Origin of the sequence: Allobosea sp. LC85 (assembly GCF_000735605.1) — a bacterium.
GTDB lineage: Bacteria > Pseudomonadota > Alphaproteobacteria > Rhizobiales > Beijerinckiaceae > Allobosea.
The window spans coordinates 279,312-375,687 of sequence record NZ_JPKG01000059.1; the positions used below are offsets into that span (position 1 = coordinate 279,312).

Annotated in this window: 82 protein-coding genes and 2 pseudogenes (1 of these 84 running past the window's edge); 51 read left to right on the forward strand and 33 right to left on the reverse strand. The window is 65.3% G+C overall.

The annotated features are described in order from the left end of the window. From FG93_RS27760 to FG93_RS27795, 8 genes are all read left to right on the forward strand, one after another. On the forward strand, positions 1-243 hold the 3' end of the coding sequence (locus FG93_RS27760) for an ABC transporter ATP-binding protein (RefSeq protein WP_043241225.1). 777 nt of this gene lie to the left of the window's left edge; 243 of the gene's 1,020 nt are visible here — the last part of the coding sequence; its start codon lies off the left edge, out of view; it ends in the stop codon at positions 241-243. Between the two features lie 118 nt (positions 244-361). Next, entirely contained in the window at positions 362-2,659 is a 2,298-nt protein-coding gene (locus FG93_RS27765; RefSeq protein ID WP_043241227.1) for an NADP-dependent malic enzyme, read from the forward strand. A gap of 78 nt (positions 2,660-2,737) precedes the next feature. After that, positions 2,738-3,856 (forward strand): dienelactone hydrolase family protein, encoded by a 1,119-nt coding sequence (locus tag FG93_RS27770; RefSeq protein ID WP_043241228.1) that lies wholly within the window; start codon positions 2,738-2,740, stop codon positions 3,854-3,856. Between the two features lie 131 nt (positions 3,857-3,987). Continuing rightward, entirely contained in the window at positions 3,988-5,589 is a 1,602-nt protein-coding gene (locus FG93_RS27775) for a peptide ABC transporter substrate-binding protein (protein WP_043241231.1), read from the forward strand. 67 nt (positions 5,590-5,656) lie between these two features. Continuing rightward, positions 5,657-6,577, forward strand: a complete 921-nt coding sequence (locus FG93_RS27780; protein ID WP_043241234.1) for an ABC transporter permease subunit — start codon at positions 5,657-5,659, stop codon at positions 6,575-6,577. 4 nt (positions 6,578-6,581) lie between these two features. Further along, a complete protein-coding gene (locus FG93_RS27785; protein WP_043241237.1) occupies positions 6,582-7,703 on the forward strand; it encodes an ABC transporter permease subunit in 1,122 nt (373 codons plus the stop codon). A gap of 1 nt (position 7,704) precedes the next feature. Further along, positions 7,705-9,300, forward strand: coding sequence for an ABC transporter ATP-binding protein (locus tag FG93_RS27790; protein ID WP_043241609.1), 1,596 nt, complete (start codon positions 7,705-7,707; stop codon positions 9,298-9,300). 145 nt (positions 9,301-9,445) lie between these two features. Then, complete coding sequence (locus tag FG93_RS27795) at positions 9,446-10,303, forward strand: D-amino-acid transaminase (RefSeq protein ID WP_043241240.1); 858 nt, start codon at positions 9,446-9,448, stop codon at positions 10,301-10,303. Here the strand turns inward: FG93_RS27795 and guaD are convergent. Next, positions 10,264-11,604, reverse strand: coding sequence for a guanine deaminase (gene guaD / locus FG93_RS27800; protein ID WP_152579668.1), 1,341 nt, complete (start codon positions 11,602-11,604; stop codon positions 10,264-10,266). The genes FG93_RS27795 and guaD overlap by 40 nt on opposite strands. Positions 11,605-11,721: 117 nt before the next feature. Here guaD and xdhA point away from each other — a divergent pair, with 117 nt between their 5' ends. From xdhA to FG93_RS27875, 15 genes are all read left to right on the forward strand, one after another. Continuing rightward, a complete protein-coding gene (xdhA, locus tag FG93_RS27805) occupies positions 11,722-13,200 on the forward strand; it encodes a xanthine dehydrogenase small subunit (RefSeq protein WP_043241244.1) in 1,479 nt (492 codons plus the stop codon). Beyond that, entirely contained in the window at positions 13,193-15,544 is a 2,352-nt protein-coding gene (gene xdhB, locus FG93_RS27810; protein ID WP_043241247.1) for a xanthine dehydrogenase molybdopterin binding subunit, read from the forward strand. The genes xdhA and xdhB overlap by 8 nt, the downstream gene beginning before the upstream one ends. Beyond that, positions 15,541-16,419 (forward strand): xanthine dehydrogenase accessory protein XdhC, encoded by an 879-nt coding sequence (gene xdhC, locus FG93_RS27815; protein ID WP_081881950.1) that lies wholly within the window; start codon positions 15,541-15,543, stop codon positions 16,417-16,419. The genes xdhB and xdhC overlap by 4 nt, the downstream gene beginning before the upstream one ends. Next, on the forward strand, positions 16,400-17,965 hold the full coding sequence (locus tag FG93_RS27820) for an ABC transporter ATP-binding protein (protein WP_052514291.1): 1,566 nt from the start codon (positions 16,400-16,402) through the stop codon (positions 17,963-17,965). The genes xdhC and FG93_RS27820 overlap by 20 nt, the downstream gene beginning before the upstream one ends. Then, positions 17,958-19,034, forward strand: a complete 1,077-nt coding sequence (locus FG93_RS27825) for an ABC transporter permease (RefSeq protein ID WP_043241617.1) — start codon at positions 17,958-17,960, stop codon at positions 19,032-19,034. The genes FG93_RS27820 and FG93_RS27825 overlap by 8 nt, the downstream gene beginning before the upstream one ends. Then, positions 19,034-19,957, forward strand: a complete 924-nt coding sequence (locus FG93_RS27830) for an ABC transporter permease (RefSeq protein ID WP_043241255.1) — start codon at positions 19,034-19,036, stop codon at positions 19,955-19,957. The genes FG93_RS27825 and FG93_RS27830 overlap by 1 nt, the downstream gene beginning before the upstream one ends. A 30-nt stretch (positions 19,958-19,987) precedes the next feature. Beyond that, complete coding sequence (locus FG93_RS27835) at positions 19,988-21,067, forward strand: BMP family ABC transporter substrate-binding protein (protein WP_043241258.1); 1,080 nt, start codon at positions 19,988-19,990, stop codon at positions 21,065-21,067. A 218-nt stretch (positions 21,068-21,285) separates the two neighbouring features. Then, positions 21,286-22,455: an ABC transporter substrate-binding protein gene (locus FG93_RS27840; RefSeq protein WP_043241260.1), complete on the forward strand. Its 1,170-nt coding sequence runs from the start codon at positions 21,286-21,288 to the stop codon at positions 22,453-22,455. 349 nt (positions 22,456-22,804) lie between these two features. After that, positions 22,805-23,731, forward strand: a complete 927-nt coding sequence (locus FG93_RS27845) for a branched-chain amino acid ABC transporter permease (protein WP_043241620.1) — start codon at positions 22,805-22,807, stop codon at positions 23,729-23,731. Next, the gene (locus tag FG93_RS27850; RefSeq protein ID WP_043241263.1) at positions 23,728-24,723 is read left to right on the forward strand and encodes a branched-chain amino acid ABC transporter permease; all 996 of its coding nucleotides are present in this window, start codon (positions 23,728-23,730) and stop codon (positions 24,721-24,723) included. The genes FG93_RS27845 and FG93_RS27850 overlap by 4 nt, the downstream gene beginning before the upstream one ends. Beyond that, positions 24,716-25,465: an ABC transporter ATP-binding protein gene (locus tag FG93_RS27855; protein ID WP_043241266.1), complete on the forward strand. Its 750-nt coding sequence runs from the start codon at positions 24,716-24,718 to the stop codon at positions 25,463-25,465. The genes FG93_RS27850 and FG93_RS27855 overlap by 8 nt, the downstream gene beginning before the upstream one ends. A gap of 3 nt (positions 25,466-25,468) precedes the next feature. Then, the gene (locus tag FG93_RS27860) at positions 25,469-26,167 is read left to right on the forward strand and encodes an ABC transporter ATP-binding protein (protein ID WP_043241270.1); all 699 of its coding nucleotides are present in this window, start codon (positions 25,469-25,471) and stop codon (positions 26,165-26,167) included. Between the two features lie 14 nt (positions 26,168-26,181). Next, on the forward strand, positions 26,182-26,640 hold the full coding sequence (locus tag FG93_RS27865; protein WP_043241273.1) for a cupin domain-containing protein: 459 nt from the start codon (positions 26,182-26,184) through the stop codon (positions 26,638-26,640). A 103-nt stretch (positions 26,641-26,743) separates the two neighbouring features. Next, entirely contained in the window at positions 26,744-27,088 is a 345-nt protein-coding gene (locus tag FG93_RS27870) for a hypothetical protein (protein ID WP_152579669.1), read from the forward strand. A 223-nt stretch (positions 27,089-27,311) separates the two neighbouring features. Further along, positions 27,312-27,677 carry a PilZ domain-containing protein gene (locus FG93_RS27875; RefSeq protein WP_043241623.1) on the forward strand — a complete coding sequence of 122 codons (366 nt, stop codon included), beginning with the start codon at positions 27,312-27,314 and terminating at the stop codon, positions 27,675-27,677. A gap of 10 nt (positions 27,678-27,687) precedes the next feature. Here FG93_RS27875 and FG93_RS27880 read toward each other — a convergent pair whose 3' ends face one another. Beyond that, the gene (locus FG93_RS27880; protein WP_043241281.1) at positions 27,688-28,929 is read right to left on the reverse strand and encodes a flavin-dependent oxidoreductase; all 1,242 of its coding nucleotides are present in this window, start codon (positions 28,927-28,929) and stop codon (positions 27,688-27,690) included. Between the two features lie 277 nt (positions 28,930-29,206). On the opposite strand from FG93_RS27880, the pseudogene FG93_RS27885 reads away from it, so the two are divergent. The 3 genes and pseudogenes from FG93_RS27885 to FG93_RS27895 form a co-directional block, all read left to right on the forward strand. Then, positions 29,207-29,491: pseudogene (locus FG93_RS27885) on the forward strand (HU family DNA-binding protein); the annotation flags it as partial. An 80-nt stretch (positions 29,492-29,571) separates the two neighbouring features. Continuing rightward, on the forward strand, positions 29,572-30,747 hold the full coding sequence (locus FG93_RS27890; protein ID WP_043241288.1) for a VWA domain-containing protein: 1,176 nt from the start codon (positions 29,572-29,574) through the stop codon (positions 30,745-30,747). A 32-nt stretch (positions 30,748-30,779) separates the two neighbouring features. Then, positions 30,780-31,376, forward strand: a complete 597-nt coding sequence (locus tag FG93_RS27895; protein WP_152579670.1) for a hypothetical protein — start codon at positions 30,780-30,782, stop codon at positions 31,374-31,376. A gap of 21 nt (positions 31,377-31,397) precedes the next feature. Here the strand turns inward: FG93_RS27895 and FG93_RS27900 are convergent, their stop codons facing one another. After that, entirely contained in the window at positions 31,398-31,919 is a 522-nt protein-coding gene (locus FG93_RS27900; RefSeq protein ID WP_348270496.1) for a universal stress protein, read from the reverse strand. A 112-nt stretch (positions 31,920-32,031) separates the two neighbouring features. Here FG93_RS27900 and FG93_RS27905 point away from each other — a divergent pair, with 112 nt between their 5' ends. After that, entirely contained in the window at positions 32,032-33,270 is a 1,239-nt protein-coding gene (locus tag FG93_RS27905) for an MFS transporter (RefSeq protein WP_043241297.1), read from the forward strand. Between the two features lie 20 nt (positions 33,271-33,290). Here FG93_RS27905 and FG93_RS27910 read toward each other — a convergent pair whose 3' ends face one another. Then, positions 33,291-33,611 carry a 2Fe-2S iron-sulfur cluster-binding protein gene (locus FG93_RS27910; protein WP_043241627.1) on the reverse strand — a complete coding sequence of 107 codons (321 nt, stop codon included), beginning with the start codon at positions 33,609-33,611 and terminating at the stop codon, positions 33,291-33,293. Positions 33,612-33,694: 83 nt separating this feature from the next. After that, positions 33,695-34,033 carry an Hpt domain-containing protein gene (locus FG93_RS27915; protein ID WP_052514292.1) on the reverse strand — a complete coding sequence of 113 codons (339 nt, stop codon included), beginning with the start codon at positions 34,031-34,033 and terminating at the stop codon, positions 33,695-33,697. A 267-nt stretch (positions 34,034-34,300) separates the two neighbouring features. Between FG93_RS27915 and FG93_RS27930 the strand changes: the two genes are divergently transcribed. Next, complete coding sequence (locus FG93_RS27930) at positions 34,301-40,600, forward strand: hypothetical protein (protein WP_052514293.1); 6,300 nt, start codon at positions 34,301-34,303, stop codon at positions 40,598-40,600. 192 nt (positions 40,601-40,792) lie between these two features. Here the strand turns inward: FG93_RS27930 and FG93_RS27935 are convergent, their stop codons facing one another. The 4 genes from FG93_RS27935 to FG93_RS27950 form a co-directional block, all read right to left on the reverse strand. Continuing rightward, the gene (locus FG93_RS27935; RefSeq protein ID WP_043241310.1) at positions 40,793-41,395 is read right to left on the reverse strand and encodes an ABC-type transport auxiliary lipoprotein family protein; all 603 of its coding nucleotides are present in this window, start codon (positions 41,393-41,395) and stop codon (positions 40,793-40,795) included. 4 nt (positions 41,396-41,399) lie between these two features. Next, positions 41,400-42,533 carry an MlaD family protein gene (locus FG93_RS27940; protein WP_043241315.1) on the reverse strand — a complete coding sequence of 378 codons (1,134 nt, stop codon included), beginning with the start codon at positions 42,531-42,533 and terminating at the stop codon, positions 41,400-41,402. 117 nt (positions 42,534-42,650) lie between these two features. Continuing rightward, positions 42,651-43,505 (reverse strand): ABC transporter ATP-binding protein, encoded by an 855-nt coding sequence (locus FG93_RS27945; RefSeq protein WP_081881952.1) that lies wholly within the window; start codon positions 43,503-43,505, stop codon positions 42,651-42,653. Positions 43,506-43,521: 16 nt separating this feature from the next. Next, on the reverse strand, positions 43,522-44,667 hold the full coding sequence (locus FG93_RS27950) for an MlaE family lipid ABC transporter permease subunit (RefSeq protein WP_043241318.1): 1,146 nt from the start codon (positions 44,665-44,667) through the stop codon (positions 43,522-43,524). A 312-nt stretch (positions 44,668-44,979) separates the two neighbouring features. Between FG93_RS27950 and FG93_RS31515 the strand changes: the two genes are divergently transcribed. Further along, positions 44,980-45,867 carry a hypothetical protein gene (locus FG93_RS31515; protein ID WP_052514294.1) on the forward strand — a complete coding sequence of 296 codons (888 nt, stop codon included), beginning with the start codon at positions 44,980-44,982 and terminating at the stop codon, positions 45,865-45,867. Here FG93_RS31515 and FG93_RS27960 read toward each other — a convergent pair whose 3' ends face one another. From FG93_RS27960 to FG93_RS27975, 4 genes are all read right to left on the reverse strand, one after another. Further along, on the reverse strand, positions 45,868-47,253 hold the full coding sequence (locus FG93_RS27960; protein ID WP_081881953.1) for an FAD-binding oxidoreductase: 1,386 nt from the start codon (positions 47,251-47,253) through the stop codon (positions 45,868-45,870). Positions 47,254-47,255: 2 nt separating this feature from the next. Then, positions 47,256-48,146, reverse strand: coding sequence for an ABC transporter permease (locus FG93_RS27965; RefSeq protein WP_081881954.1), 891 nt, complete (start codon positions 48,144-48,146; stop codon positions 47,256-47,258). Then, a complete protein-coding gene (locus FG93_RS27970) occupies positions 48,143-48,955 on the reverse strand; it encodes an ABC transporter ATP-binding protein (RefSeq protein ID WP_244448755.1) in 813 nt (270 codons plus the stop codon). The genes FG93_RS27965 and FG93_RS27970 overlap by 4 nt, the downstream gene beginning before the upstream one ends. 99 nt (positions 48,956-49,054) lie before the next feature. After that, entirely contained in the window at positions 49,055-50,083 is a 1,029-nt protein-coding gene (locus tag FG93_RS27975; protein WP_043241648.1) for an ABC transporter substrate-binding protein, read from the reverse strand. A gap of 264 nt (positions 50,084-50,347) precedes the next feature. Between FG93_RS27975 and FG93_RS27980 the strand changes: the two genes are divergently transcribed. After that, complete coding sequence (locus FG93_RS27980) at positions 50,348-51,739, forward strand: FAD-binding oxidoreductase (protein WP_043241321.1); 1,392 nt, start codon at positions 50,348-50,350, stop codon at positions 51,737-51,739. 25 nt (positions 51,740-51,764) lie between these two features. After that, on the forward strand, positions 51,765-52,562 hold the full coding sequence (locus FG93_RS27985; protein ID WP_043241325.1) for a creatininase family protein: 798 nt from the start codon (positions 51,765-51,767) through the stop codon (positions 52,560-52,562). A 9-nt stretch (positions 52,563-52,571) separates the two neighbouring features. Here FG93_RS27985 and soxR read toward each other — a convergent pair whose 3' ends face one another. After that, on the reverse strand, positions 52,572-53,033 hold the full coding sequence (gene soxR, locus FG93_RS27990) for a redox-sensitive transcriptional activator SoxR (RefSeq protein WP_043241328.1): 462 nt from the start codon (positions 53,031-53,033) through the stop codon (positions 52,572-52,574). A gap of 75 nt (positions 53,034-53,108) precedes the next feature. Here soxR and FG93_RS27995 point away from each other — a divergent pair, with 75 nt between their 5' ends. From FG93_RS27995 to FG93_RS28005, 3 genes are all read left to right on the forward strand, one after another. After that, positions 53,109-53,699 carry an NADPH-dependent FMN reductase gene (locus tag FG93_RS27995; protein WP_043241331.1) on the forward strand — a complete coding sequence of 197 codons (591 nt, stop codon included), beginning with the start codon at positions 53,109-53,111 and terminating at the stop codon, positions 53,697-53,699. Between the two features lie 156 nt (positions 53,700-53,855). Further along, positions 53,856-55,577: a Na/Pi cotransporter family protein gene (locus FG93_RS28000; protein ID WP_052514296.1), complete on the forward strand. Its 1,722-nt coding sequence runs from the start codon at positions 53,856-53,858 to the stop codon at positions 55,575-55,577. A 194-nt stretch (positions 55,578-55,771) separates the two neighbouring features. Then, positions 55,772-56,536, forward strand: coding sequence for an MBL fold metallo-hydrolase (locus FG93_RS28005; protein WP_043241333.1), 765 nt, complete (start codon positions 55,772-55,774; stop codon positions 56,534-56,536). 15 nt (positions 56,537-56,551) lie between these two features. Here the strand turns inward: FG93_RS28005 and FG93_RS28010 are convergent, their stop codons facing one another. The 3 genes from FG93_RS28010 to otnK all read right to left on the reverse strand — a co-directional run bounded on the left by FG93_RS28010 (position 56,552) and on the right by otnK (position 60,875). Next, positions 56,552-58,081, reverse strand: a complete 1,530-nt coding sequence (locus FG93_RS28010) for a malonyl-CoA synthase (protein ID WP_043241336.1) — start codon at positions 58,079-58,081, stop codon at positions 56,552-56,554. Between the two features lie 20 nt (positions 58,082-58,101). Further along, entirely contained in the window at positions 58,102-59,436 is a 1,335-nt protein-coding gene (locus FG93_RS28015; RefSeq protein ID WP_043241339.1) for a malonyl-CoA decarboxylase, read from the reverse strand. A gap of 173 nt (positions 59,437-59,609) precedes the next feature. Then, positions 59,610-60,875: a 3-oxo-tetronate kinase gene (gene otnK / locus FG93_RS28020; RefSeq protein WP_043241342.1), complete on the reverse strand. Its 1,266-nt coding sequence runs from the start codon at positions 60,873-60,875 to the stop codon at positions 59,610-59,612. Positions 60,876-61,265: 390 nt separating this feature from the next. Between otnK and FG93_RS28025 the strand changes: the two genes are divergently transcribed. From FG93_RS28025 to FG93_RS28045, 5 genes are all read left to right on the forward strand, one after another. Then, positions 61,266-62,771 (forward strand): ABC transporter substrate-binding protein, encoded by a 1,506-nt coding sequence (locus tag FG93_RS28025; protein ID WP_043241345.1) that lies wholly within the window; start codon positions 61,266-61,268, stop codon positions 62,769-62,771. An 88-nt stretch (positions 62,772-62,859) separates the two neighbouring features. Further along, positions 62,860-63,804, forward strand: a complete 945-nt coding sequence (locus FG93_RS28030) for an ABC transporter permease (protein ID WP_043241348.1) — start codon at positions 62,860-62,862, stop codon at positions 63,802-63,804. Beyond that, the gene (locus FG93_RS28035) at positions 63,804-64,694 is read left to right on the forward strand and encodes an ABC transporter permease (RefSeq protein ID WP_043241351.1); all 891 of its coding nucleotides are present in this window, start codon (positions 63,804-63,806) and stop codon (positions 64,692-64,694) included. The genes FG93_RS28030 and FG93_RS28035 overlap by 1 nt, the downstream gene beginning before the upstream one ends. A gap of 14 nt (positions 64,695-64,708) precedes the next feature. After that, positions 64,709-66,514, forward strand: coding sequence for a gamma-glutamyltransferase family protein (locus FG93_RS28040; protein ID WP_200878175.1), 1,806 nt, complete (start codon positions 64,709-64,711; stop codon positions 66,512-66,514). 13 nt (positions 66,515-66,527) lie between these two features. Then, positions 66,528-67,256: a DUF1028 domain-containing protein gene (locus FG93_RS28045; RefSeq protein WP_043241356.1), complete on the forward strand. Its 729-nt coding sequence runs from the start codon at positions 66,528-66,530 to the stop codon at positions 67,254-67,256. 96 nt (positions 67,257-67,352) lie between these two features. Here FG93_RS28045 and FG93_RS28050 read toward each other — a convergent pair whose 3' ends face one another. The 10 genes from FG93_RS28050 to FG93_RS28095 all read right to left on the reverse strand — a co-directional run bounded on the left by FG93_RS28050 (position 67,353) and on the right by FG93_RS28095 (position 79,743). Next, a complete protein-coding gene (locus FG93_RS28050) occupies positions 67,353-68,429 on the reverse strand; it encodes a D-TA family PLP-dependent enzyme (RefSeq protein ID WP_043241359.1) in 1,077 nt (358 codons plus the stop codon). Continuing rightward, entirely contained in the window at positions 68,426-68,884 is a 459-nt protein-coding gene (locus FG93_RS28055; protein WP_043241362.1) for a RidA family protein, read from the reverse strand. Before FG93_RS28055 ends, FG93_RS28050 begins: the two co-directional genes overlap by 4 nt. A 242-nt stretch (positions 68,885-69,126) precedes the next feature. Then, a complete protein-coding gene (locus FG93_RS28060) occupies positions 69,127-70,296 on the reverse strand; it encodes an amidohydrolase/deacetylase family metallohydrolase (protein ID WP_043241364.1) in 1,170 nt (389 codons plus the stop codon). 22 nt (positions 70,297-70,318) lie between these two features. Further along, positions 70,319-71,254, reverse strand: a complete 936-nt coding sequence (locus tag FG93_RS28065; protein WP_043241367.1) for an N-carbamoyl-D-amino-acid hydrolase — start codon at positions 71,252-71,254, stop codon at positions 70,319-70,321. A gap of 170 nt (positions 71,255-71,424) precedes the next feature. Continuing rightward, the gene (locus FG93_RS28070; protein WP_052514311.1) at positions 71,425-72,288 is read right to left on the reverse strand and encodes an ABC transporter permease; all 864 of its coding nucleotides are present in this window, start codon (positions 72,286-72,288) and stop codon (positions 71,425-71,427) included. 41 nt (positions 72,289-72,329) lie between these two features. Beyond that, positions 72,330-73,271 (reverse strand): ABC transporter permease, encoded by a 942-nt coding sequence (locus FG93_RS28075; RefSeq protein WP_043241372.1) that lies wholly within the window; start codon positions 73,269-73,271, stop codon positions 72,330-72,332. A gap of 28 nt (positions 73,272-73,299) precedes the next feature. Beyond that, positions 73,300-74,898 (reverse strand): ABC transporter substrate-binding protein, encoded by a 1,599-nt coding sequence (locus tag FG93_RS28080; RefSeq protein WP_043241374.1) that lies wholly within the window; start codon positions 74,896-74,898, stop codon positions 73,300-73,302. A gap of 496 nt (positions 74,899-75,394) precedes the next feature. Further along, on the reverse strand, positions 75,395-76,807 hold the full coding sequence (locus tag FG93_RS28085) for an amidase (RefSeq protein WP_043241655.1): 1,413 nt from the start codon (positions 76,805-76,807) through the stop codon (positions 75,395-75,397). A gap of 69 nt (positions 76,808-76,876) precedes the next feature. Next, positions 76,877-78,106 (reverse strand): allantoate amidohydrolase, encoded by a 1,230-nt coding sequence (locus FG93_RS28090; RefSeq protein ID WP_043241376.1) that lies wholly within the window; start codon positions 78,104-78,106, stop codon positions 76,877-76,879. 173 nt (positions 78,107-78,279) lie between these two features. Then, positions 78,280-79,743, reverse strand: coding sequence for an amidase (locus FG93_RS28095; RefSeq protein ID WP_043241657.1), 1,464 nt, complete (start codon positions 79,741-79,743; stop codon positions 78,280-78,282). Positions 79,744-79,940: 197 nt separating this feature from the next. On the opposite strand from FG93_RS28095, the gene FG93_RS28100 reads away from it, so the two are divergent. The 5 genes from FG93_RS28100 (at position 79,941) to mbfA (ending at position 85,902) form a co-directional block, all read left to right on the forward strand. Continuing rightward, the gene (locus FG93_RS28100; protein WP_043241379.1) at positions 79,941-81,347 is read left to right on the forward strand and encodes an MATE family efflux transporter; all 1,407 of its coding nucleotides are present in this window, start codon (positions 79,941-79,943) and stop codon (positions 81,345-81,347) included. Positions 81,348-81,662: 315 nt separating this feature from the next. Continuing rightward, positions 81,663-82,436, forward strand: coding sequence for a L,D-transpeptidase (locus tag FG93_RS28105; RefSeq protein WP_081881956.1), 774 nt, complete (start codon positions 81,663-81,665; stop codon positions 82,434-82,436). A gap of 191 nt (positions 82,437-82,627) precedes the next feature. Then, entirely contained in the window at positions 82,628-83,932 is a 1,305-nt protein-coding gene (locus FG93_RS28110) for a UDP-glucose/GDP-mannose dehydrogenase family protein (protein ID WP_043241382.1), read from the forward strand. A gap of 88 nt (positions 83,933-84,020) precedes the next feature. Continuing rightward, positions 84,021-84,824: a DUF2076 domain-containing protein gene (locus FG93_RS28115; RefSeq protein WP_052514297.1), complete on the forward strand. Its 804-nt coding sequence runs from the start codon at positions 84,021-84,023 to the stop codon at positions 84,822-84,824. 121 nt (positions 84,825-84,945) lie between these two features. Beyond that, positions 84,946-85,902 (forward strand): iron exporter MbfA, encoded by a 957-nt coding sequence (gene mbfA / locus FG93_RS28120; RefSeq protein ID WP_043241384.1) that lies wholly within the window; start codon positions 84,946-84,948, stop codon positions 85,900-85,902. Positions 85,903-85,926: 24 nt separating this feature from the next. Here mbfA and FG93_RS28125 read toward each other — a convergent pair whose 3' ends face one another. Continuing rightward, positions 85,927-86,736, reverse strand: coding sequence for a L,D-transpeptidase (locus FG93_RS28125; RefSeq protein ID WP_043241387.1), 810 nt, complete (start codon positions 86,734-86,736; stop codon positions 85,927-85,929). A gap of 215 nt (positions 86,737-86,951) precedes the next feature. Continuing rightward, the gene (locus FG93_RS28130; RefSeq protein ID WP_052514298.1) at positions 86,952-88,385 is read right to left on the reverse strand and encodes a lipopolysaccharide biosynthesis protein; all 1,434 of its coding nucleotides are present in this window, start codon (positions 88,383-88,385) and stop codon (positions 86,952-86,954) included. Between the two features lie 149 nt (positions 88,386-88,534). Between FG93_RS28130 and FG93_RS28135 the strand changes: the two genes are divergently transcribed. From FG93_RS28135 to FG93_RS34095, 4 genes and pseudogenes are all read left to right on the forward strand, one after another. Beyond that, positions 88,535-89,299 carry a sulfite exporter TauE/SafE family protein gene (locus tag FG93_RS28135; protein WP_052514299.1) on the forward strand — a complete coding sequence of 255 codons (765 nt, stop codon included), beginning with the start codon at positions 88,535-88,537 and terminating at the stop codon, positions 89,297-89,299. A 65-nt stretch (positions 89,300-89,364) separates the two neighbouring features. Continuing rightward, on the forward strand, positions 89,365-89,868 hold the full coding sequence (locus FG93_RS28140; protein ID WP_043241390.1) for a GNAT family N-acetyltransferase: 504 nt from the start codon (positions 89,365-89,367) through the stop codon (positions 89,866-89,868). Continuing rightward, a complete protein-coding gene (locus tag FG93_RS28145; RefSeq protein WP_043241393.1) occupies positions 89,865-90,707 on the forward strand; it encodes a DMT family transporter in 843 nt (280 codons plus the stop codon). The genes FG93_RS28140 and FG93_RS28145 overlap by 4 nt, the downstream gene beginning before the upstream one ends. A 30-nt stretch (positions 90,708-90,737) precedes the next feature. Next, a pseudogene (locus FG93_RS34095) lies at positions 90,738-90,995 on the forward strand (DUF930 domain-containing protein). 36 nt (positions 90,996-91,031) lie between these two features. Here the strand turns inward: FG93_RS34095 and FG93_RS28155 are convergent. Then, positions 91,032-91,412 carry a VOC family protein gene (locus tag FG93_RS28155; protein WP_043241396.1) on the reverse strand — a complete coding sequence of 127 codons (381 nt, stop codon included), beginning with the start codon at positions 91,410-91,412 and terminating at the stop codon, positions 91,032-91,034. A gap of 23 nt (positions 91,413-91,435) precedes the next feature. Next, positions 91,436-91,954, reverse strand: a complete 519-nt coding sequence (locus FG93_RS28160; RefSeq protein ID WP_043241399.1) for a hypothetical protein — start codon at positions 91,952-91,954, stop codon at positions 91,436-91,438. An 82-nt stretch (positions 91,955-92,036) separates the two neighbouring features. On the opposite strand from FG93_RS28160, the gene FG93_RS28165 reads away from it, so the two are divergent. Continuing rightward, entirely contained in the window at positions 92,037-92,849 is an 813-nt protein-coding gene (locus FG93_RS28165; protein WP_043241402.1) for an AraC family transcriptional regulator, read from the forward strand. 119 nt (positions 92,850-92,968) lie between these two features. On the opposite strand, the gene FG93_RS28170 is transcribed toward FG93_RS28165, so the two are convergent. Then, positions 92,969-93,454, reverse strand: coding sequence for a PaaI family thioesterase (locus tag FG93_RS28170; protein WP_043241404.1), 486 nt, complete (start codon positions 93,452-93,454; stop codon positions 92,969-92,971). 80 nt (positions 93,455-93,534) lie between these two features. Beyond that, positions 93,535-93,921 (reverse strand): MarR family winged helix-turn-helix transcriptional regulator, encoded by a 387-nt coding sequence (locus tag FG93_RS28175; protein WP_052514300.1) that lies wholly within the window; start codon positions 93,919-93,921, stop codon positions 93,535-93,537. Between the two features lie 329 nt (positions 93,922-94,250). Here FG93_RS28175 and groES point away from each other — a divergent pair, with 329 nt between their 5' ends. Continuing rightward, complete coding sequence (gene groES, locus FG93_RS28180) at positions 94,251-94,538, forward strand: co-chaperone GroES (RefSeq protein WP_043241407.1); 288 nt, start codon at positions 94,251-94,253, stop codon at positions 94,536-94,538. Positions 94,539-94,584: 46 nt separating this feature from the next. Further along, positions 94,585-96,222, forward strand: coding sequence for a chaperonin GroEL (gene groL, locus FG93_RS28185; protein WP_043241410.1), 1,638 nt, complete (start codon positions 94,585-94,587; stop codon positions 96,220-96,222). Positions 96,223-96,376: the final 154 nt, after the last annotated feature.

A 96,376-nucleotide genomic window follows, 5' to 3' on the forward strand; every position in this document is an offset into this window, starting at 1 on the left:
CCCTATGCCCAGGCGCTGCTCGCCAATGTGCCGACGATCACGGCCCGCAAGAAGCGTTTTTCGCCGCTCAGCGGCGAGATCCCCTCGCCGCTTCACCCGCCATCAGGCTGCCATTTCCACCCGCGCTGCCCGCATGCCGGCCCGCGCTGCAAGGTGGAACGGCCGGCTCTGAAGACGATCGCGTCCGGCCATGTCGCGGCGTGTCACCTGCATGACGGCGGCGTCGGAGCGATGGCGGCCTGAAGCGATCTTGTCGTTTCGGTCGAATGATTGTTGCCCCCGGCACGCTTGACGGCACATCGTTTCCGGGCGACCTCCAAGCTGATTTGGCCTTGGGCCGCGGAGCTAGGAACGCAGGACGATGAAAAGCACCTTGTCGACGGATCTTCGCTCGGGCGCGCTCGTCTACCACCGCCAGCCCCGGCCCGGTAAGCTCGAGATCCAGGCGACGAAGCCTCTCGGCAACCAGCGCGACCTGGCGCTCGCCTATTCTCCCGGCGTGGCGGCCGCCTGCGAGGCGATCGTCGACGATCCGGCGGAAGCCGCCGAACTGACCTCGCGCCAGAACCTCGTCGCGGTCATCACCAACGGCACGGCCGTTCTCGGCCTCGGCGATATCGGCCCGCTCGCCTCCAAGCCCGTGATGGAGGGCAAGGCGGTCCTGTTCAAGAAATTCGCCGGGATCGACTGCTTCGACATCGAAGTCGACCAGAAGAACATCGAGAAATTCGTCGATGTCGTCGCGGCGCTGGAACCGACCTTCGGCGGCATCAACCTTGAGGACATCAAGGGTCCCGAATGCTTCGAGATCGAGGAGCAGCTCAAGGCCCGGATGAACATCCCGGTCTTCCATGACGACCAGCACGGCACGGCGATCATCGTCAGCGCCGCGATCCTGAACGGGCTCGATCTCGCGGGAAAGCAGATCGGCGACGTCAAGATCGTGGTCTCCGGCGCCGGCGCAGCCGCGCTTGCCTGCCTCAATCTTCTGGTCGAGCTCGGCGCCAAGCGTCGGAACATCTGGGTCACCGACCTTGAAGGCGTGGTCCACAAGGGCCGCAACACGCTGATGGACCGCTGGAAGGAGGTCTATGCGCAGGAGACCGATGCGCGGACCCTCAGCGACGTGATCGGCGACGCGGATGTCTTCCTCGGCCTCTCCGCCGCCGGCGTCCTGAAGCCCGAGATGGCCAAGCGCATGGCGGCGAGCCCGCTGATCCTGGCGCTGGCCAACCCCAACCCGGAGATCACGCCGGAGGATGCGCTCGCCGCACGTCCTGACGCGATGATCTGCACCGGCCGCTCGGACTATCCGAACCAGGTCAACAACGTCCTGTGCTTCCCCTATATTTTCCGCGGCGCGCTCGATGTCCACGCCACGACGATCAACGAGGCGATGAAGCTCGCTGCCGTGCACGCCATTGCATCGCTGGCGCGGGAGGCCACGTCCGACATCGCGGCGCGCGCCTATGGCGGCGAGTCGCAGACTTTCGGTGCGACCTCGCTGATTCCGAATCCATTCGATCCGCGCCTGATCCTGCGGATTGCACCGGCCGTCGCGCAGGCCGCGATGGATACCGGCGTCGCCCGCAAGCCGCTGGCCGATATCGAGGCCTATCGCGAGGATCTCTCGCGCTTCGTCTTCCGCTCCGGCTTCATCATGAAGCCGCTCTTTGCGCAGGCGAAGGCCGATCCCAAGCGCGTCATCTACGCCGAGGGCGAGGATGAGCGCGTGCTGCGCGCCGCCCAGGTGGCGCTGGAGGAAGGCATGGCCGTGCCGATCCTGATCGGCCGCCCGAGCGTCATCGAAACCCGGGTGAAGCGCTTCGGGCTGACGATCCGGCCAGGCGTCGATTGCGAGGTGATCAACCCCGAGGATGATCCGCGCTATCGCGACTACGTGCAGACCTATCTCGAAATCGCCGGCCGGCGCGGCATCACGCCGGAGGCCGCGCGTGTGCTGGTGCGGACCAACAACACCGTAATCGCCGCACTTGCAGTCATGCGCGGCGAGGCCGACGCCATGATCACCGGCCTGGAAGGGCGCTTCCTGTCGCGCCTGCGGCACATCAAGGACATCATCGGGCTTGCGCCCGGCGCGCGCGACATCTCGGCGATGACGCTGATCATCACCAACAAGGGCGCCTTCTTCCTCGCCGATACCCATGTGAAGCATGATCCGACCGCCGAGGAGATCGCCGACATGGCCGTGATCGCGGCGAGCCATGTCGCGCGCTTCGGCATCACGCCCAAGATCGCCCTGCTCTCGCATTCCGATTTCGGCGCCGCCGACACCTCCTCCTCGCTGAAGATGCGCAAGGCGGTCTGCCTGATCCGCGAGCGCGCGCCGGACCTCGAATGCGACGGCGAGATGGAAGCCGACACCGCCCTCCTGCCGATGGTGCGCGACAGGGTCCTGCCCTCCTCGCATCTCAAGGGCGTCGCCAATGTGCTGATCTTCCCGAATCTCGACGCCGCCAACATCGCCTACCAGTTCGCCAAGGTGCTGGCGGACGCGCTCCCCGTCGGCCCGATCCTGATCGGAGCGGACAAGCCGGTGCATATCCTGACCGGCTCGGTGACGGCGCGCGGCGTCGTCAACATGACGGCTGTGGCCGTGGTCGAGGCGCAGGAACGCGCAGCGGCATTGCCAGCTTAGTCAGGAGGACGTTGCAGCGACGCCGTTTCCTGCCATTCTGCGGTTAAGCCGACCGGGCGGACTTGCGGGGAACAGGCTATGCGCATCATCGGGATGCTGCTGCGGCTCACGGCTTTCATGCTTCCGATCCTGGCCGCTACAGCGGTCAGCGCGCAGGAGCCCCTGCGCGAGGAGAGCACCTTTCTCCGGATCAAGCTCGACGGACGTGACGTCAGACTCGAAGCGCTGATCGTCAGGCCGGAGCGTGCGGAGGGCCGCCTCCCGCTGGCGCTGATCACCCACGGCAAATCCTCGAGCAGCGTCAGCATGGGGGATTTGCGGGCGGCCTCCTACACCACCGTCGCCCGGGATTTCGCCCGGCGTGGCTGGCTCGCTGCCGTTGTCATGCGTCGTGGCTTCGGTCAGTCGGATGGGCCCTTTCCCGCCTCGACCTCCTGCGCCGATCTCGAATTCACCAGCCGCTTCGAGGCTGATGCCAGCGAGCTCGAAGCCGCCCTGCGGGTGCTGCAGCAGCGCGAGGATGTCGACCCGGGGCGCGCCATAGCGGTCGGAGAATCGGCCGGCGGCGCGGCGGTCCTGGCACTCGCCCAACGCAAGCCTGCGGGCTTGCGCGGCATCGTCAATGTCGCCGGCGGCCTGAATATCGACACCTGTGTCGACAAGGCGCGCGATGCACTGGTCGGCGTCGTCAAGGGCAGGCAGTCGCCGGGCGCGCCGCCACAGCTCTGGATCTATGCGAAGAACGACGAGCTGTTTCCGCCCGAACTCGTCGACCGCATGCGCGGTGCCGCACGCGATGCCGGTGGCGATATCCGCTTCGTCGAACTGCCTGAAATCAGGCCCAACGGCCACCTGATCTTCCGTCACGGACAGGCCCGCTTCTTCTGGCTGCGCGAGGTCGACGCGTCGCTGCGTGCCTGGAAGCTGCCGACCTGGTCGCCCGCACAGGCAAAGGACCTCTTCGCCAAGCTGGGGCTGACGGCGCGCGCCGCGGCCTTCGAGCAGTATTTTGCAGCGCCCGGCGAGAAAGCGATGGCGCTCAGCCGGTCACGCAAGCATTTCCGCTACACTTTCGGCTCCCAGACGCTTGATCGCGCCAAGGAAGCGACGCTCGGCGATTGTGCCAAGGCCGCAGGCGACTGCGTGATCGCCTTCGAAAACAACACGTTCATCCTTCCCGCCGACAGCGCCCCGTAAACGAAACTGGGATCAAGATTTTTTCCTGCTTGGAAGGTTCTTTCCTGCTTGGCAGCGCGCGAGCAGCGCGCTCTACTCTCCCGGTCATGTCAGGAACAGGCAGGAATACCTGCCCTCAGGGGAGTTTCGTCATGTTCAGGATCACGCGCCGCGCGGCGCCGCTCGCATTTGCCGCGGTTCTGGCGCTCGCCACCACCACCGTCGCGCTGGCCCAGGTCACGTTCCATCGCGGCAACGACTCCGATCCCGAGACGCTCGACGCGCACAAGACCTCGACCGTCTCGGAAGCGCATCTGCTGCGCGATCTCTCCGAGGGACTCGTGATCCACCACATCAACGGCACCGTCGTGCCGGGAGTGGCCGAGAGCTGGACGATCAGCCCGGACGGCAAGACCTATACGTTCAAGCTCCGCCCCAATGCGAAATGGTCGAACGGAGACGCGGTAAAGGCCTCGGATTTCGTCTTCTCGCTACGGCGCATGGTCAACCCCGAGACGGGCGCGAAATACGCCAGCATCCTGTACCCGATCCTGAATGCCGAGAAGATCAACAAGAGCGACGGGGGCGCGAAGCCGGCCGATCTCGGCGTGGCGGCCATCAATGACACGACGCTCGAGATCAAGCTGGAGCGATCGACCCCCTATTTTCTCGAATTGCTGACGCACCAGACCGGACTTCCGGTCCATCCGGCCTCCGTCGCGAAGTTCGGCAGCGATTTCGTCAAGCCCGAGAACTGGGTTTCGAACGGCGCCTATGTGCTCAAGGAGTTCGTGCCGAACTCCCATATCAAGCTTGAAAAGAACAAGGCCTTCCACGACGCCGCCAACGCCAAGATCGATACGGTGATCTATTATCCGTCGCCGGATCTCGCCGCCGCCGCCCGGCGCTTCCAGGCCGGCGAACTGCATATGACGACCGACATACCCGCCGACCAGATCAAGCAGCTGCGCGAGAAGCTGGGCGATCAGGTCAAGGTCGCGCCCTATCTCGGCACCTATTTCCTCATCATCAATAGCTCAAAGAAGCCCTTCGACGATGTCCGCGTTCGCCAGGCCCTGTCCATGGTGCTCGACCGCGAGTTCATCGCCGACGAGATCTGGGGCGGCACGATGCTGCCGGCCTATGGCGTCATCCCACCGAATATCGGCAATTACGGCACCGCCGCCGAAGCCGACTTCAAGAACACCTCGCCGCTCGATCGTGAGGACAAGGCCAAGCAGCTGCTCAAGGATGCGGGCTTCGGGCCGGGCGTGCCGTTGAAGATACAGCTCCGCTACAACACCACCGACAACAACCGCCGCACCGTCATCGCCATTGCCGAGCAGTGGAAGGCGCTCGGCGTCGAGACCAGCTTCATCAACACCGACGGCAAGACCCATTTCGCCCTTCTGCGCGACGGCGGCGATTTCGACATCGCCCGCTATGGCTGGATCGGCGATTTTTCGGACCCTCAGAACTTCCTGTTCCTGTTCCTCAGCGACAACAAGGGGTTCAATTCCGGCAAGTACAACAACCCGACCTTCGATGGCTTGCTGGCCAAGGCCGCCGACGAGATCGACCTGACCAAGCGCGCCGCGATCCTGCGCGAGGCGGACGCGATCCTCGCCGCCGAGGTGCCGTGGATTCCAGTGATGTACTATTCGTCGAAGAACCTGGTCTCGCCCAAGCTCGTCGGCTTCCAGCAGAACCTGCGCGGCGCGCTGCCGACACGCTTCATGAGCCTGAAGCCGTAAGCAACCTGCGCGTCATGGCCGGGTCCGCCCCCGGTCATGACGCCGCCATCGGCCCGGTTCATTCGGAATGCTCTCCTTCATCCTGCGTCGCCTCGCCATCGCGATCCCGACCCTGTTCGTGATCGTGACGATTTCCTTCTTCCTGATGCGCGTCGCACCGGGCGGGCCGTTCGACCTCGAACAGCCGCTGGAAGCGAAGGTGATGGAGAACCTGCGTCGGATCTATCAGCTGGACCGTCCACTCCATCAGCAATATCTGACCTATCTCGCAGCATTGATCAGAGGTGATTTCGGCCCCTCCTTCTACTTCCGCGACTTCTCCATCGCAGAACTCTTCGCGCAGGGACTGCCGGTCTCGATGCGGTTGGGTGCATCGGCGCTCGTGCTGGCCCTGCTGGTCGGCGCCCCGCTCGGCGTGCTCGCAGCCTTCCGCCAGAACCAGCATGCCGACCATGCCGTGATGGGCTTTGCAACGGCCGGTATCACCATTCCGAATTTCGTGGTCGCGCCCGTGCTGCAGATCGTCTTCGGGCTGATGCTGGCCTGGCTGCCGGTCGGCGGCTGGAACGGCGGCGCTGCGCGCAACACCATCCTGCCGATCGTGACGCTGGCGCTGCCGCAGATCGCGGTGATCGCGCGGATGACCCGCGCAGCGATGATCGAGACCCTGCGTGCCAACCACATCCGCACTTTGCGGGCGCAAGGGCTTTCCAGCGTGACGGTCGCGCTGCATGCCCTGCGCGGCGCGGCCTTGCCCGTCGTCTCCTATCTCGGGCCGGCGGCCGCGGCCTTGCTGACAGGCTCGGTCGTGGTCGAGAGCATCTTCGCCATTCCCGGCATCGGCCGCTATTTCGTCGAGGGCGCGCTCAACCGCGACTACACCCTGGTGATGGGCACGGTCGTCGTCGTCGCGATCTTCGTGCTGGTCTTCAACCTCGTCGTCGACATTCTCTATGCGCTGCTCGATCCGCGCGTCAGGCTGGAGTGAGCGCATGAGCGAGATCACGCTTGCTCCCCCGCCGGTTGCCGGACGCTCGCTCTGGCAGGATGCGCGCATCCGGCTGATGCGCAACCGCGCGGCGGTCGCGAGCCTGATCGTGCTGGCGCTGATGACGCTGGCCTGCCTGATCGGCCCGTTGATGACCGGGCACGCGCATGATCGGGTCTACCAGGACTATGTCCGTGTTCCCGCCAGCCTCGACAGCTATCCCAAGGCCGAGACGATACCGGCCGCCGTGCAGCGCATCGCCTCCCGCGTCCGGGCGACGGCGAGCGATGTCGCAATAGGCCAGGACGGCGTGCGCCTGACGCTGATGTCACAGCGCCCGATCGATCAGCGCCTTCTCGTCTATTTCGATCGCTCCGACCAGTTCGGCACGCCGAAGATCATGGCCAATGAGGAAGATGGCCGCAGGCTCTCGCTGGAAGTCCCGCTCAAGCGGCAGCGCTTCTGGTTCGGCACCGACGCCAATGGCCGCGACCTGCTGACCCGCACGCTGATCGCCGGGCGGGTTTCGCTGGCGATCGGGCTGCTCGCGACGGGCGTCGCGCTCGTGATCGGCGTGAGCTACGGCGCCACGTCGGGCTATCTCGGCGGGCGCATCGACATGCTGATGATGCGCATCGTCGACGTGCTCTATTCGCTGCCCTTCATCTTCTTTGTCATCCTGCTGGTCGTCTTCTTCGGCCGGAATTTCATCCTGATGTTCCTCGCGGTCGGCGCGATCGAATGGCTCGACATGGCCCGGATCGTTCGCGGGCAGACGCTCTCGATCAAGCGGCAGGAATACGTGCTGGCGGCCGAGGCGCTCGGCGTCACGACCGGCGGCATCCTCAGGCGCCATGTCATTCCCAACACGCTTGGCCCGGTCATCATCTATGTCACGCTGCTGGTGCCGAAGATCATCCTGCTGGAGAGCTTCCTCTCCTTCCTCGGCCTTGGCGTACAGGAGCCCATGACGAGCTGGGGCGTGCTGATCTCGGACGGCGCCCGCTCGATCCAGGGCGCCCCCTGGATGCTGATCTTCCCGGCGGCCTTCCTCGTGACCACGCTGTTTGCTCTGAACTTCCTCGGCGATGGCCTGCGCGATGCGCTCGATCCGAAAGATCGCTGAGATGGCGGACGCACCGATCCTCGATATTCGCGGCCTGCGCGTCCGCTTCCGGACCAATGACGGGCTGCTCGACGCGGTGAACGGCGTCGATATCGCCGTCGGAGCCGGCGAATTCGTCGCCATCGTCGGCGAATCCGGTTCCGGCAAAAGCCAGACGGTGATGGCTGCGATGGGCCTGCTCGCCGCAAATGGCGAGGCGGAAGGCTCGATCCGCTATCGCGGCACGGAACTGCTCGGGCTGAAGCCCAAGGAACTCAACGCCTATCGCGGCCGGAAGCTCGCGATGATTTTCCAGGAGCCCATGACATCGCTCGATCCGCTGTTCCGGATCGGCAGCCAGATGGCTGCGCCGCTGCGCAAGCACCAGGGATTGTCACGCAGCGCAGCGCAGGCGCGGGCGCTCGAACTCCTGAAACTCGTCCAGATTCCCCGGCCGCAGGAACGGCTCGATGCCTATCCGCACGAACTCTCAGGCGGGCAGCGCCAGCGCGTCATGATCGCGATGGCGCTTGCCAATGACCCCGACATCCTGATTGCCGACGAACCGACGACGGCGCTCGACGTCACCATCGAGGCCGAGATTCTGGCGCTGATCGCCGATCTCCGGAGGCGCCTCGGCATGGCCGTTGTCCTGATCAGCCACGATCTCGGGCTGGTGCGGAAATATGCAGAGCGCGTCTACGTGATGAAGTCCGGCGAAGTGGTGGAGAGCGGCACCACCAAGGCCCTTTTCGCAGCACCGAGCCATCCCTACACCAAGCTGCTGCTCTCGGCCGAGCCCGCAGGCCATAAGGAGCCTGCGCCGAGCGGCGCCCCGATCCTGCTCGAGGCCCATGACCTGCGCGTCAGCTATGATCTCGGTCGTGGCTTTCTCTGGCGCAGGCAAGCGCTGCTCCACGCCGTCGACGGTGTCGATCTGACGCTGAAGCAAGGCCAGACCATCGGCATCGTCGGAGAATCCGGCTCGGGAAAGTCCACGCTCGGAAAGGCCCTCCTCAAGCTCGTGCCGGCAAGCGGGCAGATCCGGTTCGAGGACCGGGCGCTGGCGCCTCTCGGTCGTTCGCAGATGCGGCCGCTGCGCAAGAGCCTGCAGGTCGTCTTCCAGGACCCGTTCGGCTCGCTCTCGCCGCGACTCACCGTGGGCGAAATCGTCAGCGAGGGGCTGCTCGTCCATGCGCCCCATCTGACGCGCGCCGAACGCGACATGCGCGCGGCGCAGGCCTTGGAGGAGGTCTCGCTCGATCCGCGCCTGCGCAACCGCTATCCGCATGAATTCTCGGGCGGGCAGCGCCAGCGCATCGCGATCGCGCGCGCCATGATCCTGCACCCGGCGCTCGTCGTGCTCGACGAGCCGACCTCGGCGCTCGATCGCACCGTGCAGAAGAGCATCGTGGCGCTGCTCAAGGACCTCCAGGCCCGCCACGCCCTCTCCTATCTCTTCATCAGCCACGACCTCGCCGTGGTCCGCGCCATGGCCGACACGATCATGGTGATGAAGGATGGCAGCGTCGTCGAAAGCGGGCCGACCGAGGCGATCTTTGCGGCGCCGCGCGAAAGCTACACGCAGAGGCTGATCGCGGCCGCGCTGAAGGCGTGAGTGCATCCGGTCGGGCCTGGCGCTCGACATTCCGGCGCCCCAGTGTTGCGCCAAACGCCGATCTGCAAGCCGGCTTTGGCACTCGCCTCCCGCACGCGCCTCCGCTACCAATGCCGGCGTTCCTGCAACCACGAGACCGAAGCCGATGAGCCGCATTGTCTATGTGAATGGTGAGTACCTGCCCGAGGAAGAGGCCAGGATCTCGATTTTCGACCGCGGCTTCATCTTCGGCGACGGCATCTACGAGGTCTCGGCCGTGCTCGGCGGCAAGCTGGTCGACTGCGACGCGCATCTCGCCCGGCTGGAGCGCTCCTGCGGTGAAATCCGGCTCGCCCTGCCCTGGTCGCGCGCCGAACTGATCGCCATCCATGAAGAGCTGATCAAGCGCAACGATATCGACGAAGGCGGCATCTATCTGCAGGTCTCGCGCGGCGCTGCCGACCGCGACTTCGCCTTCCCGGCAGATGCGGCGCCGACCCTGGTGATGTTCTCGCAGGCTCGCAACCTGAGCCAGGCGCCGGCCGCCAAGACCGGCATCAAGGTCGTCTCCTGCCCGGACCTGCGCTGGGCCCGCCGGGACATCAAGAGCGTCAACCTGCTCGGGCCGGTGCTGGCCAAGCAGTTCGCCGCCGAGAGCGGCGCGCAGGAAGCCTGGCTGGTGGAAGATGGCGTCGTCACCGAAGGCGCGTCCTCGACCGCCTGGATCGTCAAGGGCAAGACGCTGATCTCGCGTCCGCTCACAAACAAGGTCCTGCCCGGCATCACCCGCAAGGCCGTTCTGGCTTTCCTGGCCGAAACCGGCTTCACCTTCGAGGAGCGCACGTTCACGCTGGATGAGGCGCTCGATGCCGAGGAGGCCTTCATCACCTCGGCCAACAGCTTCGTGATGCCGGTGGTCTCGATCGACGGCCACACGGTCCATAATGGCGCGCCGGGACCGACGGCGATCCGCCTGCGCGAGATCTATATCGACTTCGCCAGAAAGGGTGGCGTGCTGGGCTGAATGCCCACCCGCTCCCCCGCGACATAGGTCGCGGCGACATTGCGCTCGTCACCCAGCGTGACGAGCACGAACAGCTCCTCGGCGAGATCCCGCACCGTTTCCAGCCGGTGCGCCATGGCCCGCGTCGCAGCGGGGTCGAGCACCACGACATCCGCCTCACGGCCGGGCTCGAGCGAGCCGATGAGATGATCGAGCCCGAGCGCCACCGCATTGCCGCGCGTGATCGCATGCAGCGCTGCGAACGCGGAAAGCGACTGGCCCTGCAGCTGCAGCACCTTGTAGGCCTCGGCCATGGTCCGCAGCATCGAGTAACTGGTGCCGCCGCCGATATCGGTCGCGACCGCAACCCGCACGCCTTCCCGCTTCGCCCGGGCCCAGTCGAACAGACCTGAACCGAGAAAGAGGTTCGACGTCGGACAGAACACGGCGACGGCTCCAGCCTCGGCAAAGGCCCGCCATTCATGCTTGGTCATGTGGATGCAGTGGCCCATCAGGCTCTTGGCGCCGAGCAGGCCGTAATCCCGGTAGATGCCGGCGTAATCATCGGCATCCGGGTAAAGCTGGCAGGCGAACGAGATCTCGGCCTGGTTCTCGTTGATATGGGTCTGGACGAAGCAGTCCGGATGTTCCGAGGCGAGCCGCCCCGCGGCCGCGAGCTGCTCGGGCGTCGAGGTCACCGCAAAGCGTGGCGTGATCGCATAGAGCTGGCGTCCCCTGCCGTGCCAACGCTCGATCAGGGCCTTGCTGTCGGCATAGCCGCTCTCGGCCGTGTCGGTCAGTGCTGGCGGGGCGTTGCGGTCCATCATCACCTTGCCGGCGATCATCCGCGTGTTGCGGCGCTCGGATTCGGCAAAGAAGGCGTCTGCCGACTGGCGGTGGACAGAGCAGTAGACCGCCGCCGTGGTGGTGCCGCTTGCCAGCAACTCGTCCAGCAGGAAACGCGTCAGCTTCTCCGGATGTCCCTGCTGCGCCAGCTTCTGCTCCTCGACGAACGTGTATTTGTTCAGCCATTCCATCAGCTGCGCACCATAGGAGGCGATCACCTGCGTCTGCGGCATATGCAGATGCGCATCGATGAAGCCCGGCATGATCAGGTTCGGCCGGTGATCGACGATCTCCGTCCCCTCCGGCAGCGTTGGCAGCAGCTCCGAACTGTTGCCGACGGCCTCGATCAAACCATCGGCGATGAGGATCAGGCCGTCCTCGATATGGCGATGCGCCGCTTCGCCCGTGAGCTCGGGATCGTCGACGAACCAGAGCAGGCGGCCACGCAGGGCGCGAAGGCGACGGTCTTCGTTCACAGGCTCGTGCTCCGGCTCAAAATCAGGTCATATCTGCACCAAATCAAAGCTTTCGGCCAAGCGCCGAACATGCCTAATCTGGAGGCATGATTTGGATCTGTGAGCGGCTGGGCCGCCATGCGTGAGATAGTGCGCTTCCTCTGTGGCGATGAGCTGGTCGAGATCGCGTCCTGCGATCCGACGCTGACGCTGCTCGACTGGCTGCGCCTCGAGCGCCGCGCGACCGGCACGAAGGAAGGCTGCGCCGAGGGCGATTGCGGAGCCTGCACGGTTGTCATCGGGCGGCTCGATGGCGGCCGGTTGCGCTATGAGGCGATCAACGCCTGCATCCGCTTCCTGCCGACGCTCGACGGCTGCCATCTGCTCACCGTCGAGCACCTGAAGAGCGCCGACGGACGCCTGCACCCGGTGCAGCAGGCGTTGGTCGATTGCCATGGCTCGCAATGCGGCTTCTGCACGCCGGGCTTCGTGATGTCGCTCCTCGCGCTCTGGCTGAACGAGACCGCGCCGGACCTCGCGCGAATCGAGGACGCGCTCGCGGGCAATCTCTGCCGCTGCACCGGCTACGAGCCGATCATCGCCGCGGCACAGCGCCTCTACGAAGGCGCCGACCGGGCGCAGGATCGCTTCGCCCTGGCGGCGCCCGGCATTGCCTCCCGGCTACACGCTTTTGCGGATCAGGAGACGCTGACACTCGCCCATGGCGCACGGCGCTTCCTGTCCCCGGCAACGACTGACGCCCTGGCTGATCTCGTCATTTCCCATCCCGAGGCGATCCTCGTCGCTGGCGCGACCGATGTCGGTCTCTGGATCACCAAGGGGATGCAGCAGCCGCAAACCACCATCCATCTCGGTCGCATCGAGGCCCTGCGTGCGGTCAGCGACGAGGGCGAGCATCTGCGCATCGGTGCCATGGCGAACCTTATCGACGTCCGCAAGGCACTGATGGCGCTCTCACCGCAGCTCGACGAGCTGATGCGCCGCTTCGGCGGCGAACAGGTGCGCAATGCCGGGACGATCGGCGGCAATATCGCCAATGGCTCGCCGATCGGCGATCTGCCGCCTGCGCTGATCGCGCTCGGTGCAACCCTGGTGCTGCGGCGCGGCACTGAGCGGCGCGAGCTGCCACTCGAGGATTTCTTCCTCGACTATCGCCGGCAGGACCGGAAGCCGGGCGAATTCGTCGAGGCCGTGCTGGTACCAAAGCTGCGTACCGACGCCCTGTTCCACATCTCGAAGATCTCAAAACGCTTCGATGAAGACATCTCGGCGGTTTGCGGCGCCTTCCTGCTACGTCTCGACGAAGCCGATCGGGTGAGCGAGGCAAGGCTCGCCTATGGTGGCATGGCCGGTATCCCCAAACGGGCCGCCGCCGCGGAAGCCGTGCTGCTCGGGCGGGATTGGGACGAGGCTGCTATTGCGGCCGCTATCGCCGCTCTGCCCCAGGATTTCACACCGATGACCGACATGCGCGCCTCGGCGGCGTACCGCCTCAAGGTGGCTGGCAATCTCCTGCGCCGGTTCCTGATCGAAACGACGGCACCTGACGTCAACACGCGGGTCGCCGGCCTGCTCGCGGAGGCCGCCCATGGCTGATGCGCGCAAGCGGCTTGAGACAGAGGCCGTGGCCGGGCCGCTCGGCCGGGCCAGCAATCATGATTCCGCCGCCAAGCATGTCGCGGGTGAAGCTCTCTATATCGACGACATCGCCGAGCCGGCCGGCCTCGCGCATGCGTATCTCGGTCTTTCCGAGGTCGCGCATGGGCGCCTGATATCGCTCGACCTCGCGGCCGTGCGCACGGCCCCCGGCGTTCTCACCGTGCTGACGGCAGAGGATATTCCGGGTGCGAACGACATCAGCTCGACGCATCGGCATGACGAGCCTGTCTTCACGACACGGAACATCCTGCATCACGGCCAGCCGCTCTTCGCGGTCATCGCGGAAACGCGGGATCTGGCGCGCCGCGCCGCCGGGCTGGCCAAGGCGACCTATGAGGAAGCCACTCCCCTCCTCGACGTTGCAGCGGCCCGCGCGGCCGGCGGCGAGCTTGTCACCGACCCGCTGAAACTGGAGCGCGGCGATGTCGCCGGCGCACTGGCAGCGAGCCCGCGCCGGCTCAAGGGGGCGATGGAGATCGGCGGGCAGGATCATTTCTATCTGGAAAGCCAGATCGCGCTCGCCATCCCGGGCGAGGACGAAGACATGCTGGTGCTGTCCTCGACGCAGCATCCGAGCGAAGTCCAGCACATGGTCGCGCAGGTGCTCGGCGTCGGTTCCCACGCCGTTACCGTCGAGGTCCGGCGCATGGGCGGCGGCTTTGGCGGCAAGGAGACGCAGGCCAATCTCTTCGCCTGCGTCGCCGCGCTCGCTGCCCGCAAGCTGAAGCGACCGGTGAAGCTCCGGCCCGACCGCGACGACGACATGGTCATCACCGGCAAGCGCCATGACTTCGTGGTCGATTACGAGATCGGCTTCGATGACGAGGGGCATATTCACGCGGTCGACGCCGTCTATGCGGCGCGCTGCGGCTGGAACGCCGATCTCTCGGGCCCGGTCACCGACCGCGCGCTGTTCCACATGGACAACTGCTATTTCTATCCGGCGGTGCGCGGACGTTCGCAACCGCTGCGGACCCACACGGTTTCGAACACGGCCTTCCGCGGCTTCGGCGGGCCCCAGGGCATGGTCGGAGCAGAACGGTTCATCGAGGAGGTTGCGTTTGCGACCGGGCTCGACCCGCTCGAAATCCGCAGGCGCAATCTCTATGGCGCGATCGGTCGCGACATCACGCCCTATCACCAGCAGGTCGAGGACAATATCGCCGGAGAGGTGATCGCCGAGCTTGAACGGCGTTGCGATTACCGTGCGCGCCAGACTGCCATCCGTGAGGCCAACCGCAAGAGCCCGGTCATCAGGCGCGGCATCGCGCTGACCCCGGTCAAGTTCGGCATCTCCTTCACCGCGACCTGGTACAATCAGGCGGGCGCCCTGGTGCATGTCTATACCGACGGGACGGTGGCGCTGAACCATGGCGGCACCGAGATGGGCCAGGGCCTCCATGTGAAGGTGGCGCAGGTCGTGGCGCAGGCCTTCGGGATCGGCCTCGACCGGATCAAGATCACCGCGACGACCACCGGCAAGGTGCCGAACACCTCGGCGACGGCCGCTTCCTCCGGCTCCGATCTCAACGGCATGGCCGCGCTCGATGCCTGCGAGACGATCAAGGCACGGCTCATCGCCTTCGCGTCGAAGCGCTGGGAGGTTTCAGCCGAGGAGATCGCCTTTCTGCCGGGCCGGATCAGGATCGGCACGCAGGAGATGAGTTTCGCCGAATTGGTCGCGGCGGCCTACATGGCCCGCGTCCAGCTCTCGGCAACCGGCTTCTACGCGACGCCGAAGATCCATTGGGATCGCAAGGCCGGGCGCGGCCACCCGTTCTATTATTTCGCCTATGGTGCGGCGGCGGCCGAAGTCGCGATCGATACGCTCACCGGCGAATACAAGGTCGAGCGGGTCGACATCCTGCATGATTGCGGCACCTCGCTGAACCCGGCGATCGACAAGGGCCAGATCGAGGGCGGCTTCGTGCAGGGCATGGGCTGGCTCACCACCGAGGAACTCTGGTGGGACGACAGGGGCCAGCTCAAGACCCATGCGCCCTCGACCTACAAGATTCCCGTCGCCTCCGACCGGCCGCGCATCTTCAATGTCGATCTGCTGGAGAAAGCGCCCAATCGTGAGCCGACGATCCATCGCTCGAAGGCGGTCGGGGAGCCGCCGCTGATGCTGGCGATCAGCGTGCTCCACGCCTTGTCGGACGCGGTCGCGAGCGTCGGCGACCACCGCTTCTGTCCCCGTCTCGACGCGCCGGCGACGCCGGAACGCATCCTCGATGCGGTCGACCGCATGCGGGAGCAGGCACGAGGCGCGGCACCATGACCGGGCTGGCGACTTTCCTCGAAGCCCATCTCGAGCAAGGCGCCATCCTTGTCAGCATCGAGCGTGCTGAAGGATCGACCCCGCGCGAAGCCGGCGCGACAATGATCGTCACCAGCGAAGACAGCTTCGGGACGATCGGCGGCGGCCAGCTCGAATTCCACTGCACCGACATCGCCCTTGAGATGCTGGCGAGCGGCGAGACCTCGCGACGCCTCGATATTCCGCTGGGGCCGCAGATGGGCCAGTGTTGCGGCGGCCGGGTCGGTGTCGTGCTGGAACGGGCCAGGCCACCCCATCTCGCTACCCTCCAGGCTGCCGAAGCGGCAAGACGCGCGGCGCAGCCTGCCGTCCTCATCCTCGGCGCCGGCCATACCGGGCGCGCCCTTGCCGAGGCCCTCATACGCCTGCCGCTGACGGTCATTTTGATCGACGACCGCGAAGGCCGCATGCGCGATCTTCCCGATGGGGTTGCATGGCTGCGACTGGACGACCCGGTCGAGGCCATCGCCTCGGCCCAGCCCGGTACCGCCTTCGTCATCCTCTCCCATAGCCATGCGCTCGATTATCGACTGACCGAGGCTGCGCTCCTGCGCGGGGATGCCGCCTATGTCGGCATGATCGGCTCTAGAACAAAGCGCGCGCGCTTCGCGGCCAGCTTTCGCCGGCTCCACCCTGCAAGCGATGCCTTGACACGCCTGACCTGCCCGATCGGCGGGGACGATGTGGACGACAAGCGCCCCGAGGTCATTGCTGCCTTGACGGCAGCCGAACTGGTGCGGAGCTTGCTTGCCAAGCAACAGGCTTCCGGGCAAAGCGTGGCGCAGGCCCGACAGGGTCCGGGGAGAAGGGCAGGAGATGACGGCGTCGCCGCATGACAGGACGGATACGCCGCCCCGACTCGTGCTGTCGGGCGTCTCCAAGAGCTTTCCCGGCGTGAAAGCCAATGATGACATCAGCTTCAGCGTAAAGCCCGGCGAGATCCACGCCCTGCTCGGCGAGAACGGGGCTGGCAAGTCGACGCTGGTCAAGGTCATCTACGGCGTTCAACAAGCTGATTCAGGCAGCATTTCCTGGGATGGCCAGCCTGTTTCGATCCCCTCGCCCAAGGCGGCGCGGCGGCTCGGCATCGGCATGGTCTTCCAGCATTTCTCGCTGTTCGATGCGATGACGGTGATCGAGAATATAGCGCTCGGCCTCGACGAGGCCGTGGATCGCGAGGAGCTGAAGACCCGCGTCGCCAAGGTTCTGCAGAGCTATTCGCTGCCGCTCGATCCCGAGCGCGAGGTCCATACGCTCTCGGTGGGCGAGCGCCAGCGCATCGAGATCGTCCGCTGCCTGCTGCAGAAACCAAGGCTCCTGATCATGGACGAGCCGACTTCGGTCCTGACTCCGCAGGAGGTCGAGCGACTGTTCGAGACCCTGCGGCAGATCGCGTCCGAAGGCTGCTCGATCCTCTACATCAGCCACAAACTGCACGAGATCAAAGCCTTGTGCGACACCGCCACGATCCTGCGCGCCGGCCGGGTCGTCGCGACCTGCGATCCCCAGCAGGAGACGACACGGCGCATGGCCGAGTTGATGATTGGCGCCGAACTGCGGCAGATCGAGAACACCCATTCCGGCAGGATCGGCAAGCGACGGCTGATCGTTTCAGGTCTCACCCTGCCCGGCGAACCGCCCTTCGGCACCAGCTTGCGCGACATCAGTTTCGAGGCACGGGCCGGCGAGATCCTCGGCATCGCCGGTGTTGCGGGCAACGGCCAGGCCGAACTGCTCGGCGCCCTGTCGGGCGAGCGCCTCAGCGCGGTGCCGAACGCCATCATGCTCGACGGCAAACCCGTCGGCAGCGAGGGGGCGGGCGCGAGGCGCAGCGCCGGCCTCGCCTGCGTTCCGGAGGAGCGCAACGGACACGCCGCAGTGCCCGACTTCTCGCTGGCCGAGAATGCCATCCTGACGGCGCGCTACCGGCTGCCTCTGGCACCACGCGGCTTCATCCGCCTTGCAGCGGTCCGGCGCTTCGCCCAAGCCGTCATCGGCCGGTTCGATGTGCGCACCACCGGCCCCGGCTCTCCCGCCCGCGCCTTGTCCGGGGGCAATCTGCAGAAATTCATCATGGGCCGCGAGATCGGCCAGGAGCCAGGGGTCCTCGTGGTCTCGCAGCCGACCTGGGGGGTCGACGCGGGCGCGGCAGCGGCGATCCGGCAGGCGCTGGTCGATCTGGCGGCGAAGGGCTCTGCGGTCGTGGTGATCTCGCAGGACCTCGATGAACTGCTCGAGCTGGCCGACCGGCTCAGCGTCATCAATGAGGGCCGGCTCTCGCCCCCGCGTCCGGTCGCGGAGCTCGCGATCGACGAGATCGGCCTGATGATGGGCGGCGTCCATGGCGCAGCGCAGGCCGAGGGAGCGCCACTTCATGCTTGAATGGCGCCGCCGCCGCGAACCAAGCCGGGCGATGCTCTATCTGAGCCCGCTGATCGCGATCGCGCTCACCATGGTGACCGGCGCCATGGTCTTCACGGCGATGGGGTATGACGGACTGACCGCGGTCTTCGACTTCTTCCTCGTGCCCTTCCTCGAGCCGCATCGCTGGCCGGATCTCGGCGTCAAGGCTGCGCCGCTGGTGATGATCGCGCTCGGCCTCGCCATCGGCTTTCGCGCCAATGTCTGGAATATCGGCGCCGAGGGCCAGTACATCATGGGCGCCATCGCCGGCACCGGCGTTGCCCTCGCAACCTATGAGATGAGCGGCTGGTGGATCCTGCCGGCCATGGCTCTCGCAGGCATCCTCGGCGGCATGGCCTGGGCCGCAATCCCGGCGCTGCTGCGCGTCAGGCTTCAGGTCAGCGAAATCCTGACCAGCCTGATGCTGACCTATGTCGCGGTGCAGGCCCTGTATTATCTCGTGCGCGGCCCGTGGAAGGATCCGGACGGCTTCAACTTCCCGCAAACGCGAATGTTCACGGCCGATCAGACGCTGCCGGTCATCATCCCGGAGACGCTCGTCCATCTCGGCATTCCGCTTGCACTCCTCATTGCTGTGATTGCCTGGCTTGTGATCGAGAAGACGACTGCGGGCTATGCGGTGAAGGTTGTCGGCCTCGCACCGGCTGCGGCGCGTCACGGCGGCTTCAGCGCGGAACGGACAACCTGGGTGACGATGCTGATCGGAGGCGGGCTCGCGGGTCTTGCGGGAATCTTCGAGGCGGCAGGCCCCTTCAGCCAGCTCACCCCGCAATTCCCGGTCGGCTACGGTTTCACTGCCATCATCGTTGCCTTCCTCGGCCGCCTGCATCCGCTCGGCATCGTGCTTGGCGGTGTCGTTCTGGCCGCAACCTATGTCGGCGGCGAGATCGCCCAGACGACCGTCCGGCTGCCACAGGCCGCGACCGGCATGTTCCAGGCAATGTTGCTGTTCTTCCTGCTCGCGACCGATGTGCTGGTCCGTTATCGCATCGCCTTCAGGGCACGGCCGGCAAAGGTCTTGCCTTGATGAACAGCGTGATCCTGGTCTCGATCATCATGACCCTCGTCGCAGCGTCGACGCCGATCCTGCTCGCGGCGCTCGGCGAGCTCGTCGTCGAGAAGTCCGGCGTCCTCAATCTCGGTGTCGAGGGCATGATGCTGACCGGAGCCGTTGCCGGCTTCGCGGTCGCCTTCAGCACCGGCAGCGTTGCGCTCGGGCTCGTCGCCTCCGTGATCGCCGGCATTGCAACCGCGATGATCTTCGCCGTTCTGACCCTCAGCCTGACCGCCAACCAGGTCGCGACGGGCCTGGCGCTGACGATTTTCGGCGTCGGCGCCTCCTCGCTGATCGGCGCCGGCTTTGTCGGCCGCACGATCGATCGTCTCGGACCCTTGTTTCCCGAAGTGCTTGCCAGCCATCCCTGGCTGCGCGCGCTCTTCGGGCACGACATCATCGTCTATCTCTCGCTCGCCCTGGTTCTCGGCGTGAGCGTCTTCCTGCGTCGGACGCGCGCAGGATTGATCCTGCGAGCGGTCGGCGAGAATGATGCCTCGGCCCATGCCATCGGCTATCCCGTCATTGGCATCCGCTATGCGGCGATCGCCTTCGGCGGCGCGCTTGCAGGCCTTGGCGGCGCCTATTTCTCGCTGGCGCTGACGCCGATGTGGGCTGATCGCCTCACGGCCGGGCGCGGCTGGATCGCGCTCGCGCTCGTCGTCTTCTCCGCCTGGAAGCCCGGCCGGCTCCTGCTCGGAGCCTATCTTTTCGGCGCGGTAATGACCTTCGAGCTTCAGGCGAAGGCTGCCGGCATCACCTGGCTCGCGCCGGAGGTGCTGGCGATGGCTCCCTATCTTGCGACAATCCTGGTTCTGACGATGATGTCGCTCGGTCGCAAAACGGGCCGGCTCGATGCGCCCGCCTGTCTCGGCAAACCCTTCTCGGTGTCCTGACGACGCCGCCAACCCATGGGGAGAACAACCATGTCATCCATCATCACCCGCCGCACGCTCGTTGCCGGCGCCGCCGCGGCCTCCACCCTGCCCCTGCTCGGCCGCAGCGCCTTCGCGCAGGCGCCGCTTGGTGTCGGCTTCATCTATGTCGGTCCGGTCGGCGATCATGGCTGGAGCTGGACGCATGATCAGGGCCGCAAGGCGCTCGAGAAGCAGTATGGCGACAAGATCAAGACCAGCTTCATCGAGAACGTCGCCGAGGGGCCGGATGCGGCGCGCGCGCTGCGCCAGCTGGCGCAGGCCGGCAACCAGCTGATCTTCGCGACCTCCTTCGGTTTCATGAACCCGACCATCCAGGTCGCAAAGCAGTTCCCGAAGCTGAAATTCGAGCACGCCACCGGCTATCAGCGCGCCGAGAACGTCGCGACCTACAATGCCCGCTTCTATGAGGGCCGCGCCGTGATCGGCACGATTGCGGGCCACATGTCGAAGAGCGGACAGGCCGGCTACATCGCCTCCTTCCCGATTCCGGAGGTCGTGATGGGCATCAACGCCTTCACGCTCGCCGCCCGCAAGGTGAACCCGAACTTCAAGACCAAGGTCATCTGGGCGTCGACCTGGTACGACCCGGCCAAGGAAGCCGACGCCGCCAAGGCGCTGATCGACCAGGGCGCCGATGTGATCACCCAGCATACCGACAGCCCCGCCGCCCTGCAGGCGGCCGAGCAGCGCGGCGTCTTCGCCTTCGGCCAGGCTTCCGACATGAGCGCCTTCGCCCCCAAGGCGCATCTCTCGGCGATCGTCGACGACTGGTCGGGCTACTACATCAAGCGCGTCAAGGACGTCATGGACGGCAGCTGGAAGTCCGGCGACGTCTGGGGCGGGATCAAGGACGGTTTCGTCAAGCTCGCCCCCTTCAATGCCGCGGTGACGCCGGCTGCACGCGCAGCCGCGGAAGAGGTCCAGAAAGGCATCGTTGCCGGCACGCTCCACCCCTTCACCGGCGAGCTCAAGGACCAGAAGGGCGTGTTGCGCCTCAAGTCCGGCGAGACGGCCTCCGACGAGATGCTGTCGAAGATGGACTGGTACGTCGAAGGCGTGCAGGCCTGAGCCCGCAGACCGCCTTTTCCCGACGTCATCCCGACAGCCCTGTCGACACTTCGGCTGACCGGGATGACGGAGGCGGCATGACACGCCGAACGATTCAGCATCAAAGCCTCTTGCAGATATTTTAAGCTTGAAACAAAATGGGGAACATACCGGCTGGAAGGGGATGGGGATCTCCGCTGGCCAGTAGGCTCCTTGCAGGTCCCGGGAGGACATCGGACATGAAGCTCAAACTCGCATTGTCTATCGGCACGGCGCTCATTGCGCTGGGGATTGCCGGCGCACAGGCCCAGGAGCCGATCAAGATCGGCGTCGTCAGCGTTCTTTCCGGCCCGCAGGCCGCGCTTGGCCAGCAGTTGCGCGATGGCTTCCAGCTCGCAGTCGACCAGATGGGCGGCAAGCTCGGCGGACGGCCGGTGCAGATCACGGTGATCGATGACGAGCTGAAGCCCGATGTCGCAGTCGGCAAGGTTCGCGGCTTCGTCGAGGGCGGCAAGGTCGATTTCGTCGTCGGCCCGGTGTTCTCGAACATCCTGGGCGCGATCGCCAAGCCGGTTCTGGACTCCGGCGCGGTACTGATCAGCCCGAATGCCGGCCCTTCGACGCTCGCAGGCAAGGCCTGCCACCAGAACTTCTTCGTGACCTCGTACCAGAACGACCAGGTCCACGAGGTGCTGGGCAAATACGCGCAGGACCAGGGCTTCAAGCGCGCCTACATCATGGCGCCGAACTACCAGGCGGGTAAGGACTCGCTCGCAGGCTTCAAGAACTATTTCAAGGGCGAGGTCGTCGACGAGGTCTATGTCCCGCTGAACCAGCTCGATTTCTCAGCAGAGCTCGCCAAGATCGCCGCGGCCAAGCCCGACGTCGTCTTCGCCTTCATGCCGGGTGGTCTCGGCGTGAATCTGGTCAAGCAGTGGTCGCAGGCCGGCCTGCAAGGCAAGATCCCGTTCCTCTCCGCTTTCACGGTCGATGAATCGACCCTGCCCGCACAGCAGGACGCAGCGGTCGGCCTCTTCGGCGGCATGACCTGGGCGCCCAACACGGACAATCCGCAGAACAAGAAGTTCGTCGCGGATTATGAGGCTGCCTACAAGATCGTGCCCGGCTCCTACGCCATGCAGGCTTATGATGCCGCCCTGCTGATCGACTCGGCGGTCAAGGGCGCGGGCGGCACGGCAGACAAGGACAAGCTGCGAGCCGCGATCAAGAAGGCCGACTTCAAGTCGCTGCGCGGCAACTTCAAGTTCAACACCAATGGCTACCCGATCCAGGACTTCTATCTGGTCAAGGTGGCCAAGCGCGCGGACGGCAAGTTCCAGACCGAGATCGCGCAGAAGGTGTTCTCGGACTATGCCGACCCGCATGCGAAGGATTGCGCGCTGAAGTGAGGAGACTGCCCGGGGGAGCTCGTGTCCCTTCGTCTCTCTGGGAGGAGAGAACAGCTTGGATGATGGCAGGGTGCCGGAGAGCATCCACCCGTCATCGGAGCAGGACATCAGCTCCCCTTGGCGACATCCTCGCCCTCGCCGCCCCTGCCCTTTCCGGGGAAGGGAGCCCGTGTCTGACTTGCGTCCCGCTGCGGCCGCCGAGAGCATGCTGCGAAAAAGTGGCAACGGTTTTTCGCATAAAGCATGCTCTAAACTATGAGAATCGATCACGTTTTCTGCGTTTGGACGGTTTCGTCCAAACGCAGCGTGATCGAGGGGCGTGCCGCGCCAGTCAACGAACATCGAGCTGATGACCACCAGTCTCCTCATCGTCCAGATCCTGAACGGATTGCAGCTCGGCATCCTGCTGTTCCTGGTGGCAGCGGGGCTGACGCTGGTCTTCGGTGTCATGGATTTCATCAATCTGGCCCATGGCGTGCAGTACATGCTGGGCGCCTATCTCGCCGTGACCTTCGTCGGGCTGACCGGGAGTTTCGTGCTGGGGCTGTTGCTCGCGCTGGCGGCAGCGCTCGTCATCGGGCTTGCCCTCGAATTCCTGGTCTTCCGCCATCTCTATGAACGCGATCATCTCGACCAGGTTCTCGCGACCTTCGGGCTCATCCTGCTCCTGAACCAGGGCGTCAAGATCGTCTGGGGTGCGGCCCCCCTCTCCGTCCCGGTCCCGGGATTCCTGTCGGGCTCGGTGCGGTTGATGGACGGCATTCTCTATCCGACCTACCGCTTCGCCTTGATAGGCGCCGGCCTGGCGGTCGGCGGATTGCTCTGGTTCATCGTCGAGCGGACGCGCACCGGCATGCTGCTGCGGGCCGGCGCCTCGAACGCGCCGATGGTCTCGGCACTCGGCGTCGATATCCGCAAGCTGTTCATGGTCGTCTTCGCCTTCGGAACCATGCTGGCCGGATTTGCCGGCGCGATGGCGGCACCGATCCTTTCGGTCGAGCCCGGCATGGGCGACACCGTGCTGATTCTCGCCTTCGTCGTCATCGTCGTCGGCGGCATCGGTTCGATCCGCGGCGCCTTCGTCGGCGCGCTGATCGTCGGACTGGTGGACACGCTCGGGCGCTCGTTCATGAACGACCTGCTGCGCCTGTTCATGAGCGCCCCCTCGGCCCGTGCGACCGGAGCTGCGCTCTCTTCCATGCTGATCTATCTGGTGATGGCCATCGTCCTGTTCGTGCGCCCCGAAGGCCTGCTGCCCGCCAAGGGCCGGACATGAGCGCGGCGCCCACCATCGCCGGCGCAGCCGGGCCTGCCCAATCCCGGCCAAGGTCGCGCCCGGTCCTGGCGCTGGTGCTCTTCGCAGCGCTCGCACTCGTCCCCGTCGCCGTCTCGCTCGGTGTTCCCGCCCATTGGCTGTCGCTGGTGACGCGGGCGATGATCTTCGCCATCGCGGCCCTGTCGCTCGATCTCATCCTGGGTGTCGGCGGGCTGGTCTCCTTCGGGCATGCCGCCTTCATCGGCATTGGCGCCTATGTGACCGGCATCATGATCACCGAGGGCCGCACCGAGACGCTGCTGATCCTGCCCGTGCTCTTCGTCATCTGCGCCCTCTTCGCGGCGATCACAGGCGCGGTCTCGCTACGCACGCGCGGCGTCGCCTTCATCATGATCACGCTGGCCTTCGGGCAAATGGTGTTCTTCCTGGCGCAGGCGCTTTCCGCCTATGGCGGCGACGATGGCTTGACGCTCCATGCGCACAGCACGATCGCCGGCTTCGACATCGCCGCAAGCCGGACCGGCTTCTTCTACATCGTGCTTGGCGCGCTTGTCGGCTGCTACGGGCTGGTCCGCATCATCGTCGCCTCCCGCTTCGGCCGCGTGCTGCGCGCGGCGCGCGAGAACGCGACCCGCGTGACCGTGACCGGGTACGATGTCGGGCGCGTGCGCCTCATCGCCTATGTCATCAGCGGCATGATCGCGGGCCTGTCCGGCTTCTTCCTCGCCAACCAGACCGAATTCGTCAGCCCCGCCTTCATGTCCTGGCAGCGCTCGGGCGAATTGATCTTCATGGTGGTGCTCGGCGGCGTCGGCTCGCTGCATGGCGCGATCATCGGCGCGCTCGCCTTTCTCTTCGCCGAAGACGTGCTCGCCGGCATCACCGAGCACTGGAAGGCGATCTTCGGGCCGCTCATCGTTCTCTTCGTGCTGTTCACGCGGGGCGGCATCGTCGGCATCCTCGCAAAGATGCGGGGAAACAGCGATGGCTGAGCCCGTTCTCGTCCTCGATGGCGTCCGCAAGTCCTTCGGTGCCCTGAAGGTGACCGACGGCGTCAGCTTCTCCGTCGCTCCGGGCGAGTTGCATGCGCTGATCGGCCCGAACGGTGCCGGCAAGACTACGCTCGTGCACCAGATTTCCGGCATGCTGCGTCCGGACGCAGGCAGCATTCGCTTTCGCGGCACCGACATCACCGGACTGTCGCCGGAGAAACGCGCGCGCGCCGGGCTCGCTCGCACCTTTCAGATCACCTCGACCATCGCTTCGCTCTCGGTGCTGGAGAACGTGGCTCTCAGTGTGCAGGCGCGGGCGACACATCCGCTGGCCCTGTTCCGCAACGCAGCCCGCGACGAGCGCCTGAACGGCCCCGCATGGGCAGCGATCGCCTCAGTCGGGCTCAGCGAGCGAGCGCATGTTCCGGCCGGCCGGCTCTCGCATGGCGAGAAACGCGCGCTCGAGATCGCGATGGCACTGACCCTCGAGCCAGCTGCGATTCTGCTCGACGAGCCGCTGGCCGGCGTCGGACACGAGGAAGGCGCGCGCCTGATCGCGCTGCTGAAGAGCCTCAAGGGCCGCTACGCCATGCTGCTGGTCGAACACGACATGGAGGCGGTGTTCGCGCTCGCGGACAAGGTCAGCGTGCTGGTCTATGGCCGTGTCGTCGCCTCGGGTGATCCGGCCGCCGTGCGTGCCGACCCGACCGTGCGCGAAGCCTATCTCGGCGAGGAGGGCTAGGGCATGCTCGTCGTCGAAGCTCTGGATGCCGGCTACGGCGAAGCGCAGATCCTGTTCGGCGTCGATCTTGCGATCGCCGAGGGCGAGGTGGTGACGTTGCTCGGCCGCAACGGCATGGGCAAGACCACGACGATCCGCGCCATCATGGGACTGATTCCGGCCAGGGCCGGCCGCATCAGCGTCTCCGGCCGCGATCTGACCGGCGCTCCGCCCTTCCGGATCGCGCAGGCCGGAATCGGCTTGGTGCCGGAAGGCCGCCAGATCTTTCCGACGCTCAGCGTGGAAGAAAACCTGATCGCCACGGCAGCCAGCCGCTTCGGCACGCCACGCTGGAATATCGAGCGCATCTACGCATTCCTGCCGCGCCTCAAGGAGAGGCGGACCAATCGCGGCAACCAGCTTTCCGGCGGCGAGCAGCAGATGCTGGCGATCGGCCGGGCCCTGATGACCAACCCCAAGCTGGTCATTCTCGACGAGGCGACGGAAGGGCTGGCGCCGATCATCCGCCAGGAAATCTGGTCCTGCCTTGCCGCGCTGAAAGCTGACGGCGAATCCATCCTGGTCATCGACAAGAATGTCGACGCGCTGGCCAGGATCGCCGATCGACATATCGTCCTGGAAAAGGGCCGCGTCGTCTGGCGCGGATCGAGCGACGACTTGCGCAGCGACAGCGCTGTGAAAGATCGCTTCCTGCACCTTTAGAGAAGGAGAGACCGATGAAGCCACTGACAGCCGGCGTAACGAGGGCCAATCAGGGCATCGATGCCATTTCGTGGAACATTCTCGGCCAGACTTATGTCCCCAAGACACTGAGCCAGGATAGTTTCTCCTGGCATGCGACCTTCCCGCCCGGCACCTTCGTACCGCCGCATGTCCACCCGACGCAGGACGAGTTCATCTATCTGCTCGAGGGCCGACTTGATCTCGTTCTCGATGGAGAGGAAGCGCATGCCTTGCCCGGCGACCTGATCCGCCTGCCGCGCAACGTTCCGCACGGCATCTTCAACAAGAGCGACAGCCCGGCAAAGTGCCTGTTCTGGGTCGCACCCACCGGCCGCCTCTACGACCTGTTCTGGGCGATCCATTCGATGCCGGAGCAGAACCCCGCAGAGGTCGTCGCGCTCGCCGCCAAATACGAGATCGACTTCCTGCCGCCGCCTCCAGACGGGGCGTGACGAACCTGCCGGAAACGGAAAGTCCGGCACCAGCGGAACCCGGGCCCGTGCACCCTGCGTTCATCTGCCGGCGCTAATCTGCCGCAATGATGGAGGTTGGAACATGAGGAAGGCGACGCTTTCCCTTGGCTTGCTCGCCGCGTTAGCAGCGGGCAACGCTACAGCAATGCCAGTCCCGGCGCTCGGCGAAGCGGGCCTGCCGCTCACGCAGGCCCAGATGCGCTGCAACGAATTCCGCTGCATCAACCCGCGCACCGGCGTCTACACCGAAAGCACCTGCGACTATCGCGGCTGCTATCCGAGCAGCCGCCCGCGTGGACGGCTTGGCCCTTATGGCGAGGACTATCGCTTCGGCCGCCGGCGGTTCGACAATGATGACGACTATCCGCGCTACCGGGGATATCGCCGCGACCGCTATCGCGATGACGACGATGATGATGACGATTGATTCGCGCGTGGACGCCTTGCCGTTCGCGTTCGAGCACGATCGGCGATCCGAAATGCGGCGGCTTGGGAGGGCAACGAACGCGGAACGGCGCCCGAGAGGATTTTGCTGAACAGCCGTTAAGGTTAAGGCAAGGTTAAAGCTGCAAGGCTCGGGTTAAACTGGCAATTCTCGCTCTTACGTAGCGGCACGCAAAATGCGTGCGGCAGAAGTTGGGGGCGGCATCATGACGACCGAACGCCGTGAAGCACCACGGCAGCGTACCTTGCTGGGCGCGCGTATCGTTTTCAACAACCGCCATTCCACGCTCGACTGCGTGGTGCGCAACCTTTCCGACGCAGGCGCTATGTTACTCATCTCCGATGCTATTGCCTTGCCGGCAGCATTCGAGCTTGAGATCGAGCATAAGCGGCGCGTCTACGGCGCGCGCTTTCGGTGGCGCGATGGCGAGCGGGTCGGGATCGCCCTGGACGGGCGGCCTTCCTCAACCGCCGAAATCGTGCCCCTCGACCAGGCCCGTCGCCTGAAGCAATGCGAACAGAACAACGCGCAGCTCAAGGCACGCATTCAGCAACTGACCGAAGCCGGCTGATCAATCCGTTTCAGCGCCGGGTCAGTTGCTCCGGTGCAAAGCCGGCCTTGCCGGCATAGGATTTCACGATCGCCTCGCGCCGGGCGTAGCTCATGACCCGTTCGACATCGTCGAAGCCGTTCGGCGCGAGCGCCTCGACGGCGTCGATTACCCGTTCCGGGCCGCCGATCCGGTTCAAGGCCACAATTTGCGCGGTTGCAGGCAGGCGCACCGCCTCATAGGCCGCCAGTGCCTGGCGCGGATGCTCGCTGCTGACCAGCGCATCGGCAAGCGCGCGCGCATCGAGAATCGCCTGCGAGGCACCGTTGGAGCCGACCGGATACATCGGATGAGCGGCATCGCCGAGCAGCGTGACGCGGCCATGGGTCCAGCGCGGCAGCGGATCGCGGTCGCACATCGGGTAATCCCAGAATCCGGGAGAGGCCTGGATCAGCGCAAGGATATCGACGCCGGGAATCGAGAAGCGACGCGCATAGGGCAGTACATCCTCAAGCCTGCCCGGTTTCGACCAGGCCTCCTTCGGAGGCGGCTTCGCCGGATCGCCGGTCCGGATATTGACGACCCAGTTGGTCAGGCGAGTGCCGGGCTTGCTGCCCGCAGCGATCGGATACAGCACCAGCTTTCCGGCCATGCCGCCGGCGATGATCATGCTCTCGCCGTCGAGGAAGGCCGGCCAGTCACAAGCCCCGCGCCACATCTGCACGCCATTCCAGCGCGGCGCCCCCTGGTTCGGAAAATATTGTCCGCGCACGCTGGAGTGGATGCCATCGGCGGCGATCAACACGTCGGCACGCGCCGTCTCGCCAGCCTCGCCGCGCCGTGCATCGGTAAAATGGGCAGTCACGCCGCCCTCGTCCTGGACGAACCCCTGCAGCCGGCGCCCGGTTCGCAGAGCCCCCTCCCCCAGGCGCTCGCGCACAGCCGCGCAGATCACGCCCTGCAAGCGGCCGCGATGAATCGAGAACTGCGGCACCGGCGCCCCGGCATGGAGCCCGCGCGGCTCGCGCCAGACAGTCTGGCCAAAGCGGTTCATGTAGATGAGTTCGCGCGTTCTGATCGCGACGGCATCAAGCGCCGGCAGCAGGCCGATCTCGGCCAGTTCGCCGATCGCATGCGGCAAGGTGTTGATGCCGACGCCGACCTCGCGGATCTCGCTCGACTGCTCGTAGACGGTTGCGGCAATGCCGCGCGCGTGCAGCATCAATGCGAGCGTCAGGCCGCCGATTCCGCCTCCGACGATGACAACCTTCATGCGTCCCCCCGCATCAGCATTCATTATTTTAAACTTGAAATAACAGGGTGAGATTTGTCAATGACTCCTGTCATGGTGGCCGCACCGCTGATTTTTTGCACTCCTGAGGCGGGAACGAAGCGAAATGCTGTGCGTATCTAGCCCCAATGCCGTGTTTTTGGACGCCAACCGTGCCAAGTGGCAGTTTCGCACAGGGCGGACATGCAGTCGTCGCGCGATTCGCGGCGGCAGCAGGAGTTAGCATCCTCCCCAGCGACGACTAACCAACACCGTTCTTCAGGAGACTTTCATGACCAAGAACGAACTGATCGCCGCCATCGCCGACGAAACCGGCAAGACCAAGACCGACGTGTCCGCCATCCTCGGCTCGCTCGCAGCCGTTGTCGCCAAGACGCTGAAGTCCGGCGACGATGTCACCCTCGGCGGCGTCGGCAAGCTGTCGGCGGCCAAGCGCGAAGCCCGCGAGGCCCGCAACCCCTCGACCGGCGCCATGATCAAGGTTCCGGCCAAGACCGTCGTCAAGTTCAAGGTCACCAAGGACCTTGCCGACGCAGTGGCGTAAGCCGATCCTATTTTAGAGCAGCACCTGGCCTTCAGGCCGGTGCTGCTTGACCCCGCCGCCGCCTTCCGCACAGTGGGGCGATGTTCCTTCGCCTGTTCACCGATCTGCGCGCCGCCAAGGTTCCCGTCACGCTGCGGGAGTACCTGGCCTTGCTCGAAGGCGTGGAAGTCGATCTCGCCGAACACCGCGTCGACGAATTCTATTATCTCGCTCGCACCTGCCTGGTGAAGGACGAGCGCCATCTCGACAAATTCGATCAGGTCTTCGCTCAGGTGTTCAAGGGCATGGAGACGCTGCAGCAGGCCATCGAACAGGCCGGCATTCCCGAGGAATGGCTGCGCAAGCTCGCCGAGAAATTCCTGACCGACGCGGAAAAGCGCGAGATTGCGGCGATGGGCTGGGACAAGCTCTGGGAGACGCTGAAGCAGCGGCTCGCCGAGCAGCAGGGCCGGCATCAGGGCGGTTCGAAATGGATCGGCACCGCAGGGACCTCGCCTTATGGCGCCTATGGCTATAATCCCGAGGGCGTCCGCATCGGCCAGGATAGCAACCGCAACTTCCGGGCGATCAAGGTATGGGACAAGCGCGAGTTCAAGGATTTCGACGACACGCGCGAACTCGGCGTGCGCAATCTGCGCGTTGCATTGAGGCGGTTGCGCCGCTTTGCCCGCACGGGGGCGGCTGAGGAACTCGACCTCGACCACACCATCTCGGAAACGGCCAAGCACGGCTATCTCGACGTGCAGCTGCGGCCCGAGCGCCGCAACGCGGTCAAGGTACTGCTATTCCTCGATGTGGGCGGCTCGATGGACTGGCATGTCGAACTCGCCGAGGAGCTGTTCTCGGCGGCGCGGGCCGAGTTCAAGCATTTCGAGCACTTCTACTTCCATAACTGCCCTTACGAGCGGGTCTGGCGCGAGAACAAGCGCCGGCACGATCAGGTCATACCGACTTGGGACATCCTGCGGACCTATTCGGCCGAGTATCGCATCGTCTTCGTCGGCGATGCCTCGATGAGTCCCTATGAGGTTGGGATGCCCGGGGGCTCGGTGGAACACTGGAACGAGGAAGCGGGCGAGGTCTGGATGCAGCGCCTGACCGGTCATTTCCCGAAATCGGTCTGGCTCAACCCGGTCCAGCAGCATCTCTGGAGCTATACCCAGTCGATCCGGCAGATCGGCGGGTTGATGGGCGGGCGCATGTTTCCGCTGACGCTGGACGGGCTCGACGGCGCCATGAAGGCACTGGCCCGCTGACAAGTCCCTGGCGAGCCGCTATGGCTGCCGCCATGCAAGATGACAATGATGCGCTCCCGCCGTCCTGGCGCCAGCGTCCCAAGCCGGTCGGATTCGAAATCACGTACCGGCTGAAGGGCGATACGCTCGAGATCGACAGCACACGCAAGGTCGATCAGGTCAGGCTCTCGGCGGTCGAGCACGTGCGCTTCGTCTATGCGCCGAGCAATATCTCCTCGAAGGGCTTCAAGACGCAGCTCAGGTTGAGCGACGGCAAGAGCATCACCTTCGGCAACCTGTCCTGGCGCTCGCTCACCGACATGGAGCGCGACGATGCCGGCTATCGCGCCTTTGTCGAAGCGCTGTCGGCAGCAATCGTCAGGGCCAATCCGCGTGTCCGCTTTCTCGCCGGCAAGCCGAACTGGAACTGGTGGCTGCTGACTGTGGTCAGCGGCCTGTCCTTGCTCATGTTGATCATGTTCACGCTGCGCGCCTTCCTGCAGGGCTCCAACTCGGCGGGATGGCTGGGTATCCTGCTCGCCATCGCCTCGCTCTGGCAGGTCGGGCCGATGGTCAAGCTAAACCGCCCCCGCGAGTTGCAGTCAGGCGAAGTGCCGGACGATCTGGTGCCGCGCGCCTCGACAGGCTGACCGGCCCGCGTTTCGCCGACCTCAGCCGCTGCGCACGACCAGCACCGAGCATTTCGCGCGGCGCACGATGGCCGATGCATTGGAGCCAATGACATAGGCGAGCATACCGGGCTCGTGCGAGCCGATCACGATGAGATCGGCGCCGCTGGCATCAGCTTCCGCCAGCACTTCGCCATGGATCGAACCGACCAGCACTTTTGCGGAAACACGATCTGGCGGCAACGGAATGCTGGCCGCGATATCGGCGAGTTTGGCCTCCGCCTCACTCTGTTGCTCGGTGTCGAAATCGGCCGGCACGAACTCCATGTAGGTGATCGGCACGAGCGACCGGACATATACCAGTCTTATGGTGCCGCCGGACGCCTCGGCGAAGGAAACCGCCGCTTTGATGGCGAGCGCCGCGAAGTCGACCTCGGCAAGATCAACGGGAACCAGAATCGATCTGTACATCGCATCCCCCCGATTTTCGGCATCGTCAGATTGCGTAGTTGCCGCCCTATGATACCACATCCAGGCACGCGCGGCGTCCTGCGTGGTCGCCATGTTGGGGCGGAATTGACGCAGCCCGGACCTCGCCTAAGAGTATCGCCGCACGGAACCAGTCTTGTGAAGTCCGTGGCGACGCCAATGGCCGTTCCTCCTGCCCGGTAATCCGATGACCGACGCCCAGCCCGCTTCACGCGCCCGACGCGCGCTGCTGCACTCGCCTGCCGCCTTCCTGATGGTGCTGGCCTTCGTCAACTGGCTCGGCTTTGCAAGCTGGAGCGCGCTGCTCAACAATTTCGCCAAGGAAGCTGCCGGTTTCACCGGGCAGGATATCGGTATCCTGCAATCGGTCCGGGAGATTCCCGGCTTTCTCGCCTTCACGGCGATTATCCTGTTCTGGTTCATGCGCGAGCAGATCCTCGCCTATCTCAGCCTGCTCACGCTCGGTTTCGGCGTTGCGATCACCGGTTTCTATCCCAGTCTCGGCGGGCTCCTGATCACCACCACGATCATGTCGCTCGGCTTCCACTACTATGAGACCGCGCAGCAATCCCTGCAGCTGCAGTTGCTGCCCAAGGCGGAGGCCCCAAGGCTCCTTGGCAAGATCGCCGGCGCCTCGGCCGCCGCACAGCTGCTTGCCTTCGGCTCGATCGCGCTGATCTGGCGGCTTTTCCAGCCGGGCTACACCATCGTCTTTGTGGTGGCGGGCCTCCTCACCATCGGCCTGACCGTCGCCGCCTGGCTGCTGTTTCCACGCTTTCAGGGCGCGGTGCCACAAAACAAGGGCTTCGTCCTGCGCAAGCGGTACTGGCTCTATTACGCCCTGACCTTCATGTCGGGCGCGCGCCGGCAGATCTTCATGGCCTTCGGCGGCTTCCTGCTGGTCGAGCGCTTCGGCTACGATGTCGCAGCGACGGCAACGCTTCTGCTTGCCACCTACGGCATCAACACTTTCGTGGGGCCGATGCTCGGCCATCTCGTCGGACGAGTCGGTGAACGGGCGACGATCCAGCTCGAGAACATCTCGCTGATCGCCGTCTTCGTCGGCTATGCGCTGGCAAGCCACGGGCATTTCGCCGGCTGGGGCGTCTACGTCGCCGGCGCGCTCTTCGTCGTCGACGGGGTCTTCTTCACGCTCGTCCTGGCGCAAAGAACCTATTTCCAGAAGATCGCGGACCCGGCCGATATCGCGCCGACCTCGGCAGTAGCCTTCACGATCAACCACATCGCCGCGGTCTTCCTGCCCGTGACCTTCGGGCTGCTCTGGATCCGCGACCCTGCGATCGTCTTCTACATCGGCGCGGCGGTCGCCACCGTCTCGCTGACGCTGGCTTTCCTGGTCCCGCGACATCCCGTACCCGGGCGCGAGACGATGCTGGCATCGGCAGTGCCGGCTGCAGCCGAGTAAGCCCGCCCTGCCCTGTCGGCTCAGCCCTGGCGGGCCGGCGTGCGCACCACGAGGCCGTCGAGTTCGTCGCGAACCCTGATCTGGCACGAGAGCCGCGACGTCGGGCGCACGTCGAACGCGAAGTCGAGCATGTCCTCCTCCATGGACTCGGCGTGGCCGGTCTTCTCTGCCCAGGCATCGTCGACATAGACATGGCAGGTCGCGCAGGCGCAGGCGCCGCCACATTCGGCTTCGATGCCGGGAATCCCATTGCGCACGGCCGTTTCCATGACCGTCGCGCCGGTCTCGGCCTCAACGGTACGGCTTTCTCCCTGGGCATCGATGAAAGTGATCTTCGGCATCATGAACTCCGGCGGGGCCAACGCCGGCACCGCTTAGAGCATTTCCAGGCATTGTGGAAAGAGCGTTGACCGCCTGACCGCCCTCAGGCGGCGCAATCGATCGTGGAAATCGCAGCGCGGGCCTCGGCCGTAGCAAGCGCCAGAGCGTCCATCGCGTTTTCCCTGCGCGTCGGATCATCGCTGGCCAGTTGGCGTTCCATTGCCTCGGCGGCCTCGGCAACCGACCAGGCTCCGATCGCACTGGCGGCTCCCTTCAGGGTATGTGCCGCGTCCATCTTGGCCTTGACGTCGCTGCCGGAGTGGATGGTCCGCAAATGGCTGACGCATTGCTGCGCGAAGAGCGTCAGCAGCTCGCGCTCGAGGTCATGATCGCCGCCGGTCTGGCGGGCGAGGTGAGCAAGATCAATGGCTTTTTGGGGCATTGGAGCACTCGGAAACACGCATTCTGCATGAGCCGGCAAACCGGCTCCGATGCTCAAACAAGCGCCAACATGGTGAACGAGGCGTTAACGACGTTTGTGAATCGGGGCCTCAAATGGGTTCCAATCGCATAGAGCCTCCACTACCCTTCCAACTGGTAAATGATGGGCGCATTGTCCCTCTTGATGCCGGGCGCCAGAGGCGGCGCGCGGCAGAGTGAGGATCGCGGCGATATCGCCACATCGAAGTAGCGTTGCGAGGCGGCAATCATGACCCGACAGAACAAGCTCCAGGACCCGACAGAAGCGGCGATGTCCGCGATCGAGGAGGCCCTGCGGCTCGACCAGTCAAAGCCCCTCGGCGAGGCATCCCACGCATCCGAACCGAAGCTGCCTTCGGCCACTGAAGGCGATCTCAAGCTCGACCTGCCTCGCGTCGAGCCCGCGCCCAAGCCGGAACCCGCCCCGGCGCAACAGGCGGCCTCCCCGCGCCCGGCGATCGCGCCCGATACCAGCCGCGTCGCCAATGACGACCGCCGCGATTCAAGTTCCCTCGTCCAGGCTTTCTCGGTCCGCCCCTCGCGCCGCCCCTCCTGGTTCGCGGCCTTTGCCTCGCTGCTCTGGCTCGCCGGCGTTGCCTTTGTGCTCGTCAGCCGCTTCGGCTCGTTCAGCAGCGGTCTGCCGGAAGGTCTGGCCGGCTTCGGCCCCGGCGAATGGGCCATGCTCGCATTGGCGATCGGCACACCGATCGTCTTCTTCTTCGTGCTCGCAGCACTTTACCGCCGCACCCAGGAAATGCGCCTTGTCTCCCGTGCGATGACGGAAGTCGCGCTTCGCCTGGCCGAGCCGGAAGTGGTCGGTGCCGATTCCGTTCTCTCGCTGAGCCAGACCATCCGTCGCGAGGTCGCCGCCATGGGCGACGGCATCGAGCGCGCCGTCGCGCGCGCCGGCGAACTGGAGACGATCGTGCGCGGCGAGATCGCCACGCTCGAGCGCGCCTATGCAGATAACGAAATCCGGCTGCGCGCGCTTATCGACGAGCTCGTCACGCAGCGGGAATCCGTCGTGGGCAATGCCGAGCGAGTGAAATTCGCGATCAGCGGCGCGCATGAATCTCTCTCCAAGGATCTGGAGAGCGCCAGCCGCAGCATTGCCGAAGCCGTCTCGCAGGCCGGTGATCGTGTCACCGGCTCGCTCGGCGAGAAGGGCGACCAGATCACGATCGCGCTCGGCCGCGCCGGCGAGCGCATGATCGACGAGATCAGCGGCCGCGGCCACGAACTGGTCGAACGCCTGCAGATCACGTCGGGGGAGGTCAGCGAGCGGTTGTCCGGCGCCCGCGACAACCTGTCGACGATGCTTGACGGCCGCGCTCAGGAAATTGCCTCCTCGCTGGAGCGGACCGGCCAGGTTCTGACCGAGGGCCTGACCTCGGGGGCCCGCGACGTCACCAAGGCGATCAGCGAGACCGGCTCGCATGTCGTCGAGACGCTGACGGCGCGGGTTGAGACCGTCAACGAGACCCTGAGGCAGACGGGCGAAGGCCTGGCCCAGGAGATCTCCGAGCGTGGCACCACTGTCGCCGAACGCTTCGAGCAGAGCGGCCGCACGCTGGTTGGCCTGATCGAGGGCCAGAGCGAGACGCTGACCCAGCGCCTCGCGGAAACCGGGGAGACCCTGCGCAGCTCGCTCTCGAGCGAAGGCGAAAGCGTCACCGCGCGCCTTGCCGAGGTCGGCCGCGGCGTCCACAGCCTGCTCAGCCGGCAGCATGAGAGCATGGCTTCGCGCCTGCTCGAAGTCGGCACCAACGTGCACGGGCTGATCGACAGCCAGGGCGAGTCGCTGGTCAGCCGCCTCAACGAGACGGCCCGTACCGTCGAGGACGTGCTGCGCGAACGCGGCGACGCCATCGTGCTGCGCTTCGACGAGGCGAGCAAATCGCTGGGCGATACGGTCGGCCGCCAGGGCGACGAGCTGACGACCCGGATCACCGATGTCGGCACCAGCCTGCACGGGCTCTTCACCGAGCAGGGCGGCAGCCTCGTGACCCGCCTCTCCGAGACCGGCGAGATCGTGCACACCCTGCTCGATCAGCAGGCGGAGAAGCTCGCCAGCCGCGTGTCCGGCGCCGGGAAGGAAGTCGAATCCCTGCTCGACCGCCACGGCGAGACGCTGGCCGCCCGCCTCGGCCAGACCGGCGAGGACGTGCACAAGCTCCTGAACGAACAAGGCGACGCGCTCGTCGCTCGCCTCGGCCGCAGCGGCAAGGACGTCCAGAACCTCATCGGGCAGGAAGGCGATAACCTGGTCGCGCGCCTGGGTCTGGCCGGACAGGAAGTCCAGAGCCTGATCAGCGAACAGCGCAGCTCGCTCATCACCAGCCTGTCCGAGACCGGCACCAAGGTCAGCGCCCTGCTCGAAGAGCAGACCGGCGGCATGACGGTGAAGGTCTCGCAGGCGGGCCTCGACATGCAGGATCTGCTCAGCGGCCAGAGCCAGGCGCTGGTGACGCGTGTCGCCGATGTCGGTCGCTCCGTGCACAACCTGCTCGCCGAACGCGGCGGCGCGCTGATCACCCAGCTTGCCGAGACCGGCGAGAACCTCCACCTCAAGCTCGGCGAACAAGGCGATGCGCTTGCGATCCGCGTGACGGAAAGCGTCGAGAGCGCCCGCTCCGCGCTGGAGCAGCAGCAGACGGGCTTCATCGCCCGCCTCGGCGAAACCAGCAAGGAAGTCGGCGCCCTGCTCGGCGAGCAGCGCGAGACGATGATCCGTGATCTCGTCAGCACCGGCCGCGAAGTTCACACGCTGCTCGGCGAGCAGAGCGAGGATCTGGCGCGGCGCATGACCGACGCCACCCGCACCCTCACCGAGACCATCAATGTCGATGGCCGCCATGTCGCCGAACGTGTCAGCGAAGCGACGCAAGGGTTGCGCGACACCTTCACCGTGCACGCAGAGGACGCGCGCACGCTTCTGGCCGACACCGGCAGGGAAATCGTGCTGGCGCTGACCCAGCAGGGCGGGCGCGTCAACGAGGCTCTGGCCGCCAACGCCGAGTCGATGCTGCGCTCGGTCGAGAACCGTGCCCAGGCGCTGAACGAGACGCTGGCAAGCCGCCACGACGCGCTGAACCAGCTCTTCGACGCGCAGGGACGCCAGATCGACGGCACGCTGGCTACGCGCCTCGCCGCTTTCTCCGAGCTGTTCGAAACCCAGGGTCGGGGTATCGAGGCCACCCTCAACGAGCGGCTTGTCTCCCTGTCCCAGCTCTTCGACTCGCAGGGGCGTGTCATCGAGCACGGCCTCAACGAGCGCCTCGCCGCGCTCACGCATCTGTTCGACACGCAGGGTCGTGGCATCGAGAGCAACCTCAACGAGCGCCTCATCGCCTTCACACAGCTGTTCGACACGCAGGGCCGGGGCATCGAGACCAGTCTCAATGAACGCCTCGCCGCCTTCACCCAGCTGTTCGACACGCAGGGCCGTGGCATCGAGGCCGGCCTCAACGAACGCCTCGCTGCCTTCACTCATCTGTTCGACACGCAGGGCCACGGCATCGCCAATGGCCTCGACGAACGTCTCGACGCCTTCAACCAGCTGTTCGATAACAAGGGGCAGTTCATCGCCAACGGCCTCGACCAGCGCCTCGCCGCCTTCAACCAGTTGTTCGACAGCAAGGGGCACGGCATCACCAGCGGTCTCGACCAGCGCATTGCCGCCTTCACCCAGCTGTTCGACACTCATGGTCACGGCATTGCCAGCGGCCTCGACGAACGCCTCGCCGCCTTCACTCAGGTGTTCGACACCCACGGTCGCGGCGTCGCAAGCAGCCTCGACGAACGCCTCGCGGCCTTCACCCAGCTGTTCGACACGCAGGGTCACGGCATCGCCAGCGGCCTCGACCAGCGCCTTGCCGCCTTCACCCAGCTGTTCGACACGCAGGGCCGCGACATCGAGAGCGGGCTTAGCGAACGCCTTGCCGACTTCACGCGCCTGTTCGACACGCAGGGCCGCGAGGTCGAGGCCGCGCTCGGGATCCGGCTCGACGCCTTTGAAGACATTGTGGTCCGCCAGGGCGGAGCGCTTGCGGCCAAACTGACCACCGACACGCGCGAATTCACCGATTCCGTCGCGGCGCGCCTGAACGAGGCCGAGCGGTTGCTGACCAGCGACGGCCAGGCCCTGGCCGATCGTATCGGCACCCGTGCGGCGGAGGCTGCCGATATCCTCGCCGCCCGCACGCAGGAAGCGGCGACGGCCATGGAGGAGCAGATCAAGGTGTTCGAGGAGCGCTCCGGCGCCAAGAGCGCCGAGATCGCCACCTCCCTCGACGGGCTCATTGCCCGCATCGACGGCAATCTCGGCTCGCGGGCGACCGCGCTCAACGAGGCGCTGGTCGAACGCACGGTCGACATCGCCCGTGTGCTTGCCGAGGGCGGCCGGGAGGTCACCCGCGCCCTGGCGGCCAAGGCCGACGAGATCGGAGAGGTCGTCACCTCGAAGAGCGAGTCGCTCACGCGCACGCTCAGCGAGAAGGCCGACACCATCAACGCCACCCTCGGCGGGCGGGCGCTGCAGATCGCCGATACGCTCGACCAGAGCGTCGCGCGCTTCGAGGAGCGCGTGGTCAACCGTCTCGACTCCGTTTCCGGAACGCTCGATTCGCGCGGCCAGCAGATCGCCGACACGCTGCACAACAAGTCCGAGGAAATCTCGGTTTCGCTTGGGGCCCGCGCCGACGAACTGCGCGCCCTGTTCGATGACAAGGGCGGCGGCATGGTTGCGGCACTCGGCCAGCGCGGCGAAGCCATCGCCAACGAGGTCGCGTCGGTCGGCGAAACCGTGGTCAGCGCCATCGAAAGCCGTGGCACGTCGATCCTCGCCGGCCTGCGCGAGCGCAGCGCAGCGATCACGACTGCGCTCGACACCTCGTCTGCGGGGCTGCGCGATACGCTCGAGGAGGGAACCCGCCAGTCGGTCGAGGCCCTGGTCAACACCAATGAGCAGCTTCGCGGCGAGCTTGGCGGCATGCTTGGCCGCCTGGGCGAAGCCAACAAGCTGATGCAGCAGATCGTCAACGGCGCGAACAAGAACCTCGGTGCGATCGAGAGCGGCCTGTCGGAACGCGTCAGCGACCTGCAGGCGGTGCTCGCCACCGTCATGGACGAGACCAAGGGGGCGACGGCGCAGGTCGCGGCCCAGGTTGAGGAGCTCAAGGCTTTCTCGGAAGGCACCTTGCGCCAGACCACGGCGCTTGTCGGCCAGCTCGACGGCCAGGGCACCTCGCTCTCCGAGGTTACCCAGGCAAGCACGGCTGCTCTGCACGCGGTCGCTTCGCGGCTCGAGCAGGTCGAGGCTCGCGTCGGCAAGGCTCTGTCCGATCGCAGGGACACGCTGGAGGAAGTGCACGGCCTGATCTCAGGCAAGACCGACGACATCGAATCGATCACCCGCTCCTTCGCAGCCTTGATCGACGAGTCGCTGAGCAGCGCCGAAACACGCGCCCGCCAGATCGGCGGCGTGCTGACGGACTCCGCCGAAGCCACGACCGGCGCGATCATGCAGCAGTTCGAGATGATCCGCGCCACAACGGGCAAGGAGCGCGAACGCACCGCACATGCGCTGCGCTCGGCCTATGAGCAGGTCAGCGGAGAACTCGGCAATGAGTTGTCCAAGGTCACGGAACGCTTCCAGGGTGCCGCCCAGGACATGCGCAAGATCTCCAGCGAGATCCAGCGCGAGCTCGAGGCAACGCGCTCCGAACTGAAGCGCGGCGTCCTCGACCTGCCGAAGGAGACGCAGGAATCGACGGCAGAGATGCGTCGTGTGGTCGCCGAGCAGATCAAGGCGCTCAACGAACTGACCGAGATCGTGACGCGCTCCGGCCGCAACAGCGATGTCGCTGGCGCTGCCGAAGCCCCGGCTCGCCGCGCATCCGCGGCCATGCCCGCAGCACCGGCCTATTCCGCCTCGGTGACGCAGGCGCGCGTAACGACCCTGGCCGAGCCGCTACGGCCCTCGATCGATGCGACGGCCGAGGCTGCCAAGCCGGAGCCGCGCACCGAAGGGAAGGCAGCCCCGGCTCGCCCGGCATCTGCGCCGGACGCTTCGCGTCGTCAGGCCACGCCGGAACAGCCCCCGGCCAAGTCCGGCTGGTTGTCCGATCTGCTGAACCGCGCCTCGCGTGAGGACCGGCCGGCCGAGCCGAGCAAGCCGACCGCGCACTCGATCGAGAAGCTCGATTCGCTCTCGGTCGATATCGCCCGCATGATCGACCACGACGCAGCTGTCGAACTCTGGGACCGCTACAAGCGCGGTGAGCGCAACGTCTTCACGCGCCGGCTCTACACCCTGCAGGGCCAGCAGACCTTCGACGAGATCCGGCGGAAATACCGCCGCGACGCGGAGTTCAAGGAGACGGTCGACCGCTACATCGACGAGTTCGAGCGCCTGCTCGGCGAAGCCGCCAAGGACGATCGCGACTCGATGGTGGCGAAGACCTATCTCACCTCCGAGACCGGCAAGGTCTACACCATGCTGGCTCATGCGAGCGGGCGCTTCGAGTAAGCACCCCCTCCCTGCCCCGGAACGCAAAACGGCCGCCCGATCGGGCGGCCGTTTTCTGTGGGACCTTGCAAGGCCGATACAGCGTGCGGCTAAAGCATCGGCTCGAAAAGTGGATCACGGTTTTCGGGGCAAAGCCGATGCAAACACAAAGGGTTGGATCATCGGACCGGATACGATTTCTGGTCCGATGATCTAGGCAGCCCAGCGCACGATATCGATCAGTACCTTCGACAGCGCCTGATCGAGCGCGTGGGCCGCGGCAGCGCCGTCGACCGCACCGACCGGCACCCTGGCCGAGAATAGTCTGGCCCGCTGAATGTGCCCGGTCCGGTCCCCGACCAGTTTCACCGTGATCTCGACGACGGCAGTGTTCGTTGCAGCATCGATATTGAAGCTGCGGATGTCCGTATTGAGCTGGAGATCGGGGACAATCCGTTCGCCCGGCCGCGAGACCGACGCGATACGGCTGCCGTTCTCGAAGGTCTGGATCAACCGTGTCTGCACCAGCTTCGGAATGCGGTCTGCCCATTGCGTGCCGCCAAGAAAAGACAGCGCTCCGCCAGAGTCCCGGACAATCATGCGATCGGAATCGAGGGTCTGGACCGTCGTCGGCTCGTTGATGACGAGAGTTGCACGCGCCCCGCCGATCCGCCCGAAATCGCGAGGGGCCGAGAGGTCGTAGGTGGTGGGCGTCGGGCCGCCGCCGCAACCGCTCAGCGTGAGCGAAACGGCCAGGACGAGAGCGGCGATCGGCGTGAAGCCAGATTCTGGCGCAAGGCGGGACGACATCGGCATCTGACTAGCGCGATCCGCTATACTGGGGAAGCGGCGGGCGGCCGCCAAAGATGAACTGCTGCGGATTGCGCTCGATATTGCGCAGGGCCCGGTTGAAATCGGTCAGGGTCCGACGGCCTTCGGCGGCCAGGTTCTCGATGTCGCGCAGGCCAGGCCCGGTAAAACGGTTGATCCCCGTCGTGATCTCGGCGGTGCGCTTGTCGAGATTCTCGGCAAGGGTGCGCATCGAGCGCGCCGCATTGCCGACTTCGGCCAGCGCCCCCTGCCCGTCCCCGGAATTCAGGAAGCCCTGCGCGGCCTTGAGCACGCCCTCGACCTGATCGGCGGCCTTGTTGAGCTTCTCGGTAATCGAGGCGACATCCTTCACCACCTTGCCGACATCCCCGCTGTTGTCGCCCAGGGCGGCGGTGAACTTGTCGACATTGGCAAGGATGTTTGCGACCTTGCGCTGGTCGACCGACTTCACGACCTCGCTCAGTTCATCGCTCAGGCTGCCGAGCTTCTGCGAGAGCGGAGAAATGGTATCGGCGATCTGGCCGAAGCTGCTCATCAGCTTGTCGACGCCGTCGGAATTATTGCCGAGCGCGGCGGAGAATTTCTCGACATTCTTGACCGTGTTGCTGATCGAGCCGGCATTCTCCTTGACGAGCCCCTCGATGCCGCCAAGCACGTCGTCGGCCCGCTTCGCGATCGTGCGCACCGTCTCGAGGATGTCCTGGAACTCGGACCGCTCGGCAATGATCGTCGGCAGGCTCTGGCCCGGCTGTGGCTTGAGCACGGGGGAGTCCGGATCGCCGCCCAGCAACTGCACGGCGACGACGCCCGCAAGCCCCTGAGCCTCGATCCGCGCGCGGGTGTCGATCCTGAGCGGCGTCGAGTTGTCGACCTGAACGACGGCGTAGATCCGGCGAGGATCGTCAGGGAGCAGTTCGATGCGGGTGACCTCGCCGACGCGCAGGCCGTTGAAAAGCACGCTGGAGCCGCGCCCCAGCCCGGTGACAGTGCCGCTGAAGACGATGCGGACATCCTGCTTGCGGCCGGCCAGACCACTGTTGAACCAGTAGACAAAGCCGAACATCGCCGCGAGTACCGCGAGCGTGAAGAGACCGACCAGTGCGTAGTTGGCGCGCGATTCCATTAGCGCAACGTTAGAGCAGGAATCTGCAAGGGGCGAAGCAGCTTTCGAGCAACATCCTCTTCCAACGCGTGAGTCAAGGCCGGGTTTCGCGGCCTTGGCGGTGATATCGAGCTCGCTTCACGACCTTCTCTGGCCAGCGGGGAGGCGAGCCTGGGCACGTTCGCCACCAAAATAGGCCTTCAGCCAGGGATGATCGGAGGCCAGCATCGTCGCGAGCGGCCCGGCCGCGATGACGCGCTTGTCCGCCAGCGCAGCAATCCGATCACAGGCCGAATACAGGCTGTCGAGATCATGCGTCACCATGAAGACGGTGAGGCCGAGCGTTTCCTTCAGCGTCATGATCAGTTCGTCGAATTCGGCGGCCCCGATCGGATCGAGGCCCGAGGTCGGCTCGTCCAAGAAGACGATCTCGGGATCGAGCGCCAGCGCACGCGCGAGCGCGGCACGCTTGATCATGCCGCCGGAAAGTTCGGAAGGCGCCTTGTCGGCCGCGTCGGGCTTGAGACCGACCATCTCGAGCTTGAGCATCGCCATCTCGTCGAGAAGCGCAGGCGACAGCTTCAGGTATTCCCGCATCGGCACCTGGATGTTCTGCTTGACGCTGAGCGCCGAGAACAGCGCGCCGTGCTGGAACATGACGCCAAAGCGACGTTCTAGGGTGCGTCGCGCAGCCCCTTCGAGATCGTCGACATTCTCGCCGAAGACCTCGATCGTGCCCCGCTGCTTGCGGACCAGCCCGAGGATCGTGCGGGTCAGAACGGATTTTCCGGTGCCGGAGCCACCGACGAAGCCGAGGATCTCGCCGCGCATGACGTCGAGATCGAGGCCGTCCATGATCACCTTGTCCCCGAAGGCGACCTTGAGGTTGCGCACCTTGATGACAGGCTCCGGCGCGTCCCGATTGCTCCCGGACGGACCGGCAGCGCCATGCGATGGCGGATGTCCCGGCGACTGGCTCAAGTCTGCGCTCATGCCCGGCCCACCGCCCTCAGAACTCGATGGATGCAAAGAACATGGCGAAAAGTCCGTCCACCAGGATGACCATGAAGATCGCCTTCACCACGGAGGCCGTGACCTGACGGCCGAGCGACTCGGCCGAGCCCTGGACGGCGAGGCCTTCGATCGAGGCGATCAGGCCGATGACGAAGGCCATGAAGGGAGCCTTGATCAGCCCAACCGCGAAGTGCTTCCAGGTGATCACCGACTGCAGGCGCGCCAGGAAGGTGTCGATACCGATGCCGCCATAGAGCCAGCTCACCACCGCCGCACCCGTCAAGCCGGCCATGGCGGAGATGAAGGTCAGGATCGGCAGCGAGATGATCAGCGCCAGGATGCGCGGAACGACAAGGACCTCGATCGGGTCGAGCCCCATCACCCGCAAGGCGTCGATTTCCTCGCGCATCTTCATCGAGCCGATCTCGGCGGTGAAGGCCGAGCCCGAACGGCCGGCAATCATGATCGAGGTGAGCAGCACCGCGAGCTCGCGCAGGATCAGGATACCGGTCAGATTGACGACGAAGGCCGAAGCGCCGAATTGCTGCAGCTGGAATATGCCCTGCTGCGCGACGATGCAGCCGACCAGGAACGAGATCAGCATGATGATCGGTGCACCATTGAAGGCGATCAGCTCGATCTGATTGACGAGTGGCGGCCCCCTGAACTTGCGCGGACCGAGCATCACGCTGGCGGAGCCGACGACCACCTCGCCGAGGAACATCGCTCCGCCGACCATGTCGCGCCCGAAGCGGACCATGGCCTCGCCGATATTCACCAGCACGCTGACAATGCCGAAATGGTGGACCGTTGGCGGCACGGAGCAGTCGTGGATATTGACCTCGGCCAGCAGCACCGCGTGCTCCGGTTGCCGGCTGACGAGCTCGACAGAGCCGCCTGCAGCCTCACGCTGGTTCTTCAGCCGGTTGAGAACATAGGCGCCGAGCGTATCGAGACGGATGATCGCGGAGAGATCGAGGGTCGCGCGCGATACCGAAGCGATACGCTCGCCCATCTCCGCGACCAGCGCCTCGATCCGCGGTGCGCGCTCGGCGCTCCAGGATCCGGTCAGCTCGATGGCGAGGCTACCCGCATCGTCGTGAAAGACGGCCTGGGGTTCGGCGGTATCGAGGCTCGCCATGGTCTCCCTGATGTCCCTCGAACGGCCTCGTCGGACCTCCGTCCGCGCATGGCACCCTATGCCAGCTCAGGCCCTACCCCGAAACCTGTATCGCCGTGCCGGGCACGCTTGGCAAGCGTCGTCGCGCCGCATCGATGTCCCCGCGAACGCTCCCACCCGGGGATCAGCGCGCACAAGCTTTTTTGTGCATCGAAGCGCCCTTCAACGCCTCATGACAGCACTTCCTTAATCAATTCTGTCGCACGGTTTTCGCTGGATCATCACCACTGCCCGCTTCCGAATCGGTCAGTCTTCCCCGAGAGCAGGTTCGTCATGGGCGACGCGCGTTCGCTGACACCGCTGAGCGAGACCGACTACGAGGCCATCGCCGCGGCAGTGATGGAGACTGCGCGTGGGCGCTGGTTCATGGCCGAGCACGCCAAGCGAAACCGGCAGGCAGACACCGCGCAGGTGCTCGCTGCCATCGACAGGCTGCAGCATGCCATGGGTGTCTCCGCCGCACCGGCTTCGAGCGGGCCGGATGTGAGCGAGGCGATCGCGCTGATCATGGATCTGCGCAACGATCTGGAACGGATCAGCGGCAAGGCTGGCGAGCCGTCATCGCGCCTCGCCGCGCGCATCGAGACCGCAGCCGGCAGCATCATCGGCGCGACAGAGAGCATCCAGGAGGCCGCCTGGGGCTTGCGCGAGAGCGGCGCGGCGGAAGTGATGTGCGACCTGCTCGATCGGCGGGCGACGGAGATCTATGCGGCAAGCGCCATTGTCGAGGCAACTGCGCAGCGGATCGGCAAGATCGCCGACACGATCGCCATGCTCGACAGCAGCCTGCGGGCCATCGCCGGCAGCATGCATGCGGCTCCCGACACCAGCCGGATCACGGCGGCCCCGGCGCCCGCCAAGGCGCTTGAGCTGCGCGAGGCCGTTCCACTCTCGACCTATGACGACATCGAGATCGTCGAGATCGACGACAAGCCGCGCTCCACTTTGCACGAGGCCCAGCGCATCAGGACGAGAGCCTCCAATCATCGGCGGCTCAGCACGATTCAGATGATGGAGGAAGACCTCGTCTTCGCGGAAGCCCCCGAGGCTGCGGTCACAGTGCCTGCGCCGAAGCCCAGGGCCGCCGCGACGACGTCGGAGGCCGAGTTGCGCAAGATCGAAGCGCTCCCGGTGGACGAGAAGCTCGCCTTCTTCGCCTGATCAGCCGGCTTTCGCGACAAAACTGTCCATCTTCCCGGGGTTCAGCAGGCCGTAGGGATCGACCTCGTGCTTGAAGCCGAGCTGGTCGGCATCGGCGCGCTTGTGGCGGCTGCCGCCTTCGAGCGAGACGACATGCGGGTTCGCGATCATCACGCCCGCCTCCTCATGCAGCGCGATGATCTCGTTCAGCCGTTCCGGCGTCGTATAGCGCAGGATCGGCAGGGCGCTCGCGGTCACACGTCCGCCAAAGCGGATGAATTCGTGATGAGGCAGCACCTCGTCCGGGAAGCGCGCGATCATCTCGCGGGCGCTTGCAACCAGCCGGTCATGCGGGAACAAGCACTGCAGATAGGTGATCGAGCGATCGCTCTTCAGCCATTGCAGCGTCGTGTGGTTCCAGGTGTACTCGTAGAGGGGCACCGTCCCCGGCCCCTCCTCCGAAGGCGCCTCATAGGTCACCGTTCCGCGCGCACCGATGATCGCCTTGAACGGGCCGAGCGAGGCCTCCGCGATCATGCAGATCAGGATGCTCTTGCCTGCGGGGCAATGCTGCTTCAACGCGCCGAAATAGGACGGGATCGGCGATGAGATCGGCGTCACCAGCTTCTTGACCACGCCATCCGCCAGCGCGACGTCATAGCCGGCCTGGAACGCATCCATGTAATCGTCGAAGGCGACGATGACGTCGATCCACGGCCAGGCCGGGGCCAGCGGCATTTCCAGCGCGGTGATGATGCCGGTCGTGCCGTAGGCGCGGTTGACCTTCTGGGCCGCGTCGTCGCGCAGTTCGAGGATGCGCGGCTCCTCCTCCACCGTGACGACGCGGGCCGCCAGGATATTGCCCGGCTCGCGCAGGCCGCCATAGGTCACCGAGCCAACGCCGCCCGAGCCGCCCGCGACGAAGCCGCCGATAGTCGCCGACCGTTTGGTTGAGGGATGCATGCGCAACTCGTAGCCTGACGGCCGCGTCGCCATGTCGATATCCAGCAACCTGGCCCCGGCCTGGACGCGGATCGCGCCGGGCTTCTGCCATTCGATCGCGCTCAGTGCGGTGATATCGAGCAGGACGCCGCCTTCGAGCGGCACGGCCTGACCGTAATTGCCGGTTCCGGCAGCACGCACCGTCAGCGGGATGCGGCGCCTGGCGCAGGCCGCCGCGACACGCACCACATCGGCCTCGTCGCGCGGACAGACGATGATATCGGCCGACTTGTTCGCCAGTTCGGCATTGAGGATCGGCGAGTACCAGAAGAAGTCGCGCGAGCGCTTGCGCACGACCTGCGGCTCGTCGATCAGCGGGATGTCGGCGATATCGGTCTTGAAGCCCGCGATATCGTAGCGCGAAGGCTGAACCGCCCTCGGCTTGCGGTCCGGCACGGCGTTCATGCTCAATTCTCCCGCTTCAGCGCGCTTTCATGCCAGCGCCGCAACAGCAGATGCGAGATCCAGCTCGTCACCAGGAAGATCGCGATGCCCGAGAGCGAAATCATGATCAGGGCGGCGAAGACACGCGGAATCTTGAGCTGATAACCGGCTTCGAGGATGCGATAGGCGAGGCCCGACTCGCTCCCTCCCGTCCCGGCAACGAACTCCGCCACCACCGCGCCGATCAGGGCAAGACCGCCGGAGATCTTCAAGCCCGCCAGGAAGTAAGGCAGCGCAGCCGGCAGCTTGAGATAGCGCATCGTCTGCCAGCGCGTCGCGCCATAGAGCTGGAAGAAATTGATCAGGTTGTGATCGGCCGAGTTCAGTCCGAGGATCGTGTTCGACAGGATCGGGAAGAAGGCGACGATCCAGGCGCAGATCAGCAGCGACAGGTTGATATCGCCGGCCCAGATGATGATCAGCGGCGCAATCGCGACGATCGGCGTGACCTGAAGGACCACCGCATAGGGCAGGAGCGACATCTCCAGCCATTTTGACTGGGTGAAGAGCACGGCTAGCGTGACGCCAACGACCACCGCTGCGAAGAGCGCCATGAAGGTGATGCGCAGCGTGATCCAGAGCGAGCCCGAAAGCGTGACCCAGTCGGCGATCAGCGTTTGCCCGATCAGCATCGGCCCAGGCAGGATATAGGGTGGGATCTCCTTCCAGCGGACGAGGAATTCCCACAGGCCGAGGGCCAGCACGCCAACCGCAATCGGCGCCAGGATGCGAGGCCAGGCGCTGGCAGGCAGGCCGAGGATGCGGGGTTCGGCCGCGAAGATCGGGCGTGCTTCCGCGTCGGTGCCGTCATGGGGCACATGCGGCATGGTGGTATCCAGGGACGGCGCGCTCATGAGCCGATCGCCTCCTTGAGCTTGCCGGAAACGACACGGCACAGATGCGCGTAATCCGCCGAGGTGCGGAACAGTTCGTCGCGCGGATAGGGCGCGTCGACGTCGAGATCGGCCATGACGCGCCCGGGACGGGCCGCCATGACGACGATGCGCTTCGACAGGTAGACCGACTCGAACACCGAATGGGTGACGAAGACGGCGGTGAACTTCGTCTTCCACCAGAGCTCGAGCAGATCGTCATTGAGGCGGTGACGGGTGATCTCGTCCAGCGCCGCGAAAGGCTCGTCCATCAACAGGATCTTTGGCCGCATCACCAGCGCCCGGGCGATCGAGACGCGCATCTTCATGCCGCCAGAGAGTTCGCGCGGATAGGATTTCTCGAAGCCCTTCAGCCCGACCAGCGCCAGCATCTCGGCCGAGCGCTCCTGCGCCTCACACTTCGGCACATGCTTCAGGATCAGCGGCATCATCACGTTGGACAGGGCATTCGCCCAGGGCATCAATGTCGGATCCTGGAAGACGAAACCGAGATCGCGCTCCGGCTTGCCGGAGGCGTCATGGCTCGTCGTCGGCCAGTCGATCGTGCCTGTCGATGGCACGCCCAGGCCGGCGATCATCCGCAGCAAGGTCGACTTGCCGCAGCCCGAAGGGCCGAGCAGGCTGATGAACTCGCCGGTGCCAAGGTCGAGATTGACGTCGCGCACGGCCAATGTGCCGTTGGCGAACTGCTTCGAGACATGCCGGACTGAAACGAGCGGCCTGGCGCCGCTGCCTTCGACATGAGGTCTGCTCAGATAGGCTGTGTCCAAAGCCTGATGATCCATCTTGCTGCTGTCGAACGTCTTCCGGTCATCCCGGTCGGATCGGCGCCGCCGCGCCGACCGGGATCCATGGCGGGCAGAAGCCGCTTACGCCTTGCCGACGCCCTTGTTGATGAACTCGAGGCTATAGGCCTTCTTGATGTCGATGCCAGCAGGGAAGACGCCGGCCTCCGTCATCATCTTGTAGAAATCGGCCCAGCGCGCATCGGTCATCGCGCCAATGCCAAGCGTCAGCGCATCGCCCGAGAGCACGATGCCATTCTCGTTCATGACCTGGCGGGCATAGGCGAGCTTCTCGCCGTCCATGTCGGGATTGTCCTTGAGGATCAGCGCGTTGGCTGCCTCGATCGCCTGGCCGCCCTTCATGTATTCGGCCCAGCCTTCGAGGGTCGCGGTGACGAAGCGCTGCACCACATCCTTCTTCTCGGCGACCATCTTCTTCGAGATGTTGATGGTCGTGTTGTAGTTTCCGAAGCCGGCATCTGCGAGCAGGTGCACGATCGGGTTCACGCCGGCCTTGCGGATCGCGAAGGGCTCGGATGACAGGAAGCCCTGCTGCGAGATCGCCTTGTCGGCCAGGAACGGCGCCATGTTGAAGGTATAGGGCCTGATCTGCTCGTCGGTGAAACCGAATTTTGCCTTCAGGAAGGGCCAGAAGCTGGTGCGTCCGCCGGCGCCGACCAGGATCGGCTTGCCCTTGAGCGCAGCCAACGTGTCATTGCCCTGGCCCGGATGCGAGATCAGGACCTGCGGGTCCTTCTGGAAGATCGAGGCGATGCAGAGGAAGGGCAGGTTCTCCTGGGCATAGCGGATCGCCTCGAACGAGTTCGACATGATCATGTCGACCCGGCCACCGAGCAGGAGCTGCGACGGGTTCTGCTGCGGACCGCCCATGCGGATATCGGCGTCGATGCCGTATTTCTTGTAGATGCCGTTGGCGAGGGCGAGATAGAAGCCGCCATGCTCGGCCTGGGCCCGCCAGTTGGTCTGGTAGCTGACCTTGTCCAGCGTCTGGGCATTGACCCTGGCTCCGGGAACCGGGATCAGGGCGGAAGCGGCCGAGCCGCCGATCAGGCCGAGCGCGGCGCGACGGCTCACGCGATACTTCATCGTCATGGAACGGACCTCCAGAAACAGGCTAGCCAGCGGCGTCCGCGCCGCGCTGTGGCCACCAGCGAGCAACATATATGCCACGCAGGCCGGCGCGCTGGAAATCCGGCATCAGGTTATTACGCACAGAGATCGGGCATTTGCCCAATTCCTCACCAGATCCGCAACGACCGAGTTGATCAACAGCCGCGACGGCGCCATGCGGCGGCGCGGCTTCCTCCGCCGCTACTTCCGGCTATGGTGGCGCCGTCCACGGAATCCGAGATTAGCATGACCCGCCCTGCCCTCTCCGCACTTCGCGCCGAACTCGCAGATCTGACGATCTATGACGACGCGCCGTCGCTCAGGATGCACAGCCGCGACTTCTTCTGGTTCTCACCCGTGCTGAAGCCGGACCTCGAGGGCAAGCAGGCGGAACTCGTGATCCTGCCGAAGACCAAGGACGAGGTTCGCCGCGTCGCCTCGGCTTGCGCGCGCCATGGCGTGCCATTGACGGTTCGCGGCGGCGGCACCGGCAATTACGGCCAGGCCGTGCCGCTCGAGGGCGGCGTCGTGCTCAACCTGACCCGGTTCAGCCGTGTGGTTTCGACCACGCTCGGCGCGGGCCGGTTCGAGGCCGGCGCGAATATGCTCGATATCGACAAGGCGCTTGCCCCGCTCGGGCAGGAGTTGCGCATGCACCCCTCGACCCGGGCCCAGGCGACGATCGGCGGCTTCATCGCCGGCGGAGCCGCCGGCGCCGGTTCCTGCACCTGGGGGCAGATCGACAATCCAGGCGCGGTCATCGCCGTCGAGGTCATGACGGTCGAGCCCGAGCCGCGGCTGATCGAACTGCGCGGCAAGGACATCCTCAAGGTCATGCACGCCTATGGCGTCAACGGCATCATCACCGAGGTCGAGGTACCGCTGGCGCCCGCCCATGCCTGGGCAGAACGGATCGCGACCTTCGATACCCTGCGCGATGCCGCCGCCTTCGGCCAGGCCTTCACCGAATGCGACGGCATCGCCAAGAAGCTCATCAGCATCCACGATCCGCGCATTGCTCCTTATTTGCGCCGGCTCGCCCCCTGGCTGGGCGAGGGCAAGGCTTTTGCCATCCTGATGGTCTCCGAGCCCCAGGGCGACGAACTCGACCAGCTGATTGCCGAGATGGACGGAACGGTCACTTTTACGCGCGGAGCGGCGGAGGCCCGCGCTGCAGCCTTCGGAGAGCATCGCGAGAAGGGCGCGCCCGGCCCGCTCTACGAATACACCTGGAACCACACCACGCTGCATGCGCTGAAGGTCGATCCCGACATCACCTATCTGCAGCTTCGCTTCCCGCCGGTCCGCAACCTCGAGCTGCTCGCCTGGGCCGAGAGGCATTTCCACAAGGATGTGCTGTTCCACATCGAATTCCAGCGCAGGCAGGGCAAGGTCTATCATTCCAGCCTGCCGCTGGTGCGCTTCACCACCGCCGAGCGCCTGCACGGGATCATGGCCCAAGCCGAAGAGGCCGGCATCCAGGCCTCGAACCCGCATAGCTGGGTCCTGAACAATGCCGGATGGAAGAAGGTCGATGCGCCGCAACCGGAGTTCAAGCGGATCGCCGATCCTCAAGGCCTGATGAACCCCGGCAAGCTGCTGAACTGGCAAGCCGATGCCGCGCAAGCGGCGGAATGACGAGCAGACAAGGACTGATTGAGCGATGAGCGCGCGTTTCTGGGGCGATCTGAAGACCACCGATTTCGAGGGGCTGTCGCCCGACAACACCGTGGCGGTGCTGCCGCTGGCGGCGATCGAGCAGCACGGGCCGCATCTGCCGGTCTCGGTCGACACCACCATCATGAATTCCATGCTGGCCGAGGCAATGCCGCTGGTGCCAGCCAATCTCGATGTGCTGGTGCTGCCGACGCTGCCGATCTGCAAGTCGAACGAGCATCTGCATTCGCCGGGCACGCTGACCCTGTCCTGGGAGAGCGCGACACAGAGCTGGCTCGAGATTGGCGAAAGCGTGCGGCGCGCCGGCCTGCGCAAACTCGTCATCGTCACCTCGCATGGTGGCAATATCGACCCGATGAAGGTGGTCGCGCGGGAACTGCGGGTGCGCCACGGCATGCTGGCGGTCACCACCGCCTGGCGCGCCTTCGGCCTGCCGCAAGGCGTCTATGCCGATCTTGATGCCAATCACGGCATCCATGCCGGGGACATCGAAACCTCGCTGATGCTGCATTTCCGGCCGGATCTGGTCGACATGAGCAAGGCTGGACGCTTCGAACCGAGCACGATCAAGATGCAGGGCGAATATGCCTGGCTCAGGCCGACAGGCCTGCATGCGCATGCCTGGATGGCGCAGGACGTCAACCCGAGCGGCGCCGCAGGCGATGCCAGCCTGGCGACGGCCGACAAGGGCAAGGCAACGGCAGCCCTTCAGGCGAAGGGTTTTGCGGAGCTGCTGGCAGACGTCGCCAAGTTCCCGCTGTCGCAGTTGCACAAGGTGCAGTAACCGGCAGCCTCAATCGGGATCGAGCAGGCGCGGTCCCGCGCCCTGCTCGCCCAGCCGGTCCCAGGGATTGTGCAGCGGGCAGCTCTTCACCGAGAGGCAGCCGCAGCCGATGCAGTCGGTCAGGTGGTCGCGCAGCCGCGTCAGCCGGTCGATCCGGCGCTCCAGTTCGGCTTTCCAGACCGATGACAGTCTTGACCAGTCCTCCACCGTGGGCGTGCGCTCCGACGGCAAGGCCTTGAAGGCGTCCCCGATCGTCTTCAGCGGGATGCCCGTGCGCTGCGCCACCTTGATGATCGCTACGCGCCGCAGCACCTCGCGCGGATAACGACGCTGGTTTCCGCTGCTGCGCGCGCTGCGGATCAGGCCCTTGGCCTCGTAGAAATGGATGGTGGAGACAGCGAGTCCGCTGCGTCTCGCCACCTCGCCGACACTCATCTCCTCGAAGAAATGGGCGTGATCCGCTTTGCTCATCGGCGCTTGACCTTAACCTTGCTTGAGGTTTTATAACCCTGCGCTTCCGATGTGCAAGCAGCCTGGAGCGCGACAATGCACCGTCCGTTAGACCGCAGGATCCATCTCGCCCTGATCTATGGCAGCACCCGCGAGGGGCGGCTCTGCGACCGGGTGGCCAACTGGGCGCTGTCGCAGATCGAAGGCGAAGGCCCCTTCGTCGTCGATGTCATCGATCCGCTGACGCTCGACCTGCCGAAGCGCCATCCGCGCGGCGAGACACCGACGGTGCGCCTGCTCAGGGAGCGCATCGGGCGCGCCGATGGCTTCATCGTGGTGACGCCGGAATATAACCGCGGCTATCCGGCGCCGCTGAAGTTCCTGATCGATCTCGTCGGGCCCGAGTGGCGCGGCAAGCCGGTCGCCTTCGTGTCCTATGGCGGCGTCTCCGGTGGCTTGCGCGCCATCGACCAGTTGCGCCAGGTCTTCAATGAGCTGCACGCAGCCACGGTCCGCGACGTCGTCTGCTTTGCGCATGCCTGGGGCCAGTTCGATGAGACGGGCCAGCTCCTGGATGCGACCAAGGCCGAGCAGGCGATGGCGACCATGCTCGCGCAATTGCACTGGTGGGCGACAGCGTTGCGCGATGCCCGGGAAAACGTCCCCTACGGCACATTTGCGGCTTGAACCGATCACCGGCCACCGACGACAATGGCTGCGAGAGGGGTCATCAAATGGCCCCTTTCAACCCGCATATTTTATAAGACGGCTAACGAAATTCAGCTAGATTGGCTGTGCTTCGCGAGGCCCCTGGCACCCCCGATTCGGAGACCCACGCACGAGATGAACGCGGTCGACAGCACCACCTCGGTCCTGATTCACCTTGCAGGTGCGGTGGCTCTGCTGATCTGGGCCGTGCGCCTGGTCAGGACGGGCGCCACGCGGGCTTTCGGCTCCTCCCTCCGGCAGGCCTTGGCACGCTTCACGCGGAACCGGTTCACGGCGCTCGCCAGCGGCGCCGCCGTGACGCTGGTGCTGCAGAGCTCGACGGCGACGACGCTGTTGCTCTCCTCGTTCGCGGGCCAATCGCTGATCACCTTGCCGATGGCGCTTGCCGTACTGCTCGGAGCCAATATCGGCACAGCGCTCGCGGCCTTTCTCGTCTCCCTCGATCTTGGCTGGATCTGGGGGCTTTGCCTCGCCGTCGGTGTGGCGCTCTATCTCGCCAACGAGGCGATGGACCGGGCCCGCAATATCGGTCGTGTCCTGGTCGGCATCGGGCTCATCCTGCTCTCGCTCGTCGAACTGAAATCCGCCGCCGCTCCGCTGGCCCAGTCTCCGACCTTCAAGCTCATTCTGCAGGCACTGGCCGGCGAGCCGGTCATCGCCGTGCTTGTTGCTGTTGCCGCGACCTGGCTGACCCATTCCAGCCTCGCCATCGTCCTGCTGATCGCCTCGTTCTGGTCAGGCGGGCTGCTCTCCCCGACCATGGCCGTGACACTCATCGTCGGAGCGAATCTCGGCAACGCCCTGGTCCCGGTCATCGACCAGCTCGGCGCACCGATCGCGCAGCGCCGTGTCGCCGTCGCCAATCTGCTGACGCGCCTCGTCATCGCCGTGGTCGCGATCCCGTTCGCCGGCCCGCTCGCCGGCTGGTTCTCATCCCTTTCTCCCAATCCCGGGCGGCTTGCAGTCGAATTGCATCTGGCGCTCAACATCGCCGGCGGACTGCTGTTCCTGCCTTTCATCACGCCGATTTCCGACCTGGTCCTGCGGTTCATGCCGACAGCACCGACAAACGAACGCGTGATCCGTCCGCTCTACCTCGACCCCGGCGTGCTCGACAGCCCGTCGGAAGCGCTTGCCTGCGCCATGCGCGAGACGCTGCATCTCGGCGACCGCGTCGGCGAGATGCTGAAGGACACGCTGACCCTGCTCGATGGCGACCAGATCAAGCTCTCCCGCGAGATTTCGCAGGCCGATGACGGTGTCGACACGATCCATGAGGCGATCAAGCTCTATCTGGTGCGCCTGTCCCGGTCGGAGCTGAGCGCGGAGGAAAGCCGCCGCCTGGTCGAGATCATCACGCTGAACACCAATCTCGAGCATATCGGCGACATCATCGACAAAAATCTCCGGGAGCTGGCCGAGAAGAAGATCCGCAGAGGCTATCGCTTCTCGGCAGAGGGTCTCGCGGAGATCAGCGCGCTGCACGCGCGGGTGACCCACAGCCTGCGGCTGGCCCTGAACGTCCTCGCGACGCGCGACATCGCATTGGCGCGCCAACTTTTCGACGAAAAGTCCGAGATGCGCTCCGCCGAGCGCCGTGCGACCGAGAGCCACTATGAGCGGCTGCGCAGCGGCGTGCCGGAATCGATGGAGACGAGCTCGATCCATCTCGACGTTCTGCGCGACCTCAAGCGCATCCACGGGCACATCACGTCGATTGCCTATCCTATACTCGAGACTGCCGGCGAATTGCGGGAGAGCCGCCTCAGGCATCGCGAAGCCTCTGCCGCCGAGGCTGAATTCGATCTCGGTATGGTGCCGCAACCTAAGGGCTGAGCCCCGCTCGCCGGCCCTCGCGATGTATAGTCCAAAGACGTAGGTCTTTGGGAGGCTGCGAGAGTTTCCCCTTGATCTCAAATCAGGACGGGCATTGATCAATGCCGAGTGCTGTCGACTTCACAAAATAGAACTGGCCGCCGACGAACGGAAGAACGCATGATGAGCTGCATTGCCACTATCCGGAGACACTCATGCGGCTCCAACTCCTCCGCAATGCCACGCTCAAGCTTGTCTATGCAGGCAGGACGCTCCTGATCGACCCTGATTTCGGCCCCATGCACGGCCGTCCCTCTTTCACGGGCAAATCCGCGAACCCGATGGTCGAGCTGCCCGAACCGATCGAGAGCATTCTCGATGGTGTCGACCAGGTGATCGTCTCGCACCTGCATTCCGACCATTTCGACAGCGTCGCGAAGGAGCGCATTCCCAAGTATCTGCCGCTGTCCTGCCGCCCCGGCGACGAGGACAAGATTGCGGAGGCGGGCTTCCAGTCGGTTACACCTGTGGAGTGCTTCCAGCGGATCGGCCCGATTATCCTGAAGCGCGTCCCGGCGCAGCATGGCAGCGGCGCCGTCGTCGAGAAGATGGGACCGGTGATGGGCTTCAGCCTGGAGGCCCCAGGCGAGCCGACGCTCTATTGGTGCGGGGACAGCATTCTCTATCCACCGCTGCTCGAAGCGGTTTCGGCGACCGCACCGGATGTGATCGTAAGTCATTCCTGCGGTGCACTCTGGGACAACATCCTGATCGTGATGGACGACGCGCAGACGCTGGCACTCTGCGAAGCAGCGCCCGAGGCCGTCGTCATCGCGACCCATATGGAAGCGCTCGACCATGCGAGCGTCAGCCGGGCCGCCTTGCGCAAATCCGCTGAACAGCACGGTATCGGGCTGGAGCGCCTGCTGATCCCCCGCGATGGCGAAACCATCGAAATCAGGGAGCCCGCGCGGGTTTGACCGCGCGGCGCCGGGTTACTCTCCCGCCTTCGCGCTCTTGGCGTAGATGTCGCGATAGCTGTCGCGCAGCAGGTTCTTCTGGACCTTGCCCATGGTGTTGCGCGGCAGCTCGGGCACGATGAACACCTGCTTCGGCAGCTTGAACCTGGCGAGGCGCTGATCGAGCGCCTTCGAGATCGACGCGGCGGTGATCTCGGCGCCGGGCTTGACCACGACGACGGCCGTGACACCCTCGCCGAAATCGGGATGCGGGCAGCCGATGACCGCGCTCTCGACCACGCCCGGCATCTCGTCGATCTCGGTCTCGACTTCCTTCGGATAGACGTTGTAGCCGCCGGTGATGATCAGATCCTTGCCGCGCCCGACGATGTGGACATACCCGGCGGCGTCGATCTTGCCGAGGTCGCCGGTGATGAAGAAGCCGTCATCGCGAAACTCGGACTTGGTCTTTTCGGGATTGCGCCAGTACCCCTTGAAGACGTTCGGGCCCTTGACCTCGATCATGCCGATCTCGTCGGCACCGAGCGTCCCGCCGGTTTCCGGATCGGTGACGCGCGCGCTCACGCCCGGCAGCGGGAACCCGACCGTGCCGGCAACACGCTCGCCCTCATAGGGGTTGGAGGTGTTCATATTGGTCTCGGTCATGCCGTAGCGCTCGAGGATGGCGTGGCCGGTGCGCTCGCGCCATTCGCGATGCGTCTCGGCGAGCAGCGGCGCCGAACCGGAGACGAAGAGGCGCATATGCCTTGTCGCCTCCTGCGTCAGGCGGGGATCCTGCAGCAGCCGGACATAGAAGGTCGGCACGCCCATCATGCAGGTCGCCTGTGGCAGGTATTTCATGATCTGCTCGGGATCGAATTTCGGCAGCAGGATCATCGAGGCACCGGCGAAGAGCACGACATTGGTCGCGACGAAGAGGCCGTGCGTATGGAAGATCGGCAGCGCATGCAGCAGCCGGTCGTCCTTGCTGAAGCGCCAGTAGTCGACCAGTGCGAGCGCGTTCGAGGCCAGGTTGTCATGGCTCAGCATCGCGCCCTTGGAGCGCCCGGTCGTCCCCGAGGTGTAGAGGATCGCGGCCAGGTCGTCCGGGCCACGCGCGACATCGGCAAATGCTGCGGAAGCGCCGGCAGTCTTGTCGAAGAGCGTGCCGGTCGCGACCCCGAGCGTTTCCAGCCTGGCGCCGGCTTTCGCGGCTTGGGGGCGCAGCGCCTCGGCCCTCGCCGGATCGCACACGAAGACGGCGGGCTCGGCATCGCCGAGGAAGTACTCGATCTCGGCCGGCGTGTAGGCCGTGTTCAGCGGCAGGAAAACGGCGCCGGCGCGGATCGTGCCGAGATAGAGCATCAGCGCCTCGATGCTCTTTTCCACCTGCACGGCAACGCGGTCGCCCGGCTTCACGCCGAGCGCGACGAGGGCATTGGCGAAGCGGGCGGACACCGCGACCATCTCGGCATAGCTGTAGCGACGGCCGTCATCGAGAAGCGCGAAAGGAGCGTCCGGGGCAGGAATGCGCGCGGTGACGAGGTCGAACAGATGATTGGCCATGACAGGTCTCAGGTTTTCGTTCAGGCGGAGACGGGACGTAGCAGCTTACGGGCGGCGGACGAAGCGACAACGGTGTTGCGGCTGGCGAAAGCCTCGTGATTGGCTTCGATATCGCCGAGATCGTAGCGGTAGTTGACCATCACGCCGTGCGACTCGCGCAGGCCCCGGGCCGAGAGATTGCCGCCGACATTGATGCGTTCCAGCCTTGCGCCATTGCCGAGATGGAAGCGCGCGACAGGGTCGATGACGCGCCCGGACGACGCGCGGGCGCGCAGCAGATAATGCGCCGCCATCTGGCCCAGCAGCTTGTCGCGCCGCGCCCTCGTCGGCTCGTCCAGCACAATGGTCTCGCCAACCGGGCGGGCCAACTCGGAGAGTTCCTCATTGCTGAGCTGCGGGTCGCCGGGCCCGGCGACGACGCCTGCGAGCCAGCGCGCAAAGCCGGGAACGGGCGAGAGCGTGACGAAGGTATCCAGTCCGGGCAGCTCGCGCTTCAGGTCCTCGGCGACCTGCTTGATCAGGAAATTGCCGAAGGAAATGCCACGTAAGCCCTCCTGGCAGTTCGAGATCGAATAGAACACCGCCGTGGACGCCTTCTGGGCCGGGAGGACCTCGCGCTCCTCACTCAGGACTTCGGCGATGCTGCGCGGGATCGCGCCCGTCAGCGCAACCTCGACGAAGATCAGCGGCTCATCGATGAGCTGGGGATGGAAGAAGGCGAAACAGCGCCTGTCTGCCGGTTCGAGCCTGCGACGCAGATCGTCCCAGCCCTGGATCTCATGCACCGCTTCGTAGCGGATGATCTTCTCCAGCACATTGGCTGGCGTATGCCAGTCGATGCGGCGCAGCACCAGGAAGCCGCGATTGAACCAGGAGCCGAAGAGATGCCGAAAATCGGTGTCGACGACCGACAGGTCCGGCTCCGCCGCCATGGCCTCGAACAACGCTTCGCGCATGCGGACCAGCACATGGGTGCCGCCGGGCGCAAGGTTGAGACGGCGAAACAGTTCCTGCCGACGCGGCTCGGAGGCAATGTGCAACGCTGCGATCGCAGCCGCATCCGGCTCGTTCTGGTAGCGCTCGATCGCGGCGCTCAACTTCTCCTGATCCGGACCGAAGCGATCCTGCAGCAGTCGGAAGAAGCTGAGGCGCCCGGGCGGGTCTAGCCGATCCCACTGGTCGAGAACGGCCTGCGCCAAAGCCATGCCGGAGGCTTCACCGCGCCCCGACAGCAGGTCCTCGCAGAGCCGCTCAAGCGAGCGGTTGCGGTTCCCGGCAAAACGCTCAAGGCCGATCAGTGCGCGGCCACGGTCCGCCACGCTCGTCAGGAGTTCGCCCAGAAATGCCATGTCCATCCCCGTCTCCGCTGCCGTGGAGGTCCGATCCTATACGAGTTTTGATGCGCCGAACTGAATGGCCTGTCCTGGTTAGAGCATCGGCCCGAAAAGTGGATTGCGGTTTCCGGGAAAGCCGATGCAAACACAGAAAGCTAGATCATTGGACGGGATACGATATCCGGTCCGATGATCTAGCGGAGCAGGCTCCATGCCTTCAAGAAGAAATCGGGCGCGCCGAAATTCCCGGACTTCAGTGCAACAGCCATTGCAGGGCTACCGACCACACGAGTCCACGGCACACCGGGATCGATCTCAGGACCAATCTCGAGCGTCTGGATGCCGAGCCCCTGGACAACAGCGCCAGAGGTCTCTCCGCCAGCGACGAGCAGGCGCGTGACGCCGCCCTTGGCAAGCAGGCGCGCCGTTTCAGCGAAAGCCTGCTCGACGATCTCACCGGCCTTGTCGCGGCCGAGCTGCCCCTGGATCGCGGCGACTTCGACCGGGTCATCGCTGGAATAGACGAGGAAGGGGCGATCGGCCGGTTGCGCCAACGCCCAATCGGCCAGGATCTGCGCCGTCTGCTCGCCCGTGGCCAGAGCCAGCGGGTCGACCTTCAGCGCGGGATAATCGGCGTCGAGCGCCGCCTTGATCTGGCCGCGCGTGGCGGTGGAGCAGCTGCCCGAGATAATCCCGGCCCGCCCCTCGGGCGCATCGAGATGCGCCGCGATGTCGCGATCCGGCAACAGCCCTGCCTTGCGGAAATTCTGCGGCAGCCCCATCGCGATGCCGGAACCGCCCGTCAGCAGGACCGCCCCATCGACAGCAGCGCCCAGCACCATCAGGTCGTCATTGGTCAGCGCGTCGGTCACGACATAGCGCACGCCCTGCCCCGCCAGCTCTGCCAGCCGGGTCTTGACCGCGTCGGCTCCAGCCAGAACCGCGGTGTATCCGATATGGCCGACCGGCGTCTCGGTCTGTGCCGCCATCAGGCGCATCAGGTTTGAATCCCGCATCGGCGTCAACGGGTGGTCCTTCATCGAACTCTCATGCAGAGGCACGGAGCCGACGAAGAGATAGCCCTGATAGATCGAGCGGCCATTCGCCGGAAAGGCCGGGCAAATGATGGCGCTTTCCGCACCGAGCCGGCGCATCAGCGCATCCGCCACGGGGCCGATATTGCCATGCGGGGTCGAGTCGAAGGTCGAGCAATATTTGAACAGGATCTGACGCGCCCCGGCGGCGAGCAGCGCCTCGCAGGCGGCGAGCGATTGCGCCACTGCTTCCGAAACCGGATTGGTGCGCGACTTCAACGCGACGACAACCGCATCGGCCTCCGGCAAGGCAGCATTGGCCGATGGCGCGCCGATCACCTGAACCGTCCGCATCCCGGCCCGGTTCAGCATCAGGGCGACGTCGGTCGCACCCGTCATGTCGTCGGCGATCACACCCAGAAGCATCCGTCCCATTCCCTGTTTTCAGCGCATACAAGCTGCGCCTGATACCCGTATCCGTTCGGCGCAGTGCATAGCAGAGATCATGTCCTGCGCGCGCGTTGCCGGGACATGCCGGCCTCAGCCAGAAGCGGAGAGCTTGGCCGCCAACTTGCATACAAGCCGAACCGGGGCCCGGGAACAACACTCCGCAAGAATGATGCAGCGCATGATCGACGCCCGCCGAAACTTGCGCCAACTTAGTGCTGAACGGGACCAACCCGGGAGGCTCTTCGCTTTCGGATTCTGCACATCGACCTAGCCGTGCAAGCGACCTGCATCCGGCGGGCCGATGCGCCACATCACCATCCGGTCGCGCGAACGCGCCTCACACAGAAATCCAACAGGGGAAAACCGATGAAGCTCATTGCCGCGCTGGTTTCAGCGACCTTCCTGACGATCGCCAGCCTGCCAGCCATGGCGCAGGCGCCGGCCACGCTGCGTGTCGGTCTGCAGGACGACCCCGACGTGCTCGACCCCCACAAGGCGCGCACCTTCGTCGGTCGCATCGTCTTCATGGGGCTGTGCGACCGGTTGCTCGATATCACGCCGGACCTCAAGCTCGTACCGCGGCTGGCGACCGAATGGTCTTTCTCCCCCGACGGGCTGACGCTGACCATGAAGCTGCGCAGCGATGCAAAATTCCATGACGGCGAGCCCTTCAATGCCGAAGCCGCGAAGGCCAATCTGGAACGGGCACGGACGCTGCCGGACTCCCTGCGGAAATCGGAACTCGCCTCGGTCGACAGTGTCGAGGCCGTCGATGCCACCACGCTCGTGCTGAAGCTCAAGCGCCCTGACGCAACCCTGCTCGCCCAGTTGACCGACCGCGCCGGCATGATGCTGGCTCCCAAGAGCCTCAGCGGCGATGTCGGCGCCAAGCCGATCTGCTCCGGCCCCTACAAGTTCGTCGAGCGCGTCCAGAACGACCGCATCGTGCTGGAGAAGTTCAAGGAGCACTGGGAGGCCGCGAACTACCAGTTCGACCGCGTGCTCTATCGTTCGATCCCCGACGGCACCGTACGCCTGGCCAATCTGCGGGCCGGCGAGCTCGACATGCTGGAGCGCCTCGCGCCGACCGACGTGCCGGGCGCCCGGGGCGACAAGTCGCTCAAGATCGCGAGCACGTCGAATCTCGGCTACCAGGGCATCACCATCAACACGTCCCATGGCGAGGCGGCGAACCAGCCGATGGGCAAGGACAAGCGCGTCCGCCAGGCCCTGTCGCTCGCCATCGACCGCAAGGTCCTGAGCCAGGTCGTGTTCGAAGGGCTGTATGAGCCGATGATCCAGCCCTTCAACCCCGGTAACCCCTATCTCAGCGCCGATTTCCCGGTGCCGGCGCGCGATGTCGCCAAGGCCAAGGCGCTGCTCAAGGCGGCCGGTGCCGAGAAGGTCTCGGTCGAGCTCTTCGTCACCAACAACCCCGTCGACGCACAGCTCGGCCAGGTCATCCAGGCGATGGCCCAGGAAGCCGGCATCGACATCCAGATCCGCTCGAGCGAGTTCGCAAGCCAGCTGCGCGACCAGCAGCAGGGCAAGTTCCAGATGAGCCGCATCGGTTGGTCCGGCCGCATCGACCCGGATGGCAATATCCACCAGTTCGTGACGACGAAGGGCAACCAGAACGACGGGCGCTACAGCAATCCGGAAGTCGACAAGCTGCTCGACCAGGCGCGCACTGTCTATGAAGTCGCCGAGCGCAAGAAGCTCTATGACGCAGCGCAGACAATCCTGCAGGACGAGCTGCCGATCGTCTATCTCTACAACCAGACGGTGTTCTTCGCGCTGCGCTCCAACATCGATGGTTTCGTGATCAATCCCGACGGCATGATCCGCCTCGCCGGGTTGAAGAAGAAGTGATGAACGCTTCTTCTCGAACACAACGGCCTCATCGGCTCCGGGCGCCCCTTGCGTCGCCCGGAATGGCCGCGCGGCTCGGGGGGCAGCCATGCTGACCCTGATCGGCCGCCGCGTCCTGATCGCGATCCCGACGCTCTTTCTGGTGTCGCTGTTCGTCTTCGCCCTGCAGCGGGCCTTGCCCGGCGATCCCTTCCTCGTCATTGCCGGTGAGGAACGCGATCCCGAGGTGATCGCCCGGCTGCGCGAAATCTACCGGATGGACGATCCCATCGTCGTCCAGTTCTTCGCCTGGCTCGGCCAGGTCGTGCAGGGCGATTTCGGTCGCTCGCTGCGAACCGGCGAGCCGGTGCTCGGGCTGATCCTGCAAAAGCTGCCCGTGACGATCCAGCTCGCCACGGCCTCGATCCTCGTCGCCGTCACGATCGGCGTCCCGGCGGGCATCATCGCCGCCCGCAACAAGGGGACAGCCCTCGACTATTCCGCCAGTGCGCTCGCCTTGTCGGGCCTCTCGATCCCGAATTTCTGGCTCGGCATCATGCTGATCCTGCTCGTCTCGGTGGAGCTCAAGCTGCTGCCGGCATCAGGATACGAGCCGATCTTCAGCAATCCGATCGGCGCGATCGAGCGGCTGATCATGCCCGCCTTCGTGCTCGGCGGCGGGCTTGCGGCCTTCCTGATGCGCCATACGCGCGCTGCGATGCTGGAGGTCCTGCAGTCCGACTACGTCCGCACCGCGCGCGCCAAGGGGCTCGACGAGCAGGCGGTGGTCAACCGCCATGCGCTGCGCAACGCGCTGATTCCGATCATCACCCTCTCGACGCTGCTCTTCGGTGAGTTGCTGGCCGGGGCGGTGCTGACCGAACAGGTCTTCACGATTCCCGGCTTCGGCAAGCTGATCGTCGACGCCGTGTTCAATCGCGACTATGGCGTAGTGCAAGGCGTTGTCCTGTGCACTGCAATCGGCTTCATCCTGATGAACCTGCTTGCCGATCTGCTCTATATCCTGGTCAACCCGCGCCTGAGGGACGGCTGATGGCGAATATCGCATTGGACCGCCCGTCCCCGGCCGGCGCATCGGACCCGTTGCCAGCGCGAAGCCCGCGCGCCTGGACAAAGCTGCTGCACAACCGCTCCGCCCAGATCGGCGGCGCGCTCGTGCTGATCTTCGTGCTGATGGCCATCCTGGCGCCGCTGCTGCCACTCGCCGACCCGTTGAAGTCAAACTTCCTCGCCATTCGGAAGCCGCCTTCGGCATTGTATTGGTTCGGCACCGACGAACTCGGCCGCGACCAGTTTGCCCGGCTGTTCTACGGCGCGCAAACCTCGCTCCTCGCGGGCATCTTCTCGGTCTCGATCGCGCTGGCGGTCGGCGTACCGTTCGGGCTGCTGGCGGGCTGGTATGGCGGTTGGATCGACATCGCGATCTCGCGCGTCACCGAAGCGATGCTGGCCTGCCCCTTTTTGATCGTCGCGATTGCGTTTGCGGCGATCCTCGGCCCCTCCTTGACCAACGCCATGATCGCGATCGGCCTCTCGGCCGTCCCGATCTTCATCCGGCTGGTCAGAGGCCAGGTGCTCAGCATCAAGGCCGAGGACTTCATCGAGGGAACGCGCGCGATCGGCGCCCGCGACATGCGGATCCTGTTCCTTCACGTCCTGCCGAACACGCTTTCGCCGGTCGTGGTGCAATCCACCCTGTTCATGGCGCAGGCCATCATCCTGGAAGCGGCCCTCTCCTTCCTCGGTCTCGGCCAGCAACCTCCTGCACCCTCCTGGGGGCAGATGCTGAACGTCGCCAAGAACTTCATGGAGCAGGCGCCGTGGATGTCGGTGGCGCCCGGCATCGCCATCTTCCTCGCCGTTCTCGGCTTCAACCTGCTCGGCGACGGACTGCGGGACGCGCTCGACCCCAAAGAACACTAAGCAAGCCTAGGGATATCCTCATGTTCACGACCCGCCCCGAAATCCTCGGCACCTTTGGTGTCGTCACCTCGACGCATTGGCTGGCGACGGCCTCCGGCATGGCCATGCTGGAAAAGGGCGGCAACGCCTTCGATGCCTGTGCCGCCGCGGCCTTCGTGCTCCAGGTCGTCGAGCCGCATCTGGTCGGCCCGGCGGGCGACATGCCGGCAGTGTTCTATTCGGCCGAGACGAAGAAGGTCGAAGTCATCTGCGCGCAGGGCCCGGCTCCGCAGGCCGCCACGATCGAAGCCTTCAAGGAACTCGGCCTCGACCTGATCCCCGGCTCGGGACTGCTCTCGACGGTCGTGCCCGGCGCCTTCGGCGGCTGGATGACGCTGCTGCGCGACCATGGTCGCCTGCCGCTGCGTGAAGTGCTCGAGCCGGCCATCGGCTATTTCGAAAATGGCCATCCGATGTTGCCGCGTGTTTCCGACACGATCGGGACCCTGACCGATCTCTTCACCAATGAGTGGCCGACCTCCGGCGCCGTCTATCTGCCGGGCGGCAACGTGCCGAAGGGCAAGGAGCTCTTCCGCAACAAGGCCGCGGCGGAAACCTACAAGCGCATCCTTGCGGAGGCGGAAGCTGCCGGCGGCTCGCGCGAGAAGCAGATCGAGGCCGCCTACGACACTTGGTACAAGGGCTTCGTCGCGGAGGCGATGGACAAATTCTGCCGCACGACCGAGGCGATCGATTCCTCGGGCCGCCGCCACAAGGGCCTGCTCACCGCCGATGACATGGCGCGCTGGACGCCCACCTACGAGACGCCCGCCAGCGTCAACTATCACGGCTGGGAGGTCTTCAAGATCGGTCCCTGGGGCCAGGGCCCCGTCTTCCTGCAGACGCTGAAGATCCTGGAAGGCATCGATCTCGGTGCGATGGGGCCGGCCAGCCCGGAATTCATCCATCACGTCACCGAGGCGATGAAACTCGCCTTCGCCGATCGCGAAGCCTATTACGGCGATCCGGATTTCGTGAAGGTGCCGATGGCGACGCTGCTTTCGGAGGATTACGCCCGTGGCCGGCGCAATCTCATCACCGACAAGGCTTCGCATGAACTGCGCCCCGGCATGATCCCCGGCTTCGAGGAGCAGGTCGGCAAGATGCTGGCGAATATCCGCATCGCCGGGCAGAGCGGCGCCGGCGGTGCAACCGTCGGGGAACCGACCCTCGCCTCGATGGTCGCTTCGTCGAAGCGCGGCGATACCGTTCATATCGACGTGATCGACAAATGGGGCAACATGATCGCCGCCACGCCGTCTGGCGGCTGGCTGCAATCCTCGCCGGTGATCCCCGAACTCGGCTTCCCCCTGAACTCACGCGCACAGGCATTCTGGCTCGAAGAGGGCCTGCCGGCCTCGCTCGCGCCGCTCAAGCGCCCGCGCACGACGCTGACGCCGACGCTCGCCTTCGAGAATGGCGAGCCGCGCCTGGCTTTCGGTACGCCGGGCGGCGACCAGCAGGAGCAATGGCAGCTCGGCATGTTCCTGCGCCGGGTGCACCACGGCCTGAACCTGCAGGAGGCGATCGACCTGCCGCTCTTCCACACGCAGCACTTCCCCTCGACCTTCTACCCGCGCGAAGCACGGCCGGGACATCTGACGGTCGAGGAGAGCATCGGTGCCGCGGCGATCGCCGATCTCGTCCGGCGCGGCCATGACCTCGAGAAGGCACCGGCCTGGACCGTCGGACGCCTGACCGCGGCGGAGAAGAGCAGCAATGGCCTCTTGCGTGCCGCGGCGACGCCACGTCTGATGCAGGCCTACGCTACCGGCCGCTGAGAGGGATCACTCCATGACCTGGTCTATCGTCGCCCGCGATGCGGCGACAGGCGCCTATGGCGTCGCGGTATCCACCTGCGCCTTCGCCGTCGGCTCGCGTGTGCCGCACGGCTCGGCGCGCACGGGGGCGCTTGCCACACAGGCCTTCCTCAACCCGCTCTATGGCGTCGATGGCCTGCGGCTTCTGCTCGAAGGCCGCCCGGCCGCCGAGATCGTCGCCAACCTCACCGCAGCCGATGAGGGACGCAACCATCGCCAACTGCACGTCATCGACCGGGACGGCAAGATCGCCGCTCATACCGGCTCGGCCTGCATCGACTGGTGCGGCTCGGTCGAGGGCCCGCAGGTCTCGGTCGCGGGCAACATGCTCGCCGGGCCGCAGGTGATCGAGGAAACGCTGAAGGCCTATATCGCGGCCTCGGCGCTCGATTTCGACGAGCGCTTGCTGGTTGCGCTCGAGGCCGGCGAGCGGGCTGGCGGCGACAAGCGGGGTCGCCAGTCCTGCGCGATCCGGATCTGGTCGACCGATGCCTTTCCGAGCTTCGATATCCGCGTCGACGATCACGGAGACCCACTCGCCGAAATGCGGCGGCTCTGGCGCATCGCGCACCAGCGCTCCGTGCCCTACCAGGCCGCCTCGCCGTCTCGCGCCCGACCGGCGGGGATCACCGACCGCACCGAGCTCGATCAGTTGTGCAGCGACTATGCTGCCGCATGGAACGCGAGGCACCCCGAGAGCTGAACCCTCCGGGGCGTGGCATCGCAGGAAAGCCGATGCAAGCACGGAAGGTTAGATCATCGGACCGGATACGATATCCGGTCCGATGATCGAAGCGTATCAGGTCAGCTTGCCGCGCGCCGCGACCGGCAATTCGCCGATCAGCTTGTCACCGCGCACAGTGATCAGCCTGTCGACCATGTTGACGACGACGCAGACATGGTTCGGCACGATCCGGACGACCTCGCCGACCTTCGGTCGCTCATTCGAGGCCGCAAGGTCGAGAAAACCATGTTCCTCGGCGAATTTGGCGATCTTGGCGGAAGGATACTCCAGAATATAGCCGTGTCCTTCGAGGCCACCGGTATCGCTCGTCAGCGTCTTGGAGCCTGAATCGAGGATGCCCCGTTCCGGGCCGGCACGGCTCACCACCGTCGCATAGACTGTCAGGGCGCAGTCATCGAGGCTGGCGACGCCCGCCGCGACCTGCATGCGGTCGTTGAAGATCGAGGTGCCGGCGCGGTGCTCGGTCGCGCCCTTGAGCTTGCCGATATTCGGAATGTTGGGCGAGCCACCGGTCGAGACGATGCCGGCCTCGAGCCCCGCATCGCGCAGGCCCGCATTGGCCGTGTCGAGGAACAGCTGCGTCCGGTCCCAGCCATCCTCGGGCGGATACATCAGGAAACCGGCGAAGCGCAGGCCCTTGGAGCCGGCGATCAGCTTCGCAAGCTCGACCGCCTCACCGGGCGTCTCGACTCCGGCGCGCTGGCGCCCGGTGTCGCATTCCACCACGACTTCGAGATCGCGCCCGGCGATCTCGGCAGCCGTCGGCAGGCCGGCGATGGTGACGGGATTGTCAGCGGCAACGATCATCCGCACGCGGCGCTGGAGCGCGCCGAGGCGCCCAAGCTTCTGCTCGCCCAGGATGTTGTAGCTGATCATGATGTCGTCGAGCCCGCCATCGGCCATGACCTCGGCTTCGCCGAGCTTCTGGCAGGTGATGCCGCGGGCGCCGGCCTCGCGCTGCAGGCGCGCAAGCTCAGGCGATTTATGGGTCTTGATATGCGGGCGGTTGGCGACGCCGGCGGCGTCGCAGGCGGCCTGCAGGCGCGCGATATTGGCCTCGACCTTGTCGAGATCGATGACGACTGCCGGCGTGCCGTAGACGCGGGCGATTTCCTCGGCAAGCGCGGTCATGGCAGCACCCGGATGATGACTTCGATCTCGACGGTCATGTTGTTGGGCAGCGAACCCATGCCGACGGCCGAGCGGGCGTGACGGCCATTCTCGCCGAGAACGGCGACGAACAGGTCCGAGCAGCCGTTGATCACCTTGGGCTGTTCCGCGAAATCCGGCACCGCATTGACCATGCCGAGCAGCTTGATGACCTCGACCTTGTCGAGCGAACCGGCGGCTTCCTGCATGGCAGCCAGCAGACCAAGCCCGGTCTGTTTGGCGTGCTCATAAGCCTCTTCGACCGTCACGTCGGCGCCGACCTTGCCGGTCGGATAGCTGCCATCGGCACGGCGCGGCCCCTGGCCCGAGAGATAGACGATATCGCCGACCCGCTTGAAGCGGACGTAATTGGCGACCGGTGTCGCGACGTTGGGCAGTGTCAGCCCGAGTTCCTTGAGCCTGGCTTCGGCAGACATGGTGTTTCCTCTATCGTTATTATGGCGCGGCATTCCGCGGACGGCACATCGGCGCGGACCCGGAAACTCCGGCGTGAGATGCCCGGGTCAAACCCGGGCATGACGGCAGGGGCGGTCTGGCCCGGATCAACGGACCGGATATCGTATCCGGTCCGTTGATCTCACATTCTGTGTTTGCATCGGCGCTTCTGTGATTGCATCGGCTTGCCCGAAAACCGCAATCCACTTTTCGGGCCGATGCTTTAGGCCGCCACCTTCTTGAACTTGTTCGAGCGCTTCGGGTGCCACCACTTGCCCTTCAGCACCACGCCCTCGGAGACGAACTTCTTGTCGCCGATCAGGTGCTCACCGACAACGTCGACATAGTCGAACTTGCCTTCCTTGACGGTGAGGATGGTGGCATCGCCGAGCGAACCGACCCTCAGCGAGCCGTATTCGGGACGCTTCAGCGCCATCGCGGCATTCACGGTCGAGGCGGCGATGACGTTGTTCAGGCTCATGCCCATGCACAGGAACTTCGACATCGTGGTGACCTGGTCAAAGGCCGGGCCATCGATGCAGAGCTTGTGGACGTCCGACGAGATCACATCCGGCTCGAAGCCATTGGCAAGCATGGCGCGCGTCGTCTTGAACGAGAACGAGCCCTTGCCATGGCCGATATCGAAGATGACACCGCGCTTGCGGGCAGCAAGCACTTCCGGTTTCACCGTCCCCTGCGCCGTCGCGGGCGCGTTCGGGAAGGGCCGGAAGGCGTGGGTCAGCACGTCGCCCGGCCGCAGCATGCCGATGACTTCCTCATAGGATGGCGGCGGATGGTCGATATGGCACATCAGCGGCATGCCGACCTCGTTGGCCACCTGCAGCGCGATGTTCAAGGGCACGGTCCCGGACGTGCCGGAGGCATGCAGGCCGACGCGGACCTTGATGCCGACGATGTAGTCGCGATTGGCGTCGGCGACTTCGACGCAATCGATCGGATTCATCATGCGCAGGTCGCCGCTCTCGCCGACCATGACGCGATGATCGAAGCCGTAGATACCGGCATGCGAGACATGAAGATAAGCCAGGATGCGGGCCTGGCTCTGCTCGATCACGTGTTTGCGGAAACCGGCCCAGTTACCGGGTCCGGCGCTGCCGGTGTCGACCGAGGTGGTGACGCCGGACATGCGGCAGAACTCGTCGGCATCGATGCCGAGCGAGGTGCCGCCCCAATAGACATGGGTGTGGAGGTCGATCAGGCCGGGCGAAACGATATAGCCCGAAACATCGCGGATCTCGGTATCGGAGCCGCCCTTCAGGTCCTTGCCGAAGCCCGAGACCTTGCCGTCGGTGAAGGCGACATCGAGAATGCCATCATGCTTCTGCGAGGGATCGATGACCCGCCCGCCTTTCAGGATGAGATCGTGGTTCATGGCTGGTCCTTTGACGGCAAACTCAGAGCGGTGAGATAGCGCCCTTGCGCTCCACGATCATCCGGTATTGCTCCGGCTCACGGTGGCGGGCGAAATTGAATGTGGATGCCTTGTAGCTCTTGCCGAGATCCAGGTCACAGCGGGCGACGACAAGTTCGTCCCCCTCGGTGACGGCCTGGGCCACGACCTCGCCGGTCGGCGCAATGATGCAGGATCCGCCGATCTGATCGACGCCGGCCTCGAGCCCCGCCTTGGCCACGCCGACAACCCAGGTGGCGTTCTGGTAGGCACCCGCCTGCATGACGAGCTGATTGTGGAAATTGCCGAGGCGGTCGTGGTCGGGCGCCGGTGGGTTATGCTTCGGCGTGTTGTAGCCCAGCACGATCAGCTCGACATCCTGGAGACCCATGCTGCGATAGCTCTCGGGCCAGCGCCGATCGTTGCAGATCATCATGCCGATGTTGGCGTCCATCGTTCGCCAGACAGGCCAGCCGAGATTGCCGGTCTCGAAATAGCGCTTCTCCAGATTCTGGAAGGCAGCGCCCGGCCGGTGCTCGGGATGCCCTGGCAGGTGGATCTTGCGGTATTTGCCGACGATCGAACCGCTCCTGTCGACCAGCACCGCAGTGTTGAAGCGGTGCTTGCGCCCGTCCTCGAAGGCGAGTTCGGGATAGCCGAGATGGAAACCGATGCCGAGACGGGCTGCCTCCTCGAACAGTGGCGCCGTCTCGTTCGAAGGCATCGCACTCTCGAAATAGAAATCGATCTCGTCCTCGTCATCCATCCACCAATGCGGAAAGAAGGCTGTCAGGGCAGCTTCCGGATAGACGACGAGATCGCAGCCATGGCCCTTGGCCTGGCGCATCAAGGCGATCATGCGGGCGACGGCCGAAGCGCGGCTTTCATCCCGATGGATGGGGCCGAGCTGGGCTGCGGCCACCGTCAGAATTCGACTCACCTTGTTTCCTCCTCAGCGCTCCCACCAGCATCGCGATCATGCGAGGCAGGCGAAAGCCGGTCAGGCCGCATGGACGCCATCGGATTTCCGCAGACCGCGCCCGAAATCCTGGGGCGCGAGGCCAGCGGGTACGGCGCCAGAGCCAGCCGGCATGGTGGACGCGGTTCCCCTCAGAGGCTCTTCGCCAGGCGGGGATCGAGCGAGTCGCGCAGGCCGTCACCGAGCAGGTTCACGGCAAGCACCGTGATCGACAGGAAGACCGCCGGGAACAGCACGATATGCGGCCGCACCTGCCAGAGCGCCCTGCCCTCGGCCATGATATTGCCCCAGGACGGGGTTGCCGGCGGAATGCCGGCCCCGATGAAGGAGAGGATCGCCTCGACGATCATCGCGCTGGCGCAGATATAGGTCGCCTGCACGGTCATCGGCGCGATGGTGTTCGGCAGGATGTGGCGCATGATGATGCGCGGCGCCCGCGCACCGGCGGCCACGGCCGCCTCGACATAGGGTTGTTCGCGCAGGCTCAGCACCACGCCGCGCACGAGGCGGGCGACGCGCGGAATTTCGGCAATGGTGATGGCGATGATGACGTTCTGGACAGAGCCGCGCGTCAGCGCCATCAGCGCGATCGCCAGCAGGATCGGCGGGATCGACATCATGCCGTCAATGCCGCGCATGACGATGCCGTCAGCACGGCGCACGAAGCCTGCGAAGAGGCCGATTGCCAACCCGACCAGGGACGACAGGATAGCAACGGTGAAGCCGACGATGAGCGAGACCCGCGCGCCGTAGATGACGCGGGAATAGATGTCGCGCCCGAGCATGTCGGTGCCGAACCAGTACTGCTCCGACGGCATCCTGGTGCGCCGGGCCGGCGAGATCGCGGTCGGATCGACGGTCCAGAGCAGCGGCGCAAGGATTCCGATCAGGACCATGAGCAGCAGCAGGCCGCCGCCGATCGCAACCGAAGGGTGCCGGCGCATGAAGCGCAGCAGGTTTCTCATGGTCGACTTCTCTGGCGCGACCCCGGCCAGAGCGGGAGCCGCGACCGCGGCAGGGCTCTCGGAGCGCGTCGTCAATAGCGTATCCTCGGATCGAGAAGCGTGTAGACCAGATCGATGATGAGGTTCACCAGCACGTAGACGAAGCTGAACATCAGGACGACGCCCTGGATGACGGGATAGTCCCGCCGCAGGATGGCATCGACCGTCAACCGGCCCAGCCCGGGAATGGCGAAGACGCTCTCGGTCACCACGGCACCGCCGATCAGCAGGGCGATGCCGATGCCGATGATCGTCACGATCGGGATCGCGGCATTCTTCAGCGCATGCAGGAACAAGACGTTGCGCTGGCCGAGCCCCTTGGAACGTGCGGTGCGGATGTAGTCCTGCTGCAGCACCTCGAGCATCGTCGCGCGCGTGATGCGGGCGATCAGCGCGATATAGACGAGGCCGAGGGTGACCGCGGGCAGGATGAGGTTCCTGAGCCAGGGCCACAGCCCTTCCGAGAGCGGCGTGTAACCCTGGACAGGGAGCCAGTCGAGCTTCAGCGCAAACACATAGGCCAGGAGATAGCCGACGACGAAGACGGGGATGGAAAAGCCGAGGACGGCGAAGGCCATCGCGAACTTATCGACCCAGGTGCCCGCCTTCCAGGCCGCGATCACGCCCATCGGCACGGCAACGACGACGGCAAAGATCAGCGTCAGCACCATCAGCGAGACGGTCGGCTCGATGCGCTGGGAGATGAGCTGCGTCACCGGCAGCGAGGTGAAGATCGAGGTGCCGAGGTCACCCTGCAGCACCTTGAACAGCCATTCGCCAAAACGGATCAGGTAGGGCCGGTCGAGCCCCAGGCTCAGCCGGATCTTCTCGACATCGGCGGGCGTCGCCTGATCGCCGGCGATGACGGCCGCCGGATCCCCAGGCGCTATGTAGAGGAGAGAAAAGACGAACAGCGCCACGAAGGCCATCACCGGGATGGTCGTGATGATGCGTCTGACGATGAAAGCCAACATCGCGGCGCTGTATCCCTTTCGTTACAAATCAGGCCTTGGAGACGCCCCAGAAGAACGGCAACGGCCCACTGACGACGCCCGAGACGTTCTTCCGCCAGGCCTGGTAGCCGAGATAGAAGCCGGTCGGCGCGTAGACGACGTTCTGGACCGCCGCCTGGTTGAGCCGCCCCATGGCCGCCTTCTCCTCGGCGAGATCCTTGGCGTTGAACCAGTTCGTCACCTCGGTCTCAACGGCAGGCACGTCCGGCCAGCCAAACCAGGCCTTGTCGCCATTCGCGCGGATCGCCGTGTACGAGGCCGGATTGATGCAGTCGGCGCCGGCATGCCAGGTGTGGAACATGCTCCAGCCGCCCTGGCCCGGTCCAGTCTTCTGGGCGCGCCGGGAACCGACCGTGCCCCAGTCCGTGGCGACGAAGTCGACATTCATGCCGATGCGCTTGAGCAGATCGGCCGTGACGTCGCCCATCGCCTTGGTGGCGGACATGTCCTGCGCCACGACGCAGACCACCGGCTCGCCCTTGTAGCCGGACTCAGCCAGCAGCTTCTTGGCGGCCTCGATGTTGCGCATCTTGAGTATTTCGCCGCCCTGCTCGGTGTAGAGCGGGGTGCCCGGCGTGAAGAACCCGGGAAGCGGCTTCCAGAGCTTGTCGTCCTCGCCGACAAGCGCGCGCATGTAGTCTTCCTGGTTCAGCGCGGTCAGCACGGCCTGGCGCACCTTCAGATTGTTGAAGGGCGGGTGCAGGTGGTTCATGCGGAAGGACCCGATATTGCCGAGCGGGTCGCCGATATCGACATTGATATTCTTGTTGGCCTTGAGCACCGGCACGAGATCGGCGAGCGGCGTCTCCCACCAGTCGATCTCGCCATTCTGCAGCGCTGCGGCAGCCGTCGCCGGGTCAGGCATTATCACCCACTCGATGCGATCGACCAGCATCTTCTTGCCGCCGGCGAGCCAGTTCGCCTGCTCGGAGCGCGGCACATAATCGGCGAACCTCTCGAAGACCGCCTTGGCGCCCGGCACCCACTCATTGCGCAGGAACTTCATCGGCCCGGAGCCAACGTATTCGGTGATCTGCTGGAACGGATCGGTCTTGGCGATACGCTCCGGCATGATGAAGGAGCAGGGCGCGTTGTTCTTCGCCAGCGCCAGCAGCATCTTCGGGAAGGGCTGCTTCAGCGACCATTTCCAGCTCCGGTCGTCGACGGCAACCAGTTCGTTCTGGATGGCGCGGAGCATCAGGCCCATCGGGTCGCGCGCCGACCAGCGCACGAGGCTCTGCACCACGTCCTTGGCAAGCACCGGCTCGCCGTCGTGGAACTTGAGGCCAGGGCGGAGCTTGAAGGTCCACGTCAGGCCATCGGAGGAGACTTCCTCGCTTTCGACCATCTGGCGCTGCGGCTGGAACTTGTCGTCGATGCCGTAGAGCGTATCCCAGACCAGCGCTGCGGCATTGCGGACGACATATTGCGTGCCCCAGATGGGGTCGAAATTCGCAAGATTGGCCTGCGGCACGAAGCGCAGGGTCTTGGCCGCCGCCCCTTGCGACAAAGCCGGCATGGCAAGTCCGCCGGTGGCAGCCAGAGCGCCGGCACCAGTGGCAGATTTCAAGAATGTCCTGCGATCCATGACTCTCTCCCCTGAAACGGCGACCTCTGACGGGCGACCTTGAGGAGAGTGTGGGCGAGAAAAATCACCCTGACAACACGCCGCAACGGTCGAAATCCGCTGGGGTCAGGCTTGCAGACTCCGTGCCAAACGGAACCGGCTGGGTGCCAACGCCATGGGCTCGCGCCAATCGAGCACAAATCCGCAGAAAATTGCGCAACATCAGCTAAATCGATTTGATCGGCGTCTTTGATGGCCGCCGAAAATGCGGCGCTCGCTGCTCCGCCTCACCGGAATACACGGCGCTGCGGCTCGAACGGTGCCGCTCGCGGATGCGCATGTCGATATCAACAACGAGGCCATGCAGATCGAGAAGCTGACCGAACCTAGATCATCGGACCGGATATCGCATCCGGTCCGATGATCTAGGCTTTTTGTGTTTGCATCGGCTTTTCCGAAAACCGCAATCCACTTTTCGGGCCGATGCTTTAGGTCCTGATCAGCCGGGTTTCGCGCTTCAGGCCGATCTGACGGGCACGTCGACACGGGCGAAGGGTTGCAATGCTTCAAATGCCGCCGCCGCGCGCAAGACGAGCACATCCCTCCCGAATGGCCCGACGATCTGCAGCCCGGCCGGCAAACCGGCCGATGTCAGGCCGCAGGGCACGGAAATGGCCGGCGCCTGGGTGATGTTGAAGGGGTAGGTAAACGGCGTCCAGCGCGTCCAGTCGTCGCCATATCCGCCGTGACCAGGGGCATTTCGCCCGACCTCGAAGGCCGGCAGCGGCAAAGTCGGCGTCAGCAGCAGATCAAAGCGCTCGTGGAACTGCGCCATATGATGCGCAAGGGCGTTACGCTGGTTGAGCAGGGCGTCGACATAGGCCGAGCCCGGAACCTGCTCGCCAGCCTCCGCGACGGCAACGAGACCGGGGTCCATTTGCGCGCGCTTCTCCGGCCCCGCTCCCCGCAGGGCCAGCGCGGCCCCCGCCGACCAGAGCGTCATCAACGTCTCAAGCGGATCGTCGAAACCGGGATCGACCTCCTCGACCGTTGCGCCCAGTTCACGGAATGCAAGCGCGGCAGCCGCGGCGAGCGCTGCGATCTCTGGATCCACCAGATGATGGCCGCCAAGGCTGGGCGACCACGCGATGCGCAGCCCCTTCACGCCGCCGGCAAGGCCGGCAACGTAATCCGGCGGGGGCTCAGTCATCGCCGTCATATCCCGGTTATCGGGCCGGCCGATCGCATTCATGGCGAGCGCCGTATCCGCGACTGTGCGGGTCAGCGGACCGAGATGGGCGAGGAAACCCATGGTCGAAACGGGATAGGCGGGCACGCGCCCGTAGGTTGGCTTCAAGCCGACCACACCGGTGAATGCCGCCGGGATTCGGACCGATCCAGCGCCATCCGTCCCGATATGGATGCAGCCGAGATTGAGCGCAGCGCAGGAGGCCGCGCCGGAGGAGGAGCCGCCCGGCCCGGTTCGGATATCCCAAGGATTGCGCGTGATGCCCGAGAACGGTGAGTCGCCGACACCCTTCCAGCCATATTCCGGCATCGTCGTCTTGCCGAGAAACACGGTCCCCGCCTCACGCAGCCGCGCCGTTGCCGGAGCGTCCTCCGGCCAGGGCGCGTTGGAGGCCAGCGCGGAGCCGCGGCGCATCGGCCATCCCTTCACGCCGATATTGTCCTTGATCGTCACCGGCACGCCGTCGAGCGGACCAAACGGAGCGCCCTTGAGCCAGCGCGACTGCGAGGCCTCCGCCATGGCGAGCGTGACCTCGGCATCGCGCACGACAAAGGCGTTGATGTCAGGCTCGAAACGCTCGATGCGGTCGAGTGCGTCCTTGGCGACCTCGACCGGCGAGAGGCTGCGCCCGGCGTAGAGCTTGCTCAACGCGACGGCAGACAGGGAGGCGATTGCGGTCATCGGCATCTCTCGTGGAAGGAAGAACCAGGGCTGTCAGCAGATGTCTCACGCAGTTCGTGCCGCGATTGATCAGTTATTCGCGACGCGCCAGGCGGCACTGAGCAGGACATTGGCGCCGGCGATCATGTCCTCGTCGGAGCTGAACTCCGCCGGATTATGCGAGAGGCCGCCGATCGAGGGGATGAAGATCATCGCCGTCGGGCAGATGCGCGACATCATCTGGGCGTCGTGTCCCGCGCCCGAGATCATCCTGCGAATCGGCAGGCCGAGTTCGGCTGCGCTCATCTCCACGCCGTAGATCAGCTCCGATGCGAATTCGACCGCCGGAAAGCGGGCAAGATCGCGGAAGCTGATCTGGATGCCGTCCCGCTCGGAAAGCTCCGCGCAGAACGTCCGGACGGCGGCCTCCGCCTCGGCCAGAAGCGCGTCCTTGGGATTGCGCAGGTCGAGCGACATGACCACGCTTTCCGGCACCACATTGACGTTGCCTGGCTCGACGCGGATGACGCCGGAATTGGCAAGCTGGCCTGGAATCTTACCCGTCAGTTCATTGGCGAAGAGGTTGATGCGCGCAGCCGCCAGCCCGGGATCCCTGCGATAGGCCATCGGCGTCGTGCCGGCATGGCTTGGCCGGCCTTTCAAGGTCAGCTCGAGCCAGGTGATGGCCTGGATGCCGGTGACAGCGCCGAGGCCGCCGCCCTCACCTTCGAGCACCGGCCCCTGCTCGATATGGAGCTCGAGATAGGAATGCGCCGTGAGGAAGCCGGGCCGTTCCGGCCCGTGATAACCGATCCGCTTCAATTCGGTGCCGAGCACCGCCCCATCGGCATCCTTCGCGGCATGGGCCGCGTCCACGCTCATGCCGCCAGCCCAGACATAGGAGCCGAGCATGTCGGGATGGAAGCGCGCGCCCTCTTCATTGGTGAAGGCGATCACCGCCATGTCACGCTTCGGCTGCAGTCCCGCATCGCGCAGCGCCGCCAACACCTCGAGGCCGGCGATGACGCCGAGCGCGCCATCGAAACGCCCGCCGGTTCCGACCGTGTCGATATGGGAGCCGAGGATGACGGCAGGTCCCTCCTCCCGCCCCTTCAGGATGCCGACGACGTTGCCGATCGCGTCGATCTTCACCTCGAGCCCGAGCGCCTGCATCTGCAAAACGAGCCAGTCACGCCCCTGCTTGTCCTCGTCGGAGAGGGCCAGCCGCCGGCAACCGCCTTCCGGCGTTGCGCCGATCCTCGACAAGGCTTCGAGCCTCGAGACCAATCTTGGTCCGTCGATCCGCAGGTTCGAGCTCATTCGCCAACTCTCCCAAAAGGCCGGCCGCAGGCCGCTAGATCACGCCGCGTTTGCACGAAATCGTCCAAACGCGGCGTGATCGACTCTCAATAGTTTAGAGCATGCTTAATGCGAAAAACCGTTGCCACTTCGCAGCGTGCTCTAACGCATAAAGCATGAACGATGCCGGCCGCTCAGCCGGCGAGCAAGGCCGGCTTGCGCTTCTCGACCCAACCGGTCGCGTCCTCATAGGCCTGCGCGGTTTCGAGCAGCAGACGCTCCGCGTGGTTGGGGCCCCAGAGTTGCATGCCCATGGGCAAACCCGCCGCGTTGAATCCGACCGGGACACTGATCGCCGGACAGCCCGACATCGTCACCGGGATCACCACCTCCATCCAGCGATGATAGGTGTCCATCGCGCGGCCTGCGATCTCGCGCGGCCAATGCGTCTCGACGGCAAAGGGGAAGACCTGGGCACTGGGCAGGACAAGCACGTCATAGCGTTCGAACAGGCCGCGCACATGCTGATACCAGGACGAGCGCAGATTGGAGGCCTTCATCACGTCGAAAGCCGAGAGCTTGAGGCCTTGCTCCACCTCGTGACGCGCTTCGGGCTTGAGAAGGTCGCGCCGCGCCGGGTCCGCATGGATGGGCGCCAGGCTCGCACCGACCTGCCAGGCCCGGAGTCTCGTCCAGGACTGCCAGACGGCCTCGGGATCAAAACCGAGGCTCGCCTCCTCGACCCGCGCACCCATCTCCTCGAAGGCCTTCAAGGCCTCGCGGCAAAGCGACAGGACGCCATCCTCCATCGGCAGATGCCCACCGAGATCGCCGAGCCAGCCGATGCGGAGCCCGGCAATGTCGCGCTTGAGATTGCCGAGGAACGCGGCCGGCTCCTCGCGGATGGAGAGCGGAACGCGCGGATCGTAGCCGGATTGCACGGCGAGCAACGCGGCAAGATCGCGGGTCGTGCGCGCCATCGGGCCGGCGACGCCCATTTGCGGAATGAAGACCTCGTCGCCACTCGAGGGCACGCGGCCATAGCCCGGCCGCATGCCGAGCACGTTGTTGAAGGCAGCGGGATTGCGCAGCGAGCCGGCATGGTCGCTGCCGTCGGCCACCGGCAGCATGCGCATCGCCAGTGCAACGGCAGCGCCGCCGCTCGAGCCACCCGCGGTCTTCGACTGGTCATAGGCGTTGCGCGTCGCCCCGAAGACCGGATTGAAGGTTTGCGAACCCAACCCGAATTCCGGCGTATTGCTCTTGCCGACGATGATGGCGCCGGCTGCCTTCATGCGCTCGACGAAAATGGCATCGCTTTGCGCGATCTCGTCCTTGAAGAGCGGCGAGCCTTGCGTCGTCGCGAATCCCTTGGCCGCGGCGAGGTCCTTGATGGCCTGCGGAAAGCCGTGCATCCAGCCCCGCGACCGGCCTGCCGCCAGTTCGCCATCCAGCCCCTCGGCTTCCTCTAGCAGATCGGAACGGTCGCGCAGCGCCACCAGGGCGTTGACCCTCGGGTTATGCCGCGCGATCTGATCGAGATAAGCGCCCATCACCTCGGTGCAGGAGAGTTTGCGCGCGTGGATCGCATGCGACAGCGCAACTGCATCCAGGCCGACGATGTCGCCGGCCACGGCAGGGTTTCTCAAATCTGACATCCTTGACGGTTCCTCTGTCTTCTTCTTGCCGGAGATGATGGCTGCCATGGTCGCACGCCGGTAGCGCCGTTTGCGCAGAGGCCGGATCGCGAAAACGCGCAGCGGGCCGCTTCGACATGTTCCCGCGCCGAGCGCGGGCAGGCCCAGCGTGGCTGACGCTGTCCTGCACAGAAAATGGGCGCTAGAAGCGACGACCCATGACCGATCTGGCCCTCCCCATTGCACGCTCTCATCCCTGGCTCGCGGAAGTCAGGGCCATGCTCGCCCTGGGCTGGCCCATGGTGCTCACCAATGTGGCACAGACGGCGATGACGGCAACCGATGTGGTGATGATGGGGCATCTCGGCCCCGACTCGCTCGCGGCTGGAGCGCTCGGTGCCAATCTCTACACGGCAGTCCTGATCTTCGGCATCGGCGTCATGGCAGCGGTCGCGCCGATGATCTCGATCGAGCTCGGGCGCAACCGCCATGCCGTGCGCGACGTGCGCCGCACCGTGCGCCAGGGTCTCTGGGTGGCTGCGACCCTGGTCGGTCCGATGTGGCTGTTCCTGTGGCAGGGCGAGGCGATGCTGCGCGCCATGGGGCAGGACCCGGCGCTCGCCGCCGCCGCCGCGAGCTATGTCCACACCCTGCAATGGAGCCTGCTGCCGTTCTTCTGCTACCTCGTCCTGCGGGGCTTCGTCGCGGCATTGCAGCGGCCGTTCTGGGCTTTCGTGGTGGTCCTGTTCGCCGTCGCATTCAATGCCTTCGCCAATTGGTGCCTGATGTTCGGGCGGCTCGGCTTCCCGGCACTCGGACTGCCAGGCTCAGGGATCGCCACTGCGCTCTCCTCGACCCTGATGTTCCTTGGACTTGCCATTGTCGTTTCGGTCGACAGGCGTTTCCGGCGATTTCACCTCTTCGGGCGCTTCTGGGTGCCAGACTGGCCGAGATATCGCGCCTTCTGGCGGCTCGGCTTCCCGATCGGACTGACGCTGGCCTTCGAGGTCGTGATCTTCAACGGTGCCGCATTCCTGATGGGGCTGATCGGCTCGACCTCGCTGGCCGCGCATGCGATCGCCATTCAGATCGCGTCCCTGACCTTCATGGTGCCGATGGGCATCGGCCAGGCCGGCACCGTGCGCGTCGGTCGCGCCTATGGCGCCGGCGATCGCGACGGCATCACGCGTGCCGGCACCACCGCGATCGTGCTCGCAATCTCCTTCATGGCGCTGACCGCGCTCGTGATGTTGCTCGCTCCGCACCTGCTGGTCGCGCCATTTCTTGATGCCAGCAAACCGGGTTCGCAGGCTGTCGCCGAACTTGCGATGCGCTTCCTCCTGTTCGCCGCGATCTTCCAGATTGCCGACGGCGCGCAGGTGGTCGGCTCCTGCATCCTCAGGGGCCTGCGCGATACGCGCGTGCCGATGATCCTGGCCGGCCTCGGCTACTGGGGCATCGGGCTACCGCTTTCCGCGGCTCTCGGCTTCTGGACGCCGCTTGCCGGCAGTGGAATCTGGATCGGACTGGCGACTGGCCTTGCCGTGGTTGCGGTGCTGATGCTGTGGCGCTGGTCGCAGCGCGAAAGGCTCGGACTGGTCGCGCGCGCCGCCTCGCCAAGCTAGGTTGCACAGGCATTGCAGGGCGGACACAGCCAACCGCCCGCGCTTTCCCCAGTTTCGAGTAATTTGGGCGATTCGGTACGGTTATTGCCAAGAACCCGCCTGATCGACCGAAAAACCGGGTCATTTCTGGGCGTTTTCGAGCTGTTGCTGATTCAGCACAGGCCGCCGGAGACACAATTTCGCCGCATTGTGTTCACCCCACGGCCACGCCCTCCGCCTTGAAACCCTCTGGGCGAAGACGTGGAACACCGTGGAACTGCGCGATCGCTCGTCCGTTGCTAGTCCCGCAAGACCAAGAATACGCGAGCCAAACTCATGTCCTTCGACTCGATCGCCGGCGCACTCCGCCATCGCCTCTTCAAGCGCGTGATGGTGCTGTTGTTGCCGCTATCGCTGGCAGCCTGCGTCGGCGCGCGCCAACAAGCTCTCGAGGCTGCGAGACCTGCCGGACCGAGCGCGGCTGCACTCGCCATGTATGGCGAGATTCCCGACGAAAAGTTCCCTCTCCCTGAAACCGACATTTCCGAAGTCGATTCGCGCTTCCTGAGGCAGGAGGTCGCCTATCCGACCAGCGAACGGCCCGGCACGATCGTCGTCGACACCAACAAGCGCTATCTCTATCTGGTCCGCGAGAACGGCCGCGCCATCCGCTATGGCATCGGCGTCGGCAAGCAGGGCATGTCCTGGCGCGGTCGCGCAACCGTTGCCCGCAAGGCAGCCTGGCCGCGCTGGACTCCTACTCCTGCAATGATCGCACGTGATCCCGCCAAGAACGCCCGCTGGGCCGGCGGCATGGACGCGGGCCTCGAGAACCCGCTCGGTGCGCGCGCGCTCTATCTCTATCAGGGTGACCGCGACACGCTCTACCGGATCCACGGCACATCGGAGCCCTGGACCATCGGCAAGGCGGTTTCGAGCGGCTGCATCCGCATGTTCAACCAGGATATCATCGACCTGCACAGCCGCGTGCCGACCGGCACCACCGTCGTGGTCCTCAACCGCACCCCGTTGCTGAAGCCGGAGCCCGGCGAGAATTTCGACGAGTTCGTCTCTGAAGGTGTCGAGCCAGCCGAGCCGTTCGAAGGCTGATCGCCACCCTCCGTCATCACCCAGAGACTGGCGCGCATCACCGACCCACATGGTTCGGTGATGCGCGCCTCTTCATTTCCCAGCGCCACAATTTGATATAGGCGGAGCGGCGGCGGGGAGCCTTGCTCAAGCTGCCGCATGCGAGGCCGGATCAATCCCGCTCCGGCCCCCGCGAGAGAGGACGACACCTCATGCGCGTGACGATGATCGGTTCGGGCTATGTTGGCCTGGTCTCCGGCGCCTGCTTCGCCGATTTCGGCCATGTCGTGACCTGCGTCGACACCGACGCCGGCAAGATCGAGGCGCTCAACCGCGGCGAGATCCCGATCTTCGAGCCCGGCCTGGACGATCTCGTCGCCAAGAATGTGCGAGAAGGCCGCCTCTCCTTCACGACCGAGTTGGCCGGTGCCGTCCGCGGCGCCGACGCGGTCTTCATCGCGGTCGGTACGCCGGCCCGGCGCGGAGACGGCCATGCCGACCTTTCCTATGTCTACCAGGCCGCGCGCGATGTCGTGGCCGAGCTTGAGGGCTTCACCGTCGTCGTCACCAAGTCGACCGTGCCGGTCGGCACCGGCGACGAAGTCGAGCGGATCATGCGGGAGAGCCGGCCGGACGCCGATTTCGCGGTGGTCTCGAACCCGGAATTCCTGCGCGAGGGCGCCGCGATCAGCGACTTCAAGCGTCCGGACCGGATCGTGATCGGCACCGACGACGCACGCGCTCGCACCGTGATGGAGGACATCTATCGGCCGCTCTATCTCAATGCCGCGCCCCTCCTCTTCACCTCGCGCCGCACCTCCGAGCTGATCAAATACGCCGCCAACGCCTATCTCGCGACCAAGATCACCTTCATCAACGAGATGGCCGACCTCTGCGAGGCGGTCGGCGCGAATGTCCAGGAGGTCGCGCGCGGCATCGGCCTCGACAATCGCATCGGCGCGAAGTTCCTGCATGCCGGCCCCGGCTATGGCGGCTCCTGCTTTCCGAAGGATACGCTGGCCTTGATGAAGACGGCGCAGGACCTGGCGGCTCCGCTGCGGATCGTCGAGACCGTCGTCGCCGTCAATGACCAGCGCAAGCGCGCCATGGCCCGCAAGGTGATCGCCGCCTGCGGTGGTTCGGTGCGTGGCAAACGGATCGCCATCCTTGGCCTCGCCTTCAAGCCGAACACCGACGACATGCGCGAAGCGCCATCGATCGCGATCATCACCGCGCTTCAGGATGCCGGGGCAGAGATCATTGCCTATGATCCCGAGAGCATGGATGCGGCCAGGCCCCTGCTGCCTGGAATCTCCTATGCGAGCGACGCCTATTCCTGCATCAGGGGCGCAGATGCGCTGGTGATCGTGACGGAATGGGATGCTTTTCGCGCGCTCGATCTGGCCGCGGTCAAGGCCGCCCTGCGCGAGCCCGTCGTTGTCGATCTGCGCAATATCTACCGCTCGGACGACATGCGCCGCCGTGGCTTCCAATACAGCAATGTCGGCAATGCCTGATCGACGCACTGCCTTGATAGCGTCACAAGCAGCCCCCACCTCTTGACGCGGCGGCGCACCCGCGCCGTCCAAACGAGAGGAGATGACGATGACGCCGCAAGAACGCGACGTGATCGCCGGGATTTTCGATCGCCTGAGACAGGCGGCCAACCAGCCCCGCGACCCCGAGGCTGAACGCTACATCGCCGAGCGCCTGCGCGAGCAGCCTTATGCGCCCTATGTCATGGCGCAGGCCGTCTATATTCAGGAACAGGCGCTGACCAACCTTCAGGCGCAGGTCGAGGAACTGCAGGCTCAAGTTCGTGACCTGCAGAGCCGACCCACCGAGGCTCCAGCGCAGGCGGGCGGCTTCCTGTCGGGCATCTTCGGCGGCGCATCTCGGCCCGCAGACGCCCCGGCGCGCAGCGGCTCCGTACCGGCCTTCCGGGCACGCCCTGAAGGGCAAGCGGCATCAGCCGCGTGGACCGGTCAGCAGCAACAGCCGGCCTCCGGTCAGGCTTTCGGCGGCCCACAAGGCCAGCAACAGCCGGGTCCCTGGGCAAACCAGCAGGCCCAGGCGCCCGGACGTGGCGGCGGCTTCATGGCCTCCGCGCTGACGACGGCGGCCGGCGTCGCCGGCGGCATGATGCTCGGCAACGTCCTGACCAACGCCTTTGGCGCCGGCAAGGGCGGCGAGGCAAAGGCCACGGAGACTGCGGATGCCAGCAAGGCAGCCGATGCAAGCAAACCGTCCGATACCGCTGAAAAGGATGCCGGCGCCGCCGACAACCAGCAGGCGGCCAATGATCAAGGCACTGCGGACCAGGCAACCTACGATCAGGCCAGCTACGACGAGCCCTATGATCCCGGCCAGGACGACGACCCCATCGATGATGGCGGCGACTGGGCCTGATCCCGGCTGCGTCCACCAGGACCAACGGCGGCTCGCCTCGCGGCGAGCCGTTTTGGTTTGGGGCCTTCCCATTGCAGCCTGCACCCCTTAGATTGGAATAATTCTAATCTAAGGGGTGATCATGAAACGCATCGACGATCTGGACGAGGCCGAGATCCTCGCGCTTGCGATCGCCAATGAGGAAGAGGATTCCCGGATCTACCTTTCCCTCGCCAATCGCCTTCGGCCGATCTACCCGCATTCCGCTGAGGTCTTCGAGGAGATGGCGGCGGAAGAGCAGAGTCATCGCCACAGCCTGCTTTCGCTCTACGAGGGCCGCTTCGGCAAGGAACTGCCCTACATCACGCGTCAGGACGTGAAAGGGTTCTTGAAGCGCAACCCGGTCTGGCTGATGGACGGGCTGCGGCTCGACACCGCGCGGACGCAAGCGGCGCTGATGGAAGAGGAAGCCTCGGGCTTCTACGCCCGAGCCGCCGAACGGGCGCATGACGTCGAGACACGCAAACTCCTGGCTGACCTTTCCGAGGCCGAGAAATCGCATCAGAGCCTGGCGCAGCGCCTCGGCGAAACCATCCTGACCTCGGATGCGACCGCCGAGGAAGACCAGACCCGACATCGCCTTCTCGTGCTGCAGATCGTTCAGCCAGGCCTTGCCGGATTGATCGATGGTTCGGTTTCGACGCTGGCGCCGATATTCGCTGCCGCCTTCGCGACGCATGATTCCTGGAACGCCTTCCAGGTCGGCCTCGCCGCATCGGTCGGCGCGGGGATCAGCATGGGCCTCACCGAAGCTCTGTCGGATGACGGCGCCATCACGGGACGCGGGCATCCCTGGGTCCGTGGCGCCGCCTGCGGTGTCGCGACGACGGTCGGCGGGCTCGGCCATACCCTGCCCTACCTCATCCCCGACTTCTGGACCGCCACGGCGATCGCCGGCATCATCGTGGCAATCGAGTTGATCGTGATCGCCTGGGTCCGCTGGCGCTATATGGAGACGCCGTTCACATCGGCGATCGTGCAGATCGTGCTCGGCGGCCTGCTGGTCCTTGCGACCGGCATTTTCATCGGCAGTTCCTGACGGCTGCGCAGGTGGCGCGCCGCCTCAGATCACCAGCACCTTTGCGCCGACCCGCACCCGCCCATACAGATCCATCACATCGTCATTGGTCATGCGGATGCAGCCCGAGGAGACGGCCTGACCGATCGTGTGCGGCTCGTTCGTGCCATGGATGCGATAGAGCGACGACCCGAGATAGAGCGCGCGCGCACCCATCGGATTCTCAGGCCCGCCGGACATGAAACGCGGCAGATCCGGGCGGCGTTTCAGCATCTCGGCCGGCGGCGTCCAACTCGGCCATTCCGCCTTGCGCGTCACGGCCTTCATGCCGGCCCATTCGAAGCCCGGCCGCCCAACGCCGATGCCATAGCGCAAGGCGCGCCCACCGGGCTGGACGAGAAAGAGAAATTTCCGCGGCGTATCGATGACGATGGTGCCTGGCTTGTGCGGGCCGTAATAGGCAACTTCCTGCTTCTGGAAACGTGGATCGAGCACGCGCTCGATCGGCCGCTCCATCTGCATGGGCTCGCCCAGCGCGGCCATGCGACGCCCCGGAGCACGCGGCTCGGACGCCCGCTCGAACGGATCGGCGCCGTAGCCCTGCGCGGGTACGACGCGCTGGCCATAGGCGGAGTAGCCGCCCGGCCGATTATAGACCGCCCCGCCCCGGCCCTGGGGCGTCGGGTCACGGCCGGTCATCAGCATCTCGATGAAGCCGCCACCGTAGTTGCCACGCGCGGTAGAACCGGTGACCAGGGGATCGGCGGGCCGCCCGTAGCTCTGCGCGGAGACGGAGCCGTTGGTGGCGCACAACCCGGACAGGATCGCGAGCGGAACGAACAGGACGGGACGCATGACGCAACTCTCTTCAGCAAGCTGTGAAGAGCCTGGGGAGCCGCTCTCAAAGGAATGGTGAATCGCTGCCGCATCGTCAGCGTTTCGGCGACCATTCGCGTGAATTCAGCGAATTAACCTTAGCAACCCGCCTAGAGAGACGGTGAACGAAGCGTTTCGGGTGAAGGCGAAGGGTTCTTCGGCCCGTGCCGGGCTATCGGGCAGACCTCGCCATGTCATCGGACCGCACGGCTTCGGCGCATGACCCACCACAGTGCAAGCCTGGTGCGGCTCCGCATCACGTCGCAACCCAGGATGACAGCCGCGTAGACAAGCACCCCCACGCCGACCTGGAGCGCGAGTTCGATTGGCGCCGTGAAACGGCCGGATAGCGGCCAGATTGCAGCAACCATCGACAGAACGGCGAGCAGCACGCAGGCGCAGTCTCGCAGCGGCGGCCAGACCGGCAGCGAACGGAGTGCCGCACTCGCAGTCACTCCGAGCGCGACGATGAAGGCACTCGCCTGCGCATAGGCGTAACGCTCCGGTCCCGCCGCTCCCCAGGGACCGAGCACCAGCAGCAGATTGCTGGCCAGGCCGAGGCCCGTTGCCACGGGCGCGATGCCAGTGCGTCTGCCGAGGAGAAAAACCGGGATGAAGGCGGACTGCGAGATCGTCAAAGCCATGAAGCCCGCGATCAGGATCGACATGTAGGCCGAGAAATGGCCGTGAAAGCTCGGCGGGACCAGAAGCCGTTCAAAGGCGGGCAGGACAAGCCAGAGCCCGGCGGCGACAGGAAGCGTCACCATCAGCACGACGACGACATTCTCGGCGATACGGCGCAGTGCCACCCGCCGCCCGCGCGTCTCGTCGAGGCGAATGACCTCTCGCAGGAGCACGATCTCCAGGGTCGAGGCGAGCGTGCCGAAGAGCTTCAGCCCCATATCCGAGGCCAGAGAGAAATAGCCGGCCTCGGCAAAGCCATGGGCGCCGGCGAGCAGGGAGCGGTTGATCAGCGGGATCAGCGAATAGATCGCATTGCTGCCGATCAGCGGCAGGGAATAGATGAAGAAGCTCCAGGCGACGGCCTTGTCGGCGGCCGAGAGCGTGAGCGGCGCATCGGCCAGCGCCCGCCGGACGAGAAGCAGCGCCACCACCACGCTGATCAGGCCGCCAAGCAGGACAATGGCGGGATCGTGCGTGATCCAGGCTCCGCCGACCATCAGGATCAGCGCCAGGACGTTCTTGACGATGATCAGTTTGGCGTAGGCGGCGTCGAGGAAGCGGGCGCGCGCGATCGCGCCGTGATAGTCGAACAACCCTGCCCCGATGCCGCCGAGCACGGCAGCCGCAAGCAGCATCGCCGGCAGGCGGAAATCGATGCCCGCCACGATCGCGGCGATCAGCAGGCCGGACAGGGCAATGCTGATGCCGGCAGCCAGGATATCCAGCGTCGCGCGAATCTCGGGCTGCTTCTCGCGCGCCGCCAATGAGTAGAAGCGGATCGCCGAGACCCTCAGCCAGTCGAGCAGCGCGGTGTTGACCAGCACGACGATGGCCGCGCCAATCGCGTAGAGTCCGAAAGCCGCGGGCCCGAGAAAATAGGCTATGAGCAGACCGAGAACGAAATTCAGCCCGGCATTGATGATGAAGGGCACGAGAACAGTCATATGATCCCGGTCATGGCGCCAGCACGAAGGTGCCGCGCGACTCACGCGGCGACCACATCATCGATACACAACTGCCCTAACCGCCCGCTCGTGCATTTCCAAGCCGAAGCGCGCCGAATCTCGGTCCATTCGCGTTCCGGATTCCGCTGATGCTGAGCGACCCGCTGTTCTATCTGGTGGGATTGGCGACCACGCTGCTGATCGCGATCGGCAAGGGGGCCTTTGGCGGCGGCCTGGCGATTCTCGGCATCCCCCTGCTCGCGCTCGTCACCGACCCGCTCTCGGCCGCGATTATGGTCGCCGTCCTGGTTGCGCTCATGGACCTGTTCGCCCTGCAGAGCTTTGGGCGCTCGACCTGGTCGAAGCCGGACCTGATCTGGCTCCTGCCCGGGCTCATCATTGGCATTGGCGTCGGCTATCTGGTCTTCCGCCTGGTCGATGCGCGGATCGTGACGCTGATCATCGGGCTGACGACGCTGGCCTTCACGGCACATTGGTTCGCAAGGGGGCGGCTTGCGGCACCAGGCGCGCGTCCGGTCCGTCCCGCGCTGGCCCTGGTCGCCGGCACCGCCGCCGGCTTCACCACCTTCGTCGCGCATGCCGGCGGCCCACCCGTCGCCCTGTATCTGCTCGCCCGCGGCCTGCCAAAGACCGTGCTGGTGGGCACCACGGTCGTCTTCTTCACCCTCGGAAACTGGCTGAAGCTGCCGCCCTATCTGGCCCTTGGCGTCGAGCGGCCGGACGCACTCTGGGCTGTGCTGGCGCTGACGCCAGCAGCGCCGATCGGCGTCTGGCTGGGGCGCATCGTCCATGAGCGGCTGGAGCAGAAGACGCTGTTCTTCTGGTGCTATCTCCTGCTCGGCGCGGCGGCATTGAAACTGACCGCCGATGCGGCATTTGCATTGCTGGGCTGAACGGCATGCGCGTAGCGGTGGCGCCTCCCCTTGCACCAAGCGCGATTGGCCTGCATCGCTGCGCCATGACCGCAAGCCTCCCGCCGCTTCGCGCCGCGCGCGACGATGATTCCGAACCGCTCGCCGCCCTGATCGCCGCGAGCTTCGCCGAATATCCCGATTGCCATTTCGACTGGTCGGAGTTTCCCGAGCTGCGGAGGCCCGCGAGCCATTTCGCGGCCAAGGGCGGCCGGCTCTGGATCGCAGACGCGCCTGATGGCGGGATCGCCGGGTCGCTCGGCATCTTTCCTGTTCCCGAACAGAATGCCGCCGAGCTTGCAAAGGTCTATGTTTCTCCCGCCTGGCGCGGCGCCGGGCTCGCGCAGGTGCTCTTTGCAGAGGCGCTCGGCTTCGCGGAAGCCGGCAACCATGCAGAGATGATCCTGTGGTCCGATGCGCGCTTCGCGCGCGGCCATCGCTTCTACGAGAAGCTCGGCTTCGTCCGCTGGCCGGGGCAGCGCTATCTCGGCGATATCTCCTTCAGCTGGGAGTACCATTTCCGCAAGCGCCTCACCGGCCAACCGGCATGACCGCAGGCACGGCGCTGCGAGCCGTCCTCGGCATCGCCCTGCTCACCGCAATGGACGCGGTGATCAAGGGGCAGATGCAGCATCATCCCTTCATCGTCGCCCTGTTCATGCGCTTTGCCGCGGGCGGCCTTTGCGCCCTCATCGTCCTTGCGGTGGTGCGCCCGAAGTTCCCGACCCGCAGCAGCCTTATCGGCAACGCCCTGCGCGTGCCGCTCGTGGTGCTCACCGCCGGCAGCTTTTTCTATTCGATCTCGGTACTGCCTCTGGCCGAGGCCCTGACCCTGTCTTTCCTCGCGCCGGTCTTCGTCGCCCTGCTCGGAGGATTTCTGCTCAAGGAACGGCTCGACGGGCGCATTTTCCAGGCCCTCGGCTTCGGTCTGCTCGGCATGCTCGTCATGGTCTGGCCCAGGTTGCAGGGCGGCGTCACCGGAGCGGAGCTCGGCGTCGCCGCAGCCCTGTTCTCGGCAGTGTCCTATGCCTTCAACCTGATCCTGCTGCGACGGATCGCGGTAAAGGAACATCCGGCGGTCATCGTCGCCTTCCAGAATTGCGGGCCGGCGCTCTGCCTCGCCATTCCCGCCTGGCTCGCCTTCGTACCCATGACCGGCCAGGACCTGCTGGCCTATCTCTCCGCCGGCCTGCTCGGCGTCGCCGGGCACCTCATGCTGACCTCCGCGTTTGCCCGCGCAGCGGCGTCGCGGCTGGCACCCATCGAGTACACGGCACTGGTCTGGGCGAGCCTGCTCGGTTTCGCCTTCTTCGGCGAGATTCCGCTCTGGACCACCTATGCGGGCGCAGTCTTGATCGTCGCCGGCGCCGTTGCGGTCAGCAGGCGCTAGCGCATCGAGCAATTGTGCAACCTCGAAGCGATGAGCCTGGTCCAGGCATGGAAAGCCGATCTCCAACCGGACAGGGTCGTCGCCTACGGGATGGCGGACACGAGGCTCGCGGCTGGAATGCTGCAGGCCGACGGCGCCGCCTTCCGCAGCAAGCGGCAATGGTAGAGGCTCAGGTTCAGATGCGAGCCCACGCCCGATCGCAGCAAGGTCGCCGGTTTCGAGTTTCTGGTCGCCGATGCGGTTCCCCGGAGCGAATGGGCCGCGCATAATCTTCCCACAACGCATTGAAGGAAGAGGCGGCGCCATTGCGGGCGCCGCGATCCTTCAGCCTTCCGGGCGGCCGCAATAAGCCTCGATCCTGTAACCGTCCGGGTCGATTGCGAAGGCCGCATAATAGTTCGGCCCGTAATCCGCCCGCAGCCCTGGCGCGCCGTTGTCCTTGCCACCCGCGTTCAGCGCAGCGGCATGAAAAGCATCCACGCTCGCCCGATTGGGGGCAGCGAAGCAGAAGTGCAGGTTCGAGCCCGGATCCGGCGGGACCGGGGTCTGGGCAGTCCCGATCCAGAAGGCGACCGCATCCCCGCCATAACCCAGCGAGCTGTCGTCATGGCTCAGGCAGCGATAGCCGAGAGCACCGAGCGACGCGTCGTAGAAGCGCTTTGTGCGGGCGATCTCCCGAACGCCGATCGAGACATGGTCAAGCATGGTGGATCTCCTCCGGGAGGGGGTCAGGCAGTGAGGCGCCGGGCGCGGAAATCGGCCTGGAGGCGCCAGGTCTTGGCTTCATCGCAGGTCTTGCCTTCATCGGATGAAAGCTCTCCGAGCCAACGGAACGCGTTCGGCGTGATCTCGGTAAAGCGCCAGCGGATCGCCGTGCCGTCCTCCAGCTTGCCATGCTGGACGATATCGGGCCCCTCGGCCCGACCGAGCTGACGCGTGTAGTACTGCTTGAGCGGGTCGCTCCAGAAGATATGCCAGGCATCGAGCGCGGGGTCATAGACCCTCAGCGTCGTGCCGTGGAAGAAGCCGGGCAGAACCCAGACATCCTGGATCGCGCGTCCGCCCAGAACCCAGCCGAAACAAATCTCGCCCTTGCCTTCGTGCCGACTACCGTCATCGGCGTGCATCACGGCATCCATCGTCCATGACCCAATGAGCCAGCCATAGAGGCCCATCCTGTCGGCCCGATCGGGCGCGGGCCCGTCGGCATGGAGCACTTCCTTCAAAGTGGTGACGGCCACTGCCATGTTCAGGCTCCAGTGCTGTGCAGAATGCCGTAAGCTAGGCTGTTCTCACCGCTTTGCGCTTGGGAAAAATTGCTGAATCGCGATGAAGGCGACCTCGCAACTTCTGGCATCCGGCCCGGGCTGGCGCGTGCGTGACATCGTCTGCACGGCGGGCCCTTCCGATCCTGCCTTCGAGGAACGGCATGAGCATTGCTGCATCGCTGTCGTTACGGCCGGCAGCTTTCAGTATCGCTCATCGCTCGGAACCGCGCTGCTCGCACCGGGCGCAATCCTGTTCGGTAATCGCGGCACGTGCTTCGAATGCGGCCATGAACACGCGATCGGCGATCGCTGCCTCGCCTTCCAGTTCGAGCCCGAACAGCTGGAGGACATCGTGGTCGGCGTGCCGGCGGCGCGGTGTTTCGAATTTACGCGGGCCTGTCTGCCGCCGTCGCTGGCATCGTTCCGGCTTGCTGCAGAAGCGGAGGCTGCGCGCCGCGATGCGATCAAGCTCGAGGAGATCGCGGTCCGGCTCGCTGGCGCTGTCGCGGCCCTGCAGAACGGCGAGCCCCCGGCGGCAGTCGCTCCCAGCGCCCAGGACACGCGCCGGATCACCAGAGCATTGCGGCTGATCGAAGCCGAAAGCGAGCAGCCGTTGACGCTCGCCGGCATCGCTCGCGAAGCGGCGATGAGCCGCTATCATTTTCTGCGAACATTCCGGACGCTGGTCGGCATGACGCCGCACCAGTACCTGCTGCGGACGCGGATGCACCGCGCCGCGACGATGCTTCGCCAGTCCGACCACACGATCGCGAACATCGCCTTCGAGGCAGGCTTCGGCGATCTCTCGACCTTCAACCGCCGCTTCCGGCAGGTGATGGGAGCCAGCCCGGGCGTTTACCGGGTCCAGCCCTGAAGCATCGGCTCGAAAAGTGGATTGCGTTTTTCGGGAAAGCCGATGCAAACACAGAAGATGAGCCGGCAGTGACAGGTCAGCGCATCCTGGCCACGAACCGCTGACAAGACGAAGCCGCCTCAGCGGCCTGCCGCGACCCCGACCGGGAAGATCATGCAGGTTTCGGTGCCATGCGCGAGCAGCTTGCCGCGCCCGTCGGTGAGCCTGCCTTCGGTCGTCGCGACCGTGCCGCCGCGATGGATCAGCTTGCCTTCGCAGCGAACGATGCCGCTTCCCGGCATCACCGGGCGGACATAGTTGATCTTCATCTCGAGCGTCGTGTAGCCCTCACCGGCCTTCAGCGTCGCGTGAGCGGCGCAGGCCATAGCTGAATCGAGGATCGTCGCGGTCCAGCCGCCATGGATCGTGCCAAGCGGATTGAAATAGCGCGCCGACGGCTTGCCGACGAAGACCACCCGCCCCTCCTCGACCTCCGCGAGATCGAAATCCATGGCCTCGGCGAAGGGCGCACCGGGATGGCGCCCCTCCATCATGCCACGCAGGAAGGACACGCCGTCTTCGGCCAGCAAGACCTCGCGTGAGACGACACCGATCGTTCGCGACATGAACAGCTCCGATTAACGTGCAGATACACGTTACCGAGAAGCCGCGCGCGGTCAAGTTCTGCTTCGGCCCGGAGAAAGCGTCAGGCCACGCCGCGAGCAACACGCCGCAAGGCCCGCAGGCCATCGCGGGTCTCGCTCCACTTTTCCCGGCCGAGCCCGCCCTCGATGCGCTCCTGCGCAGCCTGCCAATAAGGGATCGCGGCCTCGATCGCCGCGCGGCCCTTGTCGGTCACGGCATAGACCAGGGCCCTGCCCTTGCACTCCACAGGCTCGATCAGTGCTTCCGCAGCAAGCAATTGCAGGTTGCGGGTAAGCGAGGTGCGCTCGAGCGCAAACCGCTCGGCCAGCTCGGTCACGGATCGGAAGGCGCCGGTGCTGAGCGCCGAGAGCAGAACGAACTGCGTGATCTTCAGTCCGCTCGGCCGCATCGCCTCGTCATAAGCGCGGGTGACGGCGCGCGCAGTCATTCGAACGTGCAAAGCGACGCAGGAGCGGGCGATGTCGTCAAGCCGGGGGTCGGGCACGGGCTCGGTCATTCCGGCAGGATAGCGCGTCGCATGGGGTTTCGCAGCATCCCTCTTGCCATGCTCCTCTTGGCCGCTCTTGCCGCGCCGCAATTTCTGCCGCGCCGCAATTTCGATTCACTTTCCGCCGAGAAGCTTCCTTGACTCATCCCGGGGGCGAGCCTATCTCCGCCGCATCCGTTAGCACTCGATACCCGAGACTGCTAACGGATGCCGGTTGTGTTCCCACGCAGGCCGCGCGTTCCGTTTCTACCTTAGAGGAAGACAGAACCATGAAGTTCCGTCCGCTGCATGACCGCGTCGTGGTCCGTCGCCTTGATGGCGAAGAGAAGACCAAGGGTGGCATCATCATCCCCGAAACCGCCAAGGAAAAGCCCCAAGAGGGTGAAGTCGTCGCCGTCGGCGCTGGCGCCCGCGACGAAGCCGGCAAGCTCGTTGCCCTGGACGTCAAGAAGGGCGATCGCGTCCTCTTCGGCAAGTGGTCGGGCACCGAGGTCAAGATCGATGGCCAGGATCTCCTGATCATGAAGGAATCCGACATCATGGGCGTCGTCGGCTGAACGCCACGCGACCTCCAATTCCCGTTTTCATTAAGGAGTAGCTCGCATGGCTGCTAAAGACGTCAAGTTCTCCACCGACGCGCGCGACCGGATGCTGCGCGGCGTCGAAATCCTCAACAACGCCGTCAAGGTCACGCTCGGTCCCAAGGGCCGCAACGTTGTGATCGACAAGTCGTTCGGCGCTCCCCGCATCACCAAGGACGGCGTCACCGTCGCCAAGGAGATCGAGCTTTCCGACAAGTTCGAGAACATGGGCGCCCAGCTGGTGCGCGAAGTCGCCTCGAAGCAGAACGATGCCGCCGGTGACGGCACCACGACGGCCACCGTGCTCGCCGCCGCGATCATGCGCGAAGGCCTGAAGTCGGTTGCCGCCGGCATGAACCCGATGGACCTGAAGCGTGGTATCGACCTCGCGGTCGACGCCATCGTCACGGACCTGAAGAAGAACTCGAAGAAGGTCACCTCGAACGCGGAAGTCGCGCAGGTCGGCACCATCTCGGCCAACGGCGACGAGTCGGTCGGCAAGATGATCGCCACCGCGATGCAGAAGGTCGGCAACGAGGGTGTCATCACCGTCGAGGAGGCCAAGACCGCCGAGACCGAGCTCGATGTCGTCGAAGGCATGCAGTTCGACCGTGGCTATCTCTCGCCCTACTTCATCACCAATGCCGAGAAGATGGTCGCCGAGCTCGAGGATCCCTACATCCTCGTCTTCGAGAAGAAGCTGTCGTCGCTCCAGGCGATGCTGCCGATCCTCGAGGCCGTCGTTCAGACCGGCAAGCCGCTGCTGATCATCGCCGAGGACGTGGAAGGTGAGGCTCTCGCCACCCTCGTCGTCAACAAGCTCCGTGGCGGCCTGAAGGTCGCGGCCGTCAAGGCTCCGGGCTTCGGCGATCGCCGCAAGGCCATGCTCGAGGACATTTCGATCCTGACCGCCGGTCAGCTGATCTCGGAAGACCTCGGCATCAAGCTCGAGACCGTGACGCTCAACATGCTCGGCCGCGCCAAGAAGGTGCGTATCGAGAAGGAGAACACCACGATCATCGACGGCGCCGGCAAGAAGAAGGACATCGAGGGCCGCGTTGCGCAGATCAAGGCGCAGATCGAGGAGACCTCGTCTGACTACGATCGTGAGAAGCTCCAGGAGCGTCTCGCCAAGCTCGCTGGCGGCGTCGCGGTGATCCGCGTCGGCGGCGCGACCGAGGTCGAGGTCAAGGAGAAGAAGGACCGCGTCGACGATGCCCTGAACGCGACCCGCGCTGCGGTCGAAGAAGGCATCCTGCCGGGTGGCGGCGTGGCGCTCCTGCGCGCGCTCCAGACCGTCAAGTCGATCAAGACCCAGAACGACGACCAGAAGACCGGCGTCGAGATCGTCCGCAAGGCGATCATGGCCCCGGCCAAGCAGATCGTCGACAACGCTGGCGATGACGGCGCAGTCGTGGTCGGCAAGCTGCTCGAGTCGAAGGACTACGCTTACGGCTACAATGCCCAGACCGGCGAGTACGGCGATCTGGTCAAGGCCGGCATCATCGACCCGACCAAGGTCGTGCGCACGGCGATCCAGGACGCGGCTTCGGTCGCCGGCCTGCTGATCACCACCGAGGCGATGATCGCCGAGCTGCCCAAGAAGGACGCCATGCCGGCTATGCCGGGCGGCGGCGGCATGGGCGGCATGGACTTCTGATCGAAGTCTATCGCTTCTTGCGAATACGACGGAGGCCCGGCGCAAGCCGGGCCTTCTCTTTTGGGGCGGTAGGAGTCAAGCAAAGGCTCTCCTCGCGGGATGATAGAGCCCGCGGCTGATCGCGTTGGCTGATTGCCGACAAGCATCTGCAAAG

What these genes read in the sequence shown, in the direction of transcription:
- FG93_RS27765 (WP_043241227.1), top strand. Translation starts at nt 362, where the DNA reads ATGAAAAGCACCTTGTCGACGGATCTTCGCTCGGGCGCGCTCGTCTAC.
- FG93_RS27770 (WP_043241228.1), top strand. Translation starts at nt 2,738, where the DNA reads ATGCGCATCATCGGGATGCTGCTGCGGCTCACGGCTTTCATGCTTCCG.
- FG93_RS27775 (WP_043241231.1), top strand. Translation starts at nt 3,988, where the DNA reads ATGTTCAGGATCACGCGCCGCGCGGCGCCGCTCGCATTTGCCGCGGTT.
- FG93_RS27780 (WP_043241234.1), top strand. Translation starts at nt 5,657, where the DNA reads ATGCTCTCCTTCATCCTGCGTCGCCTCGCCATCGCGATCCCGACCCTG.
- FG93_RS27785 (WP_043241237.1), top strand. Translation starts at nt 6,582, where the DNA reads ATGAGCGAGATCACGCTTGCTCCCCCGCCGGTTGCCGGACGCTCGCTC.
- FG93_RS27790 (WP_043241609.1), top strand. Translation starts at nt 7,705, where the DNA reads ATGGCGGACGCACCGATCCTCGATATTCGCGGCCTGCGCGTCCGCTTC.
- FG93_RS27795 (WP_043241240.1), top strand. Translation starts at nt 9,446, where the DNA reads ATGAGCCGCATTGTCTATGTGAATGGTGAGTACCTGCCCGAGGAAGAG.
- xdhA (WP_043241244.1), top strand. Translation starts at nt 11,722, where the DNA reads ATGCGTGAGATAGTGCGCTTCCTCTGTGGCGATGAGCTGGTCGAGATC.
- xdhB (WP_043241247.1), top strand. Translation starts at nt 13,193, where the DNA reads ATGGCTGATGCGCGCAAGCGGCTTGAGACAGAGGCCGTGGCCGGGCCG.
- xdhC (WP_081881950.1), top strand. Translation starts at nt 15,541, where the DNA reads ATGACCGGGCTGGCGACTTTCCTCGAAGCCCATCTCGAGCAAGGCGCC.
- FG93_RS27820 (WP_052514291.1), top strand. Translation starts at nt 16,400, where the DNA reads ATGACGGCGTCGCCGCATGACAGGACGGATACGCCGCCCCGACTCGTG.
- FG93_RS27825 (WP_043241617.1), top strand. Translation starts at nt 17,958, where the DNA reads ATGCTTGAATGGCGCCGCCGCCGCGAACCAAGCCGGGCGATGCTCTAT.
- FG93_RS27830 (WP_043241255.1), top strand. Translation starts at nt 19,034, where the DNA reads ATGAACAGCGTGATCCTGGTCTCGATCATCATGACCCTCGTCGCAGCG.
- FG93_RS27835 (WP_043241258.1), top strand. Translation starts at nt 19,988, where the DNA reads ATGTCATCCATCATCACCCGCCGCACGCTCGTTGCCGGCGCCGCCGCG.
- FG93_RS27840 (WP_043241260.1), top strand. Translation starts at nt 21,286, where the DNA reads ATGAAGCTCAAACTCGCATTGTCTATCGGCACGGCGCTCATTGCGCTG.
- FG93_RS27845 (WP_043241620.1), top strand. Translation starts at nt 22,805, where the DNA reads ATGACCACCAGTCTCCTCATCGTCCAGATCCTGAACGGATTGCAGCTC.
- FG93_RS27850 (WP_043241263.1), top strand. Translation starts at nt 23,728, where the DNA reads ATGAGCGCGGCGCCCACCATCGCCGGCGCAGCCGGGCCTGCCCAATCC.
- FG93_RS27855 (WP_043241266.1), top strand. Translation starts at nt 24,716, where the DNA reads ATGGCTGAGCCCGTTCTCGTCCTCGATGGCGTCCGCAAGTCCTTCGGT.
- FG93_RS27860 (WP_043241270.1), top strand. Translation starts at nt 25,469, where the DNA reads ATGCTCGTCGTCGAAGCTCTGGATGCCGGCTACGGCGAAGCGCAGATC.
- FG93_RS27865 (WP_043241273.1), top strand. Translation starts at nt 26,182, where the DNA reads ATGAAGCCACTGACAGCCGGCGTAACGAGGGCCAATCAGGGCATCGAT.
- FG93_RS27870 (WP_152579669.1), top strand. Translation starts at nt 26,744, where the DNA reads ATGAGGAAGGCGACGCTTTCCCTTGGCTTGCTCGCCGCGTTAGCAGCG.
- FG93_RS27875 (WP_043241623.1), top strand. Translation starts at nt 27,312, where the DNA reads ATGACGACCGAACGCCGTGAAGCACCACGGCAGCGTACCTTGCTGGGC.
- FG93_RS27880 (WP_043241281.1), bottom strand. Translation starts at nt 28,929, where the DNA reads ATGAAGGTTGTCATCGTCGGAGGCGGAATCGGCGGCCTGACGCTCGCA.
- FG93_RS27890 (WP_043241288.1), top strand. Translation starts at nt 29,572, where the DNA reads ATGTTCCTTCGCCTGTTCACCGATCTGCGCGCCGCCAAGGTTCCCGTC.
- FG93_RS27895 (WP_152579670.1), top strand. Translation starts at nt 30,780, where the DNA reads ATGCAAGATGACAATGATGCGCTCCCGCCGTCCTGGCGCCAGCGTCCC.
- FG93_RS27900 (WP_348270496.1), bottom strand. Translation starts at nt 31,919, where the DNA reads ATGGCGACCACGCAGGACGCCGCGCGTGCCTGGATGTGGTATCATAGG.
- FG93_RS27905 (WP_043241297.1), top strand. Translation starts at nt 32,032, where the DNA reads ATGACCGACGCCCAGCCCGCTTCACGCGCCCGACGCGCGCTGCTGCAC.
- FG93_RS27910 (WP_043241627.1), bottom strand. Translation starts at nt 33,611, where the DNA reads ATGCCGAAGATCACTTTCATCGATGCCCAGGGAGAAAGCCGTACCGTT.
- FG93_RS27915 (WP_052514292.1), bottom strand. Translation starts at nt 34,033, where the DNA reads ATGCCCCAAAAAGCCATTGATCTTGCTCACCTCGCCCGCCAGACCGGC.
- FG93_RS27930 (WP_052514293.1), top strand. Translation starts at nt 34,301, where the DNA reads ATGACCCGACAGAACAAGCTCCAGGACCCGACAGAAGCGGCGATGTCC.
- FG93_RS27935 (WP_043241310.1), bottom strand. Translation starts at nt 41,395, where the DNA reads ATGCCGATGTCGTCCCGCCTTGCGCCAGAATCTGGCTTCACGCCGATC.
- FG93_RS27940 (WP_043241315.1), bottom strand. Translation starts at nt 42,533, where the DNA reads ATGGAATCGCGCGCCAACTACGCACTGGTCGGTCTCTTCACGCTCGCG.
- FG93_RS27945 (WP_081881952.1), bottom strand. Translation starts at nt 43,505, where the DNA reads ATGAGCGCAGACTTGAGCCAGTCGCCGGGACATCCGCCATCGCATGGC.
- FG93_RS27950 (WP_043241318.1), bottom strand. Translation starts at nt 44,667, where the DNA reads ATGGCGAGCCTCGATACCGCCGAACCCCAGGCCGTCTTTCACGACGAT.
- FG93_RS31515 (WP_052514294.1), top strand. Translation starts at nt 44,980, where the DNA reads ATGGGCGACGCGCGTTCGCTGACACCGCTGAGCGAGACCGACTACGAG.
- FG93_RS27960 (WP_081881953.1), bottom strand. Translation starts at nt 47,253, where the DNA reads ATGAACGCCGTGCCGGACCGCAAGCCGAGGGCGGTTCAGCCTTCGCGC.
- FG93_RS27965 (WP_081881954.1), bottom strand. Translation starts at nt 48,146, where the DNA reads ATGAGCGCGCCGTCCCTGGATACCACCATGCCGCATGTGCCCCATGAC.
- FG93_RS27975 (WP_043241648.1), bottom strand. Translation starts at nt 50,083, where the DNA reads ATGACGATGAAGTATCGCGTGAGCCGTCGCGCCGCGCTCGGCCTGATC.
- FG93_RS27980 (WP_043241321.1), top strand. Translation starts at nt 50,348, where the DNA reads ATGACCCGCCCTGCCCTCTCCGCACTTCGCGCCGAACTCGCAGATCTG.
- FG93_RS27985 (WP_043241325.1), top strand. Translation starts at nt 51,765, where the DNA reads ATGAGCGCGCGTTTCTGGGGCGATCTGAAGACCACCGATTTCGAGGGG.
- soxR (WP_043241328.1), bottom strand. Translation starts at nt 53,033, where the DNA reads ATGAGCAAAGCGGATCACGCCCATTTCTTCGAGGAGATGAGTGTCGGC.
- FG93_RS27995 (WP_043241331.1), top strand. Translation starts at nt 53,109, where the DNA reads ATGCACCGTCCGTTAGACCGCAGGATCCATCTCGCCCTGATCTATGGC.
- FG93_RS28000 (WP_052514296.1), top strand. Translation starts at nt 53,856, where the DNA reads ATGAACGCGGTCGACAGCACCACCTCGGTCCTGATTCACCTTGCAGGT.
- FG93_RS28005 (WP_043241333.1), top strand. Translation starts at nt 55,772, where the DNA reads ATGCGGCTCCAACTCCTCCGCAATGCCACGCTCAAGCTTGTCTATGCA.
- FG93_RS28010 (WP_043241336.1), bottom strand. Translation starts at nt 58,081, where the DNA reads ATGGCCAATCATCTGTTCGACCTCGTCACCGCGCGCATTCCTGCCCCG.
- FG93_RS28015 (WP_043241339.1), bottom strand. Translation starts at nt 59,436, where the DNA reads ATGGACATGGCATTTCTGGGCGAACTCCTGACGAGCGTGGCGGACCGT.
- otnK (WP_043241342.1), bottom strand. Translation starts at nt 60,875, where the DNA reads ATGCTTCTGGGTGTGATCGCCGACGACATGACGGGTGCGACCGACGTC.
- FG93_RS28025 (WP_043241345.1), top strand. Translation starts at nt 61,266, where the DNA reads ATGAAGCTCATTGCCGCGCTGGTTTCAGCGACCTTCCTGACGATCGCC.
- FG93_RS28030 (WP_043241348.1), top strand. Translation starts at nt 62,860, where the DNA reads ATGCTGACCCTGATCGGCCGCCGCGTCCTGATCGCGATCCCGACGCTC.
- FG93_RS28035 (WP_043241351.1), top strand. Translation starts at nt 63,804, where the DNA reads ATGGCGAATATCGCATTGGACCGCCCGTCCCCGGCCGGCGCATCGGAC.
- FG93_RS28045 (WP_043241356.1), top strand. Translation starts at nt 66,528, where the DNA reads ATGACCTGGTCTATCGTCGCCCGCGATGCGGCGACAGGCGCCTATGGC.
- FG93_RS28050 (WP_043241359.1), bottom strand. Translation starts at nt 68,429, where the DNA reads ATGACCGCGCTTGCCGAGGAAATCGCCCGCGTCTACGGCACGCCGGCA.
- FG93_RS28055 (WP_043241362.1), bottom strand. Translation starts at nt 68,884, where the DNA reads ATGTCTGCCGAAGCCAGGCTCAAGGAACTCGGGCTGACACTGCCCAAC.
- FG93_RS28060 (WP_043241364.1), bottom strand. Translation starts at nt 70,296, where the DNA reads ATGAACCACGATCTCATCCTGAAAGGCGGGCGGGTCATCGATCCCTCG.
- FG93_RS28075 (WP_043241372.1), bottom strand. Translation starts at nt 73,271, where the DNA reads ATGTTGGCTTTCATCGTCAGACGCATCATCACGACCATCCCGGTGATG.
- FG93_RS28080 (WP_043241374.1), bottom strand. Translation starts at nt 74,898, where the DNA reads ATGGATCGCAGGACATTCTTGAAATCTGCCACTGGTGCCGGCGCTCTG.
- FG93_RS28085 (WP_043241655.1), bottom strand. Translation starts at nt 76,807, where the DNA reads ATGACCGCAATCGCCTCCCTGTCTGCCGTCGCGTTGAGCAAGCTCTAC.
- FG93_RS28090 (WP_043241376.1), bottom strand. Translation starts at nt 78,106, where the DNA reads ATGAGCTCGAACCTGCGGATCGACGGACCAAGATTGGTCTCGAGGCTC.
- FG93_RS28095 (WP_043241657.1), bottom strand. Translation starts at nt 79,743, where the DNA reads ATGTCAGATTTGAGAAACCCTGCCGTGGCCGGCGACATCGTCGGCCTG.
- FG93_RS28100 (WP_043241379.1), top strand. Translation starts at nt 79,941, where the DNA reads ATGACCGATCTGGCCCTCCCCATTGCACGCTCTCATCCCTGGCTCGCG.
- FG93_RS28105 (WP_081881956.1), top strand. Translation starts at nt 81,663, where the DNA reads ATGTCCTTCGACTCGATCGCCGGCGCACTCCGCCATCGCCTCTTCAAG.
- FG93_RS28110 (WP_043241382.1), top strand. Translation starts at nt 82,628, where the DNA reads ATGCGCGTGACGATGATCGGTTCGGGCTATGTTGGCCTGGTCTCCGGC.
- FG93_RS28115 (WP_052514297.1), top strand. Translation starts at nt 84,021, where the DNA reads ATGACGCCGCAAGAACGCGACGTGATCGCCGGGATTTTCGATCGCCTG.
- mbfA (WP_043241384.1), top strand. Translation starts at nt 84,946, where the DNA reads ATGAAACGCATCGACGATCTGGACGAGGCCGAGATCCTCGCGCTTGCG.
- FG93_RS28125 (WP_043241387.1), bottom strand. Translation starts at nt 86,736, where the DNA reads ATGCGTCCCGTCCTGTTCGTTCCGCTCGCGATCCTGTCCGGGTTGTGC.
- FG93_RS28130 (WP_052514298.1), bottom strand. Translation starts at nt 88,385, where the DNA reads ATGACTGTTCTCGTGCCCTTCATCATCAATGCCGGGCTGAATTTCGTT.
- FG93_RS28135 (WP_052514299.1), top strand. Translation starts at nt 88,535, where the DNA reads ATGCTGAGCGACCCGCTGTTCTATCTGGTGGGATTGGCGACCACGCTG.
- FG93_RS28140 (WP_043241390.1), top strand. Translation starts at nt 89,365, where the DNA reads ATGACCGCAAGCCTCCCGCCGCTTCGCGCCGCGCGCGACGATGATTCC.
- FG93_RS28145 (WP_043241393.1), top strand. Translation starts at nt 89,865, where the DNA reads ATGACCGCAGGCACGGCGCTGCGAGCCGTCCTCGGCATCGCCCTGCTC.
- FG93_RS28155 (WP_043241396.1), bottom strand. Translation starts at nt 91,412, where the DNA reads ATGCTTGACCATGTCTCGATCGGCGTTCGGGAGATCGCCCGCACAAAG.
- FG93_RS28160 (WP_043241399.1), bottom strand. Translation starts at nt 91,954, where the DNA reads ATGGCAGTGGCCGTCACCACTTTGAAGGAAGTGCTCCATGCCGACGGG.
- FG93_RS28165 (WP_043241402.1), top strand. Translation starts at nt 92,037, where the DNA reads ATGAAGGCGACCTCGCAACTTCTGGCATCCGGCCCGGGCTGGCGCGTG.
- FG93_RS28170 (WP_043241404.1), bottom strand. Translation starts at nt 93,454, where the DNA reads ATGTCGCGAACGATCGGTGTCGTCTCACGCGAGGTCTTGCTGGCCGAA.
- FG93_RS28175 (WP_052514300.1), bottom strand. Translation starts at nt 93,921, where the DNA reads ATGACTGCGCGCGCCGTCACCCGCGCTTATGACGAGGCGATGCGGCCG.
- groES (WP_043241407.1), top strand. Translation starts at nt 94,251, where the DNA reads ATGAAGTTCCGTCCGCTGCATGACCGCGTCGTGGTCCGTCGCCTTGAT.
- groL (WP_043241410.1), top strand. Translation starts at nt 94,585, where the DNA reads ATGGCTGCTAAAGACGTCAAGTTCTCCACCGACGCGCGCGACCGGATG.